Consider the following 115,343-nt stretch of genomic DNA (forward strand, 5'->3'; position numbering starts at 1 on the left):
GTCCTCGCCTGTCGTCGCCCTGTCCTTAAGCGCGCATAATACAAGTTGACGGAAAACTGTCTATTGTAGATAAAATAACAAACGGCAGATCTGAGGGGCGCACATGCTGCTTACCAAAACGGTGCGGTTTCGATCCGAAGAGCAGACAGTCAGACGGAAGATGATGCGATGAAGACGCGTAAGATCGGCACGACAGACCTCTCCGTCACGGAATACAGCTTCGGCACCGCGCCGCTGGGCGGCATGTACCGAACCTGCCCGCGCGATGCGGCGATGGAGACGCTGGAAGCCGCCTGGGATTCCGGCATGCGGTTTTTCGATACCGCACCGTGGTACGGCTTTGGCCTAGCCGAGCGGCGGGTCGGCGATTTCCTGCGCGACAAGCCGTCCGACAGCTATGTTCTGTCCACCAAGGTCGGCCGGCTGTTGCGTCCCGTTGCCGATGACAAGGTTCCCGATTTCGGCTTCGTCGATCCGCTGCCCTTCGAGACGGATTATGACTACTCCTATGACGGCATCATGCGTTCGGTGGAGTTCAGCTACGCCCGCACCGGCCTCAACCGGCTCGACATCCTGTTCGTCCACGATATCGGCGTCTACACCCATGGCGCCGAGCGCAACGCGGTCTACCTCAAGCAATTGCTCGACAGCGGCCTCAAGGCGCTGGATGCGCTGAAATCGAGCGGTGCCATCGCCGCCTATGGTCTCGGGGTCAACGAGGTTCCCGTCTGCCTCGACGTGATGCGCGAAGCCGATCTCGACTGCATTCTGCTGGCCGGACGCTACACGTTGCTCGACCGGACGGCGGTTTCGGAACTGCTGCCTCTCTGTGCTGAGAAAAACACCTCGCTCGTCGTGGGCGGCGTCTTCAATTCGGGCATCCTCGCGACGGGTGCGGTCGATGGCGCGCATTTCGATTACGGTCCGGCTTCGCCGGAGGTTGTTGAAAAGGTCGGCGCCATGGAAAAGATCGCGGCGTCGCAGGGCGTGCCGATCGCGGCGCCGGCCATGCAGTTTCCGCTGCAGAACCCGCTGGTTGCCTCCGTGCTTCTCGGCACGGCCAAGCCTTCCAGCCTGACGCGCAACATGGCGCTGGAAGCACACCGGCTGCAGCCTGAGGACTTCGCACCCTACGAGGCCCATACGCTCGTCGCGCCACCTTTGGGGACGGACGCCGTCCGCGTTTGACGGGCGATCGACGGAGCCGGGGAGGGCTCCGTTTGCTGTGAGGATGCCGGTTGCAACTTGATCGGTCTTGGGTTAGCGTCCGACCACAATATGTTTTTTATAGATAAAGATCGTATCGCCGCGTCTTCGGTACGGTTGGAGGAGAACGGAACAAGACGTTGTTGGAGGAGAACAACACCATGACACTGCTGAACCATATTCTGTCGCGTCGCGCTTTTGCGCGTCGATCGCTGGCAAGCGTTGCCGGCGCGGCCGTCATCGCCACGATGATGCCGATGGGCGCCTTTGCCCAGGACGTTACCATTCCGATCATCGTCAAGGATACGACCTCGTTCTACTGGCAGATCGTTCTCGCCGGTGCGCGTGCGGCCGGCAAGGACCTCGGCGTCAACGTGCCGGAACTCGGCGCACAGGCCGAGACCGACGTGAACGGCCAGATCAGCATTCTGGAAAATGCGGTTGCCGGCAGCCCCGCCGCCATCGTCATTTCGCCGACGGAGTTCAAGGCGCTCGGCAAGCCGGTCGATGAAGCCGCCAAGGCGGTTCCGATCATCGGCATTGATTCCGGCGCCGATTCCAAGGCCTTCAGTTCGTTCCTGACCACCGACAACGTTCAGGGCGGTCGGATTGCGGCCGATGGCCTCGCTGCGGCCATCAAGGAAGCGACCGGCAAGGATGAGGGCGAGATCGCCATCATCACCAACACCCCCGGCGCCGGCTCGCTGGAGCAGCGCAAGGAAGGCTTCCTCGACCAGATCAAGTCCAAATATCCGGGCCTGAAGGTCGTTGCCGACAAGTACGCCGATGGTCAGGCCTCGACCGGCCTCAACATCATGACCGACCTGATCACCGCCAATCCGAACCTTGTCGGCGTCTTCGCCTCCAACCTGATCATGGCACAGGGTGTGGGCCAGGCCATTGCCGAGAACAAGCTGGGCGAGAAGGTGAAGGTCATTGGTTTCGACAGCGACGAGAAGACGGTCGGCTTCCTGAAGGAAGGCGTTCTTGCCGGTCTCGTGGTGCAGGACCCGTACCGCATGGGCTATGACGGCATCAAGACCGCGCTTGCCGTCTCCAAGAAGGAGAAGGTCGAGGCCACCGTCGATACCGGCGCGAACCTCGTCACCAAGGCCAACATGGCCGATCCGAAGATCGACGCGCTTCTGAATCCGAAGATCAACTGACGATAAAGGACGGCGGGGCTTTTCAAGAGCAGACCCTGCCGTCCATCGACACACGCGGTCGCGGCGCATCTCGTTCGGGCGAGGCCGCCGCGCCTGTTCGCGACCTTTGGAGGAGAGCCGAATGACCGGATTGAACGATGTGAGCCACCGGCATGACGCGGAGGTCGAGGCGCTTTCGGGCGGCCCCGTCGCCAAGGGTGCGCCCATTCTCGAACTGCGTGGCCTGCACAAGCGCTACGGGACGGTGGAAGCGCTGCGGCCTGCATCCATCACCTTCCTTTCCGGCGAAATCCACGCCATCGTCGGCGAGAACGGCGCAGGAAAATCGACGCTGATCAAGCTGCTGACGGGCGTCATCCGGCGCACCTCCGGCGAAATCGTCTGGTGTGGTCAGTCGGTGCCGCTGTCCGACCCGAATGAAGCGATTTCGCGCGGTATCAATGCCGTGCACCAAGAGGTCGTGCTCTGCCCGCATCTGACGGTCGCGGCCAATATGTTCCTCGGCGACGAGATGAACCGGCGCGGCCTGATGCGCAAGCGCGCCATGACCGACGCCGCCCAAGCGGTGCTGAACGATCTCGGCTTCAACCTGCCGGCCAGCGCGCTGCTTTCCGATCTGACGATCGGCCAGCAGCAGCTGGTCGCCACCGCCCGCGCCGCCATGCGCGGCACGCAGTTCCTGATCTTCGACGAGCCGACAGCCTACCTGACGCGCCAAGAATCGGCGCAGCTCTTCCGGCTGATCCGCCGCCTGCAGGGGCAGGGCGTCACCATCGTCTATATCAGCCATCGCATGGAGGAGGTGTTCGAGCTTGCCGACCGCGTCTCGGTGCTGCGCGACGGCACCCATGTCGGCACGCGCCTGATCGGCGAAACGAACGATGCCGAGCTGATCTCCATGATGATCAACCGCTCGATCGAGCAGGTCTACCACAAGGAAACGCTGCCGATCGGCAAGCCGATCGTGGAAACGCGCGGCCTTTCCGGCCCGGGCTTCCAGGATATTTCGCTCACCGTGCGCGCAGGCGAAATCGTCGGCCTCTATGGGCTGATCGGCGCCGGACGAAGCGAGTTTGCGCTGGGGCTTTACGGCCGCGAGAAGGTCACGGCCGGCGAGATCCTGTTCGAAGGCAAGACTGTCGATATCCGCAACGAGCGTGTCGCCATGGATCTCGGGATCGCGCTCGCGCCGGAAAGCCGTCGCGATCAGGGCCTCTGCCTCAACCTGCCCATCGGGCTCAACATCAACCTGCCGGTGTTCGACCGGCTGTCGAACGGTCTGACGATCAATCGCAAACGCGAGATCGCCAATGCCGACCGCCAGATCAGCGACCTGAAGATCAAGACGCCGACGCGGCGGGTGCTCGCGTCCGCCATGTCGGGCGGCAACCAGCAGAAGATCGTCATCGGCAAATGGTTGAGCCACGGGGCCAAGCTGTTCATCTTCGATGAACCCACCGTCGGCGTCGATGTCGGCACGAAAGCCGAGATCTACCGGCTGTTTTCCAAGCTTCTGGAAGAGGGTGCGGGTATCATCCTGATCTCGTCCTACCTGCCGGAAGTCTACGAACTTGCCGACACGCTGCATGTATTCCGCCAGGGCCGACTGGTGGCGAGCCACGCCTACCGCACGGCGTCCCACGAGGACGTGCTAACGCAGGCGATCGGCGTCTAACCAAGATAAAGACCGGAAATGACGATGGCTGGAGGACAATCATGAGCGTAGAGACCACGACCGAGGCGGCACCGGTGCCGAAGAAGGGCATGAACATCCTGTTCGGCCTGACGCTTCTCGGGCTCCTCCTGTTCCTCTGGCTTCTTCTGGGCCTGTCGACCAACAGTTTCTGGACGTCGAACAATATCAGCAACCTGCTGCGCCAGGGCGCCATGACGGCCATTCTCGCAGTCGGACAGACCTTCGTCATCATCACGGCCGGCATCGACCTTTCGGTCGGCGCGGTGGTCGGCTTTTCCAGCGTCACGATCGCCTGGCTGTTGGCGCATGGCGTGCCGCTCTGGCCCGCGATCGGCATTACGCTTCTCGTCGGCGTTTTCATCGGCGCCTTCCATGCCTTCGGCATCGTGCGCATGGGCCTGCCCGCCTTCATCATCACGCTCGCGACCCTGACGTCGCTGCGCGGCATCGGCCTGCTCATCACCAATGGTTCGACCATCTCGATCACAAACGAGAGTTTCGCCAACTTCTCCCGTGCGGATTTCCTCGGCGTGCCCAGTCTGTTCTGGATGGTGATCGTCGTGGCGATCCCGGCCTTCGTCTTCCTGCATCTCAGCCGCTGGGGACGCTATCTCTTCGCCGTGGGGTCCAACCGGGAAGCGGCCCGCCTCTCGGGCGTCAATGTCGAGCGCACGATCTACCTCGCCTACATCCTCTCCTCGACCTGCGCCGCCTTCGTCGGCATTCTGCTCGCCTCGCGCATCGGCATCGGCAATGCCACGCAGGCGGAAGGCTGGGAGCTTCAGGCGATTGCATCCTCGGTCATCGGTGGTACGAGCCTGTTCGGGGCGGTCGGCTCCATCCACGGGCCGCTGCTCGGCGCCTTCATTCTGGCGACGATCAACAATGGCGCGAACCTCCTGAACCTCAATTCGTTCTGGCAACGGATCATCACCGGCGCGCTGATCATCATCATCGTCTACTTCGACCAGCTGCGCCGACGCGGCTCGCGCTGAGCCGCCTCCGCCATCCGCGCAAGCAGCAACGTGACAGCCGAAGTGATGGGGGCGATGACCGGCACCGACAACTGCCGTTGCAGCTCAGCGGCCACGCGGCCGAGCGGGCCGCCGCCGATGATGACGACATCCGCACCGTCGTGTTCCAGCGACTGACGAACCGCGAGGGCCAATGCCTCGCTCAGCCGGTCCGAGTCGCCGGCCAAGTGCATCGGATCTCCGCTCGTCAGGCGCGTGCCGGTGAAACGATCGGCAAGGCCGAGCGCCGCTGCCTTTTCCGCAAAGCTTCCCACGAGATCGGGTGTGACCGTGGCGATGCCAAACCTGCGACCGCCGGCTGCGGCCTCCAGCATGCTCGCTTCGCAGATGCCGACCACGGGAATGTCGATCCGGGAGCGCAGCGCCTCGAGACCGGGATCGCCGAAAGCGCAGACGATCAGGCCGTCTGCGGTCTTCGCAGCGGAAAGGCCCATCTCCACAACACCGGCGACCGATGCTTCCAGCTGTACCGGATCGAGGATCATCGGAACGCCAACGCTTGCGGTCATGCCGTTCGCGCTCACATGCGGCGGGAGCGCGGCGCGAACGAGATCCGTCATCATGACCGTTGTGGCGGCGGACGTGTTGGGGTTGATGACGACGATATGCTTCATTCGCGGGTCGATCTCCCCTATCCTGTCGTCGCCTCACGCATAGAGCAGGCAGGCGACCTGACCGGCACGCTCTGACGATCCGGCAGCGCCCACCAGCGGCGGCACGACGGCCCGGCAGGGGGCCATGACATCCGCGCAGCGCGGGGCGAAAGCGCAGCCGGGCGGCATGTCGGCGAGATCCGGCGGGGCGCCGGGGATGGTGATGAGCCGGTCGCGGCCATCGGCAAGCTCGACGCGCGCGCCGAGCAGGCCCTTGGTGTAGGGATGCTTCGGATTGCGGATGATATCGCTCGCCGTGCCTTCCTCGACGATCCGCCCGGCATACATCACCGCGATCCGGTCTGCGACCTCCGCGGCAACGCCGATATCGTGGGTGACGAAGATCACCGACAGGCCGTATTCCTTCTGCAGCTCGCGGATCAGCAGCAGGATCTGGATCTGCACGGTCGCGTCCAGCGCCGTCGTCGGCTCGTCGGCCAGCAGCACCTTCGGATTGCAGGCGAGCGCCATGGCGATCATCGCCCGCTGCAGCATGCCGCCGGACATTTCGTGCGGGTAGTTCTGCAAGCGTCGTTGCGGCGAGGGAATGCGGACCTTTTCGAACAGCGCCAGCGCCCGTGCGGACGCTTGCGCTCTCGAAACCCGCTCGTGGCGCATGATCGTTTCCTCGATCTGCCGGCCGAGCGTGTAGACCGGATCGAGCGCGAGGCGCGGCTCCTGAAACACCATGGACACGACGGCGCCACGCAGATTGCCGAGGTCTCGCGTCGAAAGCCCCGTGACGTCGCGACCCGCCACGGACATCGTGCCCTCGATGGTGGTGCCCTTGGGGTGCATGCGCAGCAGCGAGCGCATGGTCACGCTCTTGCCGGAACCGGATTCCCCGAGCAGGGCAACCACCTCGCCCGCACGCACCTTCAGGGTCACGCCGTTCACGGCCTTGACCGGCTTGCGGCCGCGATGAAAGGTGACAGAGAGATTGTCGATATCGATCATCGTATCGGTCATGCCGAAGTCTCCCCAAGGCTCGGCGCACGGCTGTGGCCGGAGCCGGGAACGGCCATGAGACAGGCCGCGGATTGCTCGGCGGACAGGCTGGCGAGCGGCGGGACCTCGCGGCTGCAGATGTCTTCCACGAACTGACAGCGCGTGTGGAACCGACAGCCGCTCGGCGGATCGATGGGGTTCGGCGGATCGCCGGACAGCGGTGGCTCCATCGTCCGCTCGGACGGGTCCATTTTCGGCATGGAGGCCAGAAGCGCTGCGGAATAGGGGTGCCGGGCCTCGCCGAAGATGGCCGCGCGTGTGCCGATCTCCGCCACCTTGCCGAGATACATGACCATGACCCGGTCGCACATGAACTTCACGACGTTAAGGTCGTGGGAGATGAACAGGTAGGTCAGCCCGAAATCCCGCTTCAGGTCGAGAAGCAGGTTGAGAACCTGCGCCTCCACCGACTTGTCGAGCGCGGAAACGGCCTCGTCGAGAATGATCAGCCGTGGCTCGAGCGCCAGTGCGCGCGCGATGTTGACGCGCTGGCGCTGGCCGCCGGAAAGCTCGTGCGGATAGCGGCCGGCAAAGCGGCCGGGCTCCAATCCCACCCTGAAGAGCAGGTCATGCGCGCGGGCGATGGCTTTGGCAGCGGGCACGCCATGCACCTGCGGCGCGAAGGCGATCGATTCCTCGATCGTCAGGCGCGGGTTGAGCGAGGCATAGCTGTCCTGAAAGACCATCTGCACCTGTCGCCGGTACTGCGCGAGCGGCAGGGTTTCGCCGACCGTCTCGCCGTCGAACAGGAGATCGCCCTTGTCGCGGACGATGAGGTTCATCAGAAGCCGCGCCGTCGTGGATTTGCCGCAGCCGCTCTCGCCGACGACGCCCAGCGTCTCGCCCTTCAGAATGTCGAAATCGACGCCATCGACGGCGCGCACAACTTTCTTCGGCGCGAACAAGCCGCTGCTTTTCACCGGGAAATGCTTCAGCAGACCGCGTGCCGAGATCAGCGGTTGGGCCGGTCCGCCGCGCTCGCCGACGCCCGGATCCAAATTATAGGGTGATATGACGGCGCTCATGATTTCACGTCCATGGCAGTGCGCAGACCATCCGAGAAGAGGTTGAAGCAGACGGAGGTGACGAAGATCATCAGGCCCGGCAGGGCCGCGACGAAGGGGTTGTTGTAGATCGCGGTTCTCAGCGTGTTCAGCATCAGCCCCCATTCCGCATCCGGCGGGCGCACGCCGAGCCCGAGGAAGGAAAGACCGGAGGCGAGGATCATGGAAACCGAGATCAAGCTGGTGGCGAAGACGAAGATCGGGCTGAGCACATTGCCGAGAATGTGCACCCGGATGATCGTGCGCGCCGGAGCGCCGGACGCGCGGGCGGCATCGACGTAATCGAGCTTGCGCACCTGCGTCGTCACGCTTTCGGCGACACGCGCGATCTGCGGGATGAAGACGACGGTGAGCGACACCAGCGCATTGGTGAGCCCCGAACCGAGCGCGCCGGACAAAGCGACGGCGAGGAGAACCGAGGGGAAGGCGTAGAAGACATCGATCGTGCGCATGATCAGCGTGTTGACGATGCCGCCGGCATAACCGGCGATGATGCCGATGGCCGAGCCGATGACGAAGGCGATGGGAACGGGAATGACGCCCATGGTGAGCGAGAGGCGCGCGCCGTAGATCAGCCGCGAGAGCATGTCGCGACCGAGTTCGTCCGTGCCGAGGATGAAGCCGGGCGTGCCGATGGGCTTCAGGCGGCGGATGACGCTGCCTTTGGAGGGGTCGTAAGGCGCGATATAAGGCGCGAAGATCGCGATCAGCACGAGGAGGACGACGACGGCAAGGGCCGCAAGCGCCACGGGATCACGACAGAGCCGGCGGATGACGCCGCTCCAGAAGCCGGGCGACTTGAGAATCGCGGGCCTGGGCGCGACCATGTCTGCGGTGATGACGGCCATGGATCAGCTCCTCTGGATGCGCGGATCGATCGCACTTTGCAGCACGTCCACGATGAGGTTGAGGAAGACGAAGAACAGGGCGAGCACGAGGATCGTGCCCTGCAGGATGGGCAGGTCGCGGGTGAAGATTGCGCCGTTGAGGAGAAAACCCGTGCCGGGCCAGGAGAACACCGTCTCGATGAGGATCGAGCCGCCGAGGAGATAGCCGAGCTGCAGGCCCATGACCGAGATGGCGGTGGGCGCCGCGTTGCGGATGACATGGCGCAGGATCTGGCGCGACATAAGGCCCTTGGCGGCCAGCGCCTGGGTGAAATCCTGCGACAGGATATCGGCCACCAGCGAGCGGATGGTGCGGGCGATGATGCCCATGGGGATGACCGACATGGTGACGGCCGGCAGGATGAGATACTGCACATAGTCCCAGCTGAAGGCCCGCCCGTCGGACCCGCCGGGGCCGCCACCCATCGCCGGCAGCCAGCCGAGGGTGACCGAGAAGGCGATGACGAGCACCATGCCAAGCCAGTAGTGGGGAACGCTGACGCCGAGCATGGCGACGGCGGAGGCCAGCCGGTCGATCCAGCCGCCACGGAAGACGCCCGCCACGAAGCCGAGCACCGAGCCGATGGTGAAGCCGATGAGCGTCGCGGCGACGGCGAGGATGATCGAGTTGACCGAGGCATCGAGAATTTCGCTCAGAACCGGCCGACCGGAGGCGATGGAAACGCCGAGATCGCCGTGGAGCGTGCGCCAGGCCCAGAGCCCGTATTGTACCGGCAGGGGCTGATCGAGCCCGTAGAAGACGCGCATCTGCATCTGCTGCTCGGCGGAGGCATCGGAGGGCAGGATGGCGGCGAGCGGATCGCCCGGCGCGATATGGATCAGGAGGAAGCAGACGATGCTCACGCCGATCGCAACGGGAATGACGTGCAGCAGTCTCTTCAGGGCATAAGCCAGCATGCTGTTCTCGTGATGCTAAGGGTCTGGTGACATCCGGCTGCGCGATCCGAACGGTCGCGCAGCCGTGTTTAGATGACGGATGTCAGGGATCGACGCTGATGGTCGAGAAATCCTGGAACCAGTTCTGTGCCTGCACGAAGCCCTTGACCTTTTCCGTCATCGCCCGTGGATTGACGTCGTGCGTGACCATCAGGAACAGGGCTTCGTTGACGTATTTCTCGTGGATCTGCTGCAGCACCTTGTTCTGTTCGACCGGATCGAAGGTAGTGCGCACCTTGGCGAACAGTTCGTCCATCTCGGGGTCGCAATAATAGCCCCAGTTGGTGCCGGCCGGCGGTGCGAGGTTGCACTGCGACTGGCGGATAAGGGCCGTGAAGGGGTCCTGGATGAAGTAGCTGTAGTTGACTGCGGTCGCGCCCTTGGCGCTCGGATCCTTGGCACCGGCGCGCCAGATGTTGATGACCGTGTTCCAGTCGGCCACTTCGAATTCGACATTGATGCCGATCTCGGCCAGCGTCTGCTGGATATACTCGTTCATCTGCAGCGGCAGCATCTGTCCGGAACCGGACGAGGAGATGACGACCTTGGTGGTGATGGGCTTGTCCGGACCGTAGCCCGCTTCCGCCATCAGCTTCTTGGCTTCCTCGACATTGTAGCTCAGCTTGAAGGTCGGATTGCCGAACCAGGGGCTGCCGGGCGGCAGGTAGCCTTGTGCGGGAATCGACAATCCACCGAGAAGTTCGTTCAGGCCCTCGCGGTCAACGGCAAGGTTTGCCGCCTTGCGGACGCGGATATCGTTCCAAGGGGAACCCTCGACGCGCGAGAGGTGCCAGGTCCAGTTATGCGGATAGGAGTTGGTGACGATCTTGAAGCCTGCATCCCGCAGGGACGCGACGGAGTCGGGCGCCGGCGCCTCGATCCAGTCGACCTGACCCGAACGGAGCGCTGCGACACGGGTGTTCGGCTCCGGCAGCGGAATGAGCACGAGCTTGTCGAGCTTGGGGATGCGCGCCTTGTCCCAATAGTCTGCATTCGGCGTCAGTTCTGCGCGTTCGCGCGGTGTGAAGCCGTTTTCGAGCTTCCACGGGCCGGTGCCCGATGGCTTCTGCGCCACTGCGTCCCAGTTCTTGCCCTGTGCTTCCCAGTTGGCCGGCGAGGACATGAGGATCCAGCTGATCTGGTAGGGCAGGGTCGCATCCGGCGTCTTGGTCACGATCTCGACTGTGAGGGGATCGATGACCTTGTAGGAGGCGACGGCGGGGATGCGCGACTTGCCCTGCGCCGACTGGCGCTTGTCGAACTGCGGCGCATCGCTCTTGAGAAGCTTGTCGAGGTTCCAGACGACGGCATTGGCGTCAAATCTGCTGCCGTCGTGGAATTTCACGCCGTCCCGCAGCTTGAACGTCCACTTGGTCTGGTCGGTCGGGTCGATGTCCCACGACGTCGCAAGGCTTGGGATCAGGGTCGCGGCCTTTTCGGCGCTCGACAGGTCCCATTCGATCAATGCGTTGTAGAGCGTGTAGCCCATCACGCGCTGGCCTTCGCCACCCTGGTCCGTCTGCCCCGTCGTCAGCGGAATGTCCGATGCGGTCATGCCGATCCGCAGGGTGCCTGCGGCCCATGCTGCACCGGCCGATGCTGCTGCCAGCGCCAGTGCGGCGGATCCGGCGATCATCGCGCTCCGCACGCTTCTGAGGATCGGGCGGCTGCGGAAGATGGATCTGGATATCGGCGTCATTCTGTTCCCTCGTTTGCAGTTCCGAGCACGTGCTCGGTCGAGGGAGATGAAGCAGGTTTCGTGCCAGATCCCATGAAGCGTCAGTTTCACAGAACGCACCAGCGGTTTCGGATAGGAAGGGGTGTGTCAGCTCACGCTGGATATCAATCCCCCGCGGGCATTCTGATCGATAGCGTGCTGTGTTGTATAAAAATTATGCATGGGCACGAAATAGGCAAGAAAGCTACGAGAACCCCGCAGCGGCAGCGGCGGGGTTCTCCTGTCTTTGGCAATCCGCCTGATCTGTCTTCAGGAGGCAGATCTCAGATAGTCTGCCAGTGTCTTCGGCTTGGTCGAAACGGTCTTTTCACGAATCTTCGGCGTCCGTTTGGCGACGTAGCGGGGGCTGTAGACCTTGAAATCCCGCAGGGCGGTGAAGGTCTTGCCATAGTTCACCTTCAGCGCGTTCAAGGCGCGACCGTTCTTCGACCGGGCTGCGAGAACGGCGAGGCCGACCACGCCGCCTTCCGTCGGCTGCCACTCCACCGAGTCTGCAAACCAGGTCTTCGCCGTCGCCTTGTCGTTGCCAGCAAGGTACTTCCAGCCGAGTGCCTGCGCGCCGAGCGCGGACTTCTGCGATGTCACGGTCTCCTGGAAGAGGGCATTTTCGGTCTCCTCAAGCGTAAGGGTCGGCTTGTCGGCTGTGAGAACGCTCGAAACGATCTCGATATACTGGCGCGCGACATCCGGCGACAGCTTGATGTAATGGCGCGCAAGCTTCAGGGCATCTTCGTTCTTGTCCATCTGCCGCAGCGTCAGGATCAGGCCTTCGATGCTCTTGGGGTCGCGCTTGAACTTGGTCGCCTGCAGGAACCAGGCATTCGCGGTCGTCCATTCCTTCTGCGCGTAGAAATACCAGCCGATGAGGTTCGCGTCCTCGACGGAGGCATTGCGCTGGATGAAATCGACGAAGCGGGTGATTTCCTCGTTTGCCGGCATTTCGGAGAAGTCGCCATGCTCGATGAAAGCACCGATCTGGCGGCGGATGCCGTCGAAACCGAGGTTTTCGAACTCGGGATGGCCATCCTGCGTGGTGCGGCCGAGGGCCAGAAGCGAGGTGTAGCCGACAGGCGGGATGAGGAGAGACGCCTTCTGCACCGTGGATAGGCGCATGGTGGGGTCGTCGCAGCTCGACAGGATGTAGCGGTAGACGTCGAAGGCGTCGGCGTAGTTGCGCAGGTGCGCAAAGGCTTCCGCGACGTTCCACTGCACTTGCATCTCGCCGCAGACCATGAGGGAAGGCATGGCCTGCGCGGTCGAGATCACATCTTTCCAACGGCTCTGCGCAATGGCGCTATCGATGAGGCTGCGCGCTTCACCCAGTTGCAGCTTGATCATCAGGTCTTCGGACGGCTGCCATTTCGGATTGACGCTCTGGGCACGGGCGATGCCGGCGCGGACCGCGGCATAGTTGCCGGTGGCGTAGATGTTCCACAGCGGCTGCTCATCGAACTGGGACACGGGCGTGAACAGGTCCTTCGGCGGCTGCCAGTCGGGATAAAGATCCTTCAACCGACGAAGTTCGGCGCCCACCCGCTTCAGGTCGCGTGTCGAGGCGTAGTAGCGCAGGGCGGAGATATCCACCGATGCGACGGCGGCCGGCTGCACCGTGGTCGCCTCAGTCGCGGGTGTGGTGGAGGGCGCGAAGGGATTGGCGACAGCGGGTGCTTCGACAGCCAGCGCGACCGGCTGAGCTGCGGGAAGTGCGACGGAAACGCCAGTCGCGACCGGCATTGCCCGGGGCAGGCTGGTCGGTGCGATCGGTGCCGATGCAGCCTGACGAAGGAACGGATTGTCGCCCGGTGCAGCCTGCGGGTTGACGGCGACGCGGTCGGTGGCCGGTGCGACGCTCGCAGCCGGCAGCGCGAAGGCGGCATTTGCGTCGGACACGGCTGCGGAGGAGGATGCCGTACCTGCCGCCGGTGCCAGCAGGGGATCGTTCGCATCCATTTTGGACGCTTCGTTTGCGGGCGTCGGCAGCGTCCAGGCCATTTCCTGTGCCCGCAGTTCCGAATCGTCGTTCTGGAGCGTCTTTAAAACGAGACCGGGGTTGAGGAGGAGAACGGCGGTTGCGGCGAGCAGCGAGAACTTCAGTTTTGACTTGGAAGACATGATGCATACCTCTCGGAGATGGCGATGATGCTCAGGAGATGGAGCGTGGATGGGTAATATTCGGTCGGTTCGAAGGGCGGCATGCTGGAAGCTTGGCCGGCTTTGTCGAGGCCGCAGGACAGAAGCGCGCTGACGGCGCGGTAACCGGGGTCGGACATGGCCGTCATTGCGGTGGCCGTTGCCAGGTCCATGACATGCATGACGTTTGCGCCGTTCTCGTTCCAGCGCTGCTGCACGCCCGTCAGGAGCGACAGCGGTGCACCGCCGGACCAGGCCGTGTAGAGCGGAACACGGACCGCCTCGTAGCCGAAGGTGGCGGCGAAGGCCGGTGCCGGCTGCGGGTGGTCGCCCCTCAGCGATAGCCAGTCGGCCGGGAGATGACTGCTGCCGAAACGGCCCTTTTCGAGCAGTGCCTTGCCGCTCGCGACAAGGTCATCTGCCGGGAACGAGGGTTCGATCAGCCCCAGTTCCTCAATGGCCGGAAAGACCCAGTAGGAGAGGTTGACGACGATGCCGGGCTGCTCGGCGCTGCCGCTGAAACCCTGTGCGGCGGGAAGAAGCAGCGTTCCATAGCTCGCATCCTTCACCGTCGCCTTGGCTGTCAGATCCTTCAGAATCCGGCGCGCTTCGACGGCCAGAGCCGGCTCGCGCCACCGCGTTGCTGCCCGCGACAGCGCCCAGGCGATCAGAAGGTCGCCGTCGGAGGCGTTGTTCATATCGGCAACTGGGATCGCCGTGTCCGGGCTCCAGCGCCAGGCCGAGAGCGCGTCGCCGCGGACCTGCAGGTTTTCCCGCGTCCAGGCCCAGAGCGCGTCGAAAGCCTCGCGATCGTCTGCCGCAACGGCAATCAGCATGCCATAGCCCTGGCCCTCGCTGTGCGAGACGTTGCCATTCGACCGGTCGATGACGCGCCCGTTTTCTACGAAGACGGATTTGTAGAGCCACCAGGCGCCGGCGATGTAATCGGTGGGGAGGAGGGTCTCGGCCGCCTTCACGCGGCCGGTCTTGCCCGCCGCCAGGCCGCTCGACGGCAGCAGGGCGGAGAGCAGGACGGTCATGGCGGCCGTCAGGCTCCATGTGACCAGAGCGAGCGGCTTAGCCATGATTGCGGCGTCCGGTCGTCAGAACCATGTAGGTGCCGAGGCCGAGAAGGATGGCGGCCGTCAGCAGCGCGAAGATGTAGACGGCGGCATTGTTGGCCAGCCAGCTTGCCGTGACCAGACGCATGTTCGACAGGCTGAACGGCTGAGTCCGGTAAAGCGTCTGGTTGGTCGCAAGCTGCTGGTCGAGCTTGATGCCCGTTTCGGAAAACGCCTGAACCGATCCGCCGAGCGTATTCCACACGTTGAGATCCGTCAGAACGTCGGTGCCCGCCACGATGCCGCTGGCGCTCTTGGATGCGACCACGGTCCACAGCCCGCCATTTCCGCCGGCATTCTGGGCGATCACCAGCGTGGTTTCCGCCGTGGGCGAGAAGGCTTCCGGCTTGATCTCGTCGCCCAGAAGGGCGCGCAGCGGCGCGATGTTGAGCTTGGAGAGTTCGGAGACGGCCTTCGTGCGGATGGCCTGCAGCATGTCCGCCGAGCGTTCGACGGGGGCGGCAAGGAAGCTGCCGGCCGTCTGCGAGAGGTCCACGGCCGTGCCGACGACGCTCGTTGTCATCTGGCGCTGCATGTCGCTCTGCGGCCCGAAGTTTTCGAGTGCGGCAACTTCGTACGGCGAGGCTGCCGACCCGGCCATGTTGCGGATGTTGACGAAGTCGAGGTTCATGCGGCTGACGAGTTCGGAGGGTAGCGTGTCATATCCGCCGAACGCGATGAGGTTTGTCGTGTCCATGGCCGGCAGCAGCGAGGTGTACTGCATCGGCTTCACCTGGCTGGATGCGTAGGCCATCTTGGCGACGAAGGTCGCTGCGGCATCCATGCTCTGGGCATTGTAGTTCGGCACGAGAAGCGTGGTTGCGGCCCCTGTCTCGCCTTCGACCGGGGCGGGAAGGCCCGAGGTCAGAGCGGCGATATCCGGATAGCGACCGACACGGGCATAGTTCGGAATATCGAGGTAGGAATTTCCGTCGATGGAGAGGCGGGCCGTCGATGTCGCCTTGTCGACGGACTCGCAGGCGGCATCGAGCTTCGAAGGAAGGCGGGCTTCGATCTGCAGCGTGTTCTGGCCCGGGCGCAGCGCCGTGAACGGGATCGGCAGGCGCTGGTCGCGGATGGCGCCGCCACGCGGCGAACTCAGGGGGATGTTGGCGACGACCTTGTCGTTCGCCTTGACCGTGAGGACGGCATCCGGAGAAAGGCCGCCGACATAGAGTGCATTAAGGTGGAAGCTCATGCTGGAATAGGCGCCGGGGTAGAAGTCCGACGGCATGGTGAAATTGACCTTCGACTGCACGAGCCGGCCATCGAAAGGCTTTGCCGTAAAGCCAAGATCCGACAGCGCGACCTTCTCACCGGGAACGAGGAGCCGGCCTTTCATGTTCGTCAGCGCGGCCAGCCCTTCTGGTGTGCCGACGGGCCGTTCCTGTGTCGCCTGCTGCACGAATTGCTGCGTCTTTGCGTCGAGATCGGCTGTATCGAGGCCGGAAATGATCAGGCGCTTGCGCTCAGGCGTCGCGCCGGCCGCAACGATGGCTGCTTCTCCGGAAGCGAGAACCGGCGCACCGGCGCCGAGCAGGGCGGCGATATCCTTGCTGACGCCGACATAGATGTCGATGCCGGCACCCGTACCGGGCGTCGCGCCGAACTCGACCTGGGGATGATTGAGATTGCCGGTGATCGCCAGCGCCTGCACCACGTTCAATGCGCGATCATAGTCCGCCATTTGCGCGCCCTTTGGCAGGATGACGCGCAGGTTGGTGCGGCCTTCCCGGGTGCCGGCGAGCGGCATCAGGTCGATCATGGTGAGGTTGCCCGCCTCGGCCGAGGGGAAGACAAAGCCGCTCTGCGCGGGATCGATCTTGGTCCAGAGCTCATAGGTCGCCTCGACGCTGCAATCGACACGGTGGCGGTGGCTGGCGGCGATGGCGACCGCATTATAGCCTGGCTGGATGACGCCGGCCGGTATGTCGAAGGTGACGCGGCGCGGGTCGCCGGCAACGAGGTTGGTTGCGCCGATGTCCCGTCCGTTGATCTGGATGGTGAGGTTCGAGCGCTCCGGCGCCGCCGAAATGGTCGTCTGAAGCGTGAGGACCAGGCGCGCCGCGCTCGACGCCTCGTCGGGCCGGGCGAAGAAGGACAGCTTGCGGCTCGCAAACTCGCCGTCGAAGAACAGGTCGTAGGGGCTCGCCGCGATCTTGCGCAGGGTGCCGCCGACATCGGCGAGCGGCGCCGGTGCTGTTGCCGACGATGTCGTGTTGAAGCGGAAGGGTGCCGGCGCCGCTGGCTGCCCGGCCGCCTGGCCCAGCGTTTGGGCAAGCGCCGTGCTGGAGAGGCCGGCCAGGAGAATGGACGGCAGGAGCGCGAGGGCAAGGGTGGATGACTTGAACATGATGTTTTCCTCTGGCTTTCCGGTCACGCGGCTTCGACGACAGGTTGCGGCTTTTCGGCAGTCGGACGACGACGACGGCTTGTTCTCTCGGACGTCGATTTGGACGAGAGACCGGCCGTGACGGCGAGGAAGGGGCTGAAGATGGCCCAACGGATCAGCGTCAGGAGGGCGACGGGGTAGGACCGCCGCTTCTGGCGACCGTCCCGCAGGCTGCGTGGCAGGTCGAGATCGGCGAGCATGAGGCTGGCGATGGCCGGGAAGTGGCAGGTTTCCGCGTCGAGTTCGACCACGAAGCTGCGATGATCGCTGCCGGACGGTTTGCCGATGAACACGGGAATCGAGGGCAGGATGACGCTTGCAGGGGGATCGATGAGAAGCAGGCGACCATATTCCCCGGCCCGCAGAGGGGTTGTCATGGTCTTCTTCAGTTCGATGATCGCCTTTTCCGAGGAGATCTGCCGAATGGTGACGGGCACGGTCTGGTTGCCCACTTCAAGCTCTGCGGCGCGTGCCGAGGGCAGGCTGATGCCGTCGGCATCGTTCGGCTGCTCGGTGACGATGCCCAGTGCTGCGCCGGCGATGATCAGGTTGAGCAGGTTCCAGGCACCGGTGATGATGATCAGGTCGCCGAGCGCCGGCTCCGTCTGGTAGCGGTAGATCGCATAGGAGAGGACCATGCCGAGCCCGGCGAAGATGGCGAAGAACGGCCAGGCGAGGTTGGAAAGCTGGCGCTGGTTCAGCGACACGCCCTTGTCGGTCACGTTGAAGGTCGGCTTGCGCGGGTTGAAGATGACGCTGACGATGGCACGGACCAGAAAGACGGACTGGACATATTCGTACAGCTCGGAAATCCAGGGCCAGCGCATCTTGCCGTAGAGGTAGTTGCGCAGGATTTCGGACGCGATGAGGTAGGTGACGGTATAGGCCAGGAAGTCTTCGGCCGAGGCATTGAAGATCTTCAGGTTGAACAGGATGAAGAGGATGGGCGCGACGAGGAAGGCGGTGCGCACGAAGGGGAAGAGCCAGAAGAAGCAGCTCGACATGTAGCTCAGGCGCTGGGGAAGCGTCAGTCCCTGCTTGAAGAGCGGGTTCTTCAGGATGAGGATCTGGATCATGCCCCGGCACCAGCGCGAGCGCTGTCCGATGAAGCTGGCGAAGGTTTCCGGCTGGAGACCGGTGACCAGAGGCTTATCGACATAGACGCTGTTCCAGCCGCGGGAGTGCAGTTCGAGCGCCGTTTCGCAGTCCTCGGTGATCGTGATCCCGGAGAAGCCGCCGACCTCGTCCAGCGCTTCGCGGCGGAGGACGGCAGCAGAGCCGCAGAAGAACGAGGCATTCCAGCGATCCAGACCCTTCTGGATCATCGTGTAGAACATCTCGTTCTCGGCCGGCATATGCTTGTAGGTGCCGAGATTGCGCTCGACCGGATCGGGATTTGCGAAGAAGTGTGGGGTCTGGACCAGGAAGAGATCGGGATCGTCGCTGAAATGGCCGACGGTTTCGCGCAGGAAGGCGCGCTCAGGTGCATGGTCGGCATCGAAGACGGCGATCAGGTCACCAGAGGTGCGCTCCATCCCCGCATTCAGGTTGCCGGCCTTGGCGTGAACGTTCTGGGCTCGCGTCAGGTAGTGGACACCGAGATCGAGGCAGAGCGTGCGCAACGCATGACTACGGTCGATAGCGGCCTGTGCGGTTTCAGGATCGCTGCTGTTGCGCTTCTGGTCGGTGCCGCCGTCGTCGAGAAGGTAGACGGTGAACTTGTCGGAAGGGTAATCCATGCCTGCCGCTGCAGCGAGCGTCAGCGAGAGGATCTCGGCGCTTTCGTTGTAGGAAGGCACGAAGACGTCGACGGTCGGGAGTTCGTCATCTGCCAGCTGGCGGGCACGAGGACGTTCGATCGGATCGGCGACGACGAATACACTAATGAAGAACATGAAAATGCAGAACATTTCGGCGACGTAAAGCAGAATGCCGGGGATAAACGACATCAGGTCGTCGATCGGCGGAAGCGTGCTTGTCGTGCGCCAGTATGCGTAACGCAGGACGATGATGCTTGCAGTTGCGAGCGCAATGTAGCGCAGCGGACCTGTTCTATTGAAGCGTGTAATCACGAATAGAAAGGCAATTGTAAGAGCGGAGACGAGCAATTGTACGTCGGCACCAACTGGCTGCAGCACAAATGCAAATATTGCTGCTGCGGACGTGATCCATATGAAGAGAGATAATATACGCATGACAATAACATCCTCTGATTTACGAATTAGTAAGTAATTTATGAATGAAATTGGGTCAATATTTAAAAATTTACTCAATATCTTAACTGTGTCGGCTTTAGTAAGTAAATTGAACCTTAATCGTCTGTTTACCATTATTTCGCGGAATTCTTGGGGTGATTACACATTCAATGGTTGCTTAAATATCATTTAAGCTCGCAATACGGGAAAATGAATGTTAGGGTTCGGTAAATATGCATGGTTAAAAACAGCAGATTTGCAGGCTCGAAACCCGGTTTCTAAGCCGCTGAGCCAGGCGCCCTTACGGCGCAGATCATGGGAGCTCTTTTTGGTCGAAGGACGCGGTGTATCGCCGAACGATCCGCGGACGCCATCGCATTCCCCAACACGCGGACACATGCGGGGAGGAGCGCATCGTTAGCGCGGCATCGCGGTGGCGAGCTATTCGAGAGAGGGGTTGCATTGGATCTTGCGATTTCCTTGCGGGCCGCCGTGGCAGCATCCGCTGGAAACCAGCATGGCGACGTAAGCCGCCGTGTTCGTCGCGTCGCTCGTCCTGCAAGGACGTTGCGAGACTGTCGGCTTCTCAGCCAACGCCGATACTGCCCCTATCAAAAGGGGAGGTGATCAAGGTCGGTGATGGTCTTGATCAGGTCATGACGGGCCGGGCCTTGCGACCCGGCCCAACGCTCAGCCGTGCGCGATCATGATATGGCGCACGGCGGTGTAATCCTCGAGCGCATAGACCGAGAGGTCCTTGCCGTAGCCCGACTGCTTGAGGCCACCATGTGGCATCTCGTTGACGAGCGCGAAGTGGGTGTTGATCCAGGTGCAGCCGTATTGAAGCCGACCGGCTGCCTGCATCGCGCGCGAGATGTCTTTCGACCAGACGGAGGAGGCGAGGCCGTAATCGCTGTCGTTCGCCCAGGTCACCGCCTGTTCGGATTCCTTGAAGCGCGTGACCGAGACGACCGGACCGAATACCTCGCGGCGGACGATCTCGTCGTCCTGCAGCGCGCCGGCGATGACGGTCGGCTGGAAGAAGAAGCCATCGCCTGGTCCGCGCCCGCCGCCGGTCGTGACTTCCATGTGCCGCGCCTCGCTGGTGCGCTCGACGAAGCTCGACACGCGGTCGCGCTGGCGGGCAGAGATCAGCGGACCGATCTCGTTGTCCGCATCGTTTTCCGAGCCGAAGGTAATGCTGGAGACGGCCGAGGTGAGGTCGGCAACCAGTTTCTCGTAGATGCCGTCCTGCGCGTAGATGCGGCAGGCTGCCGTGCAGTCCTGGCCCGCATTGTAGAAGCCGAAGGTGCGGATACCGGCGACAACCGCTTCCAGGTCCGCATCGTCGTAGACGATGACAGGCGCCTTGCCGCCGAGTTCCAGATGGGTCCGCTTCACGGTCTTGGCCGCCGCGGTCAGCACTTTCTTGCCGGTGGCGATATCGCCGGTGATCGAGACCATCGCGATTTTCGAATGGTTGATCAGCGCATTGCCGACGGTTTCGCCACGGCCGAGAATGATGTTGACGACACCTTCCGGCAGGATGTCGGCCAGCAGCCGCGCCATCTTCAGCGCGGTCAACGGCGTCTGTTCCGACGGCTTGAAGACGACCGTATTGCCGCCTGCAAGCGCCGGCGCAAGCTTCCAGGCCATCATCATTAGCGGATAGTTCCAGGGTGCGATGGAGCCAACGACGCCGATCGCATCACGCCGGATCATCGAGGTGTGTCCGGGCAGGTATTCGCCGGCCACGGGGCCGCTCAGCATGCGGATGGCGCCGGCGAAGAACCGCCAGCAATCGACGATGGCCGGGATTTCGTCGTTGCGCACGGCATGCAGCGGCTTCCCGCAATTCAGCGCTTCGAGGCTCGCGAAACCGTCCGCGTCCCGCTCGATCGCATCGGCGATCCGCAGGAGATAGGTCGAGCGCTCAGCCGGCGTCGTGCGCGACCATGTGGTGAAGGCACGTTCAGCGGCGGCTACCGCCGCATCGATCTGCCCGTGCGACGCCTCGGCGAGCTCGAGGATCTTCGCCCCTGTTTTCGGGTTGAGGATCTGCTCTTCCGCCTCGGTGCCCGGCTCGAAGCGCGCGCCGATCAAAAGGTCCGTGTCCATGGTCGATCTCCTGTTCAGGTTCGGGTCATTTGCCGGCGCCGGCGATACGGTCGCCGTCGCGGGTGAGGAAGTAGGCCGCAAGGATCGGCAGAAGCGTCACCAGCACGACGACCATGGCAACCACATTGGTCACCGGCCGCTGCCGCGGGCGGATCAGCTCCTCCAACATCCAGATCGGCAGCGTCGATTGCTGGCCGGCGGTAAATGTCGTGACGATCACCTCGTCGAAGGACAGCGCAAAGGCGAGCATGCCGCCGGCCAGAAGCGCCGTCGCGATATTGGGCAGAATGACGTAGCGAAAGGTCTGAAAGCCATCGGCCCCCAGATCCATCGACGCCTCCACAAGCGAGCCGGACAGGCGGCGGAAGCGGGCAACCGCATTGTTGTAGACGACGACGATGCAGAACGTGGCATGGCCGAGCACGATGGTGAAGAACGAGAACGGGATATCCGCCATCGAGAAGGCGGACCTGAGCGCAATGCCGGTGATGATGCCGGGAAGCGCAATGGGCAGGATGACGAGCAGCGACACCGCCTCGCGCCCGAAGAAGGCCGAGCGGGAGACGGCGGCGGCACAGAGCGTGCCGAGCACGAGGGCGATGGCGGTCGCAAGGCTCGCCACCTTCACCGATAGCATCAGTGCTGCCCAGACATCCGGCCGGTTCCAGGTGACGGCGAACCATTGCAGCGTCAGTCCTGGCGGCGGAAAGCGATAGCTCTTCTCCTCGGTGGTGAAGGCATAGAGGAAGATCAGCAGGATCGGCAGATGCAGGAAGAGCAGGCCGAGGCAGGCGGAGATCTTCAGGGGCAGCGGCGCCCGGTCGAGGCGATCAGAGCGCATCGAAAGCTCCCATGCGGCGGGCGGCCCAGAGGTAGACGCCCATGATGACGATGGGCACCAGCGTGAAGGCGGCGGCGAGTGGTACGTTGCCGGCGGTGCCTTGCTGCGCATAGACCGCCTGCCCGATGAAGAGGCGCGAGGAGCCGATGATCTGCGGGATGATGTAGTCGCCGAGCGTCAGCGAGAAGGTGAAGATCGAGCCGGCGACGATGCCCGGCAACGCGAGCGGCAGCAGGACATGGCGAAAGGTCTGGCGCGGATGGGCGCCGAGATCGGCTGAGGCTTCAACGAGGCTCCCGGACACGCGTTCGAGCGCTGCCTGGATCGGCAGGATCATGAAGGGCAGCCACACATAGACGAAGACGAGGAAGGTGCCGGTATAGCTGACCGAGAGCGAGTTGCCGCCGATAACCGGGATCGCGAGCCAGGCATCGAGAAGCCAGAGCAGATGCAGCTTGGTGAACAGCCAGGTGAGAATGCCCTCCTTTGCGAGGATCAGCTTCCAGGCATAGATCTTGACGAGATAGCTCGACCAGAGGGGGAGCATGACGCCAAGATAGAACACCGCTTTCCAGACGCCTTGGGCATAGCGCGCGGCGTAGTAGGCGATGGGAAAGGCGATGACGATCGACGCCAGCGTTACGCTTGCCGCCATCAGCACCGTGCGCAGGATGATGTCGAAGTTCGCATCCGAAAACAGCTGCCGATAGGTGGCAAGCGTCGGCTCATAGGTCACGAGGCCAGAGAAATCGTCGATGGCAAAGAGGCTCTGGGCGAGGAAGATCGCGAGCGATCCGAGATAGACCACGCCGAGCCAGAGGAGCGGAAGGGAGAGAAGCAAAGCGAGAAACAGCTTCGGATGCCGCCAGAAAACATCCGACAGGCGAGCGGCGCTATGCCTATTCGACGTCATCACCGCGTTCGTCTGGTGGACCTGCGAGGCCATCGCCATCAGGCTTCCTCCATCACGTGGAGGTCCTGCCGGTTGAAGGCGAGCGTCACCGGTTCGCCGGCGGCGGGTATGGGCGTTCCGGCCGGAAGCGAGGCGACGATGCGCTCGCCGCCGCAATCGAGCGTCAGCCGGTTGATGGGCCCCAGAAAGCTTGTGGCGATCGGTACGCCGGTGAGGCCGAGTTGGCCATCGGTTGGCGTTCCCAAGAGGAGCGACTCCGGGCGCAGGCTGGCGGCAGGGGCATCGAAACCGAGCTGCCGGCATTGCGCACGGGAGAGAACATTGGAGGAGCCGACGAAATCGGCAACGAAACGCGTCTTCGGACGGCGGTAGATCTCTTCCGGCGTCCCCACCTGCCGCACCTTGCCCTCATGAAACACAGCGACCCGGTCGGCCATGGACAGGGCTTCGCTCTGGTCGTGGGTGACGAAGATGAAGGTGAGGCCGAGCGTCTTCTGCAGGGTCTTCAGCTCCTCCTGCATCTGCTCGCGCAGTTTCAGGTCCAGTGCACCCAGGGGTTCATCGAGCAGCAGTACGCGCGGCCGGTTGACGAGCGCGCGGGCAAGGGCCACGCGCTGGCGCTGGCCGCCGGAGAGCTGACCGGGTTTGCGCACGCCGTAGCCCGGCAGTGCGACCATCGCTAGCGCCTCTTCCGCCGCCCGCCGCCGCTCCGTCTTACCCATCCCCTTCACCATCAGCCCGTAGGCCACATTGTCGAGGATGGAGAGATGCGGAAACAGCGCGTAGTCCTGAAAGACCGTGTTGACGTTGCGCCGGTAGGGCGGCACGCCTTCCGCGGTCTCACCGAAGATTTCGATATGGCCGGATGTCGGTTGTTCGAAGCCCGCAACGAGCCGCAGGCAGGTCGTCTTGCCGGAGCCGGAGGGCCCGAGCATGGCAAAGAACTCGCCTTCCGCAACCGCGAGATCGACGCCATCGACGGCGCGCACGCTGCCGAAATGGCGCGAAACGTTTTCGAAGAGGATGGCGGTCATGGGATGTCCTGTTGGGGCTGAGGGTGTCATGGATATCATGATTGCAACCAGAGGCGCCCCTCATCCCGGCTGCCGCCACCTTCTCCCCGCCTGCGTGGAGAAGGGACTCGTGGCATGGCATTCGCCACACATCAAAGCACCGGGCAGGCCACATCCCCTCTCCCCGATTGGCAGGAGAGGGCTAGGGTGAGGGGCAGAGGAACCCGCTCGCGCTTATAGAAGCAGCGTTTGAAAACGCCGCGACCTACCGCCCGCCGATGACGCCGATATAGTCCGACACCCAGCGGTGATAGGGCACGCACTCGCTCTGGCTGGCGCATTTGGCGACCGGCGTCTTCCAGAACTTCACCTTCTCGAAGTTCTCGTATCCATTGGTCTTGCAGCCTTCGTCGGTCAGCAGCGCATTGCCCTTGCAGGCCGCACCGACGGAGGGGTTGGCGCCGAACCAGGCGGACACGTCGCCCTGCACCTTGGGCGAGAGCGAATGCTCCATCCACATATAGGCGCAGTTCGGGTGAGCGCTCTCGGACGAGAGCATCGTCGTGTCGGCCCAGCCGGTCGTGCCTTCCTCCGGGAACACGGCGGCGATCGGCTGCTTCTCTGCCGTCAGCAGGTTGACCTGAAACGGCCAGGAGCCCGAAGCCACGACGCCTTCGTTCTTGAAGTCGTCGATCTGGATCATGGCATCGTGCCAGTAGCGGCCGACGAGCGTGCGCTGGACGCGCAGGATGTCGAGAGCCGCCTTGTACTGTTCCTCGTTGAGCTCGTAGGGGTCCTTGATGCCGAGTTCCGGCTTGTGCGCCATCAGGTAGTTGGCGGCATCCGCCACATGGATCGGACCGTCATAGGCCTGGACGCGGCCCTTGTTGGACTTGCCGTCCGGCAGGGTCATCTCCTCGAAGACGACCTTCCAGCTCTTCGGCGCCTCGCCCTTGAAGGCTTCGGTGTTGTACATCAGCACGTTAGGACCCCAGACATAGGGCGTGCCGTAATGGGTGCCCTTGACCGTGTGCCAGGGGGCATCCTGCATGCGCGTGTCCAGCGTCTTCCAGCTGGGAATGAGGTCGGTGTTGATCGGCTGCACGCGCTTGCCGGCCACGAGCCGGAGCGAGGCATCGCCCGATGCGGTGACGAGGTCGAAGCCGCCTTCGTTCATCAGCGCGACCATCTCGTCGGATGTCGCGGCGGTCTTTACGGAGACCTTGCAGCCGCTCGATTTCTCGAAGTCGGTGACCCAGTCATAGGCCTTGTCGGTCTCGCCCCGCTCGATATAGCCGGCCCAGGCTACGATCGACAGCTCGCCTTCACCCGTGCCGAGCGCCTTCAAAGGCTCCTGCGCAATGGCGGACGTGGCGAACGCAAGCGAGAGGGCAAGGGTGGTGCAGGACTTCAGAATCTTGATCATCTGTGGTCTCCCGGTTCGGCCGTTGTTCGGCTCGTCTGTTCCCGAAACGAAAGGTGCTGCGCTTCCGCCGCATTCGCAAATTCATTAAACAGATAGCCGGTATCGGTTTTACCGATATCTAGCTGCGTCCGCGGCTGCTGCGCAGGGTTTCCACCACGCCGATGAAATCGCGCGCGGACTGGGGCAGGCTCGATCCCTTTCGCCACACCATGCCGACCTGCACCACGGGCAGGGCGCCGGAGACGTCGCGGCTCTCGATCCGGTCGCCTTCCAGCGACCAGGGCCGGTAGACGAGATCGGGGAGAAGGGCGATGCCGGCCCCGGTCGCAACGAGGCTGCGCACGGCTTCCACCGAGCGGGTCCGGAAGGCTACATGCGGACGGGCGCCGAGGGCTGTGAGCAGCTTGCCGGTATTTTCCTCGATCTCGTCCACGGTCAGCATGATCAGAGGTTCCTGTGCGACGTCCGAGATGGAGATGATATCGGCCGAGACGAGCCGGTGGCCGAGGGGCAGCCAGAGCCTGTAGGGCGACGTCTCGATGATCTCCGCCTGCAGCGCCATGCGATCGCGCAGGTTGGAGATGACCATGACGGCGACATCGAGTTCTCCGCCGACGAGAAGGTGTTCGAGATAGGAGCCATTGTCCTCGATGGCGCTGACATCGACGGAAGGGAAGGCGCGTCGATAGCGCGCCAGAAGGTCCGACAGGACATAGCCCGCCACCAGCGACGTCACGCCGAGATTGAGCTTGCCGGTTCCGGTTTCCGGAGCATGGGCGAACGAGCGGCGGGCATCCTGAACGCCTGCTAGGATCTTTGTCGCATGGCGCAGGAACTGATGGCCGTTATGGGTGATATGCAGGCCGCGCGGATGCCGGTCGAAGAGCGCGACGCCGAGATCGCTTTCGAGCTCCTTGATCGCCTCGGTGATCGAGGATTGCGAGATCGACAGGTTCTGTGCCGCCCGGGTGACGGACCCCTGTTCGGCAACGGCAACGAAGAACTGAAGCTGACGGAGCGTGAAGGCCATCTCGCATTTATCGAGATGTCATCGCATGTTGGCAAGTCCCGCCGTCGTCGGGACGGTGTGGGGGCGCTCGACATGCCGCTTGACGGCGCGCGTTCGTGCCACAGGTTCCAGCCCATGAAGGAACCGCGCTATACAAAATCCGACCTTCCGCAAAAGACCTGTGCCGCTTGCGGCAGGCCGTTCGCTTGGCGAAAGAAGTGGGCGCGCGATTGGGAGAACGTCAAGACGTGCTCCGAGCGTTGCAAGGGTGCGCTGCGGCGGAAGAATTCGACAGGCGGCTATACTGCGTGATATCGGCGCCATCACGAAAGCATAATCAAGCGCTACGTCACGAAGAAATCCATTGAATGAGGTCGAACTATCGAATGTTCGGGCGTTTTGCTGCGCTGCACGAATTATATTATAGTTTACTATGCTATCGATGGCGCTCACTTTATACTTTTTCATTATTGATAATTTTATAATTGTGTAACAGGATTTACGCATCCTCTGCAGAGCTCTTAAAGCTGAAATCTGGATCGCGCATGTGATTCCTTCCCAAAGTAAAAGTCTGGACGCCAATGCCGATCTCCAGGCATTGGACGATGCGTGGCGGCTTGGATGCTCGGGCCGGTCGAGCCTTGCCCTTGAGATTTCGCTGTCCGTTCATGAGGCATCTTTGCTCCGTAACGATCTGCCGTTGACGGCGCGCAGCGCGCAGGACATCGCATGGTACTGCTTCCAGATCGGCAAGCCCGAGATGGGCCTTCACTACGCCTCCCAGGCGGCGGCTGGTTGGCGAGACCTGGAGCAGCCCGCGCTTGAGGCCCAGGCCCTGAGTATTCACGCTTGGCTTCACCTTGAACTCGGACAGATGGAGGAAGCGGTCACACTGGCGGCGGAGGCCCTCGATATTGCCGACCACAGCGGCGACCTGCGGTCGCGCTCACTCGCCATCAATGTCACCGGCGTCATCTTCTGGATGTCCCGGCAACCGCCCCTGGCCATCGACTATTGCGGCCGGGCGGTCGCACTGGCGCGGGAGGCCGGCGACGCGAGTTTTGAGTGCTGGTGGCTGATCAATCTCGGCGGCTCTCATGCGGAGGCCGCCTATCTCGCTTTGGAAATGGGAGACCGGGCGTCTTTCGATGCCGCCATCGGCCCGGCGATCGACGCGACCCGAAGCGCTTACAGCCTTGCCCAGTCCCTCGGTGACGGCTGGGCGGAGCGTCTTTGTCTCGGCAACCTTGCAGAATACTTCAATGCGGCCGAAGACTTCATCGGCGCGGAACAGTTCCTGGCGCATTTTCGCGCTATCACGAGCGAGGACGACGCGCGAGGCGAGGGGCACTATCTCGATATTCTCGGGCGGACGCTCGTTTCGCTGAAGCGCTACGAGGAGGCGCTGGTGCCCCTGCAGCATGCATATGCGCTCGCAACCGTGAACGGCAATGTCGAAACCTTGATGTTTGCCTGCCTCTACCTTTCCAAGGCGCATGAACATCTCGGCGCTTTCGAGCAGGCGCTCGACTTCCACAAGCGCTATCACAGCCTCCACCAGCAGTTCACGGCCGAGCGGACGCAGCGCAATGCGCGCCTCGCCGATATCCGCTACGAGACCAAGAAGCTGAGGATGTTGCTCGACACGGAGGCAGGACGCACGGCCGAGATCGCCCGGTCATTCGAGGCGCTGCAGCAACAGACGACCATTCTGACGGCGGCGGCGAACACCGATCCCCTGACGGGCCTCGGCAACCGTCGCCGCCTGGAGGCCATGCTGGATACGGTCGATGCGTCGTGCGACGTCTACGCATTGGCCATCCTCGACGTCGATCACTTCAAGACGATCAACGATACCCACTCGCACATCATCGGCGATCGCGTGCTGATCGCGCTCGGCGCATTGATCAAGGCCTCGGCGCGCGGATCGGACCTTGCCGTCCGCTTCGGCGGCGAGGAGTTCGTCGTGCTGATGGTCGGCGTGACGTCCGCGCAGGCGAAGAGAGCGGGCGAACGCATCCGCCTGAAGGTCGCTCGCCACGACTGGTCTGCGGTCGCGGCCGGGCTCGCGGTGACGATCAGCATCGGCATCGCCGTGTCTGGCGAAGGCGACGACGCACCGGAGATCCTGCAGATCGCCGATCGCAATCTCTATCGCGCCAAGCAGGCCGGCCGGAACAAGGTCGTCGCATCCGGTGACGCCTCGCCCGTTCCCGGGCGCTGATGGCAGAACGGCGGTGGAAAATGCGCGCGCGGACGGTCGTGCCACCGCAGCCGCACTATACTCCCCGGCAGGCTCGTCTATAGATTCCCGCATGAAGGCGCAGGTCTGTCGGATTGAGGCCGGGACGGTGATGTGCGCGACGAGGATGGGGATGGCGAGATGGCGTCGATGACGATGGACGAAGCGCTGGATCGTGCCGGCACGGGTCGGTTCCAGCGCAGGCTGCTCGGCGTGTTCGGTCTCGTGTGGACGGCCGACGCCATGCAGGTGCTGGCCGTGGGCTTCACCGCCGCATCCATCGCGGCAACCTTCGAACTGACCGTGCCGCAGGCGCTGCAGACCGGCACCTTGTTCTTCCTCGGAATGCTCATCGGCGCCGTCGTCTTCGGGCGGCTCGCGGATCGTTGGGGGCGTCGGCGCGTGCTTCTGCTCACCGTCGCCTGTGACGCCGTCTTCGGGACGCTCTCGATTTTCGCGCCGGACTTCACGAGCCTGCTCGCCTTGCGGTTCCTCACCGGCATCGCCGTCGGGGGCACGCTGCCGGTCGATTACGCCATGATGGCGGAGTTCCTGCCGGCGCGAAACCGCGGTCGCTGGCTCGTCATGCTGGAAGGGTTCTGGGCCGTGGGCACGCTGGCGATCGCGCTCGCCGCCTGGGCGGCAAGCGTCGCCGGCGTGGCGGATGCCTGGCGCTACATCTTTGCAGTCACGGCGCTGCCCGCCATCATCGGCGTCGGCCTGCGCATCTTCGTGCCGGAATCGCCCTACTATCTTCTGCGTGCAGGCCGGACCGAAGAAGCGAAAGCCATCGTCAACCGCATGCTGGTGATGCATGGCAAGCCTGCTCTCACGGCCGGCGAACAGCTGGTCGCGGCACCGAAAACGGCGTCCGAAGGCGTCTTCTCGCCACCCCTGCGCCGCCGCAGCCTGCTGATCCTCGCCGTCTGGTTTCTGGTCTCCGTTTCCTATTACGGCATCTTTACCTGGATGCCGGCGCGCCTTGCGAGCGAGGGCTTCGGCTTCGTGCGCGGCTATGGCTTCCTGGTGTTCGTAGCGCTGGCGCAGATCCCCGGCTATGCGCTCGCCGCCTTCGGCGTGGAGCGGTGGGGACGGCGGCCGACGCTCATCGGCTTCTGCCTTCTCTCCGCACTCGGCTGCCTGCTCTTCGTCCTGTCCCCGGACAATCTCCTGATCGGGGCGTCGCTGCTCGTGATGAGCTTCGCGCTGCTTGGAACATGGGGTGCGCTCTATGCCTTCACCCCGGAACTCTACCCCACGGCCTCTCGTGCGACCGGCATGGGTGCCGCAGGCGCGGTCGCGCGGCTCGGTGGTCTCATCGCTCCGACGCTGATGACCTTCGTCGTGACCTTCGGGGTCGGTGTGGCGGTCGGGCTCTTTGCAGCCCTCCTGGTCTGCGCGGCTTTCGCAGCCCGTCTGATCGATGCGGAGACGCGGCAGGCGTCGCTCGCCTGAAGCGTTATCGGCAAAGCAGTCCCGTCAGGACGCCTCGGCCTCGGCAACCCCGCCCTCTGCCTTGATCCAGGCACGCGTTTCCCGCAGCACCTCGTCGGAAAGCTCAGGGTCGACGATGGCGCGAGAGAGGATGATCGCGCCGACCATCGCGGCCCAGCTGCCGATGACGGCTCGTCGCATTTCAGGACTCGTGTCGCCATCCTCCGCCCGGCTCATGCGCGCGATCTGCGTCTGCAGGCCCTCCGTGATCGCGGCTCGCGCCGCGGTGCCCTGATGACGGCTTTCGGCGCTCAAGCCGGCGATCGGGCAGCCGGCGCCCGGATTGTCGCGATGACGCGGGGTGAGATACTGATCGAGATAGGTCGAGATATCCTGCGTATCATCCGCCTGCGCGCGGAAGGTGCTGGCCAAGGCCTGGGCCACCAGATCGTCTTTCGACGTGAAATGGCCGTAGAACCCGCCATGGGTGAGGCCGGCGGCCTTCATCACCTCGGAGACGGTGACCGCTTCGAAACCCTTTTCCCGGAACAGCCTGCTGGCCGCATCCAGAATCCGCAGGCGGTTTTCCGCCATCTGTTCCCGACTGACCTTCATGTCGATCGTCTCCCAAGCCCTTGCCGCACATCGCCGTGCCGGCAGCAATCATGATTGTTGTCATCATTGTAAAGCTTGCAACCTGCGAAGGCAATGGCCGGCCTGCGGTGCTTCCAACCGCATGTCCCGCCAAGCACCTGGTCGGCACGGACACCAAACCGGCATTCTTCCGAATAAAGCCGTTGACAGTTTCATGATGATCATCATAAATAATCCGCAGATGACCACCGTCATCATTAGAACCTATTCGCAAAGCGAGAGTGCATCTTGTCCAAACTCCCAGCAGTTCTCATCACCGGCGCATCCACCGGTATCGGCGAAGTCTATGCCGAGCGTTTTGCCCGACGCGGCCATGACCTCGTTCTTGTCGCTCGCAACAAGACCCGGCTCGATGCCGTCGCGGCGCGGCTGATCCAGGAAACCGGCGTCGCCATCGATATCCTTCAGGCCGACCTTACCCTCGTGTCCGACCTCGAAATCGTCGAGGCGCGTCTCCGCGACGACACGACGATCGGCGTGCTGATCAACAATGCCGGCGGCAATCTGCGTGGCGGCTTCCTCACCCAGAGCCCGGACGACGTGGCCCGGCTGGTGACTTTGAACACGACCGCCGTCGTTCGTCTGGCCAGCGCCGTCGCACCGCGTTTTGCCGAAGCCGGTACGGGCGCCATCGTCAATATTTCGTCGGTCGTGGGTCTTGCACCCGAATTCGCCATGTCGGTCTATGGCGCCACCAAGGCTTTCGTCACCTTCCTGTCGCAGGGCCTCAGCGTCGAGCTCGGTCCGAAGGGCGTCTATGTCCAGGCCGTACTGCCCGCCGCCACCCGCACCGAGATCTGGGAGCATTCCGGCATCGACGTCAACACGATGAGCGGCGTCATGGAAGTCGCCGAACTGGTCGATGCCGCGCTCGTCGGCTATGATCGCCGCGAAGCCGTGACCATCCCGCCGCTACCCGATGCTGGTCAGTGGGAGACCTATCAGACGGCACGTCAGGCGATGCTTCCGAACACCCGGCAGGAGCATGCTGCCGAGCGCTACCGCACCGCCGGCTAAGGCGCAGGCTGACATTGTCTTCAACAGGAAAACCAAAATGACATTCAAAGCTCTGCTCACCACAAAGGATGGTGACGTGTTTTCCACGAGGGTCGTTGACCTCACCGAAGCCGACCTGATGGACGGCGACGTGACGGTGGACGTGGATTATTCCACCGTGAACTACAAGGACGGGATGGCGATCACCGGTCGCGTTCCGGTCATCGAGCGCTTCCCGCTCGTGCCGGGCATCGATCTTGCCGGAACGGTATCGGCATCGTCGCATCCCGATTTCAAGGTTGGCGACCGCGTCGTCGCCAATGGCTGGGGCCTAAGCCAGAGCCATCATGGCGGCTTCGCCCAGAAGGCCCGGCTGAACGGTGATTGGCTGGTCAAGCTTCCCGACACGCTGTCGACCAAAGATGCCATGGCCATCGGTACGGCCGGTTATACCGCCATGCTCTCCGTACTGGCGCTCGAACACGGCGGCATCACCCCCGACAAGGGCGATGTTCTCGTGACCGGCGCCAATGGCGGCGTCGGATCGGTCGCCATCACCCTCCTGTCCGGCCTCGGATATCGCGTCGTTGCGTCCACCGGACGCCTTGAGGAAGAAGCCTATCTCCGGGAACTCGGGGCAGCCGATGTCATCGACCGCAAGACGCTTTCGGAGCCGGGTGCGCCCGTCGCGACACCGCGCTGGGCCGGGGCGATCGACAGTGTCGGCAGCCACACTTTGGTGAATGTGCTGGCGCAGACGAAGTACCGCGGCGTCGTCACGGCCTGCGGCCTGGCTCAGGGCCGCGACCTCCCGGCCACGGTTCTGCCGTTCATCTTGCGGAACATTACGCTTGCCGGTATCGACTCGGTCAACGCTCCGCAGGCTGTGCGACTTCAAGCCTGGGAGCGCCTTGGGCGCGATCTGGATCTGAAGAAGCTTGCGCGGACGACGACTGTCATCGGATTGGAGCAGGTGCCGGCTGTCGCCGAGAGCATTCTGGGCGGGCATGTTCAGGGCCGCACGGTCGTGGACGTCAATCTGTAAGTCAGACGGCCGGCCTTTTCGGGGCCGGCATTCAAAAACGACAAAGGCCGCGTGTCGACGACGACGCGCGGCCTTTGTTCGTTTGGGATCGTTGAATGATCTCATGGCCTCGCAGACGACCTACCGCCCCTCGATCGCATGTTTCGCGGCAGAGTCATGTGCGGAGTCCGGGGTGGGGATGACGCCGAAGACATTCACGTTGAAGAGCGCCTTGGACTGGGCGATGGAGGGTTCCTCTACGCCGCGGAACTGCCGACGCCTCTTGATCGTCCGGCTGGTTCCGAAAACGACAAAGCCAGCACAGGCAAGGCCTTCGGCGGTGGCGTCGCCAACCCCCAGGATGCACCCGTCACGATGACCGTCCCGGATTTCAGCGCCGGATGCTGTTGTCTTATCGGATTTTATTGATATTATTATGGTCATAATTTTATAGCTATATGAGGGACGCGTCATGCGATATGAAAAAGGCCGGAAGGATGCCTCGCGCCGCCGGATCATGGATGTTGCCGTCGAGCGGTTCCGCACGGATGGCATCGCAGGCTCCGGCCTTGCGACGATCATGAAGGATGCCGGGCTTACGAACGGGGCTTTCTATCCGCACTTTCCTTCCAAGGCCGATCTGGTTCGCGAAACGGTGTCGGATGCCCTGAGCCAGCAGGCCACGTGGCTGCGCGGTGTGCTGGACGAAGGCGGCCTCGACCGGATCGTTAATATCTATCTCTCGCCCGATCACCGCGACGAGCCGGGGAAGGGTTGCGCCTCGGCAGCACTCCTTCCGGAGCTTTCCCGGCAGCCGGAGGAAACGCGCGGTATGTATGCCGAGCAATCCCACGTCCTCGTGCTTCAGCTTGCGCACGCACTTCCGGCGGATGTCGAGAACAGGGAAGATGTGGCGACGGCGATCTTCGCTTTGCTGATCGGAACGCTGCAGCTCTCACGCGCCGTCGATGCCAAGGTCTCGGATCGCATCCTGCAGGCTGGGAAAGACGCGATCGGCGTTCTGGTCGGCCGTTCGCGCACGTCCGCCCCTGAAGTGGAATAACCTCGAGCTCCTCACGAAAACCGTGCGAAGCATCGCCCTCTATACGCATAAAGCCCTATCGAAGGGCGCAGCAAACCGGAGATAACGCGTCAAAGCCTTGGTCGAAACGGGACGCGCCAAGGGCAAGGTCGTGATCAAGATCGGATATCCGCTCAAGAAGATCGTAGCGGGTTGGGGATGCCTTACCCGCTACGGTCGATTCCAGCGACGATCAGCTCTTCGGCTTCTCGTGATGACCGCCGAAGGCAAAGCGCATGGCGGACAGCAGCTTGTCGCCGAACTCGGCTTCGCCCTGCGAGGTGAAGCGCTGGTAGAGCGCAGACGAAAGAACAGGCACGGGCACACCGGTGTCGATCGCCGCCTTGACCGTCCAGCGGCCCTCGCCGGAGTCCGACACCCGGCCGCTGAAACCGGCAAGCTCCGGGTCCGTCTTCAGCGCGCCGGCCGTGAGATCGAGCAGCCAGGAGCTGACGACGCTGCCATGGCGCCACACTTCGGCGATGGCGGCGAGATCGAGATCGAACTGGTAGTATTTCGGCTGCTGCAGCGGGCTGGTTTCCGCATCGGCAGCGCGATCGGCCTTGCCGGAATTCGCCGCTTTCAGAAGGTTCATGCCCTCCGCATATGCTGCCATCATGCCGTATTCGATGCCGTTATGGACCATCTTGACGAAGTGGCCGGAGCCGCTCGGTCCGCAATGCAGATAGCCGCGATCCGCGGTCTTCATGTTTTCGCTGACGTCGGCGGGATCGATATCGCCGCCCGGCGCGAGCGTCGCGAAGATGGGGTCGAGGTGGCGCACGGTATCGTCCGGTCCGCCGATCATCAGGCAATAGCCGCGATCGAGACCCCAGACGCCGCCGCTCGTTCCCACGTCCACATAGTTTAGCGACCGGGCCGAGAGGCGCTCGGCGCGATCGACATCGTCGTGGTAGAAGGAGTTGCCTCCGTCGATGATGATGTCACCGGGCACCATATGGGCTGCCACGCGCTCGAGGTTCTCATCGGTGATCGCCGCCGGCAGCATCAGCCATACTGCGGCCGGCTTTGCGAGCTTCGACACCAGCTCGTCCACAGAGGCGGCACCCACGGCGCCTTCCGCAACAAGTGCTGCGACACTCGCCGGGTTGATGTCGTAGACGACGCATTCATGGCCCCCGCGCAGCAGGCGGCGCACCATATTGGCGCCCATCCTGCCCAGTCCCATCATTCCGATCTGCATTGGATTGAAACCTTCCTGCTTCTGTCGCCGGTTGCTGGCGGCAGGTTTAATGTAGGCCGTTTCGGGTCCGAGGGAACCTCCCGCCGGCGATGGTTCGCGTGCTTCCGTCATGTCGCGGAACTCAGGCGCGCCTCCGTCAGGTCGATCTCGCGCACGATCCGGCGCGCCATCTCGTCCGGTAGCTTGCGCGCGCGGGCCATTTTGAGAATCTGGTCGCGCTCTGCGCGGGCGCCGGCAAGCCGCAGGATCCGCTCGATCTCCTCCACCTTGCGGATCTGGTCGTTCTCGTCGCCCGAGCGAGAGCGCCCGTCGATGCGCTGGCGATAGACCTCCATCAGGCGCGTACCGACATCGGCATAGAGATCGGCATCGTTCCGGCCGTTGCCGAGACGATGTTGCGTGGCTTCGATGGCCTTGATCGCGGCTTCCGCAGCGGCGATGCGGGCATCGTCCTCCTCGCGCTGATGGGAGGGCTCGGGCGGCAGTTCGAGATCCTGCAGCAGCGCCGGCAGCGCGATGCTCGCCGCCACCAGCGAGACGATGATCACGCCGGCTGCCAGAAAGATCACGAGATCACGGGCGGGGAAGGGCGCACCGTCGTTCATGACCAGCGGCAGAGTCAGAATACCGGCGAGCGTGATCGCGCCCCGCACACCCGCGACCGAGATCGCGATGACGAGACGCCAGCTCGGCTTGTGGATCACCTCTCCACGACGGGCCGCCTTGAACAGGGTGAAGCGCAGCGACACCCAGACCCAGGCCAGTCTGAGGCCTGCGAGTGCCAGCGTGATGGCGACGACGTAGTAGCCGAGCCAGATCGGGTGCAGGTGACCGGTGTCGCTGACGATGCGTGCCGCGCCCGAGGCGATGCCCGGAAGCTGTTCGCCGAGCAGCACGAAGATGATGCCGTTCATCGTGAACTGGACCGTATCCCACACGGCGGCGCGGCGTACACGGGTGACGGCGAGCACCTTGCCGCGCTGCTCCTCGTAGCTCATGGCGATGCCGGCAGCGACGGCGGCGAGAATGCCGGAGCAATGCAGGTGCTCCGCCAGCAGATAGGCACCGAAGGGAATGAGGATGCTGATGAGGATCTGCGAGCCGGTCTCCTCGCCAAGCTTGCGCGAGACGATGTCCTTGGCGCGCGTCACCAGCCATGTCACTCCGAGACCGATGGCAACGCCGCCGATCGCAAGCCACAGGAACGTCAGCACCGCCTCGCCGGCCGAAAACGTGCCGGTGAGCGTGGCGGCCACCGCAAAGCGCATGCAGACGAGGCCGGAGGCATCGTTGAGGAGCGATTCCCCTTCGAGGATATGCATCACCCGCTTGGGAATTGGTACCCGGGCCGTGATCGCGGAGACGGCGATCGGGTCGGTCGGCGAGAGGATGGCGGCGAGGGCGAAGGCGACGGGAAGTGGGATCGCCGGCACCATCCAGTTGATGAAGAAGCCGATGCCGAGAACCGTGAAGATGACGAGCCCGAGTGCAAGCTCCAGAATTGTGGCTTTGTCGTGCAAGAGCCCTTGCTTGGGAATGCGCCAGCCGTCGAGAAACAGCAGTGGCGGCAGGAAAAGCAGGAAGAACAGCGTCGGCTCCAGCGTGATCGCGGAACCCGTAACCGTGGCCAGCAACGCACCGAGCCCGATCTGCACGAGCGGTACCGGCACGGCGATCGGCGACATCCGCGCCAGCATGCCGCTGATCACCACGGCCAGCAACAGGAACAGGGAGATCGTCACGCCTTCCATGATGGTCCTTTCATCCGTCGCAAGGTTCGTTCGTCCTTCAAGGTCAGGCGCCCAACCCGACCGTGACGTCAGGCGTGCCATCCGACCGGTCGTCGGCCGGGCCCTTGCGCCGCGATAGATTGAGCGCCGTGTTGATGACGCCGATATGGCTGAAGGCCTGCGGGAAGTTTCCGAGCAGGCGCTTGTCCTTCGGGTCGTACTCCTCGGAGAGAAGCCCGACATCGTTGGAAAGCGCCAGCAGGCGTTTGAACAGCGCCTCTGCATCCGCCCGACGGCCGATAAGGTCGAGCGCATCGGCGAGCCAGAAGGAGCAGGCAAGGAACACGCCTTCGTCCGACGGCAGCCCGTCATCGGTCTCGCCGGTGCGGTAGCGAAGGACGAAGCCGTCGCTGGTCAGATGACGTTCGATGGCCTCCACCGTGCCGACATAGCGCGGATCGTCGGGCGGCAGGAAGCCGACCATGCCGATCTGCAACACGCTCGCATCCAGCGCTTTCGAGCCATAGGCCTGAACGAAGCTGTTGAGCGCGGGATCGAAGGCCTTGGCGCAGACCTCTGCATGGATCTCGTCGGCGACCTTGCGCCAGCGGCGGGAAGCGTCGTGCTCTCCCGCCTCTTCTGCCATCAGCGCCACTCGGTCGAAGGCGACCCAGGCCATGACCTTGGAATAGGTGAAGTGCTGTCGCTCGCCGCGAACTTCCCAGATGCCCTCGTCCGGATCGCGCCAGACGCGCTCCAGAAACGGCATGAGGACATCGCCGATCTCAGCCCCGCGGGGGTGACGCGCAAGGCCACCCTTGGAGGCCTGCATCAGCGCGTCGGCGACCTCGCCATAGACGTCGAGCTGGAACTGTTCGGAGGCGGCATTGCCGATGCGCACCGGCTGCGAGCCCTCGTAACCCGCAAGCCATGGGGCTTCCCATTCCCGGAGATTGCGCTCGCCCGCCACGCCATACATGATCTGCATCTGCTCGGGAGCGCCCGCCACCGCGCGCAGCAGCCAGTTCCGCCAGGCGCTCGCTTCTTCGTAGTAGCCGAGCTTCATCAGGGCCAGAAGCGTCAGCGTCGCATCGCGAAGCCAGCAATAGCGGTAGTCCCAGTTGCGCGTGCCACCCAGTTTCTCCGGCAGCGACGTGGTAACGGCGGCCACGATGCCGCCGGTCGGCATGTAGGTCAGGGCCTTCAGCGTGATCAGCGATCGCTTGACCGGCCCCGTCCACCCGTCGACATCGGGGCAACGCCCGGTGAACTCGCGCCAGAAGCTCTCCGTTGCTTCCAACGCGGCTTCCGCATCCACCGGCTTCGGCCGTGGCAGATAGGAAGAGCAGAAGGTCAGCGCGAAGGTCAGCCGATCGCCCTTTTGAACGGTAAACGCGCCTGTCACGCGGCTGTCATCGCCGGTGAGCGGAACGGCCGAATGCAGGATCAGCATATCCGGTCCCGCAACCGCCGTGATGACGTCCTCCTCCTCGAACGACATCCAGGGCACGGTCTGCCCGTAATCGAAACGCGCCATGAACTCGAAATCGAAGGCAATGGTGCCCTCTATGCCCTCAACGATGCGGATGATGTTGCTCGACCCGTCCCGGAGCGGCATGAAATCGTGGATGACGGCCTTGCCCGTTGCCGTCTCGAACGTCGTCTCGAGGATCAGCGTATCCTCGCGGTAGGCGCGCCGCGTCCGGAAAGCGCCGTCTGCCGGTGCGATCTTCCACCGGCCGTTCGTCTCGTCGCCGAGAAGGGCCGCGAGGCAGGCTGGCGAATCGAAGCGGGGCAGGCAGAGCCAGTCGATCGAGCCGTTTCTCCCCACCATCGCTGCGGTCTCGCAATCGCCGATGAGCGCATAATCCTCGATCCTTGTCGACATTCGACATCCTCCGGCAGCTCATGCTCGTCAGGCCAGCCTTGCGGATGGCCCGAGCGGTGACACCGCTAAAGCATTGAAGCGGAGAGGTCGAGCGTTGCGATTCTCGCGGATCTGTCTTATATGTAGGTACGTTTCTACATCGAGGTCCCCATGAAGCACACCCGACTTTCGAGCCGCGAACTCAATCACGATGTGAGCAGCGCCAAAAAGGCGGCGCTGAAGGGGCCGGTCGTTATCACCGACCGGGGGCGCCCGTCGCATGTGCTGATGACTTACGAATCCTATGAACGCCTGACCGGCAAGCGCCGCAGCCTCGTCGATGCTCTCTCCATGCCGGGCCTGTCGGATATCGATTTCGACACGCCACGCGCAAACATCGCGGGTCGCGACGTGGATCTGTCTTGAAATATCTCCTCGATACCAACGTCATTTCGGAACTGCGGAAGCTCGGTGACGGCAAGGCGGATGAAAACGTGGCGGACTGGGTTCGGGGGCAGGACCCCGACGATCTCTGCCTGTCCGCCATCACCATTCTGGAGCTGGAACGCGGCGTGCTCGGCGTCCAGCGCCGCGATCCGGCGCAAGGCGCGCGGTTGCGCACATGGCTCGATCATCACGTGCGGACGGGGTTCTCTGGAAGAATCCTCGCCATCGACGATGCGATCGCGACCCGCTGCGCGCATCTCCACATTCCCGATCGGCGCAACGAGGCGGACGCCCTGATCGCTGCCACGGGTCTCGTCCATGGCCTCTCCGTCGTCACACGCAACATCCGCGACTTCGAAGGCACCGGCGTCGTCGTGATCGATCCCTGGCGCGGGTGAGATGCATCGTCGATAGACACGGACGCGTCAGTAGTTGCCCCCATCGCCGCCATCCGGCTGGTGGGCCGGCAAGGCCGGCTCGGGATCGACGGTCGGTTGAAGGTTTCGCAGCATCTCTGCCGCGTGGCGAAGCCCGCGCTGCCAGTCGTCCGCTGTCAGCTGCTCCGCACCGGAAGACACGCGTTCCAGCCCGGTCGCATCCCCTTCATCGACGATGCTCTGTTGCGCGCGAAGATCCCGGATCTGGCGTAGGGCCGCGTCGATCAAGCGCGTGACATCCCGGTGTTCCAACGTCTCCACATCGTTCGACGCCGTTACCAACTCGACGATCAGTTCGTTCACCGTCTCCATCCCATCGTCCTTTCCGGGGCACACCCCGTTCGCAGTCTTGAAATGTGATCATCCCGCGGTTCACAGAAGGCCCGAAATCTCAGGCCTTTCGGCACCGGCAGGCATCGTAACCTCCGGCAAACAGCCGGCCGGCCTGCATGCCGATTCTCAGCGGCACATCCCTGACATAGGCAACTTGCAGTGCAATGGCCATGGCGATCGACGCTTCTGCGCAGATCGCCGCGTCTTCCCCAGCATTGTGGTGCCGGAAGGTAAGGCCGAGGTGGCCGGCCAGAATGTTCAGGCGATGGGAGCCGAGATGCGGCCACACCCGCTGCGCCATCTTGACCGAACAGAGATAGGAGAGATCAGGATAGCTCTGCCGGTAGAGATCGAGGCAGGCGCGCCAGACGCTGAAGTCGAAGGATGCGTTGTGCGCGATCATCGTCGCGCCCCTAAAGTCGTCGGCAAACTCGTCCATGACCTCGGGAAATTCCCCGGCATCTTCCACATGCTCCGGCTGGATGCCATGGATGGCGACGTTGAAGGAGGAGAAGCGCATGTCCCGCGGGCGGATGAGACGTTCCTCGACCCGCACGACCCGCCCATCCTCGATCCACGCAAGCCCGACCGAGCAGGCGCTGCCGCGTTGCTCGTTGGCTGTTTCGAAATCGATGGCGATCGTCTTCACGTCCGGTATCCGTCTGCCGTTTCCCTCCCGGCATACTGGCTGAAGCGTGATTTGGCAAAGGGAGAGACCATGGTGCGCGGCAGCTCCAGCCCTATCTAAGGTGAGGAGACCTCATCGAAAGGACCATCGCGCCATGAAACCCCACGTCATTTGCTTGATGATCACCTCGCCGGACGGCAGCCTGCACCCAAGCCGCTGGACGAAGAGCCCAGATGGTGAGCGGTCCGACTGGACGGCGCTTTACGAAAAGATTCACACGGAACATGCCGGCAATGCCTGGATGGTCGGGCGGGTGACGATGGCGGAGATGTCGAAGGCAAAGGCCCACCCGCCGACGGAACCCGTGGACGTCGCGCGCCCACACCACTTCGCCCGGCCGGGCGCTTCAACCTTCGCCATCGCACTCGACCCCAGTGGCAAGCTGCATTTCTCAGGCGACGAGCTTTTCGGCGATCATATCGTCGTGCTGCTCGGTCCCGATGTGCCCGACAGCCATCTGGCGGAACTGGCCGGCGACGGCGTTTCCTATGTCGTTTCGGACAAGAAGGCGCTCGACCTTCACGCCATGCTGACACTGCTCGGGCAGGAACTCGGCATCACCCGCATCCTGCTGGAAGGTGGGGCGAGCGTGAACGGGTCGATGCTGGCGGCGGGGCTCGTCGATGAGATCAGCCTCGTCATCGCACCGGCGCTGGAAGGCCGCGCCGACAGCGACCGGGTCATTGCATTCGGAGAAGAGGGTCTCGCGGGCAAGGTCGAGCTGTCTCTGAAATCCTGCGACGTCCTCGCACACGGCGCCATCCACGTCCGTTACGACGTGCGTATGCCGAGCTGAGGCGATAGGAGCGGGGATGGAGCCGATGGCCGTCAAGCCGCTGGAGAGCGAGCCGGATTCTCGTCCTGAACCGGACGATGAGGCCGCGCTCGGCGGCGTGGTCTCGTTTCCCTATGACCGGATGACGGTCGACCAGTTCCGGCATCGCTTTCCCCGTGCCCGCTGGCGCGACGACATCAAGGCGTGGTGGGTGCCGGGAAAGACGGCATCTCGCCGGATCGGGCGGTGGCTGGCGGAACAGGAGGCCGAAGCGGATGCGCATGCCGATGCCCGCGGACGCGACGCCTTCGCCTTCGATCCGATCGTCAGCCCCTATCTCGAGATCGGGCGGGCCGGCTTCCAGATCCGCACGCCCTACTCGAAAACGGTGGTCGAGGAGCTGCGGGAGATCCGGTTCGCACGTTGGGATGGGGATTTGCGCCTCTGGCATGTCCCCTTTCGCTCGTTCGAAGATCTGCGCAGCCACTGGCCCGCCATCGAGGCGGCAGCGCGCCGCAACGAGCCGGCCGAGCGGGCGCGGCGCGCGGAAGAGCGAAAGGGCACCGAAGACGACGTGAAATCCAAGGCCCGCTCCACCGAGCGCCGGAAGCATCGTTATCCCTTGCTGCCTGACGATCTACCGCCGCCCGACGTGCCCGTGGCGATCTCCTACGGCATCGTGGTCTTCACCGAGATCACCGGCGAACTGGTCGATCCTGCTGCCGTCTCGGATTTTTACCCGGGTGCGACGGAAAACCATGTCTGGGGCCTCTGGCGGGCGCCGTCCCTCGATGAGCTGCTTTCGACATGGCCGGCAAAAGCGATCCCGGACCCGCCGGGCGACTGGTGGATGCCGACGATCGAGGAACTGAGGCCGGCGCGACGCGCCGCCCGGGTTCGCGAGGGTAGCGACACGGTGCGCAGGCGATGAATGCGGACGAAGCAAAGGTGGCGTTCGAACAGGCTCTCGCGCGGCTGCCGAGCGGCTACATCGAAGGTGTGTTCGAAGGCCGGCCGTGGGGCGCGACCATTCGCCGATCCATCGATCATCGCCGCGTCTGGCTGTTTGCACGGGACCTCAGGGGCAATGACATCGTCAGCTTCAACCTCTACCGAACCACGTCCGGCAGCCCCGTTCTGAAGCCTTGTGAAATGTCATCGGACAAGGTCACAGCCTTTGTCATCGGTTTCAAACCCGCTGCCGAATGAGCTTCCGCCCGGGAACAAACATTGCAAGCAAGGGGTTACGGTTGGACAACAATCAAGGAGGACCATTCAATGGATCATACCAACCACGTTCGCCTTTCGCCCACCGAGCTGACCCCGGCTGTCTTGGAAGGCGCGACGATTTACGGCGCGGATGACCACAAGGTCGGCAAGCTCGACCATATTCATGGCACGGGCGCCAGCGGCAAAGCGATCATCGACGTCGGTGGTTTCCTCGGAATTGGAGCGAAACCGGTTGCCGTTTCCTTGAGCGATCTCCAGTTCATGCGCGACGAAGACGGTGACGTACACGCCGTGACGACCTGGACTAAGGATCAGCTCAAGGACATGCCTGAGCACCGCGATTGATCACGTCTGAATTTCGATTTTGAAAGCCCGGCCCCCGTGCCGGGCTTTTGGATGTCTAGGATACCCGAAAGGGCTTACACGTCGAGAACATCGACGAAAGCGTCGGGAAAGTTCTTCCGTGCGAGGGGCTCGTTGAGCTTCAGTAGCGCCTGATAGGATGCCGGATCGAAATCGCGTTCGGCCGGCAGGAGCTCGCGTCCGAACAGGCGGGACAGGCGTTCGCCATCCAGATTTCCGCGCTCGAAAGGCTCGGTGCCGAAATAGTGCCAGAGCGAATGCACGAAAGCGGTATCGGCAAGTCCGACCGACTTGTCGAGTGTCGGATGCCGGCGCCATTGCCCGAGAACGGTCACTTTCGAATTCGCTCTGCGAAGCGTGAACTGCCACTGCGTTCCCGACAATCCGGCCGGAAAGCCGCGGTGTTTGGTCATTTCCGGAACTTTTGCCATGCGTCCATCTCTTCCGGCACGGAGGCCGGTCTCCTGTCACGTTTCGAAACATACGTTCGGCGATCGCCCCGGACATCCGGGGGCCTCATCGAAGGCATCTCGCCGGTCCATAGCACAGGGAAGCCCGTGGGAAAACGCGTTCTTAACAGTCCGCTTGTTAGGCCGGTATGGCCGTATCATAGGTAGTTTCAAGCAAAGATGGGCGTATTCCGGACCACGATGTCATCGACGGTCTTTGACATAAGTGAGCCCTCTGCGGTTTATGGAAAGGATCGCAACAGGGAATTTTGCAGGCCGGCTTGCAAGGAATAGATTGGTGGAACGTGCCGTTCACGTCCGCTTTTAAATCGAGGAAGACATCAGGTGCTGGATTCCGACAAGGACGGACGTGATGAAAACGAGGAGGCCGTGCCCTCTCCTGTTCCCACGCCTCGCATGCTGTCCTGGGCCCGCAACTCGGCGGCCTATCGGCTGGGCAAGCGGATGCATACCGAGAAGCAATTGGCCGACGCCATCGCCCGCAAGGCGCGCGAGAAATTCGAGGGGATCAGCGACGAGCAGGTGGCGGCCCTCTCAGCCTTCGCGGTCGCCTTCGGTTATGACAACAAGGCGCTCGACGACGTTGCCTATGCGGATGTTGCGACGCGCTCCGGCCAGCAGAGTGGACGCTCCCGACGGGCGATCTCGCAGCGGCTCGTCGTCAAGGGCATCGATCGCGAGACGGCAACGGCGGCTGTTGCCGACGTGGACGACCTCAAGGCTGCGATCATCCTTGCCCGCAAGCGAGCCTTCGGTCCATTCCGCAAGGAGGCACTGGACGATAAGCGCAAGATGAAGGAGCTTTCCGCTTTCGCCCGCGGCGGCTTCGGTTTCGAGATCGGCCGCAGGGTCTACGACATGACGCGCGACGAGGCGGAAGCGATTCTGAGCGGCGATACTCTGTGACGTCTCTGCATCCGACGTATGGCGACATGCTGCGTGGAGGTCGTGATGGAAAAACCATGCGCGGCGCTGAAACAATTGCTAGCCGGTCATTCGCCGGTGAAGTCCATGTCAGCGCCGCGCTTATGGTCTGAAAAGAGAATGCTCGGCGACGTTCTCTGTTCCATGAATCGGCGTCACCCTGATCTCGGCAGGGAGACGCTATCGAAGGACTGTGCCTCAGGTATCCGACATGGAGGGAAGATGGAGTTCCACCTCGCGGCGCTCCTTGTCGCTCATGGGCTCGACCTTTTCCTTCCAGAAGGCATCCGCCTCTGGCGCATCGTCTTCCCAAGCTCGCGTGCTGACGATGTTGTCGTCCACCTTCGCCTTGCGGCGGCCGCCGAGCGCCAGATATTCCTCGGCAATCTTCTTGGATGGTGTCGTGGTCTTGTCTTCCATGATGCGATCCTCTTGACGTTTGGCGCCTGTCGAGCCCCTTGTGCCGGTCTCTCGCGCAAACGACCAATGGAACACTGCGAAAGAAGCCGTTAACGGACGTGGCTGTGGTGATAACAGACGGCCTGTCGATTCGTTCCGGTATGATGGGCATCGCAGGATCGGGAAAGTCGATGCTTGTTCGCGAGCATGAGGAGAGACACGTGATCGTAAAAGAGATCAGCGGCGAGGTGGACGGTCGGTATGCCCGCATCGATGGCGAACTCGTTCCGCTCGTCTCCAACGTCTGGGTGAAGGGCACCACTTATGCCAACCCGTTCACGCCGCCTCTCCACGACGTGGGAAACCCCAAAGACCGGGAATTTTTGGTGGTCGTCCTGCAGAAGCATCGGGTTGTCCTCACCGATGACCGTGCGGACCGTGATGCGGATGGTTTGGTCGTCTCCGTGACGCGAGAACAACACCTCGGTCTCTACGCGATCGAGAATCCGGCTTACGCACCAGCCTCCGGGCTTTCCTTCACACTCGGGCCATTGATCGCGCATCTGACGGTGTCGGCATGAGCCGGCGTCCTTGTCTTCCCGCGGTTTCGATCCATATCCGCCCGCGTTGACGACGGAACGCGTTGTGCAGCGATCGTCTGCAATGATACAGCGCGTTGCGCGACAGCTCCGTCGCCATCTGCTTCCGTACCGTCGCCGCTCCTACCTCGCCGAGATTCCGATGACAGATATCCATCAGCCCAGAACATCGAGCCTCAAGCTCGGTCTTGATCCTGTCGTCGCCTTCAGCCTTGCCGGAGCGTTGGTCTTCTTTCTGATCAGCGGCGCCGTCGCCTATCTCAACCTGCATACGTTGCGCGACAATAACGACAAGATCGTCCATACCCACGAGGTCATCGTGGCGCTCGGCAAGCTTCTGTCGAGCGCGCAGGATGCGGAAACCGGGCAGCGTGGCTTCCTGCTGACGGACAATGCCCGTTATCTCGATCCTTACAATGTCGCCGTCCTCGCCGTTCCCCGGCATCTCAACGATATTGCCCGGCTGGTGCAGAACAATCCTGCACAAGGGCGCCGTATCGAGGCGATCCGTCTCAGCGTCAATGCCAAGTTCGCCGAGTTGAGGGAAACGATCGAGCTGCGCCGGAGCCAAGGCCTGCCGGCAGCGCTTGTCGTCGTCAACTCGGATCGCGGCAAGGCGGCGATGGACGCCATCCGATCGCAGCTTTCCGAGATGGGACAGGAAGAGACGCGCCAGCGGCAGCAATGGCTGAGCGAGATGGACGACGCCTATGGCACCGCCCTCGTCAGCAGCATCTTTTCCGGCATTCTTGGGCTTCTCCTGACGGTTACCATTGGCGTCCTCATCCGCCGCGCCACTCTTGCGCGCCGCCGGGAGGACTGGCTGCAGGCGGGGCAGGTGGGCCTCAGCACCGCCGTCATGGGCGACCAGCGCACGGAGCAGCTGGGCGACAGCATTCTCACCTTCCTGGCGGACTATGCCGGAGCCGTCGCCGGCGCGATCTTCGTCGGCGACAGGGGCATCTTCCAGCGGTCCTCGACCTATGGCGTTCCCGATGGCGCGGACATTCCGCGTCAGTTCAAGCTGCGGGAAGGCCTGCTCGGGCAGGCGGCAGCCGGCGAGAAGGCCGTGCTGGTCGCAGATGTTCCCGATGGCTACCTGTCCTTCGGTTCCGCGCTTGGGCGAGACAAGCCGCGGCACCTCGTCATTTCTCCTGCCATCATCGATGGCGAGGTCAACGCGGTGATCGAGCTCGGCTTCCTCCGTCCGATCGACGAAAGCGTTCTCGCTCTGCTGGAGCAGGCGGCCGCCTCGATCGCGACGGCCGTCCGGTCGGCAAACTACCGCACCGATCTTCAGAACCTTCTCGCCGAAACCCAGCGCCAGTCCGAGGAACTGCAAGTCCAGAGCGAAGAGCTGCGGGTTTCCAACGAAGAGCTGGAGGAGCAGGGCCGGGCGCTGAAGGAATCCCAGGCGCGGCTCGAGCAGCAGCAGGTGGAACTCGAACAGACCAATTCGCAGCTGGAAGAGCAAACGCGCCAACTGGAAACGCAGCGCGACGATCTGGAGCGCGTCAACGGGGCGGTGCAGCTGAAGGCGCGCGAGCTGGAACAGGCCAGCCGCTACAAATCCGACTTCCTCGCCAATATGTCGCACGAGTTGCGCACGCCGCTGAACTCGTTGTTGATCCTTGCCAAGCTGCTTGCCGACAATTCCGAGGACAACCTGACCGGCGAACAGGTGAAGTACGCCCAGACGATCGAATCCTCGGGCAACGACCTTCTTACCTTGATCAACGATATCCTCGACCTCTCGAAGATCGAGGCGGGGCACATCGATATTCGCCCGGAGGCGGTCTCCGTCGAGCGGCTTGCCAACAATCTGCGGCAGGTGTTCGATCCCGTGGCGAAAAACAAGCAGCTCGATTTCGCGGTTGAGATTGCGCCGGAATGCCCGCCGATGATCGAGACCGATTTGCAGCGGCTCGAACAGGTTTTGAAGAATCTCCTGTCCAACGCGTTCAAATTCACCTCCGCCGGCAAGGTGTCCGTCTCCATCCGTCGTGCCGGGGCACGGTATGGCAGCGGGGAGGGACAGATCGCGCTCGCCGTCACCGACAGTGGTATCGGCATCGCCGAGGACCAGCAGCGCAACATCTTCGAGGCCTTCCATCAGGCCGATGGCACGATCAGCCGTCGTTATGGCGGAACCGGCCTCGGCCTGTCGATCTCCCGCGAGCTCGTTCGCCTCCTGGGCGGGGCGATTCATCTGGAGAGCCAGCCGGGTCAGGGCAGCACGTTTACGATCACCATTCCGGAAGCCTACGACGCGACACGGGTCGCCGCCCGCCAGCCGCGAGAAAGCGCTTCGGCGGCACCCGCATCTGCTGCACCTGCGCGAGCCCCAGTCGGCGCTCCCGCGATCGAGCAGCGCGAGACAGCCGCCGTTTCCAGGGCGCGCCTCGTGGACGACGACCGCGCCGCGCCGTCCGACAACAAGCGCGTGCTCCTGATCATCGAGGACGACGTGACCTTCGCCGCGATTCTTCGGGACCTGTCGCGCGAGATGGGCTTCCGCACGCTGGTTGCCGGTACGGCGCAGGAGGCTCTGGAGCTTGCCCGCCAATTCATGCCGAGCGCCATCGTGCTCGATGTCGGCCTTCCCGACCAATCCGGGCTCTCGGTTCTCGACCGGCTGAAGCGCGACGTGCAGACGCGTCATATTCCCATCCACATGGTTTCGGGCGACGACCATACGGAAACGGCGCTCTCGCTCGGCGCCGTCGGCTACATGCTGAAGCCGGTGAAGCGCGAACAGCTGGTCGAGGTGCTGCAGAAGCTCGAGGCGAAACTTTCGCAGCGGGTGCACCGCGTTCTGATCGTCGAGGACAACGACGTCCAGCGCGAGGCGGTGGCCCGCCTCCTTACCTCCCACGACGTGGAGACGGTGACCGCGGGAACGGCGGCCGAATGCCTGAAGCTCCTGCAGGAACAGACCTTCGACTGCATCGTCCTTGATCTCTCGCTGCCCGATGCCTCCGGCTATTCGCTGCTGGAGACGCTGAGCCAGGATAGCGACCGCGCCTTCCCGCCGGTCATCGTCTATACCGGCCGCGTGCTGTCGGCCGACGACGAGTTGCAACTGCGCCGCTATTCCAAGTCGATCATCATCAAGGGTGCGAAATCGCCTGAGCGGCTGCTCGACGAGGTCAGCCTGTTTCTGCACCAGGTCGTGTCCGACCTGCCTGCCGAGCAGCAGAAGATGATCCGCAAGGCCCGCAGCCGCGACGCGCTTCTGGAAGGCCGCCGCATCCTCGTCGTCGAGGACGATGTGCGCAACGTCTATGCGCTGACCAACATTCTCGAGCCGCGCGGCGCCGTGATCGAGATCGCGCGCAACGGACAGGAAGCGCTGGATGCGCTCGCGAAATCGACAGTCCAGCCGGGAGCCGGCATTGATCTCGTGCTGATGGACGTGATGATGCCGGTCATGGACGGCCTGACGGCGACGCGGGAGATCCGGAAGAACACCCAGTGGAAGAAACTGCCGATCATCACCCTCACGGCCAAGGCCATGCCCGACGACCAGCAGCGCTGCATCGAGGCCGGGGCGAACGACTACATGGCGAAGCCTCTCGACGTTGAGAAGCTGCTATCGCTCGTTCGCGTCTGGATGCCGCGATGAGTGATCTTTCCGCGTTGGAAAAGGTCGAGGACATCGAGATCCGCCTTCTGCTGGAAGCTCTTTATTCCCGATACCATTATGATTTTCGCGGCTACGCCATGGCGTCCGTCAAGCGACGCCTGCGCCAGGCGCTGGAGCAGCTCCATATTTCCACCATTTCGGGGCTTCAGGAACGGCTTTTGCACGACCGGGACATGCTGCCGCAACTGCTGGGCTACCTCACCGTTCAGGTCAGCGAGATGTTTCGCGATCCCGACTATTTCCGCGCGATCCGCGAACAGGTCATCCCGCATCTGCGAACCTACCCTTCGCTGAAAGTCTGGGTGGCCGGCTGCAGCCATGGCGAGGAACTCTATTCCCTCGTCATCCTCTTTCGCGAAGAGGGGCTCGAAGACCGCACGTTGTTTTACGCGACCGATATCAGCCAGGAAGCGCTGCAGATCGCGGAGGCCGGCGTCTACCCGCTCGACCGCATGCAGCTTTTCACCGAAAACCATCGCAAGTCGGGCGGCAAGTCGTCGCTCTCGGATTACTATCAGGCGGCCTATGGCCGCGTATCCTTCGACCGGACGCTGCGGCGGAACGTGGTGTTCTCCGATCACAGCCTCGTCACGGATGCCGTCTTTGGCGAGATGAACCTGGTTTCCTGCCGCAACGTGCTGATCTATTTTGATCGCACCCTGCAGGATCGCGCGCTCGGCCTCTTCAAGGACTCGCTGCCGCGAAAAGGGTTCCTCGGCCTCGGTGCGAAGGAAAGCATCCGTTTTTCCGATCATGCCGGCGCGTTCCGCGACTTCGTGCGGGAGGAGAAGATCTACCAGAGGATCGGCGAATGAGCGACCTCCGCCCGCAGGCCGTCGTCATCGGTGCCTCTGCCGGTGCTTTGGAGGCCCTGACGATCATCCTGCCGGCTTTGCTCGCCGATTTCCCCGTGCCCATCATGCTCGTCGTCCACATCCCCGGCGACAAGCGCAGCGTGCTGGCCGAGCTGTTTCAGGCGAAGTGCCGGATACGGGTGATGGAAGTCGAGGACAAGGAGCCACTCGTCGGCGGCACGGCCTATTTCGCGCCGCCCAACTATCATCTGCTCGTTGAAGGCAATAGAACGCTTTCACTCTCCAGCGATGAACCCGTGATGTTCTCCCGACCCTCCATCGATGTCCTCTTCGAAAGTGCTGCCGATGCGTTCGGGGCAGCGCTGGTCGGCATCGTGCTCACCGGCGCCAATCACGACGGCGCTCGGGGCCTGCGTGCCATTTCGGATGCCGGCGGCCATGCCGTCGTTCAGGATCCGGCGACGGCTTTTGCCGCCGCAATGCCCGAAGGTGCAATCGCACGGTGTCCCGATGCCCGGGTGTTGCCGCTTGACGCGATCGCGGCGTACCTTCAGAAGGTCGTATGCGCATGACCCCCGTTACCTTTCTGCTGGTGGATGACCTGGAGGAAAACCTCCTCTCGCTGGAAGCCCTGCTGCGCCGCGACGGCCTGACGCTTCTCAAGGCGCGCTCCGGCGACCAGGCGTTGGAACTCTTGCTGCAGCATGACGTGGCACTGGCGCTGATCGACGTGCAGATGCCCGGCCTCGACGGCTTTGAGCTTGCCGAGCTGATGCGCGGCAACGAACGCACCCGCCGCGTGCCCATCATCTTCGTCACGGCCGGCAGCACGGATGGCCAGCGCCGTTTCCGCGGCTACGAGGCGGGTGCGGTCGACTTCATCCAGAAGCCGATCGAAACCGACATTCTCCGCAGCAAGGCCGACGTCTTCTTCGAACTCTACCGCCAGCGCCAGCAGATCGCCGAGCAGCGCGATGAACTGGAGGCGCAGGCGCAGGCCCTGCGCGAAGCGGATCGCCGTAAGGACGAGTTTCTGGCAACCTTGGCGCACGAGTTGCGCAATCCGCTGGCACCGCTGCGCCACGGGCTCGATGTGCTGCGCCGGAACCCGACGGGGGAGGCCGCCGAGGGCATTCGCGAGATGATGGACCGGCAGATGGTGCATCTGGTGCGGCTGATCGATGATCTGCTCGACGTTTCCCGCGTCAGCCAGGGCAAGATCGGACTGCGCAAGGAGCGCATCGCAGTCGAGACGATTATCCGGTCCGCCATTGAGGCGAGCCGTCCGCTGATCGACGCCTCCGGACACCGGCTGACCGTGGATCTGCCCGGCGAACCCCTCTGGCTGGATGCCGACCCGACCCGCATGGCGCAGGTCGTCGCCAACCTTCTCAACAACGCCGCGAAATATACGCCGGCCGGGGGGCAGATCGGGATCGCGGTCCGCGCGCTCGGCGGCAGCGCCGTTATCGACGTGTCCGACAACGGCATCGGCATCCCCGAAACGCTGCACTCCGACGTGTTCCAGCTGTTCGCGCAGGTCGATGGTCATCTGGAGCGCGCACAGGGCGGTCTGGGTATCGGGCTTGCCCTCGTCCGCCAGCTCGTCGTTCTCCATGGCGGCACCGTCGAGGTGACGAGTGCGGGCACCGGGAAGGGCAGCCTTTTCACCGTTCGCCTTCCGCTTGGGCAAGTGCCTGCCGACGTCTCCGCACCAGCCATTGCCGTCGAGCCGACGACGGACGAGCCCCAGCACGGGGCCACACAGACGCTGCGTTCTTTGAAGGTGCTGATCGTGGATGACAATGTCATCGTGGCAGATGCGCTCGGATGGATGCTGGAGGAGATCGGGCACCAGTGTGAGGCGATCCATGACGGGCGCGAAGCGCTCGACGTCGCCACGCGCTTCCAGCCGGATGTCATCCTCCTCGATATCGGCCTGCCGGGCATGGACGGCTACGAGGTCTGCCGCGCCTTCCGCAACCAGGACCGGTTCAAGGCGACGACCATCATCGCCCAGACGGGGTGGGGGCAGGACAAGGACAAGGCGAAGGCGCTCGAGGCAGGCTTCACCCATCACTTGACGAAGCCGGTCCTGATCGACGACCTGGAGCACCTGCTCAAAACGGTCCCCGTCGCCTGACGAAAACTCTTTCGCAAGTTTTTCATTGAGAAAACGTTTTCTCATTTGACGAAGCGCTTGAGAAAAGCTTTTCTCTGCTCCAACAGCAGCGGGGAGGTTGCAGGACACCATGCGCGGAAAGGGAGGACGGCAGACGATCCGGGATCTTGCGGCCATGGCAGGGGTCAGCATTTCCACGGCGTCGAAGGCGCTGAACGACACGGGCCGCATGGGCGAGGAGACGCGCCAGCGGGTCAAGCGCGTCGCACGCGAGATCGGCTTTCGGCCGAATGCGCTGGCGCAGGGACTGTTGTCGAAGCGCAGTTTCACCATCGGCCTCCTGACGAACGACACCTATGGTCGCTTCACCCTGCCGGTCATGGCGGGTGTTTCCGAAGCCTTGGTCGATCGCGGCGTTTCCGTCTTTCTCTGCGCCATCGAAGACGATCCAGCGCTCGGTCAGGTGCATGTGGATGCCATGCTCGACAAGCAGGTGGACGGCATCATCGCCACGGGAAAGCGCGTCGATCGTCGCTTGCCGATCGACCTGTCGGATGTCCCGGTGCCCGTGGTCTACGCCTTTACCGAGGGTGGACCGGACAGCGTGTCCTTCCGCTCGGACGATGCGCATGGCGCGACGCTCGCGGTGGAATGGCTAAAGGCGAGCGGGCGGCAACGGATCGTGCATGTGACCGGCCCGGAGGACTTCTTTTCGGTCCGCGAGCGAAGCGGCGCCTTTCGCGCGGTGACCGGGAATGGGGCAACCGTTCTCTTCGGCGAATGGTCGGAAACCTGGGGGCGGGATGCCGTCGACAGGATCTGGTCGTCGCCCGGCGAGAAGCCGGATGCGCTCTTCTGCGGTAACGACCAGATCGCCCGGGGCGCAGTGGACGCTCTTCGAGAACGCGGCATTCGTGTGCCCGAGGATGTTGCGATCGTCGGTTTCGACAATTGGGAGATTGTCGCAGCCCAGATGCGTCCGCCACTGACATCGGTGGACATGGACCTGAAGGAACTCGGGCGTCAGGCAGGCCTGACCATCCTCGCGCTGGCGGAAGGCCAGCCCGTGGAACCGGGCGTGAGAACGTTGCCGTGCCGGTTGGTGGTTCGGCAATCATGTGGGGTCGGGAGCCCCAAGACTGAGAAACGGCGCTGAGGAGCGCCACAAGGGAGGAATGACCATGATGAAAAAGCTTCTCGCTGCGACGAGCCTGCTCGCGCTGTCTCTGAGCCCAGGCCTCGCCTCGGCCGAAACCATCAATATGTGGGTGCGCACCGGCGTCGGCGACGCCTTCAAGAATGTCGTCGCCGCCTACAATGCCGGCCATGACGATAAGGTCGAGCTGACCGAAGTCCCCTTCTCGGAACTCGTGCAGAAATACGCGACCTCGATTGCAGGCGGTCAGGCGCCGGACGCGCTGTCGATGGACCTGATCTACACCCCGGCCTTTGCCGCCGCGGGCCAGCTCGAAGACCTGACCGACTGGGCGAAAAGCCTGCCCTATTTCAATGCCCTTTCACCGTCGCATGTTCGTCTCGGCACCTATGAGGACAAGATCTACGGTCTGCCGCTGTCCGTCGAGACCTCCGTCTTCACCTGGAACAAGGACCTCTACCGCAAGGCCGGCCTCGACCCCGAAAAGGCGCCCGCCAACTGGGACGAGATCACTGCGAACGCCGAGAAGATCCGCGCGCTCGGCGACGACACCTACGGCTTCTACTTCTCGGGCGGCGGCTGTGGCGGCTGCATGATCTTCACCTTCACGCCGCTCGTCTGGGGCGCGGGTGCCGATATCCTCTCGTCCGACGGCAAGACTGCGACGCTCGACACGCCGGAGATGCGCAAGGCGGTTGATATCTACCGCAACATGGTCAAGAAGGATCTCGTGCCATCGGGCGCGGCCAGCGACAACGGCACGAATTTTCTGTCTTTTACCAATGGCAAGATCGGCCAGCAGAGCCTTGGCGCCTTCGCCATCGGCACCCTCGTCACCGAGCATCCGACGATCGATTTCGGCGTCACGCTGATCCCCGGCGTTAACGGGCAACCGTCGTCCTTTGCCGGCGGCGACAATGTCGTGGTGACCAAGGGCACGACCAAGCTCGAGCCGGTCAAGACCTTCATCCAGTTCATCTATTCGGAAGAAGGACAGAAGATCATGGCCAAGTATGGCAGCCTGCCGACCCGTGGCGATATCGCCGATGAGGTGCTGAAGGGTCTCGATCCGCGCATGGACGTGGGTATGAAGGCGATTGCGGTCGCAAAGACGCCCTATACCCTGCAGTTCAACGACCTGCTCAATAGCGCGAACGGTCCCTGGGCGACCTTCATCAACGCCTCGATCTTCGGCGACGACGTCGATGGTGCGTTCTCCTCGGCTCAATCCGAGATGCAGTCGATCATCGACAGCGGCCTGTAATCCTCCCCTTGGTCGCCCGCGGGCGGAGGGGGAACGCATCCCCTCCGCCCGGTTCCTTCAGCGACCGCGCCCGATGTCGTTCGGGTCGTCGGCCGGACCGTGAAGTGTGAGATCTGCCCCATGACCGTTGTTCCCAACCTGTCGCGCGCCGCGGGACGCCCGAAGCCGAGATCGTCGGCATGGCGTGGCATTTTGTACATCGCACCCGCCATGGCGCTCGTCATCCTGTTCTTCGTCATTCCGGTGATGATGACCGCCTGGATGAGCCTGCATGCCTGGCCGCTGATGGGCGCTCAGCGCTGGATCGGCATCAACAACTACATCCGCATGATCAATGACACGCGTTTTCTGTCGGCCCTGCGGTTCACGGCGCTTTACACGGTCGTCGCCACCATCGCGATCTTCGCCGTGGCCTTTCCGCTGGCGCTCTTCGTGGAAAAGCACCGGCGTTTCGTGGGCGCCTATCGCACCGTCATCTTCCTGCCCGTCGTCGTGGGGCTGGCGACCGCATCGCTCCTGTGGGTGTGGCTTGCCAATGTGGACAGTGGCTTCATCGGGCCTCTCCTCCGGGCACTCGGCATCGTCGAGCGCAGCCCCAACCTGCTGGCCAGCTTCGACAGCGCGTTTCTGACCATCATCATCATGGTCGTCTGGAAGATCGCGGGCTTTACCATGATCATCCTGCTCACCGGCCTGCAGGCCATTCCGGCCGACATCGTCGAGGCGGCACGCATCGACGGGGCGAAGCGCTGGCAACGGTTTCGCTACCTGACGCTTCCTTTGATGCGCCGCACGATCGCTCTGGCCCTCATCATCTCCGTCACCGGTTCGATCCTCGCCTTCGACCAGTTCTATATCATGACGGCCGGCGGCCCCCAGAACCGGATGATCTCGGTCGTCTACTACATCTTCAACCAGTCCTTCGTGTCCTTCAACCTCGGCTACGGCGCTTCGCTCTCGATCGTGCTGCTCGCCATCCTCGTTGCCATCAGCATCGTGCAGCTCTGGCTGCTGAAGGTCGGAGACGACAAGGCATGACCATGACGCAGACAGCGCTCCCCCCGACCATGACAGCAGCCGGACACCCGATAGAGGTAAGACCGAACCCGGCAAACGAGGCCGCAAAGCTCGCCCGTGCGCGCCGCAAGCGCAATTGTGCGGTCGCCTACCACACGGCCGGCGTCGCCATCGTCCTCTTCTTCCTCGCACCCTTCGCCATCGCCTTCCTCGCCTCATTTCGAAGCGGCGCGGAAGGCATGACCCCGCCGCTGCCGCCGTGGCCGACGACGGGTTTCAGCCTCGACTCCTATCGCTCGCTCGATACGTTCGGTGCAGGTGTCTGGCAGCACACGTTGAACTCGCTCATCGTCTCGCTCGCCACCGTCGTGCTCACCGTCGCCATCAGCCTGCTCGCGGGCTACGGCTTCTCGCGCTATCGGTTTCCGCTGAAGAACACGCTGTTCGTGCTGATCATCGCGACGCTGATGATCCCGTTCCAGTCGATCCTGACGCCGCTGTTCATCATCCTCGCGAAGCTCGGGCTCAACAATTCGCTCTTCGGGCTGGTGCTGGTCTATGTCACACTGCAGCTGCCCTTCTCCGTGTTCATGATGCGCAATGCCTTCGATGCCGTGCCGAAGGAGATCGAAGAGGCCGCGCGGATCGACGGGGCGCGCGATCTGAAGTTGCTGGTGCGCGTGCTCCTGCCGCTCGTCCTTCCGGGCGCCGCCACCGTTGCGATCTTCGCCTTCCTCAATGCCTGGAACGAGTTTCTCGCGGCGCTCGTGCTTCTCTCCAGCAATGACAACTACACCATGCCCGTCCTCATGATGGCGGTGCGGGCCGGCCGGCTCGGCGCGATCAACTGGGGCGCGGTCCAGGCCGGGGTGGTTGTCATGACGATTCCCTGCCTCATCATCTTTCTTCTCCTCCAACGCTACTACATGCGCGGCCTCATGGCCGGCGCCGTCAAGTGATGCCTCCTCATTCTGAAAGTGAAAGCCATGGATAGCAACGTGCATACCGAGAACCAGACCCGCCCCCACTCCCGCAAAGACCGTAAATTCCGGCCGCTGCCGGTCCCGAGCGTCACGCTTGGCGGTCTCTTCGGTGAGCGGCAGGATGCCATCTGCGCAACGACGGCGAAGACGCTGCTCGACCGCTGTGTGGAAGCCGGCATGCTCACCGCCATCGACGTCAGCCTCCCGAGCCCCGGCGTCGTGCTGCCGATCCAGCCCTGGGACGGGTCGACCCAGATGTTCTGGGACAGCGATCTGGGCAAGTCGATCGAGACGGCCGCCTATTCGCTCTTCCGTTCGCCCAACCCCGAGCTGGAGGCCCGCGTCGACCAGATCGCCGATCTCTATGAGACGCTGCAGGATGAGGATGGCTATCTGAACGCCTGGTTCCAGCGCGTGCAGCCCGGTCGCCGGTGGACGAACCTGCGGGATTTTCACGAACTCTACTGCGCCGGCCACCTGATCGAAGGGGCTGTCGCCTACTACCAGGCGACGGGTAAGCGCAAGCTTCTCGACGTCATGGCGCGCTTCGCGGACTATATGATCACCGTCTTCGGCCATGGCGAAGGCCAGATCCCAGGCTATGACGGACACGAGGAAATCGAGCTGGCGCTGGTCAAGCTTGCCCGCGTGACCGGCGAGCAGAAATATCTCGACCTGTCGAAATACTTCATCGACGAACGCGGCACCGAGCCGCACTTCTTCATCGAAGAAGCGAAACGCGACGGTCGCGAGGCGAAGAAATTTGTCTTCCACAGCTTCGAGTACAACCAGTCGCACCAGCCGGTGCGCGAGCAGACCCGGGTCGTTGGTCACGCCGTGCGCGCCATGTACCTCTATTCCGGCATGGCCGACATCGCGACGGAATATAGCGATGACAGCCTGACAGGCGCGCTCGAAACGCTCTGGAGCGATCTGGTTACCCGGCAGATGTACGTCACCGGCGGCATTGGCCCGTCTGCGGCGAACGAGGGCTTTACCGACCCTTACGACATGCCGAATGAGAGCGCCTATAACGAGACCTGCGCCTCGGTCGGCATCGTTTTTTGGGCCGCGCGCATGCTCGGTCGCGGCCCCGATCGCCGTTATGCCGATATCATGGAGCAGGCGCTCTACAACGGCGCGATGGTGGGTCTCTCGCTCGACGGAACACGCTTCTTCTACGACAACCCGCTGGAAAGCGCCGGCAAGCACCATCGCTGGACCTGGCATCCATGCCCGTGCTGCCCGCCGAACATCGCTCGGCTGCTCGCCTCCATCGGCTCCTATATGTATGCCGTCTCGGACGACGAGATCGCGGTTCATCTCTATGGAGAAGGCAAGGCGCGGTTCGAGATGGGAGGTGAAGAGGTCTCGCTGTCCCAAGAAACGCGCTATCCCTGGAATGGAGCCATTCGTTTCGACGTCGGTCTTGCCAAGCCTGCCCGCTTCACGCTTTCGCTGCGCATTCCCGCATGGTGCAAGGGGGCGATGCTCTCGGTCAACGGCGCGCCCGTCGATCTCGACCAGGTGATGGTCGATGGTTATGCGCGGATCGAGCGGGAATGGTCCGACAAGGACGAGATCGCGCTCGACCTGCCGCTTGCGCCGCGGCTTCTGCGGGCCAATCCGTTGATCCGCCAGGATGCCGGCCGCGTCGCGCTCGTGCGCGGTCCGCTGGTCTATTGCACGGAAGAGACGGATAACGGCACCGGCCTGCAGAGGCTGGCGATCACCGGCGAGCCGGCATCCGCGACCGAACGTCCGATCCCGGGCCTCAACGATGCGATCGCGCTCGAGATCTCGGCCGAGCGGGATGAGGCCGACTGGGGCGAAACGCTCTATCGCGAGGCGGCGCCTGAGGCGACGAAGGTCACCGCACGGTTCGTCCCCTATCATCTCTGGGACAACCGGGAGCCGGGCGAAATGCTCGTGTGGATGCGCGACGGCAAGGGAGGGGTGAAATGAGCCTGGCTCAAGATGCCCGCGTACCCGTCTGGCCCGGCGGAGCGACAGCCGGGCCTGACGGCGAAGATGGCGCTGCGACCGGGGGCGTTCGCCTGTCGGGGGTGCGAAAGTCCTTCGGCAGTCTCGACATCATCCACGGGATCGACCTGTCCATCCCGGAGGGTGCCTTCACCGTCTTCGTCGGCCCATCAGGCTGCGGCAAATCCACATTGCTGCGGATGATTGCGGGGCTCGAGGAGGTTTCGGACGGGTTGATCGCCATCAAGGGACGCGACGTGACCGATCTCGATCCGTCGGATCGCGGCATTGCGATGGTCTTCCAGTCCTATGCGCTCTATCCCCATATGAGCGTTCGCGACAACCTCGCCTTCGGCCTGAAGATGGCGAACACCCCGAAGGCGGAGATCGACCGCCGTGTCGCGGCGGCATCCGCCATCCTCAAGACCGACCGCCTTCTCGACCGGCGCCCGGGGCAGCTTTCCGGCGGCCAGCGCCAGCGCGTTGCCATCGGCCGCGCCATCGTGCGCAAGCCGGACGTCTTCCTGTTCGATGAGCCGCTGTCGAACCTCGACGCGGAGCTTCGCGTCTCCATGCGCATCGAGATCGCCCGGCTCCACCGAGAACTCGGCAACACGATGATCTACGTGACGCACGACCAGACGGAAGCGATGACGCTGGCGGACATGATCGTGGTCTTGCGGGAAGGGCGGATCGAGCAGGTCGGGAGCCCGCGCGAGATCTACGAGAACCCGGCCAACAGCTTCGTCGCCGGCTTCATCGGCTCGCCGCGGATGAACCTGTTGAAAGCGAAGCGCGTGGGGCCGGAAAGCCTCGAGCTGGCCGATGCGATGCTCGCAGCGCCTTTTCCGACGGCATCGGGGGATCACGAGGAGGACGTCACCTTCGGCATCCGGCCCGAGCATCTGACGGTCGGTCATGAGATCGTCGATGGTCGTTCGCTCACGGCAACCATCGACTTTTCGGAATATCTCGGCGGGACGCAGTATCTCTACTGCCAGCTTGCCGATCGCCAGACGGTAACCGTTGAGTACCGCTCACCCGATACGGTCAAGCCCGGCGACCGCATCGTGCTGTCATGGTCTCCGGACGCGATCCGGCTGTTCAATGCGGCAGGCCTTCGCTTACGGCAGGACATCTGACGGCGCGTGTGAGCGGCCCAGTCATCGCCGCGGCGGCTGGAAGCGTTCCAGTCGCTTGGCGACTTGGGTTTCCAACAGCGAGAAATTGTCTGCGATGGCCTTCGCATCTTCGCTCGCCGTCATCGCCAGATGCACGATGCCGTCCAGCTTCTGAATGAGGCGACCTGCCAGGTGGCGCTCCTTGTAGCTGAAGATATCGCCACCGCGAACGAGCAGGCATAGGCTGTAGATGTGCCTGATAGAGTGTCGTTCCGACGCCAAACTGAGCCACTGCGCTCTCGTAATATGCATTTTTCCTCCGGACCAAGTGGAGGAAGACGAAGACGGATCGAAAAGAGTTTCACGACGTCGGCAGTTTTTCGTTTTGTCACAAGCTGCAGTTTTGGCCACAAATTCGGCCGCACAAGCGGCCGAACGAGAAGCGTGCCGGGGCCGCTTATTACGGCTTACGGATGGTGCCGTAGATAATGTTGCGGTTCGCGCCGAAGAAGACGTTCTTCTCCGCCGGCTGTCCTTCAAGGCTCGCCTCGATGATCGACCACATCTCCGACTGCGACCGCAGGAGAAGCGTCCAGTTCATCATCGTCTCCATGTAGCCGTCATCGGGAACTTCCGTGGAGAAGTTGGCGAACAGGAACATTCCGCCGGGCTTCAGCATCGAAAGGCACGTCTGCGTCAGCTTCACGGCGACCTTGTCGGCCAGGTAGTCGTAGAGGCCTGCCGCATAGATCAGGTCGAACTGCCGAAGACTGTAGGCATTCTTCAGAAGGCCGCGCACCGAGCCGTCCATCGCGTCGATCGGTGTTCCGTTGAAGTCGCGCATGGTGCGGCCGACGCTTAGAGGGTCCTGGTCGAGCGCCACCCATCGCTTGATCCCGCCCTCACGTAGAGCGCGGGATGTCTCGGCCTCGCGGAGATGCCCTGCCGCAACCGCGAGCACTTCCGTTTCCGGTCCCACTTTGGCAGCGGTTTCATCGACGGTGCGGGTCAGAAGATCGCGACGTTCCCGCACGGCCACGGCGGAAGGGGCGTTGCGCGTGTATTCGTAGAGTGTACGCCCGAGCGGCGAGGCGCGCTCGACGTCGGCTGCGATATCCGGGTGGCCGTAGATGAAGTCGATCAGGCTCGCATCTCCGGAATAGCCGCGCGGCTTTTCGAACGACCAGCGGGTGAACGGGTCGTTGTGGAAGTAGGCGGCCACGGGATGATCCTGGACCATGGGAATGAGGTCCGGCCAGACCGCCCGGTATTTTTCGCGGCTCTCGTGAAGGGAGCGGATCAGGCGATCGATGATCTGATCGGGGCTACGGTCTGCCTGAATTTGCTGCGAGGCGACCTGCAATATCAGCGTCAATTCGTCTCTGGCGATCCGAAGTTGCCGTTCGTCGGCAGGGGCTCCGCTGGGGAAAACCTCTCTGTTGACAGCGGTCGGGGTGATCAGGCTTTGCCCGTCAAAAGCGGCGAGTGGGTTCTTCACGCTACGTCCTTTGGTTACCATTGGGTTAACAAGACGCGTAAGAGATGACTCAAATTGTCTGGAAATGCATGGACGTTTCGATTTGTTGGTTAATGGCACACATGCCCCGCTACGGCACAGGCGTTCAGGCCTGTGGAAAGGAAGTGTTAAGCCGTTTTCGCTAATGTTTGCCGCGGCATTTGTAAGCGTGATAAAACATTGAAACGGTTTGTCGGGATCTTCTATTCGAGGGCCTGGTCGCCGAGTACCGGTGCATAACTTCGGCACAGCAATGAAAGCGGTGGAGAGTGCATGATGCACAAGTCGACCGACACCATCGAGTTCGGCGCGTCGAGAGATCCGCTGCAGCAACCGAAGGTAACCCTTCGCGAGCTTTACAAGCGTCATGGCGAGAATGCGCACAAGCAGTCGACGCGCCGTGGGCTTTGGGCTGCCGTGTTCGTCTATCTCGTCTTCTCGATCAGCGACATTCTCCTGATCGGCGACGTCGCGCCGTATGTCGTCGGCGCGCGTTTCACGATTTCCATCATCATGTTGATCGCGCTGGAATTGCAGATGCGGCGGTCGTCCACGGCCGACGCCGTCGATAGCACGGCGGCGATTGCGCTGATCTTCGCCTATTCCGGCTGGCTCATACCGAGCATGATGAGCGAACACTCGGTCGTCATGTCCTATTACATGGTGTTCGGCGCTATCTTCATGATGAGCGTGAACCTGTTTTTCAATTTCCCGTTCCGGATCTCCGTCGTCGCCTCAGGCATCATCGTGCTGATCTTTCTGGCCGGCCTCGTCTGGTTTCCGAATGTCGGATACAGCTACAAGTTCACGTTCGGTCTCTTCTGCCTCTCCTGCTTCATCTTTACGTCCTATGTGAACTGGAAGCTGAACCTCGAGCGCTACAACGTGTTCCTCAACGCTCTGGAAGCGAAAGCCCAGCATCGACAGGCGGCCGAGCGTGGCGAGGCCTTGTTGCGGTTGTCCCATACCGATCCCCTCACGGGCCTTGCCAACCGGCGCGCGATCGACAATCGTCTGCGTGATTTCTGGCGAGACTGGCAGCAGGCCGGGCGCACCTTTGCCGTGATTCTGGTCGATGTCGATTTCTTCAAACGATACAACGACTATTACGGTCATCTCGAAGGCGACAAGTGTCTGGTACTGGTCGCCCAGGCCTTGCGTGCGTTTGCCGAGGAGCACAAGGCCTCTGTCGGCCGGTTCGGTGGTGAGGAGTTCATCCTGCTTGCGCACGTGGCATCCGAGCAGCAGACCGCCGAACTCTGCGAAGCCATTCGCCAAACGGTCGAGGATCTCGGTCTCCTGCACGAGCAGCGACGGGATGGAACGTCGAAGGTTACGGTCAGTGTCGGTGCGGCCTTTACCGCGGACCGAAACCTTTCCAAGGTCGAGAAGGTGATCCACCAGGCGGATCGCGCGCTCTACAGCGCCAAGGCTTCCGGCCGCAACTGCGTCAAGCTGTTCCATATTAACGATCCGAACAATCGCGACGACGGCGAAAACATTGCCGCCTTGCTGAAGATCGCCGTACCGCAAGGCCTCGTGTCCATGGTCTACCAGCCACTGCAGGACGTGGCGACGGGCAAGACATATGCCTATGAAGCCCTGATGCGGCTGAAGATGTCGGATGGCGCCTTCATCTCCCCCTCGCTGTTCATCCCGGCGGCCGAGCGGTCCGGTGCGATCGTCAATCTCGGGCAGTGGGCTCTGCGTCGCGTCTGCGAGGAGCTGCTGGTGACCAATCTCGCGCCCGTTGCCAGCGTCAACGTCTCACCGCTGCAGCTGAAGACGCCCGGTTTCGTCGCCTTCGTGGCACGGACGCTGGACGAGTTCTGCCTCACCGGCGATCGCCTCGCCTTCGAGATCACCGAGGGGCAGGACATGGAGATCCATTCGAGCCTGCTACGCTGCATCAGCGACCTGCGCGCCCTCGGCATCAAGATCTGGCTGGATGATTTCGGCACGGGCTTTGCCGGCCTCTCCTGGCTTCGCCTTATCGATTTCGATTGCATCAAGATCGACAAATCCTTTCTGCACGATTGCGACACCCAGCGCGGCTGCGCCATGCTCGACGATATCCTGCGGCTGGCGCGCAATCGGGGGGCAACGATCCTTGTCGAAGGCGTCGAGACGGAAGAGCATTTCGCGCTCATGCACCGCCTGAAGATCGACCTGATGCAGGGCTACTATGTCGGCCGCCCCGCACCCGCCACGAGCCTTCGGCCGATCAGGCAACTCCCCAAGCTGGTCGTGGTCTCAAGGTAGACTACGCTAGCCAGGCTACATCACGACTGTCGCACGGAAGCTCACGCCGGCGATATTATGGAAGCAACCGTTCATCGGCAGTGGGAAGTTCGACAATGACTTCAAGCCCGGGTGATGCATTCCTGAGCAAAATCGAGCCATGCGCGGCTTCCACGATGTTCTGCGCGATGGAAAAGCCAAGGCCTGCGCCAGCGCTGGTCGTGTCCAGCCTTTCTCCACGGCGCAGGACATAGGAAAGTTTGTCTTCCGGGATGCCTGGGCCGTCGTCTCGGATCGAGAGGCGGATCCGGTCGCCCATGCGCTCGGCTTGAAGCGTCACACTTTCCTCCGCATATCGCGCCGCGTTTTCGAGGATATTCCCCAGCAATTCGGCAAGGTCTCCTGCGTCCAGACGGACACAGTCGGTTGCCGACAAGCCGTTGTGCCAGTCGATGGCGTCGCCTTGCGGCGTGCGGCTGAGAACGCTGATGACGCGGTCGGCGACGTCGGCGAGACTGGCGCGTGCCGTGACGTCGCGACCTGCCATTCTCGCCCGCACCATTTCCTGGTCCACCAACCTGCGCATGCCGAGGATTACGCTTTCGATGTCGTCGGCGGCTTTCGCCATGCCGGCCTCGCGCAGATGCAGCACATCGCCGGTGAGCGCCTGCAGAGGCGTCTTGAAGCCATGTGCGAGATCGGCCGCACGCTCACGCGCCTTTTCCAGTTGCTCTTCCCGCGAGGCAAGCAGACCATCGACTTCGACTGTCAGTGGCAGCACCTCATCGGGAAAGCCACTGCCGAGGCGCTTTGCTTCGCCGGTGCGAATGGCGGCGATGCGGTTCCGCAACACCTTCAGCGGCCTCAGGCCGACGACGATCTGCGCGAAACTGGCAAGGCACAGAAGAACGGCAAGGATCACGAGCAGCGGCGCGAGGTCACGGCGAAAGTCGGCCGTGGCGCGCTCGATCTCCTGCCTGTCGATTGCGACCGCGGCGAGGACCGTCTGCGCGCCGAGGTTTGGACCGGTCACGATCCGGCGCGCAAGCATCAGAAGTCGGGTATCGGCCGGGCCCTGGACGAGCGACTGCTTCGGCTCTCCCGGAACCAATGCCGGAAGAGCCAGCGTCTGGTCCCAGAGCGACCGGGACTGGCGCCGGGTGTCGTCATATTCGATCGACCAGTAGAGACCTGAAAGAGGCCGCTGGAATCGCGGGTCCGCTGGCGGGCGCGTCACGTCGAGACGACCGGCGGGATCACGATCGAGTCCGGCGATAACCTGATCAAGGTGGAGCTTGAGTTCCTCCACGATCCGGCGCTCGACATGCCGCTCGAACAGCAGCGACAGGCCGAGAAAGGCTACGATGAGCGCGAGTGCTACGGAGGCCGCACCCGCAAGCGCAAGGCGCAGGCGCAGCGAATGCCGGGTCATTCCGCATCTCCGCCCATCATATAGCCAAAGCCGCGTCTGGTCGTGATCGCTTCGCTGCCGAGCTTCTTGCGCAGGCGCGCGACGACGGCTTCCAGCGCGTTGGCATCGCGTGAGAAATCATCGCCATAGACATGATCCTGAAGCTCCATGATCGGAACCGTCCGGCCCTTGTGATGCGCGAGGTAGCTGACAAGACGGTATTCCAGCGGTGTGAGCCGGGCGGGCTTGTTGGAGACGAGGACACGCATCGTGCGGGTGTCGATCGTCAGCTCGCCGATGTCGAGCGTCGCTGCGCCATGACCGACCGAGCGGCGGATCAGCGCCCGCACGCGCGCGAGCAGTTCCTCGAACTGGAAGGGCTTGGGCAGGTAGTCGTCGGCCCCGGCATCGATACCCTCGACACGCTCCGCCCAGCTTCCCCGCGCCGTCAGAACCAGAACAGGCATGTGACGTCCGTTAGCGCGCCAGCGCTTCAACACGCTTATTCCATCAAGCTTCGGCAATCCGAGGTCGAGGACCACCATGCCGTAATCCTCGGTATCGCCCTTGAACCACGCATCGTCGCCATCATGGGCGAGATCGACGACGAAGCCGGCGCCCGTGAGCACGCCGACCAGATCTTCGCAGATCCGCCTGTCATCTTCCACGACAAGCAACCGCATCAGCCTGTTCGATCCCTACGCATGAAACTCCTCCGATCGTATCCCGAGGCTTTTGCCCGTTTCCGTTCATCTAATGCATGTCGCCCGAAAGTGTGCAGCGGTTTCGGGAGGACGACATGCATCAACACAAAGACGCTTTAGGGCAGAATTTCCAGAGTTCGGGCATCGACGACGATTTCGAGGAGCTGGCCCGTTTCCTGCAGAATTTCCAGTTCATAGACGAAGCGGCCATTGTCACGCTCGAATTCGATTTCGATGATGTCGCCTTTGATCGTCTTTCGCACATGCGCGATGATGTCCTCCAGCGGACGGACGCGACCTTCGGCCAGCGCCTGCCGCGCCGCTTCCTGGTCCAGCAGATCGTCGCCGTCATCCGAAATCGCAGGCGCTGCGAGAAACAGGACGGAAAATGTTACGGCCGCGGCGAAACGGGACATTCGGTGAAGATGGAACATCCCGCGCACTACCACGCCCAAGCTGACAGAATGTTGACAAAGCCTGTCAGGGCAGGAGAGGCGACCTCGTGCATTATCGTTCCGTACCAACGACACCGGCAGCCGTCATCGGCTGAACAGACCGTGTCGGACACAGCCAAGGGAGACGATCATGGTCACGCGCAAAGGCACCAGCAAGGCCGACCTCATCAACGGCACGAATACAAACGACAAGCTCTACGGTCTTGACGGAAACGATCAGCTGTTCGGCAAGAACGGCAATGACGACCTGTATGGCGGCAATGGCAATGATAGCCTCTACGGTGGAAACGGCCACGACGAGATCGACGGCGGCGCCGGTAACGACCGTCTCTATGGAGAGGCCGGCAATGACGATCTTGAGGGCGGCGCCGGGAATGACCGTCTCGAAGGCGGCGCCGGAAACGACGAGATCGAAGGGGGTACCGGCAACGACATCCTCGACGGCGGCGCCGGCTTCAATGAGCTGAGCGGCGGTCGCGGCTCCGATACCTTCATCTTCAAGTCAGGCATCACCGAGATCGAGGATTTCCAGTCGGGCGTCGATCGGCTGCAAATCTCCAAGTCGCTCGGCGTCGCCAGTTTCGACGACATTCTCGCGCTGGCACGCTCCACCGACGGTGGCGACGATGTCATCATCGATTTTGGCCAGCACGAACTTCATCTCGAAGACATGCGGCTTGCCGACCTGAAGGCCAGCGATTTTCTCCTCGTCTGAGGCGAGCACACAATGGTCTGCCCGGCCATCGGTCGGGACAGTGACAGGAATGGAGTACAGAAATGACCCGATTTACCACATTTATCGCCACCTCCGCTCTGGTCGCCCTCACGGGTACGGCGGCGATCGCGCAGACGCCCGCTTTGGTTAAGGTGGCCGACGCGACGGTGCTGCCCGGCCTGAATGTGACCGCCGACGATCTCGAAGGCATGCACGTCTACAACACGGCAGGCCAGCGCATCGGCGAGATCGAAGATGTCGTTGGGGCGGATTCGTCTGTTGCCACGGGCGTTGTGATCGATTTCGACAACAATTCAGGACTCGGCCGCGAAAACCGCGTCGTGCCACTCTCCGGCCTCAAGCAGGATGGCCTGCGTCTGGTCGTCGATCTCGATGCGGCGAAGGCTGCAGCACTGCCCGTCTTCGACGATTAATCCCGGGGTAGCACCTGTTCGGATCATGCAGCAGGTCCAGAGCGCTAAAGCGCCGTGCGTCTGATATGACGCGCGGCGCTGTAACAAGATCAGATCCGCGTACCGACCGCGGCATCAGCCGGCGTTCGCTGGCAGGTAGAGTTTCTCAAAATCGAACTCGAACAGTGTCTTGCCAAGAACGGCGTCGATGATCGCCTTGGTGAGAGGGAATCTCACGGAATCACGGCCCATACCGTGAAGCAGCGATGCGACGACGCGGGCGGTATCGATGCCTTCCACCGTCTCGTTGGCGAGTTCCTGTGTCATGGCTTCCTCGACATTCCGCTTTCGGCCAAGGCTGTGGCCAAGCCGGCTGTTTCGTCCGCCGCCGACGGTGACGTGCAGATCGCCCAGACCGGCGAGGTCGAAGGCGGTGGAGCGCGCTCCGCCGACCATCTCGCACAGCATGGCCATTTCGTGGACGGCCTGGGTGAAGGCGGCAGCGGTCGGGTTCTTAGACTGCCCGTCCGCACGAAGCGCGTCGGGATAGCGGGTCTGCATGGCGCTGACGCCGATGGCGAAGAAATTTTTCAGGGCGGCGCAGGCCTCGACCCCGGTCAGGTCGTCGCTGACGGCGAGGCGGTAATAGGGCGTGCGGAAGAGGGCTGCCGCTCGCTTCGCTGCGGCCTCATTCCGCGCGGCATAGACACTCGCTGTCGGCAGGCGCAGCGCAAGTTCGCGGGCGATGCAGGGGCCGCCGATGCCGATGAAGGTGCCAAGGCGGTTGATGCGCTCCGGCACGGTTTCGGCGAAGGTCACGACGGCGCCGTCCCTGCGATCAAGGCCCTTGGTCACGAAGGCGACCGTCGTCTCCCGGCGCAGCAGTTCGTTCAGCCTGTCGACCGCCCAGGTGATGCCGGGACTGCTGACGCCGACGACGATCAGGTCGGCCTTGTCTGTATCCTCCGCTGTCAGGGCTGCGTCCGCGATGACGCGGACGGTGCCGGGCAGCGGCGCGTCGAGTTTGGGATGTGTTCCGCCCGGTGCCTGCATCCGCGCGACGACTGCGTCGTCGAGCGGCGTCCCCGAGAGAACGACCGCGTGGCCGTTGTCGCTGGCGGGCACGGCCAGTGCCGTTCCCATGACGCCGGCCCCCAGAATCAGAATATTGGCCATGGACCTTTTCTCCTGCGATGGGTTGGCTGCGTCAGCGCATCATGGCGGCGACGTTGCCGCCGTCGACCGTGATGACGGCGCCGCTTGAGGTCCGCGCCTTGGCCAGGTGCACGAAGGCGGCTGCGACATCGGCGGCCGTGACCTCGCGGCCGACAAGGTTCGCCGAGAGATAGGCTTCCGGCGTGACGCCGCGCGCCTTGCTACGGGCCGCCACCATCTCGTCGGTCATCAGTCCGGTGCGGATTCGGTCCGCATTGACGGCATTGGAGGTGATGCCGGACGCGCCGTGCTCCACCGCATATTGCCGCATCAGCGCCATCAGCGCGGCCTTCGACGTGCCGTAGGGGCCGAAATCCGCGCCCGGATTGACCGCCTGTTTGGAGACGTTGAAGACGAGCGCGCCGCCGGTCTTCTGCTGTTCCATCACCCGCACCACGGCCCGCGCCATATAGTGATGTCCCCAGAAATTGAGGTCGAACGCCTTGCGGAACGTGTCTTCCGACACGGTGAGAAGGCTGCCCTGGAAGGCGGCGCCGGCATTGGAAATCAGGATATCGACACCGCCGAAATGCGCGGCGACGGACGCCACGGCCGCATCCACCCCATCCGGATCGGTGACGTCGCAGACGACCGGGAATGCGCCGATGCGTTTTGCCTCCCGCGCCACACCCTCCGGAGAAATGTCGAACAGCGCGATCTCGGCACCCTCCGCCTTCAGGGCTTCGGCGACCGCAAGGCCAAGACCGCTCGCGCCGCCGGTGACGATGGCGACCTGTCGGGTCAGCGGCTTTTCGACCGATTTCGCTAGCTTCACCTGCTCCAGCGACCAGTATTCGATATCGAACAGATCCGCTTCGGAGAGCGCTTCGAACGCGTCGATGCCCTCGGCATTGGTGATGACGGCGATGGTCGCTTCAGCGACATCGGCGCCCACCAGCGCGTTCTTGCGGGCGGCCCCCGCTGCAAAGAGGCCGACGCCTGCGACGTAGAACACCCGCGGCATCGGGTCGAGCATGCGCTTGCCGCCGCCGACGCGGGCGTTGTTGCGCTCGAAATAGGCTTTATACTCCTCCTGATAGGCCTTGACCGCCGCCGTCACGGTCTCGGCCCACGCATCCAGCGTTCCCGTCTCCGGTGCCGGCAGGGCGACGCCGAAGCGCTTGATGTGGATGACATGCTCGGGCGTCGCGTTTCCACGCCGGACCAGCGACGAAACAGTCTCGGCATTGCAGAAATCGAGGATCTTTTCGCTCGAGCGGTGCTCCAGCACGAACCGGCGAGGCGCGCCCTCCACCTCCGTGGAAAGTGCGATCGCACCGCGCAGGATGGGCGCGATCTCGGCCGCGCTGGCGATCTTTCGCGGCAGCGTCACGCCCCGGAACGGCTTCGGGTTCCCCTTGGCGATCCGCTTTTCCGCAGCATCGATCTTGGCGATCATGTCCTCGTAGCTCGTGCGCGGATCTTCCGACCAGGTGAAGATGCCGTGCTTGAGCAGGATCATGCCATCGCCGCCGGGATTGGCCTTGAAGGCGGCATCGCAGGCCTTAGCCAGATCGAAACCGGGCATCACATAGGGAACAATGATGGCATTCGGAAACAGCTCGCGCACCAGCGCTTCGCCATTCGGCTGGTTGGTCAGGGAGACGATGGCGTTGGCATGGGTGTGGTCGATATGCTTGAACGGCAGGAGACCGTGCAAGATCGCCTCGACCGATGGGTTGGGGGCTGAGGGATCGAGCAGCAGGCGGCGCTGCAGCATCACCATGTCGTCGTCGGACAGGGTGTCGAACGCGACCATGGCCTTCAGCGGCTCCAGCCGCACGGCCGGCAGGCCCTGAGGTTCGATCGTGCCCATGTCCCAGCCGCTGCCCTTGACGCAGAGCACCTCGATCTCAGTTCCGTCCATCTCCGTGAAGACGGTCTTGACCGACGTATTCCCACCGCCATGCAGCACCAGCTCGGGATCCTGCCCCAGAAGGCGCGTCGTATAGGTGCGGATGGCGAGATCGCGATTGATGCCCTTTGCGACATAGGCATCGACGACGGCTTTGAATTCGGTATCCGACCAGCGGGATCTCATGGTGACGGTCCTTTCTGTGCCGGCGCGATCGGGCAGGCCGGCAGACGATGGAATGGGATGGAAGTGATGGATCGCAGCGCCTAAAGGCGCGCTTCCGTTTCGGCGTTGAAGACGTGAACCTTGGACGGCGGGATGGAGAAGCGGACCTCGCTGCCCTCGGCAAAGCGGGCGGTCTTGTCCACCGACACCGTGAAGCGTCCATCGGCACCGTCGCAAAAGAGCTGGGCATCGTGGCCGAGCCGCTCGACAAGCACGGATTTCGCCGAAAGCGCGCCCGCGCCATCGACCACGACATCGGTCGGACGCAGGCCGATGACGACCTTCTCGCCGGGCCTGGCTGTCGTCGTCGTTTCCAGCACCACCCGTCCGGTCGCCGTGTCGACGGCGGGCATGCCGTCGGACACGACGACCGTTCCGGGGAGGAAATTGATAGCGGACGCGCCGATGAAGTCGGCGACGTATTTGCTGGCCGGCCGGTCGTAGACCTCGTCGGGAGAGCCGATCTGCTCGATCTTGCCGGCGCGCATGACCACGATCTTGTCGGCCATCGTCATGGCCTCGATCTGGTCGTGCGTCACGTAGACGGTGGTGGTCTTCAGCCGGTTGTGCAGCTGCCGGATCTCGGTGCGCATATGGGCGCGCAGCTTGGCGTCGAGGTTCGAGAGCGGCTCGTCGAACAGGAACACCGCAGCTTCGCGCACCATGGCCCGCCCCATGGCGACGCGCTGACGCTGCCCGCCGGAAAGATCCTTGGGGTAGCGGTCGAGATAGGGCGTGAGGTTGAGCGTCTCGGCCGCCCATTCCACCCGGCGCTTGATCTCGGCCGGGGGTATCTTGGCGACCTCGAGGCTGAAGGAGATGTTGTCGTAGACCTTCATGGTGGGATAGAGCGCGTAGTTCTGGAACACCATGGCGATATTCCGGTCGCGCGGATGCAGCGTGTTGACGCGGTTGCCGTCGATGAGCAAATCGCCCTCGCTGACGCTTTCCAGCCCGGCCGTCATGCGCAGCAGGGTCGTCTTGCCGCAGCCGGACGGGCCGAGCAGCACCACGAAATCCTGATCCGCGATCTTGAAGGAGATGTCGCGCATGATCGTGAAGGCGCCGAAGGACTTGCCTATGCGCTGGTATTCGACGGTCGCCATTGAATGTACTCCATAATAGGCCGTGGGTGGACGGCGTCTTTTCAGTAGGTCTGCTGCGTCGGCGTGATGACGATTTCCTGCACGATGGCGCGTTGCGGCAGTGCATAGGCGTCGAGGATCAGGCCAGCGACGATATCGGCGGAAATGCCGCCGCCGATGGCCGCCTTGTTCGACTTGTAGTTTTCCAGCGTCTGGAGATCGTTGACGTGATCGAGGACCTCGGTGTCGACGATACCGGGCGACACGACGACGACACGGACATTGTGGGGCGCGAGATAGGCGCGCAGGCTTTCCGACACCGCGTGAACGAAGAACTTCGTGCCGCAGTAGACGGTGTGGTCGGGATAGACCTTCCGCCCGGCGATCGAGCTCATCATCACCAGCGTGCCCTGCTTGCGCTCGACCATGCCGGCCAGCACGGCATGCACGCTGTTCATGACGCCCTTGGTGTTGATGTCGATCATCTCGTCCCACTCTTCGGGGGGCTGCGTGGCGATGTCGCCAAGCCTTGCGATGCCGGCATTGGCAAACATCAGATCGACCGGGCCGTGTTCTGCCTCCGCATCGCGGACGGCGGCGGCAAGGCTTGCGCGGTCGCGCACATCGACCTTGCGCAACACGGTGCGGGGAAGGTCGAGCGCCTCAAGGCGGTCCAGCCTGCGCGCCATCAGGAGAAGCGGGTGGCCGGCCTCCGAGAAGGCGCGGGCCACGGCCTCGCCGATCCCGGAACTCGCGCCCGTAATGGCGATCAGGGGTTTGTTGTCCATCATCGTTTCCTCCGTCGGTCTGCGTCGAGCGTCATCATGTTCGGAAGAGGTCGCGGGATTGCCGCGACCTCTTCGTTTCAAGGCGAGGCTCAGCCCTTCAGGACGGCCGCGATCCCGGTGCTGATGTCGTCGAGCGCTTCCTTGGACGAGCCGTAGCTGCCCGAGAAATACTTGCCGAGCGCCACGGGGATCGTGTCGGAGGAGATCTGCGCCCATTCCGGCAGGTCCGGTTCGGAGCCCATGTACTTGTCGATGGTCTCCCGTACGACCGGCAGGTGCCGGGTGGTAGCGGCGCCCACGCGGGCATGGCTCTTGACGCGCGGATCGTCATAGACGCTCGCCCGTGTCGGGCCGGTGCCGCCGCCCAGCGTCGTCACCAGTGCCTGCGTGTCGGCGCAGGTCGCCCACTGCATGAACAGCCATGCGGCATCCGGGTTCTTGGAGTAACGCGAGACCGCCAGCGACGAGCCGCCCTGATGGCCGACGCCGGGAATTTCGCCGAAACCGCATTCTTCCGGCTTGCGCAGGGAGATCGGCTGCGGCGGGATGACGGCTTCGCAGAGGCCGGAAACCTTGGTCTGCGTCGGATTGTCAAAGAAGGGGAAGAACTCGCCCCAGGACAGCATGGATGCCGCAACCCCTTGAGCGACCGCCTGTCCCTGTCCGTCCCATGTCCACTGGTTGACGCCCGGCGGCATGATGTCCTTGAGCTTCGTGTAGTAGTCGAGGGCAGCGATGCCGCGTTCGTCATTGCCGACAAAGGTCTTGTCCGCATTGAAGATCGACCCGCCGTGACCCCACAGCATCGAGGTCCATTCGCATTCCAGCGCATAGTGGCCGGACTTCATCTGCCCGGCATAGCCGAACGTGTCCGGCCCCATTTCCTTCGTGATGGTGGCGGAGTTGGTGTAAAGCTCCTCAAACGTCGCTGGCGCCTTCAGGCCGAGCTTTTCGTAGATATCCCGGCGGTAGATCATGATGAAGATCGGGATGTCGTAGGGCACGCCGACCCAGCGATCCTGATATTTCGAAATCCCGTCCACCAGCGCCGGCAGGAAGTCGTCGATATTGTAGTTCGGCATGGCAAGGTCGGCCTTGGCCTTGATCTGCTCGCGCGGATCGAAGACGTCCTGGCTGAAGGATGCGGCCCAGCTCTGGTCGATGTAATAGAGGTCGTAGGTGCCGAGCGAGGACGCCACGTCCAGCGTCATCTTCTGGAGAACCTGTTCGAGCGGCAGGACCTCGATCTCGACCTTGATACCCGTCGCTTCCTCGAAATACTTCTTCAGTTGCGAGTTGATCGCGTTCGATGGCGGCGTGGATTCCGTGGCGAATTTCAGCGTGGTGCCAGCAAAGGGTTTGCCGACGTCCTTCAGCCAGGCCATCACCTCGGCCGAGGGCTGCATCTCTTCCTGGGCCAAAGCCTTGTTCAGCATGAAGGGGCGGCTTCCCATGCCCATTCCGAGCGCTGCGGCGCCCAGTCCCAGCTTGCTGGTTGCGCGCAGGAAGGCGCGTCGGTCCATCTGGCCCCGCACGAAACGGTCCGTGACGGACGCCAGGTATGATTTTCTATCGCTGTCTTTCACTGTTCTCTCCTCCAATCTCCGCTGCCGGGATTGGCAACGGACGTCGTTGATCGAACGGCAGGCCCTCCCGGCCCGCCGCAGTCATTGCTTCAGCGAGCCCATGGTCAGGCCCCGCACCAGATGGCGCTGGACCAGAAGGACGACGAAGAAGGCAGGCACGATCGCAGCAGCACCGAGGGCAGCCATATTGCCCCAGGCGGTTCCGATCGAAGTCACGAAGGTGGACGACACCACGGGCACGGTCTTCAGGCCCGTCTGGGTGAGCGTGAGGACGAACAGGAATTCCGTCCACGAGAAGATGAAGCAGAGGACGGCGGTCGCCGCGATCCCGCCCTTGGCCATCGGCAGAACGACGCGCCGGAAGATCGTCCAGCGGGACGCGCCGTCGAGAAGCGCGCTCTCGTCGATCTCGGCGGGGATGTCGTCGAAGAAGCTTTTGAGCAGCAGCACCGCCAGCGGCAGGTTCATCAGCCCGTGGATCAGGATCACGCCGATATAGGTGTCGAGCAGGTTGAACTGCTTGAAGATGAAGAACATCGGGATGGCGACCGCCACCGGCGGCATCATGCGCGTCGACAGCACCCAGTTGACGAACTGGTGACGGCCACGAAAATTCATTCGGGACAGCGCATAGGAGGCGAAGGTCGCCACCGTGATGGCGAGCACCGTCGACATCGACGCGACCACGATGGAATCCCACAGCCGCGGGGCCATGTAGAAGTTTCCACCGCCGGGGGCGACGGCGTCCTGCCGGGCGAAGCCGAAGGAAATGCCGAAGACCTGCTCAAAATTGCGCATCGTCGGCTGGAAATTGAAGATGATCGGCGGCCAGTTGAAGATGTCCTTGGAGTCGCGGAAGGCCACCGAGGTCCAGAAATAGATCGGGAAGAAGAAGGCGCCGACCACCAGCCAGCCGGCAATGGTGCGAACGGTGCGGACGAGTTTGCTCTGATGCATGTTACCACCTGACCTTGGCGACGCGAATGAAGAGGTTGGCCATGACCATGACGATCACGAGGCTCGTCAGGCTCAGCGTCGCGCCATAGCCCCATTTCAGGAACGAGAATGTCTGCTGCCAGGCATAGAGACTGACCGTGTAGGTCGCGGTTCCAGGCCCGCCCGAGGTCATGACAAAGACGTAGTCGAACACCCGGAACAGATCGATGCCGCGCAGAAGGACGGCGACCGCGATGACCCGCGACATCATCGGCAGGGTCAGCCGGCGGAACATCTGGAACGAGGACGCCCCGTCGATGGATGCCGCCTCATAGGGCTCGGCCGGCAGCGACCGCAGGCCCGCCATGAAGATCAGCACCATGAAGGGCGTCCACTGCCAGATTTCCGCGACGAGCACGCCGAGAAGGGCAAGGGACGAGGTTCCAAGAATCGGCGTCGATTTGTCGAGCAATCCGAGCTGGCCGAGGAAGTAGGAGAGCACGCCGAACTGCGAGTCCTCCATCAGCAGGAACATCATGCCGGCGATGGCGGGCGGGATGACCAGCGTCATCGACAGGATGGCCCGCAGGGCGGCAAAGCCCGGCAGTTCGGCATCGAGCAGCATGGCGACGGACATGCCGAGGATGATCTCGACCGTCAGGGCGATGAAGAAATAGAGGAAGGTGACGCCGAGCGCGCCCCAGAACCGGCCGTCATTGACCAGCTGGATCCAGTTGGCCATGCCGACATATTTCAGCACTCTCTGCTTGGGCACGAATTCGTGGAAGCTGAGCCAGATGTTGTAGATCAGCGGATAGACGGTGAAGACCACCAGCAGCGCGACGAGCGGCAGCAGCCATGGCCACGGCGAATCCGAGATCGCGATGCGTTTCACCTGTGCAATGGACATTGCGCTTCATTCGTGCCTGATACCGGACGCAAGCTGCGCCGCATGCTCTTCCCGTATCGGTCACCGCTCTCTCCCAACGGCATCTCGATACGTCCCTTTCGACCGGCGCGGGACCGATCGCCGTTCGTGCTAGCCGCTGGCCACAGCCTTCGGAGCGTCTGCCTGCCGGCGTCTCTCCGCCATGAAGGCGTCGAGCGCGTCGATCTGATCCGGTGTCATGCGCAGCCCGGATTTCGTCCGGCGCCAGACGATGTCGGCGGCCGTGCGGGCATATTCCCGGTCCATCAGAAACAGGACTTCACTTTCCGTCAAGGAACCGCCGAAATCGCGGCCGAGATCCTCGCGGCGGCGTGCGGTGCCCAGAATGTCGCGGGCCTCCAGCCCGTAGTGCCGCACGAGACGCTGCGCCTCGCGCTCCGACAGGAAGCCGTATCTCTGGCGAAGGTCGCGCGCCACGTCTCCGGCCGTGCCGGGTGGGAAATCGCCGCCGGGCAACGCCCGCGTCGCCGTCCAGCCGCGCTTGCCGCCCGTGTCGGGGAACACCACGGCGAGCTTGTCCAGCGCATCTTCCGCAAGGCAGCGATAGGTGGTGATCTTGCCGCCAAAGACGGACAGGAGCGGCGCCCGGCCGGGGCCGTGATCGAGGGACAACACGTAGTCGCGCGTCGTTTCCTGGGCATTCGCCGCGCCGTCGTCATAGAGCGAGCGCACGCCGGAATAGGTCCAGACGACGTCTGCCTCGGTGATCGGACGCTGGAAATAGGACGAAATGGCCTTGACGAGATAGGCGATCTCCGCTGGCGAGGCCTTTACGTCTTTCGGGTCGCCGCGATAGTCCTGATCGGTCGTGCCGATCAGCGTGAAATCATCCTCATAGGGAATGGCGAAGATAATGCGGCCGTCCGGATTCTGGAAGATGTAGCACCGGTCATGGTCGTAGAGCTTCGGCACCACGATATGGGAGCCCTGTACCAGCCGCGCCCGTCCGTTGGCGTTGACACCCGCCACGCCGGAGAGAAAGCTGTCGACCCAGGGGCCGGCGGCATTGACCACGGCGCGGGCGCGGACCTCGCTGCGAGAGCCGGTCTCCTCGTCCTGAAGCGTCAACTGCCACTGATCGGCCTCTCGCCGCGCCGCGATGCACGCGGTCTGCACGCGAATGTCGGCACCGTTCGCGGCCGCGTCCCTTGCATTGAGCACGACGAGACGATTGTCCTGCACCCAGCAGTCCGAATATTCGAAGCCGATGCCGGAGACATCGCGCAAGGGTCGCCCGACCGGATCGGTGCGCAGGCGGCGCGTCACCGTCGCCGGCAGGCGCTTGCGACCGCCGAGATGATCATAGAGGAAGAGCCCGAGGCGCAGCAACCACGCCGGCCGCAGGCCCTTGCGGTGCGGCAGCACGAAGCGGAGCGGCCAGATGATGTGCGGTGCGATCGCCCATAGCCGCTCGCGTTCGGCCAGCGCATGGCGCACCAGTTTGAATTCGTAATGCTCCAGATAGCGAAGTCCGCCATGGATGAGCTTGGTCGAGGCCGACGATGTCGCCGAGCCGAGGTCGGACCGCTCGACCAGCAGGACCTTCAGGCCCCGGCCGGCCGCATCCCGCGCGATGCCGGCACCGTTGATGCCGCCGCCCACCACGACGAGATCGAACACCGGCGCACTCATGCCGCATTCCTCCGGGGGCCGGCGTTCAGAAGATGGTTGGCCACTTCCACGAAGCCGTAGCCGCCGCGTGCCACTGTCACATAGGTGGGGTTCGCCTCCATGCGGCCGTCGAACTGCAGGACATTGGCGACGCCGCAGGCGTTGGGAAAGAAACCGAACATCGGCGCGTCGTTCGGGCTGTCGCCGACGAAGACGATCGCGTCCTGCTCCCGGTCGATATCGATACCGAGGATATCGGCGGCGAAGCGGCGGGCCATGGTCAGCTTGTCGTAAGCGCCATACCATCCGTTCACATGGATCGAGGACACCTTGGCGACGGCGCCCTCCTCCTCGAAAATGCTCTTGATCCGGTCCACATCGGACACGGCAAGTGCTGGAATATCCTCGCAGAAATCGATGGCAAGGTCCGCCTCGCGGTAGAGCTGGTCTGCCGAAAGGGCCGAACCCGGAACCTCGCGCAGGATCCGCTGCTTGACGTGCTGCAGCTTTTCCCGGTCGCTTGCCCGCTGCTGATCGGCGACGGCGAAGACGCGGTGCATGCGGCGCAGCTCTTCATCGTAGGCGAAATAGAAGGCCCCGTTCTCGCCGACCACACCGGCGACGGGCCACATGCGGGCGATCATGTCGCACCATCCGGCAGGCCGGCCGGTGATGGGGGCGACCGCGATGCCGGCCGCGGTCAGCCGCTCCAGCGCGTCATAGGCGCAGGACGGAAGCCGGCCGTCATTCGTCAACGTATCGTCGATATCGGCGAACAGCACCCTGATCCGCGCCGCCGCCTCGATGGGCATGTCCAGGATCGGTCGCATCGCGTCATGCCTCCCCGGCCGCGAAGTCCGCGAGAATGCCGGCATCTGCCGCCACATCGAGAAAGGAATAGCGGTTGCGCATCTCGCGGCTGTGGATCACGGCCTCGCGATAGCGGGCGACGGGAAGGCCGAGATCCTGCGATGTCATCGGGCCTCCGGCGTCCGACAGAAGCCTTTCCATCTCGGCCACGGGCAGCGCGAAGGCATTCAACTCGCCGCGCAGGGTCGGCCAGAGTTCGGCGAATGTTTCGTTGATCCGGGCCGCGCCGCGCTCGTCGAAGATCTTGCCCTTCAGCTCCTCGAAGCATTGTGCCGCGATATCCGGCCCCATGCGCCGCGCCATATCGGCCGGGTCGATCCGCGTCGGGCGGATGACCGGTGCGGTTTCGCTGTCGAGAAAATGCCGCTGCAGCCGCGCCATGGTCAGCGTCGCCACGCCGACCTGCTGGCCATGCAGCGTGCCGGGATGATCTTCACCGGCAAAGCAGTCGATGTAGTGGGAGATCTGATGCTCGCCCATCGAGCCGTGATTGGACATGCCGGTAAACGAGACGCCAAGGCCGCAGAGCGTCAGGACGCGGTGGAGATAGCCATTCGCCGCGATGTCGCCTGCGGCAATCCCTGCCGCGCGGGCGTTCAGCTCTTCCTCGTCCTTCTCCTGGATGATGTAGGGAACGGCGGAGTAGAGCGTGGACAGCAGCCTGTGCGACATCCACCAGTCGACCTGCGCGACGGAGCGCACGAGGCAATCGGCAAAGCCGGAGGCCGACAGGTGCCGCGGCGCGCGGGCGCTGACGCCGAGATCGACGAAGAAGCCGGCCGGCCCCTGCGAGGGCAGGGAGACCTTCAACCCGCTTTCGAGCGTAATGGATGCCGTGGTGGAGGTGTAGCCGTTCATCGAAGCTGCCGTGCCGAACACGGCATAGCGCTTTCCGGCCTTCGCCGTGACGAACTTGCAGAGATCGTTGATCGTGCCGGACCCGACCGCGATGACGGCATCCGCGCCATGCAGTTTCTGGCGCAGGTCTTCGGCATGTCCCATGTCCGCATGGGGATGGTCGAGCACAACGGTTTTGACCGGTCCGAGATCCCGCAAGGCGCTCGCCACGCGGGAACCCATCGCATCCCACGTATTCGTATCGGTCACCACCGTGAAGCGCTCGCCGAGCCCGAGACCCGCGACCAGATCCGCCTCCCTGCCGTCGAGGCTCTCGTCGATGACGATAGACTCATAGGGAACGCGGGCGAGCTTGCCCGTCTCGGGGTTCGTCCATTTGCCCTCGACGATATCGTCGATCAGTGCGGTCCAGTTCGGGCGCATGCTCTGCGCCGTGTCGGTCGTTCCAAATTCCATGACTGCCGAGGCCTCCTCGCCTTTCGATCAAATGACAACAGGTCATGGCATATGTCAATACATAAGACAGTGGAAGTTGACAAATGACAGGATCGGCGTCAGATAGCGTCATGGCCAAGGCAAAGACGTCAGACCGGATCGATGCGGAAAAGGGGGCACTCGTCCCTATGGAATTCGACGATTCCATCATGTGGGCAGCTTGGCTCTATTATGCCGACGAGATGACGCAGAGCGAGATCGCCAAGCGGCTGAACGTGTCCCGCGCGACGATCGTCAATTACCTGCAGGAAGCGCGCGAGCGCGGCATCGTCTCCGTCAACATCCATCCGAAGGCGGGCAGTCGCACGAGCATCGCCCGCGCGTTGATGGCGAAGTTCGATCTCGCGGGCGCCTTCGTCATTCCGGACGGCGACGAGCAGGCTCTGACGCAGCGGCTGGGCGATGCGGGCGCGCGTGTTCTGGCAGACCAAGTGGAGGACAACGACACGATCGGCGTTGCCTGGGGGCGCACAGTGCTGGCCGTGGCCGACCAGATCTCGCTGACGCGACCGGCCCGCAACGTGACGGTCGTGCAGGTTTCGGGCAGCTCCACCGGCGAGGCGGACTTTTCGCCGGAGCTGTGTACGTCGCTTTTGTCCAACCGCATCCACGCGCGATGCGTCAACCTGCTAGCGCCGGCCGTGTTGTCGACCAAGGCCCTGAAGGCGCTGCTTCTGGCCGAGCCCGTGCTGCGCAAGCAGATGGACCTCGTTCATTCCGCCAACCGCATCCTCTTCGGCGTCGGCGATATCGGGCCGAAGAGCACGGTGCGACAGGCTGGCATCGCCGAGCCGGAAGAGATCGACGATTACGTGGCGCGCGGCGCGACCGCCGTGATCATCGGCCGCTTCATCGACGCCCATGGCGGCGCCGTCGGCGGGCCGCATGACGAGCGCGTCGTCGGCATCACGCTGGACGAGTTGAAGAACGTTCCAAGCCGCATCTGCGTGGCGGGCGGCCCCACGAAAATCAGGGCGATCATCGCCACGCTCGAGGCAGGATATGTTACCCATTTCATTACCGACATGGCGACGGCGGAAGCTTTAATCGCCGCGCCGCAATGATGCCGGGAAGGTTGAACGTGTAAGTCGGAACTTATATAAGGGATGTGCGTAAGGCCGGTGGAGGAGCTCCGGTTTGCGCAGGTGCGCTCGATCCCGTCGAGCCCCGGCATCTCGCTGCACAGGGAGGAGCAGTGCATGCCTGATCGCGAGCGTTTCGTCATCGGAATCGATTCGTCCACGCAATCCGTCAAGGCCATCGCCTGGACGCAGGACGGGCGCTGCCATGCGGAGGGTCGCGCTCCGCTGACGATCAGCACGCCGGACTCCTTGCGTGCCGAACAGAATGCCGACGAATGGTGGACAGCAGCTTGCGCCGCCCTGCAGTCGCTGATGCGGCAGGTGGACCCTGCGCTGATCGACGGTATTGCCATTTCCAACCAGCGCGAGACGATGGTCCTCCTTGATGCCGACGATCGTCCTCTTGCGCCTGCGACCCTATGGCTCGACCGGCGTGCCCACGAACTCGTCTCCGTACTGGCGAACGAACTCGGCCCCGGCCGGCTTCATGCGATCTCCGGCAAGCCGATCGATGTCATTCCCTGCGTCTACCGGCTGCGTTACTTCCGCGAGCACGAGCCGAACCTTCTCGACAAGGCCGCCCGCATTCTCAGTGTCCATGATTTCCTGACGCTGAAACTGACGGGCAGCGCCTCGGCCAGCTGGACGAGCGCCGATCCATTCGGCATCCTCGACATCGAGAAAAAGACCTGGTCGCGCGAGATCCTCGATCACCTTGAAATTCCCTTGGAAAAGCTGCCGCCTCTCCACGCGCCGGGAACGGCGATCGGGCAGATCACCGCGTCGGCGGCCGCAGCCACCGGACTTCGGCCGGGAACGCCGGTCTTTGCCGGCGGTGGCGATGGCAACTGCGCGGGCCTCGGGGTCAACGCGATCAATGAGGGCGCCGTCTATCTCAATCTCGGCACGGCCGTTGTCGGCGGCTTGTGGTCGGCAACCCCCGAACTCAGCAATTACTGGCGCACGCTAGTGTCTCCGAGCGGGGAGGGCTATCTGCTGGAAAGCTGCCAGCGCGGCGGCGCCTATTTCTTCAACTGGCTGCTGGATGCCTTCGCCGGTGGGCGTGGCGATCCCGGCGTCTTCGAGCGGCTCGAATCCGAGGCGATCCGCCTTCCAGTCGGCTCGAACGGCGTCACCGTTTGCTCCTATCTCGTCGGCTGCATGGACCCGCACTGGGACGATACGGCACGTGCGACCTTCTCGGGCATGGGACCGGACACGGGGATCGGCCATCTCTACCGAGCTTCGATGGAGGCGATCACGCTCGAATTTGCGCGCTCGCTGGCAAAAATGCGGGAAAGTGGCGCGAAAGCCGACCGCCTGTTCGTCATAGGCGGCGGTGCCGAGAGCAGGCTCTGGCGCAAGATGGTGGCGGACGCCACGGGCCTCCCCGTCATCCGCAGCCTGTCCAACGAGGCCTCCGCCCTTGGCGCTGGCATGTCGGCGGCCGTCGGCGCCGGATGGTACGATGGCTTCAAGGCGACAGCCAACGCCATGACCCGCCTCGCCGAGGAAATCCCGCCCGACCCGACGGCCCGGCCTCTCTGGGACGATCTTTCGGAGCGACAGGGGCGGCTGTACCGGGCGACACGCCAGGAGACGGTGCCTGCTGCCGGTTTCGTGGACACGCCGCTCAGGCGTTTCCGATGAAACGGGAGAGACCGGACCAAGGCGCGCCTGAAATAGGCGCCGAGATTCGACCCGGCAACAATTAATTCATGATCCCGTCATCCGCTCAATGTGCGTCGAACGGAATATAATCCGTGTCATAGCCGAAATAGCGGGGACCGACGAGGGCGATGCCCGCGTCCGTCTTCCATTGCGGGTTGCAGGGGAAGGCGAGGGCGACGAGGCGCAGGCCGTAGCGCAGCGAGTCCGCCGTGACCGGATTGCCGCTTTCGGCTTCCAGCAGCGTGATGAGATCCGGCGTCGTGCAGACGATCTCGCCATTGCGCTCTGCCATCAGAAATTCGTTCTGGAAGTCGAGGCGGAACGTCTGGCCTTTCCAGTCCTCCACGCCATCGAACCGCGCCGTTCCCCGGGCAAAGCCGCCGATCGTGCGGCGGTCGATATCGGTCAGGCGACCGTGGAAGAGGACGGAAGCACCGAGCTTCGCCGCGATGGCGCGGACCGGGTCTCCGTTCGAAAGGCGGCTTTCCCGAAGTTCGAGGCCAAGATTGGCGCAGAGCGACAGCGTACCACGAACGACGCATGCCTTGGCCTGCTTGCCGCTCATCGGGTAGAACGCGAGCAGCGCCGAGCCGCCCATCTCAACGGTGGCGGCACGCGCCAGCCGTTCCGTCCAGGCATTGCTGACGGTTTCGAGCACCAGCGCGTTGCCCTTGTCGTCGCAGAGAACCATGGGTGTGGCGGAGATGCCGTGCAGGGTGAAGGTCACCATCTGCAGCTCCGGATAGGCCCGGCCCATGCCGTCGCCATCGACCAGCGGCAGGCCCGCGGCGGCCGCCACCACGAAGGGCGTCGTAGAATTCACGCCGCCCGCTTCGCCGCAGAGCACGGCATCGATCTTGCGGCCGAGGAGCTGTTCCAGCTTGCGGAAGGCGGTCAGAAGCTCGTCGCCCTGGGGTAGCTTCTCGGTCATCACGGTCGGCGCCCCCATCATGCAGACGGGAACGACGAGGGCGTCGTCGGCGAGCTCGCTGACGTCGATCAGTTCGACCGGACCGTGCTTGCGAATGGCTTCCTTCGCCATGAGCTTGCCGACATAGGGATCACCACCGCCGCCCGTGCCGAGAATGGCGCCGCCGATGGCGATATCATCGAGATCTTCGGCATAGATCGTTCTCAGGATGTTCATGCACGTCGCTCCCGACCTTGCGTGTTGCTGAAGGCCATCGGCTCGAAGGTGAGTTCCGGGTAGCCGAACGCCTTGGGACCGACGATCTCCAGCGCGCGCGGCGTTTTCATCAGGTCATGGACCGGCAGGCCGATCACTGCGATGCGCTGGCCGTAGCGCAGGATTTCGGTGGTCAGGGGCTCGCCGGTGTCGAGTTCCAGATTGATGATGAGGTCCGGCACCATGGCGACGGCGACGCCATCCACCCAGAGCACGAGGTTTTCGTTCTGGATCGCGATCCGCGCCTGCGACCCCGCCCATCCGCCGATACCCGACAGCAGAGCCTCGCCTCTCGCAAAGCCGCCGGTCAGTTCGCGGCGGATGTCGGTGATCTTGCCGGTAAAGAACAGCGTTGCGCCCGTCGCCTCGACCACGCGTTCCACGACGTTCTGACGCTTCAGGCGGGCATCGAGAATGGTGCGACCGATCTCCAGCGCCTGCGTGACTGTTCCGGGCACGGAGGTTTTCTTGACGAAATCCCCGCGCATCGGGGCGACCGCGAAGCCGGCCCCGGCGCCCATGGCAACGGAGGCGTCGCGTGCGAAGCGCTCCAGCCAGAACATGTCGACCATCTGCTTGAAGACCACGACATTGCCCTTGTCGTCGGCGATGGCCGCCGGTGACGCGGGTGCGCCATAGATCATGTAGGTGGTCATCTGCACTTCGGGGAACGCCCGGCCCATGCCGTCGCCATCGACGACGGGAAGCCCGGCCATGGCGGCGGCGATGATCGGCTCGATGGCGTTCGCACCGCCGATTTCGGCCGAGATCATCGCGGAGACGGTGACACCCGCCGCCTCTTCGACGGCGCGCACCGCGCGGTAGCATTCGCCGCCTTCCTCGATCTTCTCGACGCCGACGACCGGCGCGCCGATGCCGCCGCACTCCGCCACCCAGGCATCGTCAGGCAGCGCGTCCAGCGGCAGCACGCGGACCTTAGCGCCCTTGCGCATCAGCTCACGGGCACGCAGCATGCCGATATACGGATTGCCCCCGCCGCCGGTGCCGAGCAGGGCGGCCCCCATCGACAGCGGCACGAGGTCCTCTTCCTTGAGGAGATAGCCTTCAACCGGCATGGAGCTCTCCCACGGCCTTGACGCGGATACGGGTGGCGTTGCCCGGCAGATAGGCGAGCGGAACGTCCTCGACATCGACGATCTCGATGCTGTCGGGTGCGGCACCTGCGGCAATCGCCGCATCGATCGCCCGTTGCTTCGCGTCTTCGAGCGCCTTGTCGCGGCCGAGTTCGGCTAGCGCATAGACGCGGTCGATTTCGCCGGAGACCTGCGCGATGGCAGCACCGACGGCGTTCGCGACGCCGAAATGCGCGGGCTTGATAACCTCGAGGCCACTCAGCGGGCCATCGACCAGGATGGAGCCGCCGCCGACCACGATGACGGGCAGCGGATCGGGCGAGAGGCGGGATTTCTCGACGCAGTCTTCCAGCATTGCGTGGATCTTCGCCTGCACGCGATCGATGAGATCAGGGGAGAGGTGCGAGACCTTGGCGGCATCGCCGAGCGAGGCACGGCCCGCCGCCACGGCCACATCGGTGGTGGTGAGCGTTTGCCCGCCGAAGATCAGCGCCTCGGTCTTGATGCGGTAACCGACGGAAACCGGGCCGACCTTGATGCCGTTGTCCGTTTCCACGACATGCGACCCGCCGCCGAGGCCGATCGAAAACACGTCGGGCATGCGGAAATTGGTGCGCACACCGCCGACCTCGACGGCGATCGTCGCCTGACGGGGAAAGCCTTTGTGCAACGACCCGACATCTGAGGTCGTGCCGCCGATATCGACCACGATGGCGTCGCTGACGCCGGACAGGAACGCCGCGCCGCGCATGGAGTTCGTCGGTCCCGAAGCGAAAGTCAGGACCGGGAATTTCTCGGCGAAGCTCGCATCCATCAGCGTGCCGTCGTTCTGCGTCAGGAAGAATTTTCCGGTGATGCCGGCCTCGCGGATGGCGTTGCGGAAAGCCTCGATGACATGGGCGGAGAGGTCGCGCAGGCAGGCATTCATGATGGCCGCGTTCTCGCGCTCCAGAAGCCCGATGCGGCCGATATCGCTCGACATCGTGATGTGCACGCCGGGGATTTCCGCTTCGAAGATGGCGCCGGCGCGGCGCTCGAAATCGCTGGACACCGGCGAGAACACCGAGGTGATGGCGATGCTGCGGATGCCCTTGGCGGCGATGTCGCGGGCGATGCCCTTCAACTCGTCCTCGTCGAGCGGCGAGATGACGCGGCCGTCGAACTCGTTGCCGCCATGGGCGAGATAGGCGTGGTTGCCGATCGACTGCTTCAGATCCTCCGGCCAATCGACCATCGGCGGCAGCGAGGCCGTGGCGGGCAGGCCGAGGCGCACGGCCGCGGTCTGCGCAAGATCGCGGCGCTGGACGACGGCATTGGTGAAGTGGGTCGTGCCGATCATCACGAAATCGACGGCGGAGGCTTCCATTCCTGACGCCGCCAGCACGTCGCGCAGCGCGTTGACGACGCCGCTCATCACGTCGGCAGTCGTTGCGGATTTGACGCCGGCGATCACCTCCGTGCCGTTCATGACCACGGCGTCCGTATTGGTGCCGCCGACATCGATGCCTATCCTAATCATGGGCTTCAAACCTCACTGCTTTTCATGCCTGACGATCCGCCGCTTGCCGCAGCGCGATCAGTTGTTCGGGTGTGGGGAGTTCGCCGTCGATCAGGGGGATGACGGGCCGGAGCGCTGCTTCCTCCGCCGAGATGACGGGCACGGAGGCGATCAGCAGACGCGTATAGTCGTGGGACGGGTTTCCGAAGACGGTGTCCGACGTGCCGCTTTCGACGATGGCGCCGCGGTACAGCACGCTGACCTCGCGCGCGAAATTGCGCATGAGGCTCAGATCGTGGGAAATGAACAGATAGGTCAGGCCCATCTGCCGGCCGAGATCGGCGAGCAGGTCCATGACTTTCGCCTGCACCGAGACGTCGAGCGCCGAGGTCGGCTCGTCCAGCACCAAAAGCTTCGGCTCGACCGCGAGCGCCCGGGCGATGGCGACGCGCTGCTTCTGTCCGCCGGAGAGTTCGTGCGGATAGCGCTCGGCAAAGGCTGCGGGCAGTTGCACCATGTCGAGCAGCGTCGCGACGCGGGTACGGCGCGCGCCGCGCGGAAACCCATGCGCGTCCAGCGGGACAGTGATCGACTGGCCGACGGTGCGACGGGGATTAAGCGAGGAACCGGGGTTCTGGAACACCATCTGCACGCGGCGACCATGCGCCACACCGTCCGAACGGTCGTGAATGCTGCGCCCGTCGATCAGGATCTCGCCGCTGTCGGGCGTTTCCAGCCCCATGATCATGCGGGCGATTGTGGACTTGCCCGATCCGCTCTCGCCGGCAAGGCCATAGACGTCGCCGGGCGCAATCGCCATCGAGACGTTGTCGACCGCCTGCAGCGCACCGGTCTTGCGGCCGAAGGCGTTGCGGATCGGGAAGGCCTTGCAGAGGTTCTTCAGTTCCAGCATCGGTCCGCTCATGCCGCCACCCCGGCGGTTCCGAAGCGGCGTCCGCCGGTGAGGCGCGGGACGGCGTCGATCAGGCTGCGGGTGTAGTCATGCGCCGGTGCCTCGAAGATCGCCGCGGTTTCGCCCTTCTCGACGATGACGCCTTTCTGCATGACGTAGACGCTGTTGCAGGTCTCGCGCACGACGCCCAGATTGTGGGTGATCATCAGGAGCGCGAGGCCGCGCGCCTCGACCAGATCCTTGAGGAGCTTCAGGATCTGCGCCTGCGTGGTCACGTCCAGCGCCGTTCCCGGCTCGTCGGCGATCAAAAGGTCGGTCTCGCTGAGCAGCGCCATGGCGATCAGCACGCGCTGGCGCATGCCGCCGGAAAGCTCGATCGGATAGGCGCGTGCCACCCGCTCGGGATCGCGCATGCGCACCTGTGTCAGCGTGTCGTAGACCCTCTGCATCCGGTCTCTGGAAGAGCGGACGCGGCCGAGGCGCCTGTCGGCATATTTCAGGATCGTCGCCATCTGGTCGGCAATGGTGAAGACCGGATTGAGCGAACTCATCGGGTCCTGGAACACCATCGACATCGCCGTGCCGCGCAGCTTCAGGCGCTCCTTCTCCGGCATGGTCAGGAGATCTGCGCCGTCATAATAGATCGCGCCGGAGGTGATGCGGGCGGGCGGCTGGCGCAGCAGGCCCATGATGGCCTTCATCGTCACGGTCTTTCCCGATCCGCTTTCGCCGACCAGCGCCACTTGCGAGCGGGCGGGTACATCGAGGCTGACGCCGTGCAGCACGGGCACCGTCTGGCCGTAGGTGGTGAAGGAGACCGAAAGGTTCTCGACACGCAGGAGGGGGAAGCTCATCGGACCTCCTGCACATCGAAGAGGTCGCGCAAGCCATCGCCGAGCAGGTTGAAGCCGAGCGCGACGAACAGGATGGCGAGGCCGGGAAGCACCGATTCCCACCAGAAATCCGGCAGGAAGCCCGCGCCCTGCGCAACCATGGTGCCGAGATCGGGTGTAGGCGGCTGGATGCCGAGGCCGAGGAAGGAGAGCGAGGCGCCGACCAGAATGACGAAGCCGCAATCGAGCGAGGTCTTGACGGCAATGGCGGAAACGCAATTCGGCAGGATCTCGCGGAAGAGAATGTGGAACTTGCTGGCGCCGAGCGTTTCCGCAGCCTCGATGAATTCCTGCGTGCGGATCTGTTTGGTGATCGCGTAGATCAGCCGCGTGTGCCAGGTCCACCAGAGCGCGGCGATGGCGAGCAGGGAATTGACGAGATCGGGCGACAGCACAGCGGCGACGGCGAGCGCCATGACGAGCGGGGGAAGCGCGAGCGCGATGTCCGTCACGCGCATGATGACCGTCTCGACCCAGCCGCCGAAATAGCCGGCGAGAAGGCCGAGGACCGTGCCGATGGGGACGGCGGTGCCGAGCACGACGAAGGCGAGCAGCAGCGAGATGCGCATGCCGTAGATCGTGCGGGTAAAGATGTCGCGCCCGACATTGTCGGTACCGAACCAGAAGGTCAGCGATGGCGGCTGGTGGCGGGCCCGGAAGTTGACGACGGCGCCGACATGCTCCGGATAGGGCGTGATGAAGGGGGCGAACAGGGCTGCGAGAATGCAGACGAGGACGATGGCGGCGCCGATCACGGCCGTCGGATTGCGCGAGAAGCGATACCAGTTCTGGTAGGCATTTGAGAGGCGGCGCGCCTCCTGAGGGGCAATGGACGTTCCGGTCATCAGCGGCGCCCCCGGATGCGGATGCGCGGATCGACGATGCCGGTGAGAACGTCGATGACGAGGTTGGCGACCACGAAGAACACGCCGGAGACGATGACCACGCCCATGATGGCGTTGAGATCCTTCTGGAGGATGGTGCGCACCCCGTAGGCTGCCATGCCGGGCCAGGAGAAGACCAGTTCCACGACGAAGGCATTGCCGATCAGCGAGGCGAACTCGAGACCGAGAATAGTCAGCGGCGGCACGAAGCTCGGGCGCAGCATGTACTTGAAGACGCGCACACGCTCTGGGATACCGAAGGCGCGACCGGCCTCCGCATAATCTTGGCTGGAGACGTCGATCATCGACGAGCGGGTGATGCGGGCAATCTGCCCCATCGTGGCGGCGGCCAGCGCGATCGACGGCAGCAGCAGATAGCGCAGCGCTTCGAGGAACACGTCCAGACGGCCGTGCAACAGCGCATCGATGGTGATCAGGCCCGTCATATCGGCCGAGAAGGCCAGTCCCGGCGGCAGGCGGCCGGTGGTGGGCAGGATGTGCAGGACATAGCCGGCGAGAATCTGGAGAAGGAGGGCCAGAAAGAAGCTGGGCGTCACGGCGGAAAAGATCGCGATGATGCGCACCACATTATCCGGCCATCGGTCCTTGTATCGCGCTGCGGCGACGCCCAAGGGCACGCCGAGCACGAAGGCGATGGTGATGGTCGACAGAACGAGCTCGAAGGTTGCGGCAAAGGTCTGGCGGATATCGTTTGCCACCGGCTGCTCGGTCAGCAGCGACCGCCCGAGATCGCCGCGCGCGAGGCCTGCGACATAGATGCCGTATTGCTGGATGAGCGGCTGGTTGAACCCCAGTGTCTCGCGCAGTTGCTCGACCTGCTCGACGCTTGCCCGCGGTCCGAGCGCAAGCCGCACGGGGTCGCCCGGCATGGCGCGAGCGATGATGAAGATCACCACCGAGAGCCCGAAAAGGACCAGCAGCGACCATGCAATACGCCTGAGAAGGAAGAGCAGGAATTCCAAGAATCCAGCCTTTTCGAAGGGTTAAGCGACAGGAAGCGGAGAAGATGTCCCGGTCCGCCTTGGGAGGATATCGGACCGGGACGAGGGAAACGGCGAAGCGTGCCGTTGATTAGGACGGTCGCCGGTTTCTCTGATGAGCCGTTAGTTGCAGGTCCAGCTGTAGCGTGTGAAGTCGTAGTCGAAGGACTGCATGGGCACGGCCTTGAAGCCGGTCAGGCATTTGTCCATCGCGTGCTGGACGGTCTGCGTCATCAGGAAGACATCCGGCTGGATCTCGACCAGCTTGCGCTGGAGATCCTTGTAGATCACGGCCTGCTTCGCGACGTCGGCGGTCGATCTGGCCTCGTCGATCAGGGCGTCGATGGCCGGATCCTGCAGCCATTCAGCGGAGGCCCAGGTGCCTGCGGACTTCGAGTGATACTGGGTGAAGAACATCGAGTCGGGCGAGGGATAGGTCGGAGAGAAGAAGATCTGGTTGACGGCGGGCGTCGTTTCGACCTTGGTCGCGATCTCCGTGATCCGGTTCCATGGATCGGATTGCTGCGTCACCTTGAAGCCGAGCTGTTCGAGGTTCGACTGCATCAGCAGGCTGATCTCCTCCTCGAACTTGGTGCCGGCGACATAGCCGAGCGTGATCGGGATCTCGGAGCCGGCATATTTCGACTGGGCGATCTCGGCCTTGGCGGCTTCCAGATCGTATTTTGGTGCGGGCACGTCGGCGGCGTGGAACTCCGCGAAACCCGACGGCAGCGGGGTCGTCAGTTCGCCGCCGGGAAGAATGACCTCGCGGATCGTCTGGTAGTCGGTGGCGAGCGCGAGCGCGCGGCGGATGTGCACGTCGTCGGTCGGCGGCACCTTGGTGTTGAGCTTGAGGTAGAAGGCGGTGGTCGTCGGTTCGCTGACGACGGTGAAGCGGCCCATGTCGGCGAGCGCCTTGTAGGTCTCGGGCGACTGGTACTGGCTGGTCATGGTCAGCTCGCCGGAGGCCGCCAGCGACCGCACGGTCGCCTCGTCATTGGTGATGATCCAGCGCACTTCGTCGATCGCGCCTTTGCCGAAGCCCTTGTAGTAATTGGGGTCGCGCTCGATCGTCATCCGCGCGCCGCGGTCCCATTCCACCAGCTTGTAGGCACCGGCACCGGCAACGGTGCTGCCGAGATAGGCCTGCGCGTCATCGCTGCCCTTGTTGGCTTCCACCACGTCCGAATTGACGATGAAGACGGCGGGAACGGTGGTCAGGAATGGTGCAAAGGTCTTCGACAGCGTGAACTTGACCGTCTTCTCATCGACCGCGACGATCGAGCCGGGCTTCAGGACATCGGTGAAAAGGTTGGCCGGGCCCTGGTTGATGCGGAAGAGCCGCTCGAACGAGTAGACCACATCCTTCGCCTCGACCGGCGTGCCATCCGAGAACTTGGCGTCGGCCCGGATTTTGTAGGTGACCTCTTTCGCATCGTCCGACACGGTCCAGCTTTCCGCCAGCTCGGGGATGATCTTGCCGGTTGGGTCGACCGTGGTCAGGCTGTCATAGAGGTTCACCGCGGACATGTAGTCCGTGTAGTCCGAAATCTTGGCCGGATCGATCGTGCCGAAAATCTGGACGGTGTTCATAGTCACGACGGTCTTGGCCGCAGCCGATCCGGCATAGCCGGCAACCAGTGCAATGGCGGCGGTGGAGGCGAGGGTGCAAAGCGTGCGCATTGTTTCTCCCGTGTTGTCGAAGGTTCCCAGCGCGGCCGTTATCGACCGTCATCTCGTTGTTGGACGTGAGGATGCATCGCGAGACGATGCACCTCAAGCGCCACCACGTCTAGGTTTTTGCCTAAATGGTCTAGGTTCTGAGCGAGCTGTTTATGCGAGGCTAGCCGAGAAGGCCGAGCGCCCGCGCAGAGCTGATCGCTTCTTGGCGACTGCGGCAGCCGAGCTTGCGGTAGACATTGCCGAGGTGGAACTTCACGGTTGCTTCGCTCAGGCCCAGCGTGTTGGCCACGTCCTTGTTGGCGGCACCTTCGGAGATCATCAGCAGGATCTTGCTTTCGCGCCGCGACAGCGTGTTGGCCATCTTGGTGGACTGGTTGTCGAGGCGGCCGGAATCCCTCAGCTTGCGAAGGATCTGGCGGTTGCCCGTGACGGTGGACAGGAAGCCGCCGATGCGCTGGTTGTCGATCAGTTCCTGCAGGAAGACGCGCTCCTCGGCGAGCGGGGCGATGGTGCCGAGCCGTGCACAATCGCCGAAGGTCTTCTGGAGCACGGCGCGTGCCTGCGTCGCATTGCGCTGGCGCTTGGCGACATAGGCAAGCCAGATTTCGGCGCTCATCCGCTGGCGATCCGTCAGGTTCATGTTGCCAATGATGGTGGTGACGAGCTGGTCGAGGCCGGGCCGTTGCGGTGCCTCGTAGACGAGCTGGCGTAGCCAGATGAGCGCCAGCGCTAGTTCGTCGCGCTCCTGCACGCGCGCCAAAGGTTCACCGCCTGCCAGAACGAAGGCGCGATCGACCCGGCCTGATATCGCCACCAGCGTGTCGGCCGCTTCCTGCCAGCGGTTTGCGTTCTGAAGGACGGCCGCCTCGCGGATCGAGATCATCGCCTGGAACTGCCCGTTCGACGTCTGGTAGACGCGCCAGCGATCGAGAAAGCTCCGGGCGGCCATGGTGGAGAAGTGCTCACCCAGCGCCTGGCTGCCATAGTGGAGCGCGAATTCGAGAAGGCTCGGCCAGATTTCGCCATGGGCGAAACCATCGATCTCGAGATTGAGGAACCGCGCCAGCGGCTCGGCCCGCCCGGCTTCGTACTCGACGCACGCGTCCATCAGCACTTGCAGCCGCGCGTCGTTAGGGCTTTCGAACGGCAACTCCGCGATAAAAGCGGCCGATTGGGTCGCGTAACGGCGTGCGGCCAACGCATCGCCCATCATGAGCCGGATCAGCGTCTGGTGGAGACTGATGTAGAAGGCGAGGAGCGGCGCCTGTGCGGCGCGATAATGAAACATTGCACGCTGCGCCACCTCTTCGGCGGCGGCAAACTGCCGATTGCGGATGTAGAATTCGAGCACCGAGTTGTAGAAGCTGCCGCGCGAAAGGTGGTCTTCCACCGGAAACTCCGCGATCAGCGCATAGGCGCGCTCCAGCAGTTCCTCGGAGAAGAAATAGTCCTCGTAGAGCAGCATTACGAGCCGGAACGCCCGAAACTGGCGCGAAAAAACCGAGCGGCTGGAAAACACCTGCGTGTAATCGTTGGCGATGTCTCCGAAGCGGTCGATGAGCAGGCGGCGGGCACGCGCGATATCGCCGAGCTTCAGCGATTGCAACGCCTTGGCGAGAACGAGGACCTCGGTCTGGATGGAAAAGGTCAGCGGGAATCCGGCAAGGACGGTGTCGAAGGCTTGGGGCCCGAAATAGTAGAGAAAGAACGGCCCGCCAGCATCCTGGAAGATCCGCAGCGCATTGTCGAAGAGACCGGCCTTCTGGAAGGCACAGATCGCCTCGACCACGAGACCTTTCGCCCGGTAAGCCTCGGCAATGGCCTTGGCGCTTCCGGCGTTGCGCAGACGCCGCTCCATTACATGGTCGATCGCCTCGCGCAGGACGTCACGCACGCCTGCCACCACCAGCGTCGGCCGACCTGTGCCGTCAGGGCGCATCAGGAACGGCGCCGTGAGCGGCAGAGGAGATGTGGTGGGGAAGTGCGATTCGGAGAAGGACGGATGCCGTGTCGCAGCGCTCGTCCGACCGACCGTCTCGACCAGCATCAGCTGCAGGACGACGAGTTCCTCGTCCGGCATCGTCGCCAGCACCTCGGCGTCGAGAAATGCACGCAGGACATCTGGAGGACCTTCGAAAAGGCGGGTATTGAACACGGCCAGCGGCCATCCCCCGCTTTTCTCGGCCACATCTTCGCAAGCACTCCCGAACAGCCGTTCGAGCTCGCCGTGCGACATCATCAGGCCCTCGCTGCCGATCAGAGTTGCCTGTCCGTAGGCCAGTGCTCGCGCCTGGCCCGGCAGCACCGTGTCAGGACGTTTCGCGATGATCAGGCGATGATTACCGGAAACGCAGGACTCGGGAATGGCAAGAGGCGCCGTGTAGGGCGGTATGTCCCACAGGCGAAGAACCGTGTCCGTGGTGGAGCCGTCTGCCGGATAGGTTGGCGGCTGGGGCGAGCGAACGACGTCGGCTCCCATGCGTTGCGCAATCAATGCCAGGACAGACGACTTGCCCATGCCGGCGGGAGCATCCAGAATGACGATCGGCGTCCGGGCACCGAGGATGCCGGCGATCAGTTCGGGCCGGTCGATCAGAGCACCCATCTCAGTCCTCCGGAAGGGTTACGCTGCGCCTCGGTAGCAACGGCCGGGCTGTTCCGCCAGTCCCCAGCCGCGGGACGACGACCGCCGAATTGCGACTTACGAAATCCATGCCGCTGAAACCGGTTTCCGTATCGCCACCGCGTCGTTCAAGGTTTGAGCGGCTGTTGACTCACCTGCAGCCTCCTACTTCTGGAGAAGGCGCTCTGCCGTGAACTTGTCGGTGACGAGAATGTCGATGACGCCGACCTTCAACGCTCCGGCGATGGCGGCGGTTTTCTTCGCGCCGCCTGCCAGCGCGATCACGCGTTCGACACGGGCAAGGTCTTCGAGGGGAAGCCCGATGACGCGATCGTCGAGCGGCGTCTTCACCGGATGGCCGTCTTTGTCGAAGAAGCGGAGCGAAATATCGCCGACGGCGCCGGCATCTGCAAGATCGGCCAGTTCGCGGGCGGAGAAGATGTTGCCGGAGCGCGCAAGCAGTTCGGACGGTTCCACGGCGCCGATCCCGACGATGGCGAGCGTGATGCTTCCGAAGAGATCGACCGTTTCGCGCACGAAGGGGTCGGCCATCATCAGGAGCCGCGCCTCGCGCGACGAGGTGACCCCCTGCACGGGCAGCAATTTCGGCTCGGCGCCCGTGAGGCCGGCAAGCCGCGTCGTCAGCTGCGTCGCATGGGTCTGCACCGAGGGGTCGCCCATGCCGCCGAGCGTCTGCACCACGAACTTGGCGCGGGCGCTTTTCTGTGGATGGATGTTCTCCACCATCTTGAAGATCGTCTGGCTCCAGCTGGAGACGCCGATCGTCTCGCCAGGCGCCAGCGTAATCTCCAGGAGATGGGCCGCGGCCTCGCCGATCCGCGACATGATGGCACCATCACGATCCTCCGTGCATTCGACGACGACGGCTTCCGGCAGGTTGAAACGCTCGCGGAGCGCGCTTTCGAGATCGCCATAGGTGCCGACTGGCGGGATGACGCTGGTCCGCACGATGCCTTCGGTTTCCGCGCGCTTGAGCATGCGCGAGACGGTCGCTTGGCTCAGCCTCAGGTGCTCCGCGATCTCCGCCTGCCGGCGCCGCTCGATGTGATACATCTGGGCGACCCGCGAGATCAGGCGGAGTTCGTTGAGGCGTCCCATGGGCGTTCCCGTCGTGAATTTTTATTCACTCTTAGCGGTTGCCGGGTCCAGCGTCGAGCGGGCGACCGCGTCATTCCACGTTTTGAGCCGTTCGGGAGCATCATTGGTGACCGGCGCTATCGGCACCGTCTGCCGGGGCAGGGCGGAAATGGCGTCGAGGTCCGGAAAGATGCCGAGCGACAGGCCGGCAAGGTAGGCGGCGCCGAGCGCTGATGCCTCAGGCGCCTCGCACTGGATGACCGTGTGGCGCAGCGTGTCGGCGACGCATTGCATGAGGAACCGGTTCTGGCTCGGGCCGCCATCGACATAGAGCGCGCCAATGACGCCGTCGCTCTGCGTCTTCATGGCCGAGACGACATCATGCACCTGAAAGGCGATGGAATCGGTGACGGCACGGGCCATCTGCGCCCGGCTGGTGCTGAAATTGATTTGCGAAAACAGCGCACGGGCGTTCGAATCCCAATAGGGCGCGCCAAGGCCGACGAAGGCCGGCACGAAACCGGGACCGCCCGGCTCGGCGGTGGCGGCGAGATCGATCAGGGCTGCGACGTCGGCAAGGCCGAGAATGTCGGTCATCCAGGGGAGGCTTGCGGCGGAGACGAGGATGTTGCCTTCGAACGCGAAGGTCGGCTTGCCGGCGATCCGCCAGGCGACCGTCGTCGTGATGCCGTTGCGCGGCGCGATGTATCCGGCAAGGGTGGTCATGATCGACGATCCCGTGCCGAAGGTCACCTTGCCGTCGCCCGGCTGGAATGCGCCATGGCCGAAAAGGGCCGCATGACTGTCGCCGATCGCCGCGCGGATCGGCGTGCCGTCGGCAATGCCGGGCACGCCGGATGTCCTGCCGAAATCGGCGGAACTGTCACGCACCTCCGGCAGGACGCCGGGATCGACGCCGAAAATGCTGCAGAGTTCCGTGCTCCAGACCTGTGCATTCAGGTCGAAGAGCTGGCTTCGCGCCGCGTTCGATGCATCGCAGGCATGCGTCCGCCCGCCCGTCATGCAGTGGATGAGCCAGCTGTCGATGGTGCCGGCCCGGACGCTGCGGCCGTGCGGCACGCGGTCCAGCAGCCAGCGGAATTTCGCGCCGGGAAACATCGGGTCGAGCGGCAGGCCGGTGATCTGCTGCACGCGGTCCAGATGCCCCTCGCGCGTCAGCCGCTCGCAATCCGGCGCCGTACGCCGGCACTGCCAGCTCAAGACCGGGCCGAGCGGCTCGCCCGTCCCGGCGTCCCAGACGGTCACAGATTCGCGCTGGTTGGAAATGGCGATGGCCTCGATAGTCGCGTCCGGCGCGGCGTTCAGGCAGGCGGCGATTGCCTCGCAGACCGAGGCCCAGAGCCTCGCCGGATCCTGCTCGACCCAGCCGGGCTTCGGGTAGCTGATGCCGACCGGGGCGGACCCGCGGGCGAGAACCTCGCCCTTCAAGGACACGAGCACCGCCTTCGAATTGGTGGTGCCCTGGTCGATCGCCAGTATCGCCTGCATTCTCTCACTCCTCACCATAGAAAATGCCGGGGCGGCGATGGAAACGCGCCCCGGCTTGAAGATTGTCCGTCTTTACTTGCGCTTGATCACACCTTCCGCGGCATCTGCGATCGCCTCCGGCGCCATGCCGAATTCGTTCAGCAGGAATTCTGCCGAGCCCGTGGGTGCAAAAATGCCGGGAACGCCGAGGCGCTTCATCGGGACCGGTGCAAGGTCGACGACAACCTCGGCCACGGCCGAGCCGAGACCACCGAAGGTCGAATGCTCCTCGGCCGTAACGATCGCGCCGGTTTCGCGGGCAGCCGCAACGATCGCGTCCTCATCCATCGGGCGAACCGTCGCAAAGTTGAGGACACGGGCGCTGATGCCGCGGGACGCCAGGATCTCGGCCGCCTTGACCATGCGGTGCGTCAGCGTGCCATTGGCGATCAGCGTGACGTCGGAACCCTCGCGCAGAAGATTGGCCTTGCCGACCTCGAAGACATGATCTTCGGGAAGCAGATCGGGAACGCCGACGCGCGACAGGCGCAGGAAGCAGGGTCCCTGATACTGCGCCGCCCATTCGACGGCGGCCGCCGTTTCAATATGGTCGCAGGGTGCGATGACCGGGAGATTGGGCAGGACGCGCGTCCACGCGAAATCCTCGATCGAATGATGCGTCGGGCCGAGGTCGCCATAGGCCATGCCGGAGGAGATGCCGACGAGCTTCACATTGGCATTGGAATAGGCGATGTCGGCCTTGATCTGCTCCAGAGCGCGCCCCGTGAGGAAGGGTGCGGCCGCACAGACGTAGGGAATGCGTCCGCCATTAGCGAGCCCCGCGGCCACGCCGATCATGTTCTGCTCGGCAATGCCGACATTGATCAGCCGCTCGGGAAACTTCGCCTTGAAGCCGCCGAGTTTGGAGGAGCCGACGGAGTCGTTGCAGACGACCACGATCGTCTCGTCTTCCGCCGCGAGGCGCTCCAGCGTGGCGGCGAAGGCGTCGCGGCAGTCGTGCAGCTTCTGGGATGGGACATGCGCGTTCATTAGAGGGCCTCCGACAGTTCTTTTACGGCGATCTCGTATTGTTCCTTGTTCGGAACCTTGTGGTGCCAGTCCACGGTATCCTGCATGAACGAGATCCCGTGACCCTTGTTGGTATGCGCGACGATGCAGTGCGGGCGTGTGCCGCGATGTTCGAGAGCCGCAACCACCTCGCTCATGGCATTGCCGTTGATCTCCGTGACCTCCCAGCCGAAGGCTTCAACCTTCGGGCGGAGCGGCGCAAGGCCATTGGTGTCGGCGATGGAGGCGCCCTGCTGAAAACGGTTATGGTCGATGAGGAGCGTCAGGTTGTCGAGGCCGAAATGCGCGCCGGCCATGATGGCTTCCCAGTTCGAACCTTCCTGCATCTCGCCGTCGCCGGTGACGACATAGGTGTGGTAGGACGCGCCCGAAAGCTTTGCGGCCTTCGCCATGCCAACCGCGACCGGCAGGCCGTGGCCGAGCGGACCGGTATTGGTCTCGACGCCGGGCACCTTGTTGCAATTCGGATGGCCGTTGAGGCGGGAATAGGGCTTGAGAAAGGTCGAGACCTCTTCTTCCGGGATGAAGCCGCGCTTGGCGAGCGTTACATAGAGCGCGCAGGCGGTGTGGCCCTTCGACAGGACGAAGCGATCTCGATCCGGATGCTTCGGCTGGTCGGGCCAGACCTTCAGGACGCGGAAATATAGGGCCGTCAGCACGTCGATCACCGACATTTCCCCGCCGATATGTCCGGCGCCTGCTTCGAACACGGCTTGCAGATCCCGCAGCCGGATTTGGCGCGCGACGCGCTCAAGATCTTTAATCTCCATCATTTCCTCGCCTGAATAAATATGCATGTAGTGATATTCTTGCATAGATGCCTGATTAGTCAACCCCCGTTCAACCGGCATGCATGTTGCACCGCAGCGATAAATCCGGTTGACACCTAAGTCATCGCTTGATAGTGAATTTTCCGGCAGGAGTGAATATTTATTCTATTTGGATTGTGGGTTTTGCCTGCGACATGCGTGAGGAGGAATGATGGTGGCGCTCGACATCAACGGACAGGCCCGGCCGTCCGGCACGTGGCGGAAGAAACTCAGTGGCGCGACGGGTCCCCTCGTCGGACTTCTCGCCCTCTGCATCTTCCTCGGCTTCAGCACCGATGCCTTCTTCTCGCTGCGCAACGGCCTGAACATTCTCGACCAGATCACCGTGATCGGCATCATGGCCGTCGGCATGACCTTTGTCATCCTTATCGGCGGCATCGATCTCTCGGTCGGCTCGGTTCTGGCGCTCTCCATGATGGTCATGGGCTGGACCGCGAACATTGCCGGCCTTCCCTTAAGCCTTGCCATTGCCGTGGCGCTCGTCGCATCCGCCGTCAGCGGTCTCATCGTCGGGCTTCTGGTGACGGTCTTCCGGGTTCCCGCCTTCATCGCCACGCTTGCGATGATGTCGGCCGCCCGGGGCGTCGCCAACATGATCACCGACGGCCAGCAGATCGTCGGCTTCCCCGAATGGTTCATGATGCTCGCGATCGATCGCCATTTCGGCGTTCTCACGGCCACCGTGTTCCTGATGCTCTTCGTGGTGCTGATCGCCTGGCTGTTCCTGCACTATCGCGCCGAAGGCCGCATGCTCTATGCCGTCGGCGGTAATCCGGAGGTCGCGCGGCTTGCCGGTATCAATGTCCAGCTGGTCACGATCGGGGTCTATGTGGTCAGCGCCGTGCTGGCAGGCTTGGCCGGCATCGTCCTTGCGGCCCGCCTCGACTCGGTCCAGCCCTCCAGCGGCTTCGGCTATGAGCTCGACACGATCGCCGCGGTCGTCATCGGCGGCACGTCCCTTTCGGGCGGGGCCGGCGGCATCGGCGGCACGCTGATCGGCGTCCTCATCATCGGCGTCCTGCGCAACGGTCTCAATCTGCTCAACGTCTCGCCCTTCCTGCAGCAGGTCATCATCGGCGTCGTCATCGTGCTTGCGGTGGGAGCTGAAACCATGCGTCGGCGGCGCGCTTAACCCGGATAACCGGTGGGACGGCCACAGAAATTCCCCTCCGAGATGTTTGGAGCGGAGCCTATGCCCCAGGGGTGGAGGATTACCCCCCGGGTTCTATCAACAACGGAGGAACGACCATGACATTTGCACGCACTCTTCTGACATCGGCGGCCATTCTCGGTCTGACGCTCGGCTCGGCACACGCCGCCGAAGTCAAGAAGATCGGCCTTGCCGTCGCCAACCTGCAGGCGAACTTCTTCAACCAGATCAAGCAGTCCGTCGAAGCCGAAGCCAAGAAGCGCGGCATCGAGGTCGTGACCGTCGACGCCAAGGGCGATGGCCCGACGCAGGTCAACCAGATCCAGGACCTTCTGACGCAGAACATCGACGCGCTCATCTACATTCCCGCAGGTGCCGCCGCCGCCACGGTTCCGGTCAAGCTTGCCAAGGCTGCCGGCGTGCCGGTCATCAATATCGACCGAAACGCCGAGGGCGCGCCGGGCGACACGTTCCTGGCAACCGACTCCGTCTCTTCGGCAAAGAGCGTCTGCGACTACATCCTCAAGGAAGCCGGCGGCAAGGGCGACATGGTCATCATCCATGGCCAGAAGGGCACGACGCCGGAAGTCGATCGCTCCAAGGGCTGCGCCGAAGCGCTGAAGGCCTATCCTGAGGTCAAGATCGTCGCCGAGCAGTATTCCAACATGTGGGCCCAGGACGAGGGCTTCCAGATCATGCAGAACATGCTGCAGGCCAACCCGAACGTCTCGATCGTCTTTGCACAGGCCGACGGCCTCGCGCTCGGTGCGGCGCAGGCGATCAAGGTTGCCAACCCCTCGCAGAAGGTCGTCGTCGGCGGCTTCGACGGTGACACGGCGGCGCTCGAAGCGCTCGGCAAGGGTGTCTTCAACGTCACGGCCACACAGCAGACCCAAAAGATGGGCCGTGACGCCGTCGAGAACGCGGTGAAGATCGTGGCCGGCGAAAAGGTGCCGCCGGTGCAGCTGCTCGATGCGACGCTGACCACCAAGGAAAACGTTGCCGAGTTCATCGCCAACCATCCCTGATAGCGTCGCGACGGTAGGAGGAAGTGCGCCATGACCCAACCGGTTCTGTCACTCAGAGGCATCTCGAAACACTACGGACCGCTCCAGGTGCTCAGATCCGTGAGCCTGGACGTTCATCCGGGGGAAGTCGTGGCACTTCTCGGTGAGAATGGAGCCGGAAAGTCGACGCTGTCGGGCATTATTGCCGGATCGCGGGCGCCTTCCGAGGGAACGATGACGTGGCTGGGGCAGCCTTATGCCCCGGCCACACCACGCGAGGCGATCGACAAGGGCGTCGTCCTCATCCATCAGGAGCTGAAACTCCTGCCGCAGCTTTCCATCGCGGAAAACGTCTTCATCGGGCGCTGGCCGACGCGCAATGGCGCCATCGATCGTGCCCAGATGGAGCGCCGCGCGCAGGAGCAGCTCTCGCGCCTCAACCTGCATATCCCGGCCTCCCGCAAGGTGGCCGGCCTGTCCACCGCCAACCAGCAGCTGATCGAGATCGCGAAAGCCCTGGCGCTCGATGCCAAGCTCCTGATCCTCGACGAGCCCACAGCGGCACTCGGCGGTGCCGAGACCGAGGCCCTGTTCGAGCAGGTTCGCAAGCTGCGCGCCGAGGGCGTCGGCATCATTTACATTTCGCACCGCATGGAAGAGATCAAGCAGATCACCGACCGCATCGTCGTGCTTCGCGACGGCGAGCGCGTGCAGGAATTTGCCGACAGCGCGACGCCGGTGCGCACGGTAGTGGAGAGCATGGTCGGGCGCTCGCTTGATCGTCTGTTCCCGCCCGTGCCGACACCGACCGAGCGCCCCGTGCTGCAGGTGTCGAACCTTACCTCGGCCGTTAACGCCTTCCGCGATGTCAGCTTCGAGGTGCGCGCCGGGGAAATCCTTGGGATTGCCGGCCTCGTCGGCGCCGGCCGCACGGAGCTTGTCCGCGCGATTGCGGGTGCCGATCCCGTCAAGGCGGGCACGATCCGGCTCGACGGGCAGGTGCTGAAGCTGCGCGATCCGGCAGACGCGATCGCCAAAGGCATCGTGCTCGTGCCGGAGGATCGCAAGGACCAGGGGCTGGTCGTCGCCCACAAGATCAGCGAAAACCTGATCTACGCCAATCTGGACAAGCTCGGCGGCCGCTGGATCACGGCCGGGGTCAAGAAGGCCTTCGCCGAGAAGGCCATCGCGAAATTCAACGTCAAGGGACGTGCCGAGCAGCATGCGTCCGATCTCTCGGGTGGCAACCAGCAGAAGATCGTTATCGCCAAATGGCTGATGCGCGATCCGAAGGTGGTCGTTCTCGACGAACCGACACGCGGCATCGACGTCGGCGCACGCGCCGGCATCTACGACATCATCGTCAACCTCGCCTGGCAGGGCGTCGCGGTCATCGTCGTCAGCTCCGACCTCGAGGAGGTGCTTGGCGTCTCCAACCGCATTCTCGTTCTTGCCCAGGGCAACCAGGCCGGCATTCTCAACCGCGAACAGGCCAATGACGTCTCCGTCATGGAACTCGCAACGATCTGATGAACCATAGAAAGGAAGAGCGGTGTCCGACATCACTCTGAACGCCCCTAAGCTGTTCGATCTCACAGGCCACGTCGCACTCGTCACGGGTGCGGGAAGCGGCATCGGCCAGCGCATCGCCATCGGTCTCGCCCAGTGCGGCGCCGATGTCGCGCTGCTTGACCGGCGCACCGACGACGGCCTTGCCATGACGGCCAGCCACATCAAGGCGGCAGGTCGCCGGGCGATCGAGATCGCCGCCGACGTCACCAGCAAGACCTCGCTCGCCGACGCCGTGGCCCGCATGGAGGCCGAACTCGGCAACCTGTCGCTCGCCGTGAACGCCGCCGGCATCGCCAATGCGAACCCGGCGGAGGACATGGACGAGGACCAGTATCAGACCCTGATGGACATCAACCTCAAGGGCGTCTTCCTCTCCTCCCAGGCAGAAGCGCGCGCGATGCTGAAGCATGGCCGCGGCGCGATCGTCAACATCGCCTCCATGTCGGGCGTCATCGTCAATCGCGGCCTCAGCCAAGCGCACTACAATGCCTCTAAGGCCGGCGTGATCCACATGTCGAAGTCGATGGCGATGGAATGGGTCGATCGCGGCATCCGCGTCAACACGATCTCGCCGGGCTACACCGCGACGCCAATGAACACGCGGCCGGAAATGGTGCACCAGACGAAGCTGTTCGAGGAGCAGACGCCGATGCAGCGCATGGCCAAGGTCGACGAGATGGTCGGCCCCGCCGTCTTCCTCCTGTCGGATGCGGCAAGCTTCGTCACGGGTGTCGATTTGCTCGTCGATGGCGGCTTCTGCTGCTGGTAGCAGCCGGTCGGTAGGTAAAACAGCGGTTTCGGCACCTCCCTGACGAGACCGCGGGCGGATCGTGCGTCAAGCGACGTTGCCGCGCGATCCGCTTTTTTCATGCGCAGGCGGTCGGTCTGGCGGGTGGGGGGAGAAGCGCGCGGACGAACCGGGCGCGAAGTTCATACGGAGGAGGATTCCATGAAGCGTTTCGACAACAAGACGGTCGTGATCACAGGCGCAAGCCGCGGCATCGGTGCGGCGATCGCTGCCCGCTTCGCTCGCGAGGGCGCGAATCTCGTCGTTTCGGCGAATGAAGACCGCGTGCACGGCGTCGCCGAGGAAATCGTCAAGGCGGGCGGCAAGGCCATCTCCTTCGTCGGCGACGTCACCAGCAAGGCGAGCGTCATCGCCCTCTACGATGCGGCCGAGGCTGCGTTCGGGTCGGTCGACGTGTCCATCCAGAATGCCGGCGTGATCACGATTGCCCGCGTCGAGGACCTTTCGGAAGACGACTGGGACAAGGTGATGGCCGTCAACACCAAGGGCGTGTTCCTCTGCGCCCAGGAAGCCATCGCCCGCATGCGCAGGCACGGCTGTGGCGGCCGCATCATCAACACGGCCTCGGGCCAGGCGCGCGACGGCTTCATCTACACCCCGCATTACGCCGCCTCCAAGATGGGCGTCGTCGGCATCACCCAGAGCCTTGCCAAGGAGGTCGCGACCGACCGCATCACCGTCAACGCCTTCTGCCCCGGCATCATCGAGACCGATATGTGGGCCTATAACGACGAGGCTTGGGGCAAGCTGCTCGGCACCTATGCGCCCGGCGAACTGATGAAGGAGTGGGTCGAAGGCATTCCGATGAAACGCGCCGGCTCCGGCGAGGACGTCGCCGGTCTCGTCACCTTCCTTGCGAGCGACGACGCCGCCTACATCACCGGGCAGACCATCAACGTCGATGGCGGCCTCATCATGTCCTGACGCCGCCGGCGCTTGGAGGTTGGACGACCGAACCATTTCTCGGAATGCACCGCGAATACCGGGCCTTTGGCATGCCGCTAGGTGTTTGGCGGAGCGCAGGAGGTGCCGATGACGAGTTTCGGGATGGCGATGTGGGTGCGCGGGGGAAGGCTGACGCCGCCGCGGTGCGTCATGCGCTCGATGAGGAAGTTGGCGGCGACCCGGGCCAGTTCCTCGACCGGTTGCGCGGCGATGGTCAGCCGTGGTTTTAAGACATTGCTCCAGGGCACGTCATCGACGCCCGTCAAGGAAATCTCCTGCGGGCAACTGAAGCCGAGATCGTTGATCGCCTGAAGGGCGCCCAGCGCCATGAGGTTGCTGGCGGTGACCAGCGCCGTCGGGCGCTGCGGCAGGGACAACAGGCGGACGACCTGATCATAGGCCTTCTCGCCGCTGAAATCCGCGACGATCTCCATGGCGGGCTCGACAGGCAGGCTGGAGGCCGCCATGGCATCGCGAAAGCCCTGGCGTCGCAGTGCCGCCGTCCACTGGCGGGGATCGCCACCGATAAACGCGATGCGACGATGGCCCATGCGAATGAGATATTCCGTCAGCATGGTCGTTGCCAGCGCGTTGTCCGAGCTGACGAAATCGAGGTTCGCGCCGTCCACGTTCTGGTCTATCAGGACGACCGGCATATCGAGCTTTCGCAGAAACGCCGCGAAATTCGGGTCGTTGGTCATCGGCGCCATCAGAATGCCGCCGACCCGGTGGCGCCGCAGCTGATCGAGCGTCGCGCGTTCCCGCTCGGCATGGGAGGCGGTTTCCACCACGATCACCATGTGGTCCGTATCCGACAGAATGCTGTCGACCACGCGCAGCAGGCGGCTGAAAAACGGGTTGCCGATGTCGCCGAGCACGAGACCGATCAGCTTGCTGTGTCCGCGTTTCAAGCTCTGGGCCAGAACGTTGGGCTTGTAGCCGACCGCCTCGCTGGCTTCCAGCACACGCTTCAGCGTTTCCGCGCTGACCGGACCGGTACCGTTCATGGCGAGCGAGACCGTCGAGATGGCCACGCCCGCCTTCTTTGCCACGTCCCTTATGGTTGCCATGCGTCACCTCGTTAGCCGAGCCGGTTCGCCTGCTCCTGCGGTCGCTCCGGAATGCCGGTTGTCGGGTCTGCGGAATGAGGCTCAGGCAGTTTTGTTTGTTCGATCTATTTTGATCGATGTTCGATGCTTGCGCCCTTAATTTAGGCATGCTTAATTCGTAGTCGAAACGGTTCGATCAATCAAGTGAGACCGCTATGTCGGCCATGGAGCGAGCATGAAGACGTTTTTGGAAAGACCCATTCATCTCCTGGCGTTCGCCGCCGGCTTGCTGTGCGCCGTGCCGGCCGCTCTGGCGCAGGACGTTACGCTGAAGATGTGGACGCTCGATAACCCCGGCTATCCGGAATTCATCGCGCAGGCGGCGGAGGCGTTCAAGAAAACGCATCCGGGCATCACGATCGAGCACCAGACCTTTCCGGGTGACGCCTACAAGACGAGTTTGCCCGTGGCCCTGGTCGGGTCGGACGCGCCGGATGTGTTCTTCAACTGGTCGGGCGATGCCGCCAAGCGGCTGGTGCGCGACGGTCTGGCGCTCGACATCACCGACGCCGCGATGGCCAAGGGTGGTTTCGGCACGGAACTGGGCGAGGGGCTGCTGGATGCCTTCCGGTATGACGGCAAGCTCTATGGCGCGGCGGCCGATGCGGTCAGCAAATACGTCTTCTACAACAAGGACTATTTCGCGGCGAACAAGATCGCCCTGCCGAAGACGATGAGCGAGCTTGCCGGCGTCTGCAAGGCGGTGCGCGCCATCGATCCCGACACGGTTCCCATGCCGCTTGGCAACAAGACGCGCTGGAAGGCGATCCACTGGATGACCATGCTGAACGAGCGGGTCATGGGTGTCGATGGCACGGCGGGCGATTACGATCTGTCGCGACCGGCGGATGCGCTGTTTACCGATCCGGGCTATGCGCAGGCCTTCGGGGAACTGATCAAGCTGCAGGACGCCGGTTGCTTCGAGGAGGCGCCGAACGCCACCGAATACACCGTCGCGGACGCGATGTTTGCCACGCAGGCCTCGCCGATGGAGTTCTGCGGCACCTGGTGCACGGCGGGGCTCGATGCGGCAGGCTTCACCAATTACGGCTTCTTCCGCCTGCCGCTCGTCGAAGGCGGCAAGGGCGATGCCGGTGCCAACTTCCTGGTGCCCGAGGGCTTCCAGGTGTCGAGCAAGACGCAGCACGCGAAGGAGGCTGTCGAATGGATCAGCTTTCTCGTATCGCCCGAACAAGGCGCCAAGTTCGCCGAGCTGACGAAATTCCTGCCGTCGAACCCGAAGATGATCGACAGCGTGGCGGGCGCCACGCCCCAGTTCAAGGCGATCGTGGCCGACATGGGCACCTTCACCCGCGGGGTCAACGTGCTGGACGTGCTGCTCGAGGCCAGCGTGGCCGACGCCTATCTCAACGCAACGGTCGAGGTTCTCAACCGCACCGTGACGCCGGCAGACGCCGTGGCGCAGATCCGCCAGACGGCCCTTGCCGCCCAGGCAAAGCTGCCGGCGAAGTAAGCGGCAGGCGGGGAGGGAGCGCGCGATGACAGATGTGACGCAACAGGGGCCTCTTTCGCCGCGTGGGCGGCGGGACATGCTGAGCGGGGCTATGCTCCTTCCGGCGCTGGCCCTGGTCAGCCTCTTCATTCTCGCGCCCGCCGTCTACGCGATCGTGGGGTCCTTCTTCGAATTCACCATTACCTCGCGCAACTGGGTGTTCGTCGGCTTTGGAAACTATGTCCGGGCGGCCGGCGACCCTGTGTTCTGGACGGCCCTTCGCAACAATGCCTTCCTGATCGTCGGTTCGGCCATCACGCAGGTGGGTCTGGGGACGATCCTTGCCGCCATTCTCGACCGTGGCGTCCGGCGCGGCAACGCGATCTACCGCACCATCATCTTCATGCCGGTGGTGGTGTCCTCCATCGCGGTCGCCTTCGTCTGGATCCTCATTCTCGATCCGAATGTCGGGCCGCTGAATGCCATCGTCAAATCGCTGGGCATGCGCCCGCCGAAGCTCGGCTGGCTTGGCGATCCCCAGATCTCGCTCTGGATGTTGCTGGTGATCGCCGCGTGGCAGAATGTCGGCTTCCAGATGATCCTCGTTCTCGCTGGTCTTCAAAGCATTCCGAAGGAGCTTTACGAGGCCGCGGCGCTCGACGGAGCCAAGGGGCTTCGCGCCTTTCGCTACATCACCCTGCCGGGCATCCGCAACGTGCTGATCGTCGGCACGCTGATCACGGTGGTCGGAGGGCTGAAAGTGTTCGATCTCGTTTTCGTTACCACCGGCGGCGGTCCGGCCAACGCCACGCAGGTGCTGGGGACCTACAGCTATCTGCAGGCTTTCCGGCTCGGCAATATGGGCTATGCCAATGCGATGTCGGTGGTGCTTCTGGCCATTGCCGTCCTGTTCGGCTGGCTGCAACTGCGCCTGTCGCGCAAGGCATGAGGGAGATGCATCCATGACCTCCCGCTATCGTCTCGTATCGATCGGCCTTCACCTCGTCATGTCCGTCTGGACGCTGTTCGTGCTGGCGCCGCTCTGCCTGATGTTCGTCGCCGCCTTCAAGTCGCAGGCAGACATCTTTACCCGGCCGCTCGGCCTGCCGAGAACCCTGAGCTTTGCCGCCTTCGAGCGGGCTTGGGGCATCGGCATCGGCGGCTTCCTGTTCAATTCGGTGGTCGTCACCGCGCTGTCCGTCACGCTGATCGTCGTGGTCAGCGCGCTCGCCGCCTATGTTCTGGCGCGCGCATCGTCGCGGCGGATGCAGGCGTTGTACCTCCTGATCGTCGCGGGCTTCGCCGTGCCGGTGCAGAGCGTTCTCGTGCCGCTCTACCAGTTCGTCTCCGCCGCCGGGCTGCTCAATTCGCAGATCGCCATCGTCATTCCCTATGCCGCCTACGGCATCCCGTTCACCACCATGCTGTTCTACGCGTTCTTTCTGGAGTTCCCGCGCGAACTGGAAGAAGCGGCGCGGCTCGATGGATGCAGCCGGTTCCAGGTGTTCTGGCGCATTGTGCTGCCGCTGTCCGGCCCGGTCGTCGCCAGTGCGGCGATCTTCCAGGCGGTGTTCAACTGGAACGAATTTATTCTCGCCCTGATGCTGCTCACCGAAACGAGGGTGCGCACTCTGCCTGTGGGTATCTACGGGCTGATCGGCCAGTACAGCGCGGACTGGCCGGCGCTGATGGCCGGCCTCGCCATCGCCACCGTTCCGCTGCTGATCGTCTTCGTGGCCGCCCAGCGTCATTTCGTCCGCTCGATGTCCGGTCTCGGAAAATAGGATCGCCTCATGCCCAGCCTGCAGATCGACACCGTCGTCAAATCCTATGACAGTTTCACCGCCATCAAGGGCGTGAGCTTCACCGCCGAACCCGGCGAGTTCATCGTCATGGTCGGCCCGTCCGGCTGCGGCAAATCCACTTTGCTGCGTTCCATCGCCGGGCTCGAGACGATCACCTCCGGTGCCATCCGCATCGACGGTCGCGACATCACCCATGCCGAGCCGTCGGACCGTGGCGTGGCCATGGTGTTTCAGAACTATGCGCTCTATCCGCATATGACGGTGGCCGAGAACATGGGGTTCGCCCTGAAGATGGCTGGCCGGCCGAAGACGGAAATCGCCGCCGCCGTGGCGAAAGCCGCAAAAATCCTGCGGATCGAGGAGCATCTTCACAAGACGCCCAAGCAACTGTCCGGCGGGCAGAAACAGCGTGTCGCCATCGGCCGCGCCATTACCCGCGCGCCCGACGTGTTCCTGTTCGACGAACCCCTGTCGAACCTCGATGCGGCCTTGCGCTCGCAGATGCGCGTCGAGCTTGGCCGGCTGCATGCCGAGCTCAAGGCGACGATGGTCTATGTGACCCACGACCAGACGGAGGCCATGACCATGGCGACGCGGATCGTGGTGATGAATGCCGGCCTGATCGAACAGGTCGGCTCGCCGCTCGATCTTTACAATCGCCCGCGAAACCGCTTCGTCGCCGGCTTTCTCGGTTCTCCGCGCATGAACTTCATCAAGGGCCGGATCGTTGCTGCCGGCGGGCGGACTGTGACGATTATGGCCGAAGGGCTGACGATGCCGATCCAGCTTCAGATCGAGCCGGATGCGGATGTGCCGGCCGTGGGCGACGTTGTTACGCTGGGTTTACGTGCCGAGACGTTCGGCACTGGCGCACCCGGCCAGATCGCCGTTCCCGCCCGCGTGGCGGTGGTGGAAAGCCTTGGCCGGGAAACGCTGATCTATGCCGATGCGGGGAACCTGCGAACATTCGATTCCGAGTCGCAGGACGGTTATCTCGCCGCCCATCGCTCAAGCCAGGTGATGCTGCGGCCGGGCGATCCGCTGACGCTGTCGATCGATCCCGCCGCCTTCTACCTGTTCGACCGCAACGGAGAGACGCTGCGGTTTCCACCCGTTTCCTCCTGAGCCGCGCGGAAAGCCACCGCCGTTCCCCCCACACACATTCAAGCCATCGAGGCCCCATGCGCTTTCGCCAGATCCATCTCGACTTCCACACATCTCCCCTCATCGACGGCGTCGGATCCCGCTTCGATGCGACGGCCTTTGCCAGCACCTACCGGGCGGCGCATGTGGATTCGGTCACGCTGTTCTCGAAATGCCATCATGGCCTGTCCTATCACCCGACAGAGATCGGTCGGATGCATCCGGGCCTCGGCTTCGACCTCCTGCGCGGGCAGATCGACGCGCTGCATTCCGTCGGCATCAAGGCGCCGGTCTATCTCTCGGCTGCCTGGGACGAGCATGCCGCGCAGACGCATCCCGAATGGCGTATCGTTTCGCCGGACGGCACGCTGCCACAATCGCGCAACGAGCCGACCGGCTGGGCTTTTCTCGATTTCTCCACCCCCTATCTCGACTATCTCTGCCGTCAGGTGGAGGAGGTCATGCGCCTTTACGGCGACGGCGACGGCATCTTTCTCGACATCTCCTTTCAGATGCCGACCGTCTCCACCGCGGCACGTGCGAAAATGGATGCGCTCGGGCTCGACTGGACCCGCCCCGCCGACCGGGAAACCTTCCTCGATCGCTCCACGGAGGCCTATTACGAGGCTGTGAAGGCGGCCGTGCGGCGGCACGATCCCGCCATGCCGCTGTTCTTCAACTCCGGCCATGTCCGGCGCGGCCAGCGCAAGCATTACCGCCAGTTCTACAGCCATCTGGAGCTGGAATCCCTGCCGACGGCCGGCTGGGGTTACGATCATTTCCCCTTGAGCGCGCGCTATGTCGATCCCATCGGCTTCGACTTTCTCGGCATGACGGGCAAGTTCCATTTCACCTGGGGCGAGGTCGGCGGCTACAAGCGGCCGGAGGCTCTGGTCTATGAATGCGGCGCGATGCTTGCGCACGGCGCGCGGTGCTCGATCGGTGATCATCTCCACCCGACCGGCGCGCTCGATCCCTCCACGATGGCGATCATTGCGCCGGCCTATCGCTTCGTGGAAGAGCGCGAACCCTGGTGCCTCGGTTCGGTCAACCGCGCGGATATCGGTCTGCTTTCGCTCCAGTCGGTGGAAACGCCGGCCGCCGGCGGTGGGTCGGATCGCGACAGCGTCGCGGATGACGGCGCGTCCCGCATCCTGCTGGAGGCGGGCCTGACCTTCGACGTGCTCGATCTCGACAGCGATTTCTCGTCCTACCGGCTGCTGATCCTGCCCGACGCCGTTCCGGTGGACGATGTTCTCCGGGTGCGCATTGAGCACTATGCGGCCAATGGCGGCAAGGTGCTCCTGACCGGGCGCAGCGGCGTCGATCCGGAACGCGGCTTCGTGTTCGATCTCGGCGCCCGCTGGCACGGGACATCGCCGATGACGGGCGGCGACTATCTCCTGCCGATCGCGCCGCTGCAGGCTGACGGTATCGACCAGCCGATGTTCATGTATCAGCCGTCCGAGCGGATCACGGTAACGGACGGCCTGTCGCTCGGCGCGGTCCACGAGCCCTATTTCGACCGCACGCCGCGACATTTCTCAGGCCACATCCATGCGCCCAGCCGCCCGGAAGCCTCGGCCTATCAGGCGGGCGTGCAGAAAGGCAATTTCGTTTATCTCGCCCATCCGGTCTTCAGCATCTACCATCAGGTGGGCGCGGTGCGCATGCTGGAAATGGCCGAGAGCGCCATCGCCTTTGCGCTTGGCGACGGCAAGCTGATCTCGACCAGCCTGCCGCGTGCCGGCCGGGTGACCGTGCGCCATCAGCCGGAACAGGCGCGCGACGTCATCCATTTGCTGCACGCGACGCCCGCGCTGCGCGGCCAGCTCTGGGAGGCCAATATCCAGCCGATCCAGGACATCACGCCGCTGTTCGACATCGCCGTTTCGCTGAAGACCGTAAGGCCGGTATCCACGGTCCGCAGCGTGCCGGACGGCGATGATCTCTCCTTCACGGAAGCGGACGGCATCGTCCATTTTACGCTGCCGCGTATGGATGGGCATGCGATGATCGAGGTCTCCTATCGGCGCTGAAATCCGTTGGTAGGCGATCCAGATAAAGCGTTGCTGCCCGATATGCTGGTTGACTTCAGCGGGGGTCGGTAAGGGCTCCTGCGGGCTGCGCTTCAGCGAAGGACCCGGACGTTATGGCATGTCGCCTTCCTTTGTGGGACGTGCCGTCGAGCCGCATTTATCGTGCCACGTAACACGGGAGGACATTACGACGGCATTCGGTTTTGATGGCGCGTCGGGGGAGGGTGGCTTATAGGACGTTGCCACCCCGGATGGCGTCGCTTTGGTCTCGTCCTCGTCCTCGTCCAAGGTCCGGCTCCGTGCAAACGGCAGGGTGATGTCACGCAACCGTGTTTTCCAGCAGGCAAGAGAGTGATGACGACAGAGAGCCTACCCTCCAATATCTATGCGATCGCCGATATCCACGGACGCGCCGATCTTCTTGATGTCATGCTTGCCTCTATCGCAGAAGACGCGGCGGTCCATGGTTCGAAGCCGGTAGTGATCTTCCTGGGCGACCTCATCGATCGCGGGCCCGACAGTCCCAAGGTCATCGATCAGGTCCGTGCGACACTGGACCTCTATCCGGGCTCCCGGCTCATTCTGGGCAATCATGATTTCTTCCTGCGGGAGCTTCTGCGTGGCACCCTCACATCCGAGGATGCCGTCAACTGGCTGGACTGGGGAGGCGTCGCCACTCTGAGCGCATATTCCGACCGGCCGGTGCCCGATCTTGCAAATATCGCCGCCGACATCCGCCGTGACTTTCCGCACCATGTCGATGTGCTGGAAAACGCTCTGACATTCAAGGAGATCGGCCGCTTCTGTTTCGTTCATGCCGGAATACGCCCCGGCATCGAGTTGATTGACCAGGATGAATATGACTTGCGCTGGATCAGGGCCGGCTTTCTCGATCACCTGGATGTGTTTCGCCATATCGTCCTGCATGGCCACACGATCACAGCATCGCTGCGACCCGAAATTCATTCCAATCGCATCGCACTGGACACGGGAGCCTACCGATCCGGCCGGCTGAGCGCCGCCGTCATCCGGGACGATGAACTTTCACACTTCCTCTGCACCGAGCTGACGGAAGAGGGTGCCATACGCATTGGCGAGTGGCGACCCGAATAAAGGATTCCCTATGCGCAAACTCATCTCAGTCGTTCTGGTCGCTGTCCTCGCGGCCACGGCATTTATCGGTCTACGCTGGTACCGGTATGTTTCGAACACGAGTTCGCCCTATGACGAGGTCGGTATCGAGATCAACAGCCGCCTGCCGGCATCGTTGAGCAAATGGGGCTGCGACAAGCTTCATGTCACATTTGGTAACGTGCCCCCGCCTTACGGCTGCGGTTCGACCGATGGAAATACGTGGCGATGATGGGATGACAGTACCGAAGTAGGTCTTGCCCATCCCCGCTCCTGGGCCTCCAGCTTCCCGGATGACGAAGATGTCTGGACGTTCGCGCTTTCCGCTCAGGAACGGGCCTCCTGAGCGGATTGCAGTCGCGAGGGAGACCTTCGGAAGCTAATGTGTCGCGCCCGAACCACCAGCGGCCACCACCGCAAACGGCTGGCCTTCGACCGGGATCGTGCGGACCTCCTTGAATGTCTCAACATCGATCAACCGCACGAGGCCGTGACGCGGGTCGGTGATGGCGATGTGGTCGCCGGCCACCGCAAGGCGCGGTCGCGCATCGCGCCAATGGCCGTCCTTGCTGTAGGGCTCGGTGACCGCCGCCGACCTCGTGATGGCGCCATCAACGACATCGAGGAGATGAAGCCTGCCATCCTCCGTCAGGATATAGGCATTGCGCGGATGGGCAGGGTCGAGCGCGAAATCGATGCGCCGCAGGGGAAGCTCGATCAGACGATAGGGCGTCTCGGCACCGGGCTCGATCAGCACCACCTTGTCCTCTCCGTAATTGCCGAGGAAGAACTGCATGGACGTGCCCCCGAGCAAGGTGGAAACCTTGCCCTCCGGCAGATCCTTTCCATAGGGCAGCATGTCGAGTTTCGGTCCGTCGATGCCGCCCGGCTGCGCGATCAGCACGCCTTCTGCGCAACCGAAGGCGACGAGGCGCGCGGATGTCGCTTCACCGTGCAGCCCCGTGCATGTCGCGACATCGCCCACCTGTCGGCCCTCCTCGTCGAGCACGCGCAGGCCGAGGCGCGGTGGCAGTTCGCCCTCCTTGACGGATGCCGTGGTGTCCGGCACGGAGACGAGGAGATGACGGCCCATCGGCACGGCAACGCCATGATGTGCGGCCGTCGTGTCGAACGTTTTCAGATCGACCTTGCCCTCCAGCAACCCGCTTTCGGTCACGAGATCGGCCTTGCCGCCACGGTCGTAAAACACCGCCACCCTGTCGCCACGCGTCACGACATGGCCCGGTTTTTCGCCGCTGATCGCAGTGTCCAGCAGCTTGGTGTCCCCGACCTCGATGTCGCGGTGCTCGCCATGGTCGGAGAGCGCGATGCCGGTATCGATGACGTTGACGACATTCTGGTCGCCCTGGATGGCAAAGACGGTGCGGCCGCTATCGCTGAGCGAAAGTGCTGCATAGCCCTTCAGATCGAAGCGGCCGATCTCTTTGTCGGTACCAAGGTCGATCGCGCGAACGACCGGCTGTGTGTGATCGGCGACGAAGAGCCGCCAGCTCTCGCTTTTCTCTTCCTCGGCACGAAGCGCAAGCGGTGCGGCGAGGGTCGCGAGAAGGGTGGTGGCCAGAAACATGGCTTTGCGGGAGCGGAACATCGGATATCTCCTGTAATACGGATAGGGTCGGGATGGCGTCTCGGGCTGAGGGAATGCGGGCTTTCCGTTGCTCAGGATGCCTTGCGTTCCCAAAGCGTGAAGGGATCGGCCAGCTTTCGCCAAAGGCTTGGACAGAACGTCTCAGCATCAACCAGGCACGCATCGAGATCGGCGCGGATCGTCGTCTCGTCCATCGGATCCGCGCCGATGAACACGATCTCCTGACGCCGGTCGCCCCAGGTCGGGTCGAGATACGGTTCCATCATCTGCAGGAAGCCGGGGTCGCGTGGCCATTGCGCCTTCGGTACGGCGGACCACCACGCCCCCATCCGGCTTGTTCGGACGAGCGCACCGGCCTGGCTGATCTCGCCGACATGGTCGGGACGCGTCGCGAGCCAGAAGAAGCCCTTCGCCCGGACGACGCCCGGCCACGCGCGGTCGATGAAGCGCTGGAAGCGTGTGGGATCGAAGGGACGGCGCGCGCGGTAGACGAACGAGCGGATGCCGTATTCCTCCGTTTCCGGAACATGGTCCTTGAAACCGTGCAACTCCTTGAACCAGAGCGGATGCTGTTCGGCCTTCGCAAGGTCGAAGCGACCCGTGCCCAGCACATCGTTGAGATCGACCTGACCAAAATCGGTTTCGATCAGCTTCGCATCGGGATTGAGGGCGGTGATGATCTTGCGGGCCGCATCGCGGTCTTCCGCGGTGGCGGTGCTCACCTTGTTCAGCACCACCACGTCCGCGAACTCGATCTGTTCGACCAGAAGATCGATGACGGTGCGGTTATCGCCTTCGCCCGCCGTGTCGCCGCGATCGGCGAGGAAATCGGCGGAGCTGTAATCGGCCAGCAGACTTGCGGCACTGACCACCGTCACCATGGTGTCGAGCTGTGCCACGTCCGACAGGCTACGGCCGTCCTCGTCGCGAAAGTCGAAGGTGGTGGCGACGGGCAAGGGTTCTGCGATGCCGGTGGATTCGATCAGCAGATAGTCGAACCGCCCCTGTTCGGCGAGCGCCCGCACTTCCTTCAACAGGTC

The 115,343-nt window shown here is 63.4% G+C and carries 101 protein-coding genes (1 of these 101 cut by a window edge); 45 read left to right on the plus strand and 56 right to left on the minus strand.

Annotated elements, in window-relative coordinates:
* Positions 1-168: 168 nt before the first annotated feature.
* From C8J33_RS18225 to C8J33_RS18240, 4 genes are all read left to right on the plus strand, one after another.
* Positions 169-1,188: an aldo/keto reductase gene (locus tag C8J33_RS18225; RefSeq protein WP_110801554.1), complete on the plus strand. Its 1,020-nt coding sequence runs from the start codon at positions 169-171 to the stop codon at positions 1,186-1,188.
* Between the two features lie 179 nt (positions 1,189-1,367).
* Positions 1,368-2,372: an ABC transporter substrate-binding protein gene (locus C8J33_RS18230; protein WP_110737295.1), complete on the plus strand. Its 1,005-nt coding sequence runs from the start codon at positions 1,368-1,370 to the stop codon at positions 2,370-2,372.
* A gap of 121 nt (positions 2,373-2,493) precedes the next feature.
* Positions 2,494-4,047 (plus strand): sugar ABC transporter ATP-binding protein, encoded by a 1,554-nt coding sequence (locus C8J33_RS18235; protein ID WP_110801555.1) that lies wholly within the window; start codon positions 2,494-2,496, stop codon positions 4,045-4,047.
* 41 nt (positions 4,048-4,088) lie between these two features.
* Positions 4,089-5,063, plus strand: coding sequence for an ABC transporter permease (locus C8J33_RS18240; protein ID WP_110729370.1), 975 nt, complete (start codon positions 4,089-4,091; stop codon positions 5,061-5,063).
* Here C8J33_RS18240 and C8J33_RS18245 read toward each other — a convergent pair.
* The 16 genes from C8J33_RS18245 to C8J33_RS18320 form a co-directional block, all read right to left on the minus strand.
* Positions 5,027-5,716, minus strand: coding sequence for an aspartate/glutamate racemase family protein (locus tag C8J33_RS18245; protein ID WP_110801556.1), 690 nt, complete (start codon positions 5,714-5,716; stop codon positions 5,027-5,029). The two genes, C8J33_RS18240 and C8J33_RS18245, sit on opposite strands and share 37 nt — an antisense overlap.
* A 33-nt stretch (positions 5,717-5,749) precedes the next feature.
* Positions 5,750-6,724, minus strand: coding sequence for an ABC transporter ATP-binding protein (locus C8J33_RS18250; protein WP_110729372.1), 975 nt, complete (start codon positions 6,722-6,724; stop codon positions 5,750-5,752).
* Entirely contained in the window at positions 6,721-7,788 is a 1,068-nt protein-coding gene (locus tag C8J33_RS18255) for an ABC transporter ATP-binding protein (protein WP_132665005.1), read from the minus strand. The genes C8J33_RS18250 and C8J33_RS18255 overlap by 4 nt, the downstream gene beginning before the upstream one ends.
* Positions 7,785-8,675, minus strand: coding sequence for an ABC transporter permease (locus tag C8J33_RS18260; RefSeq protein WP_110801558.1), 891 nt, complete (start codon positions 8,673-8,675; stop codon positions 7,785-7,787). Before C8J33_RS18260 ends, C8J33_RS18255 begins: the two co-directional genes overlap by 4 nt.
* 3 nt (positions 8,676-8,678) lie before the next feature.
* Complete coding sequence (locus C8J33_RS18265) at positions 8,679-9,632, minus strand: ABC transporter permease (RefSeq protein WP_110801559.1); 954 nt, start codon at positions 9,630-9,632, stop codon at positions 8,679-8,681.
* 82 nt (positions 9,633-9,714) lie between these two features.
* A complete protein-coding gene (locus C8J33_RS18270; protein ID WP_245420148.1) occupies positions 9,715-11,307 on the minus strand; it encodes an ABC transporter substrate-binding protein in 1,593 nt (530 codons plus the stop codon).
* Between the two features lie 351 nt (positions 11,308-11,658).
* Positions 11,659-13,521, minus strand: a complete 1,863-nt coding sequence (locus C8J33_RS18275) for a hypothetical protein (RefSeq protein WP_110801561.1) — start codon at positions 13,519-13,521, stop codon at positions 11,659-11,661.
* On the minus strand, positions 13,500-14,624 hold the full coding sequence (locus C8J33_RS18280; protein ID WP_110801562.1) for a glycosyl hydrolase family 8: 1,125 nt from the start codon (positions 14,622-14,624) through the stop codon (positions 13,500-13,502). Before C8J33_RS18280 ends, C8J33_RS18275 begins: the two co-directional genes overlap by 22 nt.
* Positions 14,617-17,013 (minus strand): cellulose biosynthesis cyclic di-GMP-binding regulatory protein BcsB, encoded by a 2,397-nt coding sequence (locus C8J33_RS18285; RefSeq protein ID WP_132665006.1) that lies wholly within the window; start codon positions 17,011-17,013, stop codon positions 14,617-14,619. The genes C8J33_RS18280 and C8J33_RS18285 overlap by 8 nt, the downstream gene beginning before the upstream one ends.
* 23 nt (positions 17,014-17,036) lie before the next feature.
* Positions 17,037-19,247 (minus strand): UDP-forming cellulose synthase catalytic subunit, encoded by a 2,211-nt coding sequence (gene bcsA / locus C8J33_RS18290; RefSeq protein WP_110801564.1) that lies wholly within the window; start codon positions 19,245-19,247, stop codon positions 17,037-17,039.
* Positions 19,248-19,937: 690 nt separating this feature from the next.
* The gene (locus tag C8J33_RS18295; RefSeq protein WP_110801565.1) at positions 19,938-21,365 is read right to left on the minus strand and encodes a gamma-aminobutyraldehyde dehydrogenase; all 1,428 of its coding nucleotides are present in this window, start codon (positions 21,363-21,365) and stop codon (positions 19,938-19,940) included.
* A 25-nt stretch (positions 21,366-21,390) separates the two neighbouring features.
* Positions 21,391-22,206: an ABC transporter permease gene (locus tag C8J33_RS18300; protein WP_110737129.1), complete on the minus strand. Its 816-nt coding sequence runs from the start codon at positions 22,204-22,206 to the stop codon at positions 21,391-21,393.
* Positions 22,196-23,152 (minus strand): ABC transporter permease, encoded by a 957-nt coding sequence (locus tag C8J33_RS18305; protein ID WP_181425232.1) that lies wholly within the window; start codon positions 23,150-23,152, stop codon positions 22,196-22,198. The genes C8J33_RS18300 and C8J33_RS18305 overlap by 11 nt, the downstream gene beginning before the upstream one ends.
* 5 nt (positions 23,153-23,157) lie before the next feature.
* Positions 23,158-24,153: an ABC transporter ATP-binding protein gene (locus tag C8J33_RS18310; RefSeq protein WP_132665007.1), complete on the minus strand. Its 996-nt coding sequence runs from the start codon at positions 24,151-24,153 to the stop codon at positions 23,158-23,160.
* Between the two features lie 244 nt (positions 24,154-24,397).
* Complete coding sequence (locus C8J33_RS18315) at positions 24,398-25,558, minus strand: ABC transporter substrate-binding protein (RefSeq protein WP_110801567.1); 1,161 nt, start codon at positions 25,556-25,558, stop codon at positions 24,398-24,400.
* 118 nt (positions 25,559-25,676) lie between these two features.
* Complete coding sequence (locus C8J33_RS18320) at positions 25,677-26,588, minus strand: LysR substrate-binding domain-containing protein (protein ID WP_110801568.1); 912 nt, start codon at positions 26,586-26,588, stop codon at positions 25,677-25,679.
* Between the two features lie 114 nt (positions 26,589-26,702).
* Between C8J33_RS18320 and C8J33_RS18325 the strand changes: the two genes are divergently transcribed.
* From C8J33_RS18325 to C8J33_RS18335, 3 genes are all read left to right on the plus strand, one after another.
* Positions 26,703-26,879 carry a DUF2256 domain-containing protein gene (locus tag C8J33_RS18325; RefSeq protein WP_110801569.1) on the plus strand — a complete coding sequence of 59 codons (177 nt, stop codon included), beginning with the start codon at positions 26,703-26,705 and terminating at the stop codon, positions 26,877-26,879.
* Between the two features lie 367 nt (positions 26,880-27,246).
* Positions 27,247-28,791, plus strand: coding sequence for a tetratricopeptide repeat-containing diguanylate cyclase (locus C8J33_RS18330; protein ID WP_245507210.1), 1,545 nt, complete (start codon positions 27,247-27,249; stop codon positions 28,789-28,791).
* 159 nt (positions 28,792-28,950) lie between these two features.
* Complete coding sequence (locus tag C8J33_RS18335) at positions 28,951-30,264, plus strand: MFS transporter (protein ID WP_110801728.1); 1,314 nt, start codon at positions 28,951-28,953, stop codon at positions 30,262-30,264.
* Positions 30,265-30,288: 24 nt separating this feature from the next.
* Here the strand turns inward: C8J33_RS18335 and C8J33_RS18340 are convergent, their stop codons facing one another.
* A complete protein-coding gene (locus tag C8J33_RS18340; protein ID WP_110801571.1) occupies positions 30,289-30,858 on the minus strand; it encodes a TetR/AcrR family transcriptional regulator in 570 nt (189 codons plus the stop codon).
* Positions 30,859-31,125: 267 nt separating this feature from the next.
* Between C8J33_RS18340 and C8J33_RS18345 the strand changes: the two genes are divergently transcribed.
* The gene (locus C8J33_RS18345; RefSeq protein WP_110801572.1) at positions 31,126-31,914 is read left to right on the plus strand and encodes an SDR family NAD(P)-dependent oxidoreductase; all 789 of its coding nucleotides are present in this window, start codon (positions 31,126-31,128) and stop codon (positions 31,912-31,914) included.
* A 37-nt stretch (positions 31,915-31,951) separates the two neighbouring features.
* Complete coding sequence (locus C8J33_RS18350; protein WP_110801573.1) at positions 31,952-32,938, plus strand: MDR family oxidoreductase; 987 nt, start codon at positions 31,952-31,954, stop codon at positions 32,936-32,938.
* Between the two features lie 120 nt (positions 32,939-33,058).
* Here the strand turns inward: C8J33_RS18350 and C8J33_RS18355 are convergent, their stop codons facing one another.
* Positions 33,059-33,361: a hypothetical protein gene (locus C8J33_RS18355; RefSeq protein WP_181425231.1), complete on the minus strand. Its 303-nt coding sequence runs from the start codon at positions 33,359-33,361 to the stop codon at positions 33,059-33,061.
* A gap of 28 nt (positions 33,362-33,389) precedes the next feature.
* On the opposite strand from C8J33_RS18355, the gene C8J33_RS18360 reads away from it, so the two are divergent.
* Positions 33,390-33,980, plus strand: a complete 591-nt coding sequence (locus C8J33_RS18360; protein WP_110801574.1) for a TetR/AcrR family transcriptional regulator — start codon at positions 33,390-33,392, stop codon at positions 33,978-33,980.
* 211 nt (positions 33,981-34,191) lie between these two features.
* Here the strand turns inward: C8J33_RS18360 and gnd are convergent, their stop codons facing one another.
* The 3 genes from gnd to C8J33_RS18375 form a co-directional block, all read right to left on the minus strand.
* The gene (gnd, locus tag C8J33_RS18365) at positions 34,192-35,202 is read right to left on the minus strand and encodes a phosphogluconate dehydrogenase (NAD(+)-dependent, decarboxylating) (protein WP_132665009.1); all 1,011 of its coding nucleotides are present in this window, start codon (positions 35,200-35,202) and stop codon (positions 34,192-34,194) included.
* 107 nt (positions 35,203-35,309) lie between these two features.
* Entirely contained in the window at positions 35,310-36,953 is a 1,644-nt protein-coding gene (locus tag C8J33_RS18370) for a Na+/H+ antiporter (protein WP_110801575.1), read from the minus strand.
* Between the two features lie 43 nt (positions 36,954-36,996).
* Positions 36,997-38,820 (minus strand): glycoside hydrolase family 15 protein, encoded by a 1,824-nt coding sequence (locus tag C8J33_RS18375; RefSeq protein WP_110801576.1) that lies wholly within the window; start codon positions 38,818-38,820, stop codon positions 36,997-36,999.
* A 150-nt stretch (positions 38,821-38,970) separates the two neighbouring features.
* Here C8J33_RS18375 and C8J33_RS18380 point away from each other — a divergent pair, with 150 nt between their 5' ends.
* On the plus strand, positions 38,971-39,225 hold the full coding sequence (locus C8J33_RS18380; protein ID WP_110801577.1) for a type II toxin-antitoxin system Phd/YefM family antitoxin: 255 nt from the start codon (positions 38,971-38,973) through the stop codon (positions 39,223-39,225).
* Positions 39,222-39,644, plus strand: a complete 423-nt coding sequence (locus tag C8J33_RS18385; protein ID WP_110801578.1) for a type II toxin-antitoxin system VapC family toxin — start codon at positions 39,222-39,224, stop codon at positions 39,642-39,644. Before C8J33_RS18380 ends, C8J33_RS18385 begins: the two co-directional genes overlap by 4 nt.
* A 27-nt stretch (positions 39,645-39,671) precedes the next feature.
* On the opposite strand, the gene C8J33_RS18390 is transcribed toward C8J33_RS18385, so the two are convergent.
* Positions 39,672-39,995, minus strand: coding sequence for a hypothetical protein (locus tag C8J33_RS18390; RefSeq protein ID WP_110801579.1), 324 nt, complete (start codon positions 39,993-39,995; stop codon positions 39,672-39,674).
* A 79-nt stretch (positions 39,996-40,074) separates the two neighbouring features.
* A complete protein-coding gene (locus C8J33_RS18395) occupies positions 40,075-40,665 on the minus strand; it encodes a 3'-5' exonuclease (protein WP_132665010.1) in 591 nt (196 codons plus the stop codon).
* Positions 40,666-40,798: 133 nt separating this feature from the next.
* Between C8J33_RS18395 and C8J33_RS18400 the strand changes: the two genes are divergently transcribed.
* From C8J33_RS18400 to C8J33_RS18415, 4 genes are all read left to right on the plus strand, one after another.
* Positions 40,799-41,500, plus strand: a complete 702-nt coding sequence (locus C8J33_RS18400) for a RibD family protein (protein WP_110801581.1) — start codon at positions 40,799-40,801, stop codon at positions 41,498-41,500.
* Positions 41,501-41,516: 16 nt separating this feature from the next.
* The gene (locus tag C8J33_RS18405; RefSeq protein WP_422038588.1) at positions 41,517-42,410 is read left to right on the plus strand and encodes a hypothetical protein; all 894 of its coding nucleotides are present in this window, start codon (positions 41,517-41,519) and stop codon (positions 42,408-42,410) included.
* 17 nt (positions 42,411-42,427) lie between these two features.
* Positions 42,428-42,688, plus strand: a complete 261-nt coding sequence (locus C8J33_RS18410) for a hypothetical protein (protein ID WP_245507211.1) — start codon at positions 42,428-42,430, stop codon at positions 42,686-42,688.
* 69 nt (positions 42,689-42,757) lie between these two features.
* The gene (locus tag C8J33_RS18415) at positions 42,758-43,054 is read left to right on the plus strand and encodes a PRC-barrel domain-containing protein (RefSeq protein ID WP_110801583.1); all 297 of its coding nucleotides are present in this window, start codon (positions 42,758-42,760) and stop codon (positions 43,052-43,054) included.
* A gap of 74 nt (positions 43,055-43,128) precedes the next feature.
* Here the strand turns inward: C8J33_RS18415 and C8J33_RS18420 are convergent, their stop codons facing one another.
* Positions 43,129-43,503: a hypothetical protein gene (locus C8J33_RS18420; protein ID WP_092936553.1), complete on the minus strand. Its 375-nt coding sequence runs from the start codon at positions 43,501-43,503 to the stop codon at positions 43,129-43,131.
* Between the two features lie 363 nt (positions 43,504-43,866).
* Here C8J33_RS18420 and recX point away from each other — a divergent pair, with 363 nt between their 5' ends.
* The gene (gene recX / locus C8J33_RS18425) at positions 43,867-44,448 is read left to right on the plus strand and encodes a recombination regulator RecX (RefSeq protein ID WP_280953139.1); all 582 of its coding nucleotides are present in this window, start codon (positions 43,867-43,869) and stop codon (positions 44,446-44,448) included.
* A 216-nt stretch (positions 44,449-44,664) separates the two neighbouring features.
* Here recX and C8J33_RS18430 read toward each other — a convergent pair whose 3' ends face one another.
* Positions 44,665-44,886 carry a hypothetical protein gene (locus C8J33_RS18430; protein ID WP_132448079.1) on the minus strand — a complete coding sequence of 74 codons (222 nt, stop codon included), beginning with the start codon at positions 44,884-44,886 and terminating at the stop codon, positions 44,665-44,667.
* Between the two features lie 200 nt (positions 44,887-45,086).
* On the opposite strand from C8J33_RS18430, the gene C8J33_RS18435 reads away from it, so the two are divergent.
* The 11 genes from C8J33_RS18435 (at position 45,087) to C8J33_RS18485 (ending at position 59,592) form a co-directional block, all read left to right on the plus strand.
* The gene (locus C8J33_RS18435) at positions 45,087-45,446 is read left to right on the plus strand and encodes a hypothetical protein (RefSeq protein ID WP_132665011.1); all 360 of its coding nucleotides are present in this window, start codon (positions 45,087-45,089) and stop codon (positions 45,444-45,446) included.
* Between the two features lie 160 nt (positions 45,447-45,606).
* Positions 45,607-49,089, plus strand: coding sequence for a response regulator (locus C8J33_RS18440; RefSeq protein ID WP_110801733.1), 3,483 nt, complete (start codon positions 45,607-45,609; stop codon positions 49,087-49,089).
* The gene (locus C8J33_RS18445) at positions 49,086-49,925 is read left to right on the plus strand and encodes a CheR family methyltransferase (RefSeq protein WP_110801586.1); all 840 of its coding nucleotides are present in this window, start codon (positions 49,086-49,088) and stop codon (positions 49,923-49,925) included. Before C8J33_RS18440 ends, C8J33_RS18445 begins: the two co-directional genes overlap by 4 nt.
* Positions 49,922-50,497 (plus strand): chemotaxis protein CheB, encoded by a 576-nt coding sequence (locus C8J33_RS18450; RefSeq protein ID WP_110801587.1) that lies wholly within the window; start codon positions 49,922-49,924, stop codon positions 50,495-50,497. The genes C8J33_RS18445 and C8J33_RS18450 overlap by 4 nt, the downstream gene beginning before the upstream one ends.
* Positions 50,494-52,068 carry a response regulator gene (locus C8J33_RS18455; RefSeq protein WP_110801732.1) on the plus strand — a complete coding sequence of 525 codons (1,575 nt, stop codon included), beginning with the start codon at positions 50,494-50,496 and terminating at the stop codon, positions 52,066-52,068. Before C8J33_RS18450 ends, C8J33_RS18455 begins: the two co-directional genes overlap by 4 nt.
* A 109-nt stretch (positions 52,069-52,177) precedes the next feature.
* A complete protein-coding gene (locus tag C8J33_RS18460; protein ID WP_110801734.1) occupies positions 52,178-53,203 on the plus strand; it encodes a LacI family DNA-binding transcriptional regulator in 1,026 nt (341 codons plus the stop codon).
* Positions 53,204-53,228: 25 nt separating this feature from the next.
* Positions 53,229-54,467, plus strand: a complete 1,239-nt coding sequence (locus tag C8J33_RS18465) for an ABC transporter substrate-binding protein (protein ID WP_132665012.1) — start codon at positions 53,229-53,231, stop codon at positions 54,465-54,467.
* A gap of 120 nt (positions 54,468-54,587) precedes the next feature.
* A complete protein-coding gene (locus C8J33_RS18470; RefSeq protein WP_110801588.1) occupies positions 54,588-55,505 on the plus strand; it encodes a carbohydrate ABC transporter permease in 918 nt (305 codons plus the stop codon).
* A gap of 29 nt (positions 55,506-55,534) precedes the next feature.
* A complete protein-coding gene (locus tag C8J33_RS18475; protein ID WP_110801736.1) occupies positions 55,535-56,443 on the plus strand; it encodes a carbohydrate ABC transporter permease in 909 nt (302 codons plus the stop codon).
* A 27-nt stretch (positions 56,444-56,470) separates the two neighbouring features.
* Positions 56,471-58,432, plus strand: a complete 1,962-nt coding sequence (locus C8J33_RS18480) for a glycoside hydrolase family 127 protein (RefSeq protein ID WP_110801589.1) — start codon at positions 56,471-56,473, stop codon at positions 58,430-58,432.
* Positions 58,429-59,592 carry an ABC transporter ATP-binding protein gene (locus tag C8J33_RS18485; RefSeq protein WP_110801590.1) on the plus strand — a complete coding sequence of 388 codons (1,164 nt, stop codon included), beginning with the start codon at positions 58,429-58,431 and terminating at the stop codon, positions 59,590-59,592. The genes C8J33_RS18480 and C8J33_RS18485 overlap by 4 nt, the downstream gene beginning before the upstream one ends.
* Positions 59,593-59,613: 21 nt before the next feature.
* On the opposite strand, the gene C8J33_RS18490 is transcribed toward C8J33_RS18485, so the two are convergent.
* Complete coding sequence (locus C8J33_RS18490) at positions 59,614-59,883, minus strand: hypothetical protein (RefSeq protein ID WP_132665013.1); 270 nt, start codon at positions 59,881-59,883, stop codon at positions 59,614-59,616.
* 148 nt (positions 59,884-60,031) lie between these two features.
* A complete protein-coding gene (locus C8J33_RS18495; RefSeq protein ID WP_110801592.1) occupies positions 60,032-61,090 on the minus strand; it encodes a class I SAM-dependent methyltransferase in 1,059 nt (352 codons plus the stop codon).
* 270 nt (positions 61,091-61,360) lie between these two features.
* Here C8J33_RS18495 and C8J33_RS18500 point away from each other — a divergent pair, with 270 nt between their 5' ends.
* Positions 61,361-63,349, plus strand: a complete 1,989-nt coding sequence (locus tag C8J33_RS18500; RefSeq protein WP_110801593.1) for a putative bifunctional diguanylate cyclase/phosphodiesterase — start codon at positions 61,361-61,363, stop codon at positions 63,347-63,349.
* Between the two features lie 55 nt (positions 63,350-63,404).
* On the opposite strand, the gene C8J33_RS18505 is transcribed toward C8J33_RS18500, so the two are convergent.
* The 3 genes from C8J33_RS18505 to C8J33_RS18515 form a co-directional block, all read right to left on the minus strand.
* Positions 63,405-64,760, minus strand: coding sequence for a sensor histidine kinase (locus C8J33_RS18505; protein ID WP_110801594.1), 1,356 nt, complete (start codon positions 64,758-64,760; stop codon positions 63,405-63,407).
* Complete coding sequence (locus C8J33_RS18510; RefSeq protein WP_110807792.1) at positions 64,757-65,422, minus strand: response regulator transcription factor; 666 nt, start codon at positions 65,420-65,422, stop codon at positions 64,757-64,759. The genes C8J33_RS18505 and C8J33_RS18510 overlap by 4 nt, the downstream gene beginning before the upstream one ends.
* A gap of 137 nt (positions 65,423-65,559) precedes the next feature.
* Entirely contained in the window at positions 65,560-65,859 is a 300-nt protein-coding gene (locus C8J33_RS18515) for a PepSY domain-containing protein (RefSeq protein WP_165910633.1), read from the minus strand.
* 169 nt (positions 65,860-66,028) lie between these two features.
* On the opposite strand from C8J33_RS18515, the gene C8J33_RS18520 reads away from it, so the two are divergent.
* Positions 66,029-66,613 (plus strand): calcium-binding protein, encoded by a 585-nt coding sequence (locus C8J33_RS18520; protein WP_110801597.1) that lies wholly within the window; start codon positions 66,029-66,031, stop codon positions 66,611-66,613.
* A gap of 62 nt (positions 66,614-66,675) precedes the next feature.
* Entirely contained in the window at positions 66,676-67,047 is a 372-nt protein-coding gene (locus C8J33_RS18525; protein WP_110801598.1) for a PRC-barrel domain-containing protein, read from the plus strand.
* 114 nt (positions 67,048-67,161) lie between these two features.
* On the opposite strand, the gene C8J33_RS18530 is transcribed toward C8J33_RS18525, so the two are convergent.
* From C8J33_RS18530 to C8J33_RS18575, 10 genes are all read right to left on the minus strand, one after another.
* Complete coding sequence (locus C8J33_RS18530) at positions 67,162-68,202, minus strand: glycerol-3-phosphate dehydrogenase (RefSeq protein WP_110801599.1); 1,041 nt, start codon at positions 68,200-68,202, stop codon at positions 67,162-67,164.
* A 31-nt stretch (positions 68,203-68,233) separates the two neighbouring features.
* Positions 68,234-70,282: a bifunctional aldolase/short-chain dehydrogenase gene (locus C8J33_RS18535; RefSeq protein ID WP_110801600.1), complete on the minus strand. Its 2,049-nt coding sequence runs from the start codon at positions 70,280-70,282 to the stop codon at positions 68,234-68,236.
* 80 nt (positions 70,283-70,362) lie between these two features.
* On the minus strand, positions 70,363-71,427 hold the full coding sequence (locus tag C8J33_RS18540; protein WP_132665014.1) for an ABC transporter ATP-binding protein: 1,065 nt from the start codon (positions 71,425-71,427) through the stop codon (positions 70,363-70,365).
* Positions 71,428-71,468: 41 nt separating this feature from the next.
* Positions 71,469-72,194, minus strand: coding sequence for an SDR family oxidoreductase (locus C8J33_RS18545; RefSeq protein ID WP_110801602.1), 726 nt, complete (start codon positions 72,192-72,194; stop codon positions 71,469-71,471).
* Positions 72,195-72,283: 89 nt separating this feature from the next.
* Positions 72,284-73,780, minus strand: a complete 1,497-nt coding sequence (locus C8J33_RS18550; protein WP_132665015.1) for an ABC transporter substrate-binding protein — start codon at positions 73,778-73,780, stop codon at positions 72,284-72,286.
* Between the two features lie 81 nt (positions 73,781-73,861).
* Positions 73,862-74,737 carry a carbohydrate ABC transporter permease gene (locus tag C8J33_RS18555; protein WP_110801604.1) on the minus strand — a complete coding sequence of 292 codons (876 nt, stop codon included), beginning with the start codon at positions 74,735-74,737 and terminating at the stop codon, positions 73,862-73,864.
* 1 nt (position 74,738) lies between these two features.
* On the minus strand, positions 74,739-75,626 hold the full coding sequence (locus C8J33_RS18560; RefSeq protein WP_110729429.1) for a carbohydrate ABC transporter permease: 888 nt from the start codon (positions 75,624-75,626) through the stop codon (positions 74,739-74,741).
* A gap of 129 nt (positions 75,627-75,755) precedes the next feature.
* The gene (gene glpD, locus C8J33_RS18565) at positions 75,756-77,297 is read right to left on the minus strand and encodes a glycerol-3-phosphate dehydrogenase (RefSeq protein WP_132665016.1); all 1,542 of its coding nucleotides are present in this window, start codon (positions 77,295-77,297) and stop codon (positions 75,756-75,758) included.
* Entirely contained in the window at positions 77,294-78,106 is an 813-nt protein-coding gene (locus C8J33_RS18570; protein ID WP_110801606.1) for an HAD family hydrolase, read from the minus strand. The genes glpD and C8J33_RS18570 overlap by 4 nt, the downstream gene beginning before the upstream one ends.
* Positions 78,107-78,110: 4 nt before the next feature.
* Complete coding sequence (locus C8J33_RS18575) at positions 78,111-79,460, minus strand: iron-containing alcohol dehydrogenase (RefSeq protein ID WP_132665017.1); 1,350 nt, start codon at positions 79,458-79,460, stop codon at positions 78,111-78,113.
* A gap of 110 nt (positions 79,461-79,570) precedes the next feature.
* Here C8J33_RS18575 and C8J33_RS18580 point away from each other — a divergent pair, with 110 nt between their 5' ends.
* Entirely contained in the window at positions 79,571-80,563 is a 993-nt protein-coding gene (locus C8J33_RS18580; RefSeq protein WP_245420140.1) for a sugar-binding transcriptional regulator, read from the plus strand.
* Between the two features lie 135 nt (positions 80,564-80,698).
* A complete protein-coding gene (locus C8J33_RS18585; protein WP_110801609.1) occupies positions 80,699-82,231 on the plus strand; it encodes a xylulokinase in 1,533 nt (510 codons plus the stop codon).
* 85 nt (positions 82,232-82,316) lie between these two features.
* Here C8J33_RS18585 and C8J33_RS18590 read toward each other — a convergent pair whose 3' ends face one another.
* From C8J33_RS18590 to C8J33_RS18650, 13 genes are all read right to left on the minus strand, one after another.
* Positions 82,317-83,399, minus strand: coding sequence for a DUF917 domain-containing protein (locus C8J33_RS18590; protein ID WP_110801610.1), 1,083 nt, complete (start codon positions 83,397-83,399; stop codon positions 82,317-82,319).
* Positions 83,396-84,514, minus strand: coding sequence for a DUF917 domain-containing protein (locus C8J33_RS18595; protein ID WP_110801611.1), 1,119 nt, complete (start codon positions 84,512-84,514; stop codon positions 83,396-83,398). Before C8J33_RS18595 ends, C8J33_RS18590 begins: the two co-directional genes overlap by 4 nt.
* Entirely contained in the window at positions 84,504-86,051 is a 1,548-nt protein-coding gene (locus C8J33_RS18600; protein ID WP_110801612.1) for a hydantoinase/oxoprolinase N-terminal domain-containing protein, read from the minus strand. The genes C8J33_RS18595 and C8J33_RS18600 overlap by 11 nt, the downstream gene beginning before the upstream one ends.
* Positions 86,052-86,073: 22 nt before the next feature.
* Complete coding sequence (locus tag C8J33_RS18605; RefSeq protein ID WP_110801613.1) at positions 86,074-86,955, minus strand: ATP-binding cassette domain-containing protein; 882 nt, start codon at positions 86,953-86,955, stop codon at positions 86,074-86,076.
* Positions 86,952-87,797: an ABC transporter ATP-binding protein gene (locus C8J33_RS18610; protein WP_132665018.1), complete on the minus strand. Its 846-nt coding sequence runs from the start codon at positions 87,795-87,797 to the stop codon at positions 86,952-86,954. Before C8J33_RS18610 ends, C8J33_RS18605 begins: the two co-directional genes overlap by 4 nt.
* Complete coding sequence (locus C8J33_RS18615) at positions 87,794-88,681, minus strand: ABC transporter permease (RefSeq protein ID WP_110801615.1); 888 nt, start codon at positions 88,679-88,681, stop codon at positions 87,794-87,796. Before C8J33_RS18615 ends, C8J33_RS18610 begins: the two co-directional genes overlap by 4 nt.
* Complete coding sequence (locus tag C8J33_RS18620) at positions 88,681-89,703, minus strand: ABC transporter permease (protein ID WP_110801616.1); 1,023 nt, start codon at positions 89,701-89,703, stop codon at positions 88,681-88,683. Before C8J33_RS18620 ends, C8J33_RS18615 begins: the two co-directional genes overlap by 1 nt.
* Positions 89,704-89,844: 141 nt before the next feature.
* A complete protein-coding gene (locus tag C8J33_RS18625) occupies positions 89,845-91,404 on the minus strand; it encodes an ABC transporter substrate-binding protein (RefSeq protein ID WP_110801617.1) in 1,560 nt (519 codons plus the stop codon).
* Between the two features lie 160 nt (positions 91,405-91,564).
* Positions 91,565-94,009 carry a helix-turn-helix transcriptional regulator gene (locus C8J33_RS18630; protein ID WP_110801618.1) on the minus strand — a complete coding sequence of 815 codons (2,445 nt, stop codon included), beginning with the start codon at positions 94,007-94,009 and terminating at the stop codon, positions 91,565-91,567.
* A gap of 183 nt (positions 94,010-94,192) precedes the next feature.
* Positions 94,193-95,146 carry a sugar-binding transcriptional regulator gene (locus C8J33_RS18635; protein ID WP_110801619.1) on the minus strand — a complete coding sequence of 318 codons (954 nt, stop codon included), beginning with the start codon at positions 95,144-95,146 and terminating at the stop codon, positions 94,193-94,195.
* A gap of 21 nt (positions 95,147-95,167) precedes the next feature.
* Positions 95,168-96,634, minus strand: coding sequence for an FGGY family carbohydrate kinase (locus C8J33_RS18640; RefSeq protein WP_110801620.1), 1,467 nt, complete (start codon positions 96,632-96,634; stop codon positions 95,168-95,170).
* A 72-nt stretch (positions 96,635-96,706) separates the two neighbouring features.
* Positions 96,707-97,663: a transketolase family protein gene (locus C8J33_RS18645; protein WP_110801621.1), complete on the minus strand. Its 957-nt coding sequence runs from the start codon at positions 97,661-97,663 to the stop codon at positions 96,707-96,709.
* On the minus strand, positions 97,663-98,472 hold the full coding sequence (locus C8J33_RS18650; RefSeq protein WP_110801737.1) for a transketolase: 810 nt from the start codon (positions 98,470-98,472) through the stop codon (positions 97,663-97,665). The genes C8J33_RS18645 and C8J33_RS18650 overlap by 1 nt, the downstream gene beginning before the upstream one ends.
* A gap of 211 nt (positions 98,473-98,683) precedes the next feature.
* On the opposite strand from C8J33_RS18650, the gene C8J33_RS18655 reads away from it, so the two are divergent.
* The 5 genes from C8J33_RS18655 to C8J33_RS18675 all read left to right on the plus strand — a co-directional run bounded on the left by C8J33_RS18655 (position 98,684) and on the right by C8J33_RS18675 (position 103,993).
* A complete protein-coding gene (locus C8J33_RS18655) occupies positions 98,684-99,664 on the plus strand; it encodes an ABC transporter permease (protein ID WP_110801738.1) in 981 nt (326 codons plus the stop codon).
* Positions 99,665-99,780: 116 nt separating this feature from the next.
* Entirely contained in the window at positions 99,781-100,710 is a 930-nt protein-coding gene (locus C8J33_RS18660) for a sugar ABC transporter substrate-binding protein (RefSeq protein ID WP_092936600.1), read from the plus strand.
* A 30-nt stretch (positions 100,711-100,740) separates the two neighbouring features.
* Entirely contained in the window at positions 100,741-102,219 is a 1,479-nt protein-coding gene (locus C8J33_RS18665) for a sugar ABC transporter ATP-binding protein (RefSeq protein WP_110801623.1), read from the plus strand.
* A gap of 22 nt (positions 102,220-102,241) precedes the next feature.
* Positions 102,242-103,030 (plus strand): SDR family oxidoreductase, encoded by a 789-nt coding sequence (locus C8J33_RS18670; RefSeq protein WP_110801624.1) that lies wholly within the window; start codon positions 102,242-102,244, stop codon positions 103,028-103,030.
* A 180-nt stretch (positions 103,031-103,210) separates the two neighbouring features.
* Entirely contained in the window at positions 103,211-103,993 is a 783-nt protein-coding gene (locus C8J33_RS18675) for a glucose 1-dehydrogenase (RefSeq protein ID WP_132665019.1), read from the plus strand.
* Positions 103,994-104,070: 77 nt separating this feature from the next.
* Here C8J33_RS18675 and C8J33_RS18680 read toward each other — a convergent pair whose 3' ends face one another.
* Positions 104,071-105,084: a LacI family DNA-binding transcriptional regulator gene (locus C8J33_RS18680; protein ID WP_110801626.1), complete on the minus strand. Its 1,014-nt coding sequence runs from the start codon at positions 105,082-105,084 to the stop codon at positions 104,071-104,073.
* Between the two features lie 214 nt (positions 105,085-105,298).
* Between C8J33_RS18680 and C8J33_RS18685 the strand changes: the two genes are divergently transcribed.
* The 7 genes from C8J33_RS18685 to C8J33_RS18715 all read left to right on the plus strand — a co-directional run bounded on the left by C8J33_RS18685 (position 105,299) and on the right by C8J33_RS18715 (position 112,926).
* Positions 105,299-106,597 carry an ABC transporter substrate-binding protein gene (locus C8J33_RS18685; RefSeq protein WP_110801627.1) on the plus strand — a complete coding sequence of 433 codons (1,299 nt, stop codon included), beginning with the start codon at positions 105,299-105,301 and terminating at the stop codon, positions 106,595-106,597.
* Between the two features lie 25 nt (positions 106,598-106,622).
* The gene (locus C8J33_RS18690; protein ID WP_110801628.1) at positions 106,623-107,525 is read left to right on the plus strand and encodes a carbohydrate ABC transporter permease; all 903 of its coding nucleotides are present in this window, start codon (positions 106,623-106,625) and stop codon (positions 107,523-107,525) included.
* Between the two features lie 13 nt (positions 107,526-107,538).
* Positions 107,539-108,360: a carbohydrate ABC transporter permease gene (locus C8J33_RS18695; RefSeq protein WP_132665020.1), complete on the plus strand. Its 822-nt coding sequence runs from the start codon at positions 107,539-107,541 to the stop codon at positions 108,358-108,360.
* A gap of 9 nt (positions 108,361-108,369) precedes the next feature.
* Positions 108,370-109,506 carry an ABC transporter ATP-binding protein gene (locus C8J33_RS18700; protein WP_110801630.1) on the plus strand — a complete coding sequence of 379 codons (1,137 nt, stop codon included), beginning with the start codon at positions 108,370-108,372 and terminating at the stop codon, positions 109,504-109,506.
* Positions 109,507-109,562: 56 nt separating this feature from the next.
* On the plus strand, positions 109,563-111,563 hold the full coding sequence (locus C8J33_RS18705) for a beta-galactosidase trimerization domain-containing protein (RefSeq protein ID WP_110801631.1): 2,001 nt from the start codon (positions 109,563-109,565) through the stop codon (positions 111,561-111,563).
* 354 nt (positions 111,564-111,917) lie between these two features.
* On the plus strand, positions 111,918-112,676 hold the full coding sequence (locus C8J33_RS18710) for a metallophosphoesterase (RefSeq protein ID WP_165910632.1): 759 nt from the start codon (positions 111,918-111,920) through the stop codon (positions 112,674-112,676).
* Positions 112,677-112,686: 10 nt separating this feature from the next.
* On the plus strand, positions 112,687-112,926 hold the full coding sequence (locus C8J33_RS18715; RefSeq protein WP_110801633.1) for a hypothetical protein: 240 nt from the start codon (positions 112,687-112,689) through the stop codon (positions 112,924-112,926).
* A gap of 147 nt (positions 112,927-113,073) precedes the next feature.
* Here C8J33_RS18715 and aztD read toward each other — a convergent pair whose 3' ends face one another.
* Both aztD and zigA read right to left on the minus strand, forming a co-directional pair.
* Positions 113,074-114,303 (minus strand): zinc metallochaperone AztD, encoded by a 1,230-nt coding sequence (aztD, locus tag C8J33_RS18720; RefSeq protein ID WP_422038610.1) that lies wholly within the window; start codon positions 114,301-114,303, stop codon positions 113,074-113,076.
* A 71-nt stretch (positions 114,304-114,374) separates the two neighbouring features.
* Positions 114,375-115,343, minus strand: partial view of a zinc metallochaperone GTPase ZigA gene (zigA, locus tag C8J33_RS18725; protein ID WP_132665021.1) — the 3' portion only. The gene runs 237 nt beyond the window's last position; the window shows 969 of its 1,206 coding nt (coding positions 238-1,206); its start codon lies beyond the right edge, outside the window; its stop codon occupies positions 114,375-114,377.

Source organism: Rhizobium sp. PP-CC-3G-465 (assembly GCF_004343445.1).
Lineage (GTDB): Bacteria > Pseudomonadota > Alphaproteobacteria > Rhizobiales > Rhizobiaceae > Ferranicluibacter > Ferranicluibacter rubi.

Coding starts and splice junctions, on each gene's coding strand:
- C8J33_RS18225 (WP_110801554.1), top strand. CDS start 169: ATGAAGACGCGTAAGATCGGCACGACAGACCTCTCCGTCACGGAATAC.
- C8J33_RS18230 (WP_110737295.1), top strand. CDS start 1,368: ATGACACTGCTGAACCATATTCTGTCGCGTCGCGCTTTTGCGCGTCGA.
- C8J33_RS18235 (WP_110801555.1), top strand. CDS start 2,494: ATGACCGGATTGAACGATGTGAGCCACCGGCATGACGCGGAGGTCGAG.
- C8J33_RS18240 (WP_110729370.1), top strand. CDS start 4,089: ATGAGCGTAGAGACCACGACCGAGGCGGCACCGGTGCCGAAGAAGGGC.
- C8J33_RS18245 (WP_110801556.1), bottom strand. CDS start 5,716: ATGAAGCATATCGTCGTCATCAACCCCAACACGTCCGCCGCCACAACG.
- C8J33_RS18250 (WP_110729372.1), bottom strand. CDS start 6,724: ATGACCGATACGATGATCGATATCGACAATCTCTCTGTCACCTTTCAT.
- C8J33_RS18255 (WP_132665005.1), bottom strand. CDS start 7,788: ATGAGCGCCGTCATATCACCCTATAATTTGGATCCGGGCGTCGGCGAG.
- C8J33_RS18260 (WP_110801558.1), bottom strand. CDS start 8,675: ATGGCCGTCATCACCGCAGACATGGTCGCGCCCAGGCCCGCGATTCTC.
- C8J33_RS18265 (WP_110801559.1), bottom strand. CDS start 9,632: ATGCTGGCTTATGCCCTGAAGAGACTGCTGCACGTCATTCCCGTTGCG.
- C8J33_RS18270 (WP_245420148.1), bottom strand. CDS start 11,307: ATGATCGCCGGATCCGCCGCACTGGCGCTGGCAGCAGCATCGGCCGGT.
- C8J33_RS18275 (WP_110801561.1), bottom strand. CDS start 13,521: ATGTCTTCCAAGTCAAAACTGAAGTTCTCGCTGCTCGCCGCAACCGCC.
- C8J33_RS18280 (WP_110801562.1), bottom strand. CDS start 14,624: ATGGCTAAGCCGCTCGCTCTGGTCACATGGAGCCTGACGGCCGCCATG.
- C8J33_RS18285 (WP_132665006.1), bottom strand. CDS start 17,013: ATGTTCAAGTCATCCACCCTTGCCCTCGCGCTCCTGCCGTCCATTCTC.
- bcsA (WP_110801564.1), bottom strand. CDS start 19,247: ATGCGTATATTATCTCTCTTCATATGGATCACGTCCGCAGCAGCAATA.
- C8J33_RS18295 (WP_110801565.1), bottom strand. CDS start 21,365: ATGGACACGGACCTTTTGATCGGCGCGCGCTTCGAGCCGGGCACCGAG.
- C8J33_RS18300 (WP_110737129.1), bottom strand. CDS start 22,206: ATGCGCTCTGATCGCCTCGACCGGGCGCCGCTGCCCCTGAAGATCTCC.
- C8J33_RS18305 (WP_181425232.1), bottom strand. CDS start 23,152: ATGGCCTCGCAGGTCCACCAGACGAACGCGGTGATGACGTCGAATAGG.
- C8J33_RS18310 (WP_132665007.1), bottom strand. CDS start 24,153: ATGACCGCCATCCTCTTCGAAAACGTTTCGCGCCATTTCGGCAGCGTG.
- C8J33_RS18315 (WP_110801567.1), bottom strand. CDS start 25,558: ATGATCAAGATTCTGAAGTCCTGCACCACCCTTGCCCTCTCGCTTGCG.
- C8J33_RS18320 (WP_110801568.1), bottom strand. CDS start 26,588: ATGGCCTTCACGCTCCGTCAGCTTCAGTTCTTCGTTGCCGTTGCCGAA.
- C8J33_RS18325 (WP_110801569.1), top strand. CDS start 26,703: ATGAAGGAACCGCGCTATACAAAATCCGACCTTCCGCAAAAGACCTGT.
- C8J33_RS18335 (WP_110801728.1), top strand. CDS start 28,951: ATGGCGTCGATGACGATGGACGAAGCGCTGGATCGTGCCGGCACGGGT.
- C8J33_RS18340 (WP_110801571.1), bottom strand. CDS start 30,858: ATGAAGGTCAGTCGGGAACAGATGGCGGAAAACCGCCTGCGGATTCTG.
- C8J33_RS18350 (WP_110801573.1), top strand. CDS start 31,952: ATGACATTCAAAGCTCTGCTCACCACAAAGGATGGTGACGTGTTTTCC.
- C8J33_RS18355 (WP_181425231.1), bottom strand. CDS start 33,361: ATGACCATAATAATATCAATAAAATCCGATAAGACAACAGCATCCGGC.
- C8J33_RS18360 (WP_110801574.1), top strand. CDS start 33,390: ATGCGATATGAAAAAGGCCGGAAGGATGCCTCGCGCCGCCGGATCATG.
- gnd (WP_132665009.1), bottom strand. CDS start 35,202: ATGCAGATCGGAATGATGGGACTGGGCAGGATGGGCGCCAATATGGTG.
- C8J33_RS18370 (WP_110801575.1), bottom strand. CDS start 36,953: ATGGAAGGCGTGACGATCTCCCTGTTCCTGTTGCTGGCCGTGGTGATC.
- C8J33_RS18375 (WP_110801576.1), bottom strand. CDS start 38,820: ATGTCGACAAGGATCGAGGATTATGCGCTCATCGGCGATTGCGAGACC.
- C8J33_RS18380 (WP_110801577.1), top strand. CDS start 38,971: ATGAAGCACACCCGACTTTCGAGCCGCGAACTCAATCACGATGTGAGC.
- C8J33_RS18390 (WP_110801579.1), bottom strand. CDS start 39,995: ATGGAGACGGTGAACGAACTGATCGTCGAGTTGGTAACGGCGTCGAAC.
- C8J33_RS18400 (WP_110801581.1), top strand. CDS start 40,799: ATGAAACCCCACGTCATTTGCTTGATGATCACCTCGCCGGACGGCAGC.
- C8J33_RS18405 (WP_422038588.1), top strand. CDS start 41,517: ATGGAGCCGATGGCCGTCAAGCCGCTGGAGAGCGAGCCGGATTCTCGT.
- C8J33_RS18415 (WP_110801583.1), top strand. CDS start 42,758: ATGGATCATACCAACCACGTTCGCCTTTCGCCCACCGAGCTGACCCCG.
- C8J33_RS18420 (WP_092936553.1), bottom strand. CDS start 43,503: ATGGCAAAAGTTCCGGAAATGACCAAACACCGCGGCTTTCCGGCCGGA.
- C8J33_RS18430 (WP_132448079.1), bottom strand. CDS start 44,886: ATGGAAGACAAGACCACGACACCATCCAAGAAGATTGCCGAGGAATAT.
- C8J33_RS18440 (WP_110801733.1), top strand. CDS start 45,607: ATGACAGATATCCATCAGCCCAGAACATCGAGCCTCAAGCTCGGTCTT.
- C8J33_RS18445 (WP_110801586.1), top strand. CDS start 49,086: ATGAGTGATCTTTCCGCGTTGGAAAAGGTCGAGGACATCGAGATCCGC.
- C8J33_RS18450 (WP_110801587.1), top strand. CDS start 49,922: ATGAGCGACCTCCGCCCGCAGGCCGTCGTCATCGGTGCCTCTGCCGGT.
- C8J33_RS18455 (WP_110801732.1), top strand. CDS start 50,494: ATGACCCCCGTTACCTTTCTGCTGGTGGATGACCTGGAGGAAAACCTC.
- C8J33_RS18460 (WP_110801734.1), top strand. CDS start 52,178: ATGCGCGGAAAGGGAGGACGGCAGACGATCCGGGATCTTGCGGCCATG.
- C8J33_RS18465 (WP_132665012.1), top strand. CDS start 53,229: ATGATGAAAAAGCTTCTCGCTGCGACGAGCCTGCTCGCGCTGTCTCTG.
- C8J33_RS18470 (WP_110801588.1), top strand. CDS start 54,588: ATGACCGTTGTTCCCAACCTGTCGCGCGCCGCGGGACGCCCGAAGCCG.
- C8J33_RS18475 (WP_110801736.1), top strand. CDS start 55,535: ATGACAGCAGCCGGACACCCGATAGAGGTAAGACCGAACCCGGCAAAC.
- C8J33_RS18480 (WP_110801589.1), top strand. CDS start 56,471: ATGGATAGCAACGTGCATACCGAGAACCAGACCCGCCCCCACTCCCGC.
- C8J33_RS18485 (WP_110801590.1), top strand. CDS start 58,429: ATGAGCCTGGCTCAAGATGCCCGCGTACCCGTCTGGCCCGGCGGAGCG.
- C8J33_RS18490 (WP_132665013.1), bottom strand. CDS start 59,883: ATGCATATTACGAGAGCGCAGTGGCTCAGTTTGGCGTCGGAACGACAC.
- C8J33_RS18495 (WP_110801592.1), bottom strand. CDS start 61,090: ATGGTAACCAAAGGACGTAGCGTGAAGAACCCACTCGCCGCTTTTGAC.
- C8J33_RS18500 (WP_110801593.1), top strand. CDS start 61,361: ATGATGCACAAGTCGACCGACACCATCGAGTTCGGCGCGTCGAGAGAT.
- C8J33_RS18505 (WP_110801594.1), bottom strand. CDS start 64,760: ATGACCCGGCATTCGCTGCGCCTGCGCCTTGCGCTTGCGGGTGCGGCC.
- C8J33_RS18510 (WP_110807792.1), bottom strand. CDS start 65,422: ATGCGGTTGCTTGTCGTGGAAGATGACAGGCGGATCTGCGAAGATCTG.
- C8J33_RS18515 (WP_165910633.1), bottom strand. CDS start 65,859: ATGTCCCGTTTCGCCGCGGCCGTAACATTTTCCGTCCTGTTTCTCGCA.
- C8J33_RS18520 (WP_110801597.1), top strand. CDS start 66,029: ATGGTCACGCGCAAAGGCACCAGCAAGGCCGACCTCATCAACGGCACG.
- C8J33_RS18525 (WP_110801598.1), top strand. CDS start 66,676: ATGACCCGATTTACCACATTTATCGCCACCTCCGCTCTGGTCGCCCTC.
- C8J33_RS18530 (WP_110801599.1), bottom strand. CDS start 68,202: ATGGCCAATATTCTGATTCTGGGGGCCGGCGTCATGGGAACGGCACTG.
- C8J33_RS18535 (WP_110801600.1), bottom strand. CDS start 70,282: ATGAGATCCCGCTGGTCGGATACCGAATTCAAAGCCGTCGTCGATGCC.
- C8J33_RS18540 (WP_132665014.1), bottom strand. CDS start 71,427: ATGGCGACCGTCGAATACCAGCGCATAGGCAAGTCCTTCGGCGCCTTC.
- C8J33_RS18545 (WP_110801602.1), bottom strand. CDS start 72,194: ATGGACAACAAACCCCTGATCGCCATTACGGGCGCGAGTTCCGGGATC.
- C8J33_RS18555 (WP_110801604.1), bottom strand. CDS start 74,737: ATGCATCAGAGCAAACTCGTCCGCACCGTTCGCACCATTGCCGGCTGG.
- C8J33_RS18560 (WP_110729429.1), bottom strand. CDS start 75,626: ATGTCCATTGCACAGGTGAAACGCATCGCGATCTCGGATTCGCCGTGG.
- glpD (WP_132665016.1), bottom strand. CDS start 77,297: ATGAGTGCGCCGGTGTTCGATCTCGTCGTGGTGGGCGGCGGCATCAAC.
- C8J33_RS18570 (WP_110801606.1), bottom strand. CDS start 78,106: ATGCGACCGATCCTGGACATGCCCATCGAGGCGGCGGCGCGGATCAGG.
- C8J33_RS18575 (WP_132665017.1), bottom strand. CDS start 79,460: ATGGAATTTGGAACGACCGACACGGCGCAGAGCATGCGCCCGAACTGG.
- C8J33_RS18580 (WP_245420140.1), top strand. CDS start 79,571: ATGGCCAAGGCAAAGACGTCAGACCGGATCGATGCGGAAAAGGGGGCA.
- C8J33_RS18585 (WP_110801609.1), top strand. CDS start 80,699: ATGCCTGATCGCGAGCGTTTCGTCATCGGAATCGATTCGTCCACGCAA.
- C8J33_RS18590 (WP_110801610.1), bottom strand. CDS start 83,399: ATGAACATCCTGAGAACGATCTATGCCGAAGATCTCGATGATATCGCC.
- C8J33_RS18595 (WP_110801611.1), bottom strand. CDS start 84,514: ATGCCGGTTGAAGGCTATCTCCTCAAGGAAGAGGACCTCGTGCCGCTG.
- C8J33_RS18600 (WP_110801612.1), bottom strand. CDS start 86,051: ATGATTAGGATAGGCATCGATGTCGGCGGCACCAATACGGACGCCGTG.
- C8J33_RS18605 (WP_110801613.1), bottom strand. CDS start 86,955: ATGAGCGGACCGATGCTGGAACTGAAGAACCTCTGCAAGGCCTTCCCG.
- C8J33_RS18610 (WP_132665018.1), bottom strand. CDS start 87,797: ATGAGCTTCCCCCTCCTGCGTGTCGAGAACCTTTCGGTCTCCTTCACC.
- C8J33_RS18615 (WP_110801615.1), bottom strand. CDS start 88,681: ATGACCGGAACGTCCATTGCCCCTCAGGAGGCGCGCCGCCTCTCAAAT.
- C8J33_RS18625 (WP_110801617.1), bottom strand. CDS start 91,404: ATGCGCACGCTTTGCACCCTCGCCTCCACCGCCGCCATTGCACTGGTT.
- C8J33_RS18630 (WP_110801618.1), bottom strand. CDS start 94,009: ATGGGTGCTCTGATCGACCGGCCCGAACTGATCGCCGGCATCCTCGGT.
- C8J33_RS18635 (WP_110801619.1), bottom strand. CDS start 95,146: ATGGGACGCCTCAACGAACTCCGCCTGATCTCGCGGGTCGCCCAGATG.
- C8J33_RS18640 (WP_110801620.1), bottom strand. CDS start 96,634: ATGCAGGCGATACTGGCGATCGACCAGGGCACCACCAATTCGAAGGCG.
- C8J33_RS18645 (WP_110801621.1), bottom strand. CDS start 97,663: ATGAACGCGCATGTCCCATCCCAGAAGCTGCACGACTGCCGCGACGCC.
- C8J33_RS18650 (WP_110801737.1), bottom strand. CDS start 98,472: ATGGAGATTAAAGATCTTGAGCGCGTCGCGCGCCAAATCCGGCTGCGG.
- C8J33_RS18655 (WP_110801738.1), top strand. CDS start 98,684: ATGGTGGCGCTCGACATCAACGGACAGGCCCGGCCGTCCGGCACGTGG.
- C8J33_RS18660 (WP_092936600.1), top strand. CDS start 99,781: ATGACATTTGCACGCACTCTTCTGACATCGGCGGCCATTCTCGGTCTG.
- C8J33_RS18665 (WP_110801623.1), top strand. CDS start 100,741: ATGACCCAACCGGTTCTGTCACTCAGAGGCATCTCGAAACACTACGGA.
- C8J33_RS18675 (WP_132665019.1), top strand. CDS start 103,211: ATGAAGCGTTTCGACAACAAGACGGTCGTGATCACAGGCGCAAGCCGC.
- C8J33_RS18680 (WP_110801626.1), bottom strand. CDS start 105,084: ATGGCAACCATAAGGGACGTGGCAAAGAAGGCGGGCGTGGCCATCTCG.
- C8J33_RS18685 (WP_110801627.1), top strand. CDS start 105,299: ATGAAGACGTTTTTGGAAAGACCCATTCATCTCCTGGCGTTCGCCGCC.
- C8J33_RS18690 (WP_110801628.1), top strand. CDS start 106,623: ATGACAGATGTGACGCAACAGGGGCCTCTTTCGCCGCGTGGGCGGCGG.
- C8J33_RS18695 (WP_132665020.1), top strand. CDS start 107,539: ATGACCTCCCGCTATCGTCTCGTATCGATCGGCCTTCACCTCGTCATG.
- C8J33_RS18700 (WP_110801630.1), top strand. CDS start 108,370: ATGCCCAGCCTGCAGATCGACACCGTCGTCAAATCCTATGACAGTTTC.
- C8J33_RS18705 (WP_110801631.1), top strand. CDS start 109,563: ATGCGCTTTCGCCAGATCCATCTCGACTTCCACACATCTCCCCTCATC.
- C8J33_RS18710 (WP_165910632.1), top strand. CDS start 111,918: ATGACGACAGAGAGCCTACCCTCCAATATCTATGCGATCGCCGATATC.
- C8J33_RS18715 (WP_110801633.1), top strand. CDS start 112,687: ATGCGCAAACTCATCTCAGTCGTTCTGGTCGCTGTCCTCGCGGCCACG.
- aztD (WP_422038610.1), bottom strand. CDS start 114,303: ATGTTCCGCTCCCGCAAAGCCATGTTTCTGGCCACCACCCTTCTCGCG.